Origin of the sequence: Pseudooctadecabacter jejudonensis, from assembly GCF_900172275.1 — a bacterium.
Taxonomy (GTDB): Bacteria; Pseudomonadota; Alphaproteobacteria; order Rhodobacterales; family Rhodobacteraceae; genus Octadecabacter; species Octadecabacter jejudonensis.
In genome coordinates this window covers 228,297-340,031 of record NZ_FWFT01000003.1, presented here as the reverse complement: position 1 = coordinate 340,031, position 111,735 = coordinate 228,297, and the positions used below count along the sequence as shown (strand labels likewise).

Annotated in this window: 110 protein-coding genes, 3 tRNA genes and 1 pseudogene (2 of these 114 running past the window's edge); 72 read left to right on the top strand and 42 right to left on the bottom strand. The window is 58.6% G+C overall.

The features are described 5' to 3' along the window. Positions 1 to 351, top strand: partial view of a pirin family protein gene (locus tag PSJ8397_RS10780; RefSeq protein WP_085864612.1) — the final stretch only. It extends 561 nt beyond the left edge of the window; the window shows 351 of its 912 coding nt (coding positions 562–912); its start codon lies off the left edge, out of view; its stop codon occupies positions 349 to 351. An 83-nt stretch (positions 352 to 434) separates the two neighbouring features. On the opposite strand, the gene PSJ8397_RS10775 is transcribed toward PSJ8397_RS10780, so the two are convergent. After that, on the bottom strand, positions 435 to 1,730 hold the full coding sequence (locus PSJ8397_RS10775; protein ID WP_085864611.1) for a 3-deoxy-D-manno-octulosonic acid transferase: 1,296 nt from the start codon (positions 1,728 to 1,730) through the stop codon (positions 435 to 437). A gap of 46 nt (positions 1,731 to 1,776) precedes the next feature. After that, positions 1,777 to 2,382 (bottom strand): GcrA family cell cycle regulator, encoded by a 606-nt coding sequence (locus PSJ8397_RS10770; RefSeq protein ID WP_085864610.1) that lies wholly within the window; start codon positions 2,380 to 2,382, stop codon positions 1,777 to 1,779. Positions 2,383 to 2,557: 175 nt separating this feature from the next. On the opposite strand from PSJ8397_RS10770, the gene PSJ8397_RS10765 reads away from it, so the two are divergent. Further along, positions 2,558 to 3,379 (top strand): ABC transporter permease, encoded by an 822-nt coding sequence (locus PSJ8397_RS10765; RefSeq protein WP_407691743.1) that lies wholly within the window; start codon positions 2,558 to 2,560, stop codon positions 3,377 to 3,379. Here the strand turns inward: PSJ8397_RS10765 and PSJ8397_RS10760 are convergent. Further along, positions 3,351 to 4,313 carry a DMT family transporter gene (locus PSJ8397_RS10760; protein ID WP_235000691.1) on the bottom strand — a complete coding sequence of 321 codons (963 nt, stop codon included), beginning with the start codon at positions 4,311 to 4,313 and terminating at the stop codon, positions 3,351 to 3,353. The two genes, PSJ8397_RS10765 and PSJ8397_RS10760, sit on opposite strands and share 29 nt — an antisense overlap. A gap of 251 nt (positions 4,314 to 4,564) precedes the next feature. On the opposite strand from PSJ8397_RS10760, the gene PSJ8397_RS10755 reads away from it, so the two are divergent. The 7 genes and pseudogenes from PSJ8397_RS10755 to gndA all read left to right on the top strand — a co-directional run bounded on the left by PSJ8397_RS10755 (position 4,565) and on the right by gndA (position 11,023). Continuing rightward, positions 4,565 to 5,746, top strand: a complete 1,182-nt coding sequence (locus tag PSJ8397_RS10755; protein ID WP_085864607.1) for an aspartate aminotransferase family protein — start codon at positions 4,565 to 4,567, stop codon at positions 5,744 to 5,746. 31 nt (positions 5,747 to 5,777) lie between these two features. Next, a complete protein-coding gene (locus PSJ8397_RS10750; protein WP_159453129.1) occupies positions 5,778 to 6,215 on the top strand; it encodes a GNAT family N-acetyltransferase in 438 nt (145 codons plus the stop codon). A gap of 84 nt (positions 6,216 to 6,299) precedes the next feature. Further along, on the top strand, positions 6,300 to 7,205 hold the full coding sequence (argF, locus tag PSJ8397_RS10745) for an ornithine carbamoyltransferase (protein ID WP_085864605.1): 906 nt from the start codon (positions 6,300 to 6,302) through the stop codon (positions 7,203 to 7,205). A 172-nt stretch (positions 7,206 to 7,377) separates the two neighbouring features. Next, positions 7,378 to 7,497: pseudogene (locus tag PSJ8397_RS17425) on the top strand (ornithine carbamoyltransferase); the annotation flags it as partial. Positions 7,498 to 7,763: 266 nt separating this feature from the next. Beyond that, positions 7,764 to 8,522 (top strand): SGNH/GDSL hydrolase family protein, encoded by a 759-nt coding sequence (locus PSJ8397_RS10740; protein WP_085864604.1) that lies wholly within the window; start codon positions 7,764 to 7,766, stop codon positions 8,520 to 8,522. A 186-nt stretch (positions 8,523 to 8,708) separates the two neighbouring features. Beyond that, on the top strand, positions 8,709 to 9,491 hold the full coding sequence (locus PSJ8397_RS10735; protein WP_085864603.1) for an SGNH/GDSL hydrolase family protein: 783 nt from the start codon (positions 8,709 to 8,711) through the stop codon (positions 9,489 to 9,491). A gap of 113 nt (positions 9,492 to 9,604) precedes the next feature. Beyond that, entirely contained in the window at positions 9,605 to 11,023 is a 1,419-nt protein-coding gene (gene gndA / locus PSJ8397_RS10730) for an NADP-dependent phosphogluconate dehydrogenase (RefSeq protein ID WP_085864602.1), read from the top strand. 165 nt (positions 11,024 to 11,188) lie between these two features. Here the strand turns inward: gndA and hrpB are convergent, their stop codons facing one another. Next, a complete protein-coding gene (gene hrpB / locus PSJ8397_RS10725; protein ID WP_085864877.1) occupies positions 11,189 to 13,594 on the bottom strand; it encodes an ATP-dependent helicase HrpB in 2,406 nt (801 codons plus the stop codon). 113 nt (positions 13,595 to 13,707) lie between these two features. Between hrpB and meaB the strand changes: the two genes are divergently transcribed. From meaB to PSJ8397_RS10700, 4 genes are all read left to right on the top strand, one after another. After that, entirely contained in the window at positions 13,708 to 14,685 is a 978-nt protein-coding gene (gene meaB / locus PSJ8397_RS10720; protein WP_085864601.1) for a methylmalonyl Co-A mutase-associated GTPase MeaB, read from the top strand. Positions 14,686 to 14,904: 219 nt separating this feature from the next. Continuing rightward, the gene (gene rpmB / locus PSJ8397_RS10715; RefSeq protein WP_085864600.1) at positions 14,905 to 15,192 is read left to right on the top strand and encodes a 50S ribosomal protein L28; all 288 of its coding nucleotides are present in this window, start codon (positions 14,905 to 14,907) and stop codon (positions 15,190 to 15,192) included. Positions 15,193 to 15,515: 323 nt separating this feature from the next. Beyond that, positions 15,516 to 15,866, top strand: a complete 351-nt coding sequence (locus PSJ8397_RS10705; protein ID WP_143515439.1) for a hypothetical protein — start codon at positions 15,516 to 15,518, stop codon at positions 15,864 to 15,866. Between the two features lie 43 nt (positions 15,867 to 15,909). Further along, the gene (locus PSJ8397_RS10700; RefSeq protein ID WP_085864597.1) at positions 15,910 to 16,416 is read left to right on the top strand and encodes a copper chaperone PCu(A)C; all 507 of its coding nucleotides are present in this window, start codon (positions 15,910 to 15,912) and stop codon (positions 16,414 to 16,416) included. On the opposite strand, the gene PSJ8397_RS10695 is transcribed toward PSJ8397_RS10700, so the two are convergent. Next, entirely contained in the window at positions 16,417 to 17,097 is a 681-nt protein-coding gene (locus tag PSJ8397_RS10695; protein WP_085864596.1) for an NAD-dependent deacylase, read from the bottom strand. Positions 17,098 to 17,124: 27 nt separating this feature from the next. Between PSJ8397_RS10695 and PSJ8397_RS10690 the strand changes: the two genes are divergently transcribed. Next, on the top strand, positions 17,125 to 17,559 hold the full coding sequence (locus PSJ8397_RS10690; RefSeq protein WP_085864595.1) for a low molecular weight protein-tyrosine-phosphatase: 435 nt from the start codon (positions 17,125 to 17,127) through the stop codon (positions 17,557 to 17,559). Here the strand turns inward: PSJ8397_RS10690 and PSJ8397_RS10685 are convergent. Beyond that, positions 17,528 to 17,830 (bottom strand): arginine transporter, encoded by a 303-nt coding sequence (locus PSJ8397_RS10685; protein WP_235000689.1) that lies wholly within the window; start codon positions 17,828 to 17,830, stop codon positions 17,528 to 17,530. The two genes, PSJ8397_RS10690 and PSJ8397_RS10685, sit on opposite strands and share 32 nt — an antisense overlap. A gap of 287 nt (positions 17,831 to 18,117) precedes the next feature. Continuing rightward, positions 18,118 to 19,689: a hypothetical protein gene (locus PSJ8397_RS10680; protein WP_143515438.1), complete on the bottom strand. Its 1,572-nt coding sequence runs from the start codon at positions 19,687 to 19,689 to the stop codon at positions 18,118 to 18,120. On the opposite strand from PSJ8397_RS10680, the gene lepA reads away from it, so the two are divergent. From lepA to PSJ8397_RS17035, 3 genes are all read left to right on the top strand, one after another. Beyond that, complete coding sequence (gene lepA, locus PSJ8397_RS10675) at positions 19,645 to 21,441, top strand: translation elongation factor 4 (RefSeq protein ID WP_085864593.1); 1,797 nt, start codon at positions 19,645 to 19,647, stop codon at positions 21,439 to 21,441. The genes PSJ8397_RS10680 and lepA overlap by 45 nt on opposite strands. Positions 21,442 to 21,484: 43 nt before the next feature. Then, a complete protein-coding gene (locus PSJ8397_RS10670) occupies positions 21,485 to 22,996 on the top strand; it encodes a P-loop ATPase, Sll1717 family (protein ID WP_085864592.1) in 1,512 nt (503 codons plus the stop codon). Between the two features lie 64 nt (positions 22,997 to 23,060). Then, positions 23,061 to 23,207: a hypothetical protein gene (locus tag PSJ8397_RS17035; RefSeq protein ID WP_159453128.1), complete on the top strand. Its 147-nt coding sequence runs from the start codon at positions 23,061 to 23,063 to the stop codon at positions 23,205 to 23,207. A gap of 71 nt (positions 23,208 to 23,278) precedes the next feature. Here PSJ8397_RS17035 and PSJ8397_RS10665 read toward each other — a convergent pair whose 3' ends face one another. Continuing rightward, positions 23,279 to 24,019 carry an alpha/beta fold hydrolase gene (locus PSJ8397_RS10665; protein WP_085864591.1) on the bottom strand — a complete coding sequence of 247 codons (741 nt, stop codon included), beginning with the start codon at positions 24,017 to 24,019 and terminating at the stop codon, positions 23,279 to 23,281. A gap of 63 nt (positions 24,020 to 24,082) precedes the next feature. On the opposite strand from PSJ8397_RS10665, the gene PSJ8397_RS10660 reads away from it, so the two are divergent. Continuing rightward, positions 24,083 to 24,445: a hypothetical protein gene (locus PSJ8397_RS10660; protein WP_085864590.1), complete on the top strand. Its 363-nt coding sequence runs from the start codon at positions 24,083 to 24,085 to the stop codon at positions 24,443 to 24,445. On the opposite strand, the gene PSJ8397_RS10655 is transcribed toward PSJ8397_RS10660, so the two are convergent. Further along, complete coding sequence (locus PSJ8397_RS10655; RefSeq protein ID WP_085864589.1) at positions 24,390 to 25,259, bottom strand: DUF817 domain-containing protein; 870 nt, start codon at positions 25,257 to 25,259, stop codon at positions 24,390 to 24,392. The two genes, PSJ8397_RS10660 and PSJ8397_RS10655, sit on opposite strands and share 56 nt — an antisense overlap. Positions 25,260 to 25,338: 79 nt before the next feature. Beyond that, on the bottom strand, positions 25,339 to 26,634 hold the full coding sequence (glyA, locus tag PSJ8397_RS10650) for a serine hydroxymethyltransferase (protein ID WP_085864588.1): 1,296 nt from the start codon (positions 26,632 to 26,634) through the stop codon (positions 25,339 to 25,341). A 183-nt stretch (positions 26,635 to 26,817) separates the two neighbouring features. On the opposite strand from glyA, the gene PSJ8397_RS10645 reads away from it, so the two are divergent. Together PSJ8397_RS10645 and PSJ8397_RS10640 are read left to right on the top strand one after the other, a co-directional pair. After that, complete coding sequence (locus PSJ8397_RS10645; RefSeq protein WP_085864875.1) at positions 26,818 to 27,579, top strand: NAD kinase; 762 nt, start codon at positions 26,818 to 26,820, stop codon at positions 27,577 to 27,579. A gap of 103 nt (positions 27,580 to 27,682) precedes the next feature. Continuing rightward, positions 27,683 to 27,880, top strand: coding sequence for a CsbD family protein (locus tag PSJ8397_RS10640; protein ID WP_085864587.1), 198 nt, complete (start codon positions 27,683 to 27,685; stop codon positions 27,878 to 27,880). Between the two features lie 62 nt (positions 27,881 to 27,942). On the opposite strand, the gene PSJ8397_RS10635 is transcribed toward PSJ8397_RS10640, so the two are convergent. Then, the gene (locus PSJ8397_RS10635; RefSeq protein WP_085864586.1) at positions 27,943 to 29,829 is read right to left on the bottom strand and encodes a propionyl-CoA synthetase; all 1,887 of its coding nucleotides are present in this window, start codon (positions 29,827 to 29,829) and stop codon (positions 27,943 to 27,945) included. 182 nt (positions 29,830 to 30,011) lie between these two features. Next, complete coding sequence (locus PSJ8397_RS10630) at positions 30,012 to 32,294, bottom strand: NADP-dependent malic enzyme (RefSeq protein WP_085864585.1); 2,283 nt, start codon at positions 32,292 to 32,294, stop codon at positions 30,012 to 30,014. 133 nt (positions 32,295 to 32,427) lie between these two features. Here PSJ8397_RS10630 and PSJ8397_RS10625 point away from each other — a divergent pair, with 133 nt between their 5' ends. Continuing rightward, a complete protein-coding gene (locus PSJ8397_RS10625) occupies positions 32,428 to 33,528 on the top strand; it encodes a cupin domain-containing protein (protein WP_085864874.1) in 1,101 nt (366 codons plus the stop codon). Here the strand turns inward: PSJ8397_RS10625 and PSJ8397_RS10620 are convergent. Then, positions 33,513 to 33,710, bottom strand: coding sequence for a DUF3072 domain-containing protein (locus PSJ8397_RS10620; protein WP_085864584.1), 198 nt, complete (start codon positions 33,708 to 33,710; stop codon positions 33,513 to 33,515). The genes PSJ8397_RS10625 and PSJ8397_RS10620 overlap by 16 nt on opposite strands. 99 nt (positions 33,711 to 33,809) lie before the next feature. Between PSJ8397_RS10620 and PSJ8397_RS10615 the strand changes: the two genes are divergently transcribed. Genes PSJ8397_RS10615 through PSJ8397_RS10590 form a run of 6 tightly spaced genes read left to right on the top strand, consistent with a single transcriptional unit; the run spans position 33,810 to position 40,164 of the window. Further along, positions 33,810 to 34,202, top strand: coding sequence for a cytidine deaminase (locus PSJ8397_RS10615; protein WP_085864583.1), 393 nt, complete (start codon positions 33,810 to 33,812; stop codon positions 34,200 to 34,202). A 6-nt stretch (positions 34,203 to 34,208) separates the two neighbouring features. Further along, on the top strand, positions 34,209 to 35,516 hold the full coding sequence (locus tag PSJ8397_RS10610; protein ID WP_085864582.1) for a thymidine phosphorylase: 1,308 nt from the start codon (positions 34,209 to 34,211) through the stop codon (positions 35,514 to 35,516). Continuing rightward, positions 35,513 to 36,727, top strand: a complete 1,215-nt coding sequence (locus PSJ8397_RS10605; protein ID WP_085864581.1) for a phosphopentomutase — start codon at positions 35,513 to 35,515, stop codon at positions 36,725 to 36,727. The genes PSJ8397_RS10610 and PSJ8397_RS10605 overlap by 4 nt, the downstream gene beginning before the upstream one ends. Continuing rightward, positions 36,724 to 37,716, top strand: a complete 993-nt coding sequence (locus PSJ8397_RS10600) for an adenosine deaminase (RefSeq protein WP_085864580.1) — start codon at positions 36,724 to 36,726, stop codon at positions 37,714 to 37,716. The genes PSJ8397_RS10605 and PSJ8397_RS10600 overlap by 4 nt, the downstream gene beginning before the upstream one ends. Then, entirely contained in the window at positions 37,713 to 38,351 is a 639-nt protein-coding gene (upp, locus tag PSJ8397_RS10595; RefSeq protein WP_085864579.1) for a uracil phosphoribosyltransferase, read from the top strand. The genes PSJ8397_RS10600 and upp overlap by 4 nt, the downstream gene beginning before the upstream one ends. A gap of 37 nt (positions 38,352 to 38,388) precedes the next feature. Further along, positions 38,389 to 40,164, top strand: coding sequence for an SPOR domain-containing protein (locus PSJ8397_RS10590; RefSeq protein ID WP_235000687.1), 1,776 nt, complete (start codon positions 38,389 to 38,391; stop codon positions 40,162 to 40,164). A 65-nt stretch (positions 40,165 to 40,229) separates the two neighbouring features. On the opposite strand, the gene PSJ8397_RS10585 is transcribed toward PSJ8397_RS10590, so the two are convergent. Next, positions 40,230 to 41,258 (bottom strand): hypothetical protein, encoded by a 1,029-nt coding sequence (locus PSJ8397_RS10585; RefSeq protein ID WP_085864578.1) that lies wholly within the window; start codon positions 41,256 to 41,258, stop codon positions 40,230 to 40,232. A 68-nt stretch (positions 41,259 to 41,326) separates the two neighbouring features. Continuing rightward, complete coding sequence (locus tag PSJ8397_RS10580) at positions 41,327 to 42,946, bottom strand: AMP-binding protein (protein ID WP_085864577.1); 1,620 nt, start codon at positions 42,944 to 42,946, stop codon at positions 41,327 to 41,329. Between the two features lie 265 nt (positions 42,947 to 43,211). Between PSJ8397_RS10580 and PSJ8397_RS10575 the strand changes: the two genes are divergently transcribed. From PSJ8397_RS10575 to PSJ8397_RS10565, 4 genes are all read left to right on the top strand, one after another. After that, positions 43,212 to 43,979, top strand: a complete 768-nt coding sequence (locus PSJ8397_RS10575) for a DMT family transporter (RefSeq protein WP_235000685.1) — start codon at positions 43,212 to 43,214, stop codon at positions 43,977 to 43,979. Next, positions 43,966 to 44,148 (top strand): hypothetical protein, encoded by a 183-nt coding sequence (locus PSJ8397_RS17220; protein ID WP_235000683.1) that lies wholly within the window; start codon positions 43,966 to 43,968, stop codon positions 44,146 to 44,148. Before PSJ8397_RS10575 ends, PSJ8397_RS17220 begins: the two co-directional genes overlap by 14 nt. Then, entirely contained in the window at positions 44,145 to 44,798 is a 654-nt protein-coding gene (locus tag PSJ8397_RS10570) for a sulfotransferase family 2 domain-containing protein (protein ID WP_085864576.1), read from the top strand. The genes PSJ8397_RS17220 and PSJ8397_RS10570 overlap by 4 nt, the downstream gene beginning before the upstream one ends. Positions 44,799 to 45,016: 218 nt before the next feature. Continuing rightward, a complete protein-coding gene (locus tag PSJ8397_RS10565) occupies positions 45,017 to 45,661 on the top strand; it encodes a Hint domain-containing protein (RefSeq protein WP_085864575.1) in 645 nt (214 codons plus the stop codon). 177 nt (positions 45,662 to 45,838) lie between these two features. Here PSJ8397_RS10565 and PSJ8397_RS10560 read toward each other — a convergent pair whose 3' ends face one another. From PSJ8397_RS10560 to PSJ8397_RS10525, 8 genes are all read right to left on the bottom strand, one after another. Continuing rightward, positions 45,839 to 48,031 (bottom strand): 3-hydroxyacyl-CoA dehydrogenase NAD-binding domain-containing protein, encoded by a 2,193-nt coding sequence (locus PSJ8397_RS10560; protein WP_085864574.1) that lies wholly within the window; start codon positions 48,029 to 48,031, stop codon positions 45,839 to 45,841. Beyond that, the gene (locus PSJ8397_RS10555; protein ID WP_085864573.1) at positions 48,006 to 48,524 is read right to left on the bottom strand and encodes a hypothetical protein; all 519 of its coding nucleotides are present in this window, start codon (positions 48,522 to 48,524) and stop codon (positions 48,006 to 48,008) included. Before PSJ8397_RS10555 ends, PSJ8397_RS10560 begins: the two co-directional genes overlap by 26 nt. 110 nt (positions 48,525 to 48,634) lie before the next feature. Then, positions 48,635 to 49,846 carry an acetyl-CoA C-acetyltransferase gene (locus PSJ8397_RS10550; protein ID WP_085864572.1) on the bottom strand — a complete coding sequence of 404 codons (1,212 nt, stop codon included), beginning with the start codon at positions 49,844 to 49,846 and terminating at the stop codon, positions 48,635 to 48,637. Positions 49,847 to 49,945: 99 nt separating this feature from the next. Further along, positions 49,946 to 50,578, bottom strand: coding sequence for a glutathione S-transferase family protein (locus PSJ8397_RS10545; protein WP_085864571.1), 633 nt, complete (start codon positions 50,576 to 50,578; stop codon positions 49,946 to 49,948). Between the two features lie 480 nt (positions 50,579 to 51,058). Then, complete coding sequence (locus tag PSJ8397_RS10540) at positions 51,059 to 51,271, bottom strand: hypothetical protein (protein ID WP_085864570.1); 213 nt, start codon at positions 51,269 to 51,271, stop codon at positions 51,059 to 51,061. A gap of 50 nt (positions 51,272 to 51,321) precedes the next feature. After that, positions 51,322 to 53,100: an acyl-CoA dehydrogenase C-terminal domain-containing protein gene (locus PSJ8397_RS10535; protein ID WP_085864569.1), complete on the bottom strand. Its 1,779-nt coding sequence runs from the start codon at positions 53,098 to 53,100 to the stop codon at positions 51,322 to 51,324. Between the two features lie 34 nt (positions 53,101 to 53,134). Next, on the bottom strand, positions 53,135 to 53,536 hold the full coding sequence (locus tag PSJ8397_RS10530) for a MerR family transcriptional regulator (RefSeq protein WP_085864568.1): 402 nt from the start codon (positions 53,534 to 53,536) through the stop codon (positions 53,135 to 53,137). A gap of 351 nt (positions 53,537 to 53,887) precedes the next feature. Continuing rightward, positions 53,888 to 54,256: a MerR family transcriptional regulator gene (locus PSJ8397_RS10525; RefSeq protein ID WP_085864567.1), complete on the bottom strand. Its 369-nt coding sequence runs from the start codon at positions 54,254 to 54,256 to the stop codon at positions 53,888 to 53,890. Positions 54,257 to 54,378: 122 nt separating this feature from the next. Between PSJ8397_RS10525 and PSJ8397_RS10520 the strand changes: the two genes are divergently transcribed. From PSJ8397_RS10520 to PSJ8397_RS10505, 4 genes are read left to right on the top strand one after another with little or no spacing between them, the layout of a single operon-like run. After that, complete coding sequence (locus tag PSJ8397_RS10520) at positions 54,379 to 54,915, top strand: PaaI family thioesterase (RefSeq protein WP_085864566.1); 537 nt, start codon at positions 54,379 to 54,381, stop codon at positions 54,913 to 54,915. Next, positions 54,912 to 55,415 (top strand): PaaI family thioesterase, encoded by a 504-nt coding sequence (locus PSJ8397_RS10515; RefSeq protein WP_085864565.1) that lies wholly within the window; start codon positions 54,912 to 54,914, stop codon positions 55,413 to 55,415. The genes PSJ8397_RS10520 and PSJ8397_RS10515 overlap by 4 nt, the downstream gene beginning before the upstream one ends. Continuing rightward, positions 55,415 to 55,933 carry a hypothetical protein gene (locus tag PSJ8397_RS10510; protein ID WP_085864564.1) on the top strand — a complete coding sequence of 173 codons (519 nt, stop codon included), beginning with the start codon at positions 55,415 to 55,417 and terminating at the stop codon, positions 55,931 to 55,933. Before PSJ8397_RS10515 ends, PSJ8397_RS10510 begins: the two co-directional genes overlap by 1 nt. Next, the gene (locus PSJ8397_RS10505; RefSeq protein WP_085864563.1) at positions 55,926 to 57,278 is read left to right on the top strand and encodes an MATE family efflux transporter; all 1,353 of its coding nucleotides are present in this window, start codon (positions 55,926 to 55,928) and stop codon (positions 57,276 to 57,278) included. The genes PSJ8397_RS10510 and PSJ8397_RS10505 overlap by 8 nt, the downstream gene beginning before the upstream one ends. A 126-nt stretch (positions 57,279 to 57,404) precedes the next feature. Here the strand turns inward: PSJ8397_RS10505 and arsC are convergent, their stop codons facing one another. From arsC to PSJ8397_RS10490, 3 genes are read right to left on the bottom strand one after another with little or no spacing between them, the layout of a single operon-like run. After that, positions 57,405 to 57,755, bottom strand: a complete 351-nt coding sequence (gene arsC / locus PSJ8397_RS10500) for an arsenate reductase (glutaredoxin) (protein WP_085864562.1) — start codon at positions 57,753 to 57,755, stop codon at positions 57,405 to 57,407. Continuing rightward, complete coding sequence (locus PSJ8397_RS10495) at positions 57,752 to 58,795, bottom strand: quinone-dependent dihydroorotate dehydrogenase (protein ID WP_085864561.1); 1,044 nt, start codon at positions 58,793 to 58,795, stop codon at positions 57,752 to 57,754. The genes arsC and PSJ8397_RS10495 overlap by 4 nt, the downstream gene beginning before the upstream one ends. Further along, complete coding sequence (locus tag PSJ8397_RS10490) at positions 58,792 to 59,127, bottom strand: DUF952 domain-containing protein (RefSeq protein WP_085864560.1); 336 nt, start codon at positions 59,125 to 59,127, stop codon at positions 58,792 to 58,794. Before PSJ8397_RS10490 ends, PSJ8397_RS10495 begins: the two co-directional genes overlap by 4 nt. A gap of 167 nt (positions 59,128 to 59,294) precedes the next feature. Between PSJ8397_RS10490 and PSJ8397_RS10485 the strand changes: the two genes are divergently transcribed. From PSJ8397_RS10485 to PSJ8397_RS10470, 4 genes are all read left to right on the top strand, one after another. Further along, a complete protein-coding gene (locus PSJ8397_RS10485; protein WP_085864559.1) occupies positions 59,295 to 60,863 on the top strand; it encodes a bifunctional metallophosphatase/5'-nucleotidase in 1,569 nt (522 codons plus the stop codon). A gap of 432 nt (positions 60,864 to 61,295) precedes the next feature. Further along, on the top strand, positions 61,296 to 61,604 hold the full coding sequence (locus PSJ8397_RS10480) for a DnaJ family domain-containing protein (RefSeq protein WP_085864558.1): 309 nt from the start codon (positions 61,296 to 61,298) through the stop codon (positions 61,602 to 61,604). 9 nt (positions 61,605 to 61,613) lie between these two features. Beyond that, positions 61,614 to 62,828, top strand: coding sequence for a class I SAM-dependent methyltransferase (locus PSJ8397_RS10475; RefSeq protein ID WP_085864557.1), 1,215 nt, complete (start codon positions 61,614 to 61,616; stop codon positions 62,826 to 62,828). Between the two features lie 15 nt (positions 62,829 to 62,843). Next, positions 62,844 to 63,494, top strand: a complete 651-nt coding sequence (locus PSJ8397_RS10470) for an SOS response-associated peptidase (protein ID WP_085864556.1) — start codon at positions 62,844 to 62,846, stop codon at positions 63,492 to 63,494. A gap of 17 nt (positions 63,495 to 63,511) precedes the next feature. On the opposite strand, the gene PSJ8397_RS10465 is transcribed toward PSJ8397_RS10470, so the two are convergent. Both PSJ8397_RS10465 and PSJ8397_RS10460 read right to left on the bottom strand, forming a co-directional pair. Then, positions 63,512 to 65,167, bottom strand: coding sequence for a hypothetical protein (locus PSJ8397_RS10465; protein ID WP_085864555.1), 1,656 nt, complete (start codon positions 65,165 to 65,167; stop codon positions 63,512 to 63,514). Between the two features lie 261 nt (positions 65,168 to 65,428). Further along, positions 65,429 to 66,916 (bottom strand): AMP-binding protein, encoded by a 1,488-nt coding sequence (locus PSJ8397_RS10460; RefSeq protein ID WP_085864554.1) that lies wholly within the window; start codon positions 66,914 to 66,916, stop codon positions 65,429 to 65,431. 97 nt (positions 66,917 to 67,013) lie between these two features. Here PSJ8397_RS10460 and PSJ8397_RS10455 point away from each other — a divergent pair. Together PSJ8397_RS10455 and PSJ8397_RS10450 are read left to right on the top strand one after the other, a co-directional pair. Continuing rightward, positions 67,014 to 67,087 (top strand) — tRNA-Gly (locus tag PSJ8397_RS10455). 235 nt (positions 67,088 to 67,322) lie between these two features. Next, the gene (locus PSJ8397_RS10450; RefSeq protein WP_085864553.1) at positions 67,323 to 69,116 is read left to right on the top strand and encodes an ABC transporter transmembrane domain-containing protein; all 1,794 of its coding nucleotides are present in this window, start codon (positions 67,323 to 67,325) and stop codon (positions 69,114 to 69,116) included. Between the two features lie 276 nt (positions 69,117 to 69,392). Here the strand turns inward: PSJ8397_RS10450 and PSJ8397_RS10445 are convergent, their stop codons facing one another. Together PSJ8397_RS10445 and PSJ8397_RS10440 are read right to left on the bottom strand one after the other, a co-directional pair. Then, positions 69,393 to 69,758: a methyltransferase family protein gene (locus PSJ8397_RS10445; protein ID WP_159453127.1), complete on the bottom strand. Its 366-nt coding sequence runs from the start codon at positions 69,756 to 69,758 to the stop codon at positions 69,393 to 69,395. 182 nt (positions 69,759 to 69,940) lie between these two features. Continuing rightward, entirely contained in the window at positions 69,941 to 70,576 is a 636-nt protein-coding gene (locus tag PSJ8397_RS10440) for a cation transporter (protein ID WP_085864551.1), read from the bottom strand. 71 nt (positions 70,577 to 70,647) lie between these two features. On the opposite strand from PSJ8397_RS10440, the gene PSJ8397_RS10435 reads away from it, so the two are divergent. From PSJ8397_RS10435 to PSJ8397_RS10425, 3 genes are all read left to right on the top strand, one after another. Then, a complete protein-coding gene (locus tag PSJ8397_RS10435; protein WP_085864550.1) occupies positions 70,648 to 71,064 on the top strand; it encodes a MerR family transcriptional regulator in 417 nt (138 codons plus the stop codon). 198 nt (positions 71,065 to 71,262) lie between these two features. Next, complete coding sequence (locus PSJ8397_RS10430; RefSeq protein WP_085864872.1) at positions 71,263 to 73,158, top strand: acyl-CoA synthetase; 1,896 nt, start codon at positions 71,263 to 71,265, stop codon at positions 73,156 to 73,158. 179 nt (positions 73,159 to 73,337) lie between these two features. Further along, positions 73,338 to 74,519 carry a cytochrome b/b6 domain-containing protein gene (locus tag PSJ8397_RS10425; RefSeq protein ID WP_085864549.1) on the top strand — a complete coding sequence of 394 codons (1,182 nt, stop codon included), beginning with the start codon at positions 73,338 to 73,340 and terminating at the stop codon, positions 74,517 to 74,519. Between the two features lie 93 nt (positions 74,520 to 74,612). Here the strand turns inward: PSJ8397_RS10425 and PSJ8397_RS10420 are convergent, their stop codons facing one another. Together PSJ8397_RS10420 and PSJ8397_RS10410 are read right to left on the bottom strand one after the other, a co-directional pair. Then, positions 74,613 to 75,191: a YceI family protein gene (locus tag PSJ8397_RS10420; RefSeq protein WP_085864548.1), complete on the bottom strand. Its 579-nt coding sequence runs from the start codon at positions 75,189 to 75,191 to the stop codon at positions 74,613 to 74,615. A gap of 219 nt (positions 75,192 to 75,410) precedes the next feature. Further along, positions 75,411 to 75,485 (bottom strand) — tRNA-Thr (locus PSJ8397_RS10410). Positions 75,486 to 75,569: 84 nt separating this feature from the next. Here PSJ8397_RS10410 and PSJ8397_RS17030 point away from each other — a divergent pair. The 11 genes from PSJ8397_RS17030 (at position 75,570) to PSJ8397_RS10355 (ending at position 82,198) form a co-directional block, all read left to right on the top strand. Then, positions 75,570 to 75,731: a hypothetical protein gene (locus PSJ8397_RS17030; RefSeq protein ID WP_235000681.1), complete on the top strand. Its 162-nt coding sequence runs from the start codon at positions 75,570 to 75,572 to the stop codon at positions 75,729 to 75,731. 5 nt (positions 75,732 to 75,736) lie between these two features. Continuing rightward, on the top strand, positions 75,737 to 77,008 hold the full coding sequence (murA, locus tag PSJ8397_RS10400; protein ID WP_085864545.1) for a UDP-N-acetylglucosamine 1-carboxyvinyltransferase: 1,272 nt from the start codon (positions 75,737 to 75,739) through the stop codon (positions 77,006 to 77,008). Then, positions 77,005 to 77,481: a DUF2948 family protein gene (locus PSJ8397_RS10395; protein ID WP_085864544.1), complete on the top strand. Its 477-nt coding sequence runs from the start codon at positions 77,005 to 77,007 to the stop codon at positions 77,479 to 77,481. The genes murA and PSJ8397_RS10395 overlap by 4 nt, the downstream gene beginning before the upstream one ends. A gap of 136 nt (positions 77,482 to 77,617) precedes the next feature. Beyond that, a complete protein-coding gene (gene hisD / locus PSJ8397_RS10390) occupies positions 77,618 to 78,922 on the top strand; it encodes a histidinol dehydrogenase (RefSeq protein WP_085864543.1) in 1,305 nt (434 codons plus the stop codon). 4 nt (positions 78,923 to 78,926) lie between these two features. Further along, on the top strand, positions 78,927 to 79,406 hold the full coding sequence (locus tag PSJ8397_RS10385; RefSeq protein WP_085864542.1) for a UPF0262 family protein: 480 nt from the start codon (positions 78,927 to 78,929) through the stop codon (positions 79,404 to 79,406). Between the two features lies 1 nt (position 79,407). Continuing rightward, positions 79,408 to 79,860: an arsenate-mycothiol transferase ArsC gene (locus PSJ8397_RS10380; protein ID WP_085864541.1), complete on the top strand. Its 453-nt coding sequence runs from the start codon at positions 79,408 to 79,410 to the stop codon at positions 79,858 to 79,860. Positions 79,861 to 79,980: 120 nt separating this feature from the next. Further along, positions 79,981 to 80,199 (top strand): translation initiation factor IF-1, encoded by a 219-nt coding sequence (infA, locus tag PSJ8397_RS10375; protein WP_008186030.1) that lies wholly within the window; start codon positions 79,981 to 79,983, stop codon positions 80,197 to 80,199. 1 nt (position 80,200) lies between these two features. Then, complete coding sequence (locus PSJ8397_RS10370; RefSeq protein ID WP_085864540.1) at positions 80,201 to 80,782, top strand: Maf family protein; 582 nt, start codon at positions 80,201 to 80,203, stop codon at positions 80,780 to 80,782. Further along, entirely contained in the window at positions 80,779 to 81,807 is a 1,029-nt protein-coding gene (locus tag PSJ8397_RS10365) for a ribonuclease E/G (RefSeq protein WP_085864539.1), read from the top strand. Before PSJ8397_RS10370 ends, PSJ8397_RS10365 begins: the two co-directional genes overlap by 4 nt. Continuing rightward, positions 81,807 to 82,028 carry a DNA gyrase inhibitor YacG gene (locus PSJ8397_RS10360; protein ID WP_085864538.1) on the top strand — a complete coding sequence of 74 codons (222 nt, stop codon included), beginning with the start codon at positions 81,807 to 81,809 and terminating at the stop codon, positions 82,026 to 82,028. The genes PSJ8397_RS10365 and PSJ8397_RS10360 overlap by 1 nt, the downstream gene beginning before the upstream one ends. Before the next feature lie 95 nt (positions 82,029 to 82,123). Beyond that, positions 82,124 to 82,198, top strand: a tRNA-Phe gene (locus tag PSJ8397_RS10355). 645 nt (positions 82,199 to 82,843) lie between these two features. Here PSJ8397_RS10355 and PSJ8397_RS10350 read toward each other — a convergent pair. The 4 genes from PSJ8397_RS10350 to PSJ8397_RS10335 form a co-directional block, all read right to left on the bottom strand. Next, the gene (locus PSJ8397_RS10350; protein WP_085864537.1) at positions 82,844 to 83,284 is read right to left on the bottom strand and encodes a VOC family protein; all 441 of its coding nucleotides are present in this window, start codon (positions 83,282 to 83,284) and stop codon (positions 82,844 to 82,846) included. Positions 83,285 to 83,309: 25 nt separating this feature from the next. Further along, positions 83,310 to 84,122, bottom strand: a complete 813-nt coding sequence (locus tag PSJ8397_RS10345; RefSeq protein WP_085864536.1) for an SDR family NAD(P)-dependent oxidoreductase — start codon at positions 84,120 to 84,122, stop codon at positions 83,310 to 83,312. 87 nt (positions 84,123 to 84,209) lie between these two features. After that, positions 84,210 to 84,920 (bottom strand): type 1 glutamine amidotransferase domain-containing protein, encoded by a 711-nt coding sequence (locus tag PSJ8397_RS10340; RefSeq protein ID WP_085864535.1) that lies wholly within the window; start codon positions 84,918 to 84,920, stop codon positions 84,210 to 84,212. 127 nt (positions 84,921 to 85,047) lie between these two features. Continuing rightward, on the bottom strand, positions 85,048 to 85,968 hold the full coding sequence (locus PSJ8397_RS10335; protein ID WP_085864534.1) for a LysR family transcriptional regulator: 921 nt from the start codon (positions 85,966 to 85,968) through the stop codon (positions 85,048 to 85,050). 335 nt (positions 85,969 to 86,303) lie between these two features. Here PSJ8397_RS10335 and PSJ8397_RS10325 point away from each other — a divergent pair, with 335 nt between their 5' ends. Then, positions 86,304 to 86,651 carry a DUF3768 domain-containing protein gene (locus PSJ8397_RS10325; protein ID WP_085864532.1) on the top strand — a complete coding sequence of 116 codons (348 nt, stop codon included), beginning with the start codon at positions 86,304 to 86,306 and terminating at the stop codon, positions 86,649 to 86,651. 266 nt (positions 86,652 to 86,917) lie between these two features. On the opposite strand, the gene PSJ8397_RS10315 is transcribed toward PSJ8397_RS10325, so the two are convergent. Further along, positions 86,918 to 87,250, bottom strand: coding sequence for a helix-turn-helix transcriptional regulator (locus tag PSJ8397_RS10315; protein ID WP_159453126.1), 333 nt, complete (start codon positions 87,248 to 87,250; stop codon positions 86,918 to 86,920). Positions 87,251 to 87,388: 138 nt separating this feature from the next. Here PSJ8397_RS10315 and PSJ8397_RS17025 point away from each other — a divergent pair, with 138 nt between their 5' ends. The 6 genes from PSJ8397_RS17025 to PSJ8397_RS10290 all read left to right on the top strand — a co-directional run bounded on the left by PSJ8397_RS17025 (position 87,389) and on the right by PSJ8397_RS10290 (position 91,356). After that, a complete protein-coding gene (locus PSJ8397_RS17025) occupies positions 87,389 to 87,541 on the top strand; it encodes a hypothetical protein (protein ID WP_159453125.1) in 153 nt (50 codons plus the stop codon). After that, complete coding sequence (locus PSJ8397_RS10310) at positions 87,542 to 87,994, top strand: hypothetical protein (protein ID WP_085864529.1); 453 nt, start codon at positions 87,542 to 87,544, stop codon at positions 87,992 to 87,994. A 64-nt stretch (positions 87,995 to 88,058) separates the two neighbouring features. Next, complete coding sequence (locus PSJ8397_RS10305; RefSeq protein ID WP_085864528.1) at positions 88,059 to 88,889, top strand: heparin lyase I family protein; 831 nt, start codon at positions 88,059 to 88,061, stop codon at positions 88,887 to 88,889. Positions 88,890 to 89,036: 147 nt separating this feature from the next. Continuing rightward, entirely contained in the window at positions 89,037 to 89,585 is a 549-nt protein-coding gene (locus PSJ8397_RS10300; protein ID WP_085864527.1) for a YaeQ family protein, read from the top strand. 893 nt (positions 89,586 to 90,478) lie between these two features. Continuing rightward, entirely contained in the window at positions 90,479 to 90,838 is a 360-nt protein-coding gene (locus PSJ8397_RS17395; RefSeq protein ID WP_306372141.1) for a DUF6626 family protein, read from the top strand. A 98-nt stretch (positions 90,839 to 90,936) separates the two neighbouring features. After that, entirely contained in the window at positions 90,937 to 91,356 is a 420-nt protein-coding gene (locus tag PSJ8397_RS10290; protein ID WP_143515437.1) for a DUF6641 family protein, read from the top strand. A gap of 59 nt (positions 91,357 to 91,415) precedes the next feature. Here PSJ8397_RS10290 and PSJ8397_RS10285 read toward each other — a convergent pair whose 3' ends face one another. Further along, a complete protein-coding gene (locus PSJ8397_RS10285) occupies positions 91,416 to 91,769 on the bottom strand; it encodes a hypothetical protein (RefSeq protein ID WP_085864524.1) in 354 nt (117 codons plus the stop codon). 188 nt (positions 91,770 to 91,957) lie between these two features. On the opposite strand from PSJ8397_RS10285, the gene PSJ8397_RS10280 reads away from it, so the two are divergent. The 3 genes from PSJ8397_RS10280 to PSJ8397_RS10270 all read left to right on the top strand — a co-directional run bounded on the left by PSJ8397_RS10280 (position 91,958) and on the right by PSJ8397_RS10270 (position 97,532). Next, positions 91,958 to 93,271: a tyrosine-type recombinase/integrase gene (locus PSJ8397_RS10280; protein WP_159453123.1), complete on the top strand. Its 1,314-nt coding sequence runs from the start codon at positions 91,958 to 91,960 to the stop codon at positions 93,269 to 93,271. A 623-nt stretch (positions 93,272 to 93,894) separates the two neighbouring features. Beyond that, a complete protein-coding gene (locus tag PSJ8397_RS10275) occupies positions 93,895 to 95,247 on the top strand; it encodes a hypothetical protein (RefSeq protein ID WP_143515435.1) in 1,353 nt (450 codons plus the stop codon). Beyond that, positions 95,244 to 97,532, top strand: a complete 2,289-nt coding sequence (locus PSJ8397_RS10270; RefSeq protein WP_085864521.1) for a DNA cytosine methyltransferase — start codon at positions 95,244 to 95,246, stop codon at positions 97,530 to 97,532. The genes PSJ8397_RS10275 and PSJ8397_RS10270 overlap by 4 nt, the downstream gene beginning before the upstream one ends. 45 nt (positions 97,533 to 97,577) lie before the next feature. Here the strand turns inward: PSJ8397_RS10270 and PSJ8397_RS10265 are convergent, their stop codons facing one another. After that, entirely contained in the window at positions 97,578 to 98,423 is an 846-nt protein-coding gene (locus PSJ8397_RS10265; protein WP_085864520.1) for a DUF3800 domain-containing protein, read from the bottom strand. Positions 98,424 to 98,958: 535 nt separating this feature from the next. Between PSJ8397_RS10265 and PSJ8397_RS10260 the strand changes: the two genes are divergently transcribed. Continuing rightward, positions 98,959 to 99,288: a DUF2322 family protein gene (locus PSJ8397_RS10260; RefSeq protein ID WP_085864519.1), complete on the top strand. Its 330-nt coding sequence runs from the start codon at positions 98,959 to 98,961 to the stop codon at positions 99,286 to 99,288. 21 nt (positions 99,289 to 99,309) lie between these two features. Here PSJ8397_RS10260 and PSJ8397_RS10255 read toward each other — a convergent pair whose 3' ends face one another. Further along, entirely contained in the window at positions 99,310 to 99,957 is a 648-nt protein-coding gene (locus tag PSJ8397_RS10255) for a response regulator transcription factor (protein ID WP_159453122.1), read from the bottom strand. Between the two features lie 13 nt (positions 99,958 to 99,970). On the opposite strand from PSJ8397_RS10255, the gene PSJ8397_RS10250 reads away from it, so the two are divergent. The 5 genes from PSJ8397_RS10250 to PSJ8397_RS10230 all read left to right on the top strand — a co-directional run bounded on the left by PSJ8397_RS10250 (position 99,971) and on the right by PSJ8397_RS10230 (position 106,591). Next, positions 99,971 to 101,542, top strand: coding sequence for an MASE1 domain-containing protein (locus tag PSJ8397_RS10250; protein WP_159453121.1), 1,572 nt, complete (start codon positions 99,971 to 99,973; stop codon positions 101,540 to 101,542). 230 nt (positions 101,543 to 101,772) lie between these two features. Continuing rightward, positions 101,773 to 102,264, top strand: a complete 492-nt coding sequence (locus PSJ8397_RS10245; protein WP_085864516.1) for a VUT family protein — start codon at positions 101,773 to 101,775, stop codon at positions 102,262 to 102,264. Beyond that, positions 102,265 to 103,323 carry a glycosyltransferase gene (locus PSJ8397_RS10240; protein ID WP_085864515.1) on the top strand — a complete coding sequence of 353 codons (1,059 nt, stop codon included), beginning with the start codon at positions 102,265 to 102,267 and terminating at the stop codon, positions 103,321 to 103,323. It abuts the gene before it with no gap. 13 nt (positions 103,324 to 103,336) lie between these two features. Continuing rightward, the gene (locus PSJ8397_RS10235; RefSeq protein WP_143515434.1) at positions 103,337 to 104,830 is read left to right on the top strand and encodes a hypothetical protein; all 1,494 of its coding nucleotides are present in this window, start codon (positions 103,337 to 103,339) and stop codon (positions 104,828 to 104,830) included. Positions 104,831 to 104,833: 3 nt separating this feature from the next. After that, a complete protein-coding gene (locus PSJ8397_RS10230; RefSeq protein ID WP_085864513.1) occupies positions 104,834 to 106,591 on the top strand; it encodes a hypothetical protein in 1,758 nt (585 codons plus the stop codon). Here PSJ8397_RS10230 and PSJ8397_RS10225 read toward each other — a convergent pair. Together PSJ8397_RS10225 and PSJ8397_RS10220 are read right to left on the bottom strand one after the other, a co-directional pair. Beyond that, positions 106,548 to 107,678: a glycosyltransferase gene (locus PSJ8397_RS10225; protein WP_143515433.1), complete on the bottom strand. Its 1,131-nt coding sequence runs from the start codon at positions 107,676 to 107,678 to the stop codon at positions 106,548 to 106,550. The genes PSJ8397_RS10230 and PSJ8397_RS10225 overlap by 44 nt on opposite strands. A gap of 674 nt (positions 107,679 to 108,352) precedes the next feature. After that, on the bottom strand, positions 108,353 to 108,949 hold the full coding sequence (locus tag PSJ8397_RS10220) for a tyrosine-type recombinase/integrase (protein WP_200811311.1): 597 nt from the start codon (positions 108,947 to 108,949) through the stop codon (positions 108,353 to 108,355). A 498-nt stretch (positions 108,950 to 109,447) separates the two neighbouring features. Between PSJ8397_RS10220 and PSJ8397_RS10210 the strand changes: the two genes are divergently transcribed. Continuing rightward, positions 109,448 to 111,735, top strand: partial view of a helix-turn-helix domain-containing protein gene (locus tag PSJ8397_RS10210; RefSeq protein ID WP_143515431.1) — the 5' portion only. 1,711 nt of this gene lie beyond the right edge of the window; 2,288 of the gene's 3,999 nt are visible here — the first part of the coding sequence; it begins with the start codon at positions 109,448 to 109,450; its stop codon lies beyond the right edge, outside the window.

The following is a 111,735-nucleotide window of genomic DNA, read 5'->3' as shown; positions in this document are numbered from 1 at the left end:
AAGACGTTCAAGATCGACACCTATCGGAGGGCCTTCGCCTATGTGTTCGAAGGTCAGGCGGCCTTTGCCGATGCTTCAACCCCGTCGGGCGTGTTGCTCGAAAAAGAGGTGATGGGCGAGGAGGTCAACATCCGCGATCTGAGCGGTGATCGCACCCTCATTCGTTTTGGCACCGGCGACGAAGTGACCGTGCAAGCGGGGGAAGAGGGCGTGCGTTTCTTGCTGATCTCAGGCGCGCCCATTGAAGAACCCGTGGCCTGGCATGGCCCCATCGTGATGAACACCCAAGAAGAGCTGATGCAGGCCATGCGCGACCTGCGCAACGGCACGTTTATTAAACCCGCGCACTGATCGGCAAAACCGGTGTCCACCTTTGCTTGCGCACTGATCGGAAGAGGGCGGCAGACTTTCCTCGAAAGTCTGTCGTCAAACTCTCAATGAGAGTTTGGGCGCCCGGCAATTTCCGAAAAAATCGCCCGCGCCGTGCGGTCGGCGGCGCCGGAATGGGCCGCCATAAAGGCCCGCATGTCTCTGTCAGTCGTCCATGGCGGGCCGGACAGAACATCGGCTAGCTCATTGGCATCATTAACAGATTTGACGACGCCTGCGGCCTCGGCCTCCACAAAGGGATATTCGATTGTGTAGGTTGTGGGGCCCGTGACCACGGGTTTTCCCACCGCCAGCGGTTCGATGATGTTGTGCGCCCCGTGGGGATGAAACCCGCCGCCGACAACTACGCGGTCGGCCAGCGACAGGTAGAAATACATCTCCCCCAAACTGTCGCCCAACAGCACATCGGGCAGGGGCGTGGGCCATTGGGTTACCGCCAAATCTGCGTCAAACACGGCGCTGCGCCGCGCCACGCTCAAGCCTGCGTCGCGCAACATTTCGGCCACGGTATCGAACCGTTCCGGTGCGCGCGGGACATAGACGATCAGCGGGGCGTGCGGGTGCGAGACGAGGGTTTTGATCGCGTCGATGTAGATGTCATCCTCCCCCTCAACGGCGCTGGCAAAGGTCACCACGGGCCGCGTCAGCCGGGGTCGGAGTGCCTCCGCTGCGGTCAAAAGGGCAGGTGGGATGGGTTGGTCAAATCGCAGCTCACCGGTGATGTTGATATTGGGCACAGCGACGGATGCAAACCTGTCCGCTTGAAGTTGAGATTTGACAAATGCACCCGCAAATTTGCCCATGATTTTTTGCCGCAGCCGCAGATTTCGACTGTCTCGGTCCAGCGATTTCGACGGGTATTGCGCGTTGCACATGTAAAGCGGCACGCCCTTTGCGCGGGCGGAGAGGACCATGGCGGGCCAAATCTCAATCTCCATGGTCAGGCCCATTTTGGGGCGGCAGGCGCGGAAAAAACGGCCAAAGACCCATCGCATGTCCAGCGGCACCCAGACGGAGGCCACGCGACCGGCGGCGATGTCGTCTGCGAACACCTTATGGGCCTCACGTCGGCCCGCGGGGGTAAAATGGGTGAAGATGATGACCTCGCCTTTGGCCAGCAAAGCACGGGCCAAGGGAACGGCAGAACGGACCTCGCCCAGGCTGACCGCGTGAATCCAGATGCCGTTTTGCGGCAGATCGGGATAATGGCCAAACCTTTCGCCCAAATGGGCGCGATAGTCGGGATCCCGTCTGCCACGGTGCCAGATGTAGACCAGCACCAGCGGTGTCAGGACGAGCCAGATCAACCGGTAAGTGATGGAAAACACCCGCAGGATCATGCCTCAACCTCTCCGACGGGTGTCTAAAATTCCGGAATTTTAGAGATTACCTGCGGCGATCGCGGCGCGACGACATGGGCTGGAACGCCACGCCCACGTGGGCCTCACAATAGGGTTTGCCCTGCTGCACCGGCAGGCCGCAGAACCAGAACTGATCTGTTGCGGGGTCGCCTACGGGCCATTTGCAGGTTTTCTCTGTCAGCTCCATCAGGGAGATTTTCTTGGCGGTCTTTTCGACCTCATTCACCTTTGCCAAAGCCTCAGGTGAGATTTCGTTGGCCGAGGGCTGGGGCGGCAGGGGCTGGCCTGCGGGGATGATCGCGCGGCGCGCGGCGGACATTTTGGGCTGCGGCGGGGGCGAGGCGGAGACAGTGCGCGGTTCTTCAACCTGTGCTTCAGGTTCCGGCGCTTTTTTGGGCGCTGCCTTTTTGGGGGCCGCCTTTGCCGCTGGCTTGGCCTTGGCCTCAGCCTTGGGGGCTGCGGTTTTGGCGTTGCCGCCTGAGCCTGCGCGGTTGCTTAGCCCCAAGCGGTGCACCTTGCCGATGACGGCATTGCGGGTCACGCCGCCCAGTTCTTTGGCGATCTGGCTGGCGGACTGGCCTTCGCCCCACATCTTTTTCAACACTTCGACGCGTTCGTCGGTCCAAGACATATCTGTTCCACTTATCTTCGGCTGGACCCCGATTTGTCGGATACGGGGTTGAGAATTCATTTGATCCCCTATTCTAAGCACCTGAGGCGCGGTTACAAGGCGATGGCGGCAAATTGTCCGCCGTCCGGGGTGCCGTGTTGCAGACCGGCCCTGCGGGGCGAGTTTTTTGGGTCAGATGAAGGCAGGGATCACGATGGCAGACCGGATGGATATGGGCGTGCGGCGGTTTGGGGCCGTCAACTGGCTGGGCACATGGACCCTGGCGCGGCGCGAGGTTCTGCGGTTCATGAATGTCTGGTCGCAGACGGTCATGGGGCCGTTGGTGAATGCGGGTCTGTTGCTCATGGTGTTTACGATTGCGATTGGTGCGCGGCGCGGGGATGTGATGGGCGTGCCGTATATTGATTTTTTGGTGCCGGGCATTCTGACGATGACGGTGATCCAGAACGCCTTTGCGAACACCTCATCCTCGATCATTTCGGCCAAGGTGGGGGGCAATATCGTGGACACCTTGATGCCGCCCTTGTCTGCGGGTGAGTTGTTGGTGGGCTATCTGGCGGGGGCAGTGGCGCGCGGGTTGATTGTGGCCGTGGTGATCGCGGGCGGTGCGATTGTGGCCTTGGGCACGCCTTTGGCCCATCCCGTTTGGGCGCTGGTCTTTGTGCTGTTGGGGTCTGTGTTTATGGGTGGGCTTGGCATGATTGCCGCCGTTTATGCGGTGAAGTTTGACCAGATGTCGGCGGTCACAAACTTTGTTGTCGCCCCTTTGGCGTTCCTGTCGGGCACGTTCTATTCGATCGAGGCTTTGCCGCCCGCTTTGCAAACTTTCTGCCACTGGAACCCGTTTTTCTACATCATCGACGGGGTGCGATACGGCTTTCTTGGGGTGAGCGACAGCAGCCCTTGGGTGGGGCTGGGTGTCGTTTTGATCGCCACGGTTGTTGTGCTGGCGCTGGTGTGGCGCTGGCTTAGGTCTGGCTACCGGCTGAAGGCATAACCGGCGCTGTGCTCCGGCCCACGCGCGCCTCTCTCCAGGCCAGCAGTGCCGCGCCCGAGACGATGATCGCAGCCCCCAGCAGCGTGATCCCATCGGGAACGGCTGCGAAAATGGCCCAGTCGTAGGCGGCCGCAAAGATCAACGTCAGGTAGGTGAACGGCGTCACATAGGACGCATCCGCCCGCGCCATGGCGTTGACAAAACAGGTCTGCGCACAGGCCATCATCAGCCCCAAGGCCACCAACACCGCCCATTGCGGGGCAGTTGGCGCCTGCCAATAGGGGATCATCACGGTTGAGATCAGCAGCCAGCCGATGGTGTTGTTGATCAGCAGGATCTGCAAAGGCGGCTCTCGCCTGCTGAGCTTTTTGATGAAAATGAGTTCAAACCCCAAGGCAAGCGCGGCCCCCACCGCCAGCAAAGCGGCCACCTGAAAGCTGTCCGGCCCCGGGCGCAGCAATACCACGGCCCCGGCAAACGCGATGGCCGCCGCAGCCCAGCGCACGCGCCCCACCTTTTCGCCCAAGAACGGAATGGCGAGGATCATCCCGAACACCGGATTGAGGAACGAGATCGCGGTGGCATCTGCCAGCGGGATAAACGCGACCGCAGCAAACATAAACGTCACCCCCGCCGCCCCAAAGGCCGTGCGCCCGATGTGCAGTTTCAGATTGGGCGCGGTGATCTTGGGGCGCATCACCGCCGCGACACACAAAAACCCCGCCAAGGCAAAGGCAAACCGCCCATGGGTGATCTGCAGCGGATGCAGCGGCGCGCCCAACACGTCTGTGCCCAGCGCCTTGGCCGCCAGGGTGGTGCCTGCGATGAACATCGTGGCCACAAGGATCAGCCCAACGGCCAATTTTGGGTTCTGCGCGCGGGAGGTGGGGTCGGTCATGGGGCGGCTTACGGTGGGGCTTACGGGACGGGTCATGGGGCGTTGCTGTCACGGCGCAGGGCAGGGGGCAAGCGGATTAGGGCTTGCCAGCGCGCACCGCATGTCGCTATGCACGCCCCATGAAAACGCATGTGAACCGCACCCCCCTCCGACGCCGACGCTGATCGCCCCTGATCCGCGCGCACCCCCGTGTGCCGTTCCTTTCGTTTTCACCCATCCAAACATCGTTGACTTATGGCCACCGGTCCCGCACCAAAGGCCCTTAATTTTACCAAGGGGAAAGTCCCATGATTTCGACCGTTCTGCCCACCTACACCCGCGCGCCGCTGACCTTTGTCAAAGGCGAAGGCACCTGGCTGGTTGAGGCAGACGGCCGACGTTTTCTGGACCTCGGCGCAGGCATTGCCGTGAATGCGCTGGGCCACGCCCATCCTGCCTTGGTCGCGGCATTGTCGGAACAGGCCAACAGCTTGTGGCATGTCTCCAACCTCTATCAGATCAAGGCCCAGCAAAAGTTGGCGGATCTGTTGGCAGAACATACCTTTGCGGACACCACGTTCTTCACCAACTCCGGCACGGAAAGCTGTGAATTGGCCGTGAAAATGGCGCGCAAATACTGGCACGACAAAGGCCAGCCAGAGCGCACGGATATCATTACGTTTGAGGGGTCGTTCCACGGTCGCTCCGCCGCAGGGATCGCCGCCGCCGGGTCCGAAAAGATGACCCACGGCATGGGGCCTTTGCTTCCGGGCTTCGTGCATCTGCCCTTTGGCGATCACGACGCCCTGCGCGCGGCCGCCACGTCCAAAACCGTGGGCGCCATTCTGGTGGAACCGGTGCAGGGCGAAGGCGGCATCCGCCCGTTGCCTGATGCCTGCCTCAAGGGGTTGCGCGATTTGTGCGATGAACTGGGGATCCTGATGATCCTGGATGAGGTGCAATGCGGCGTCGGCCGGACGGGTAAGCTGTTTGCCCACGAATGGGCCGGTGTGACGCCGGACATCATGATGGTCGCCAAAGGCATCGGCGGCGGCTTTCCCTTGGGCGCTGTCTTGGCCACCGAAGACGCGGCCTCGGGCATGACAGCGGGCACCCATGGATCCACCTATGGCGGCAACCCGCTGGCCTGTGCGGTGGGCGTCAAAGTGATGCAGATCGTGACCGGCGACGGCTTTCTGGCTGAGGTCAACCGCAAAGCGGGTGCGCTGCGGCAAAAGCTCGAAAGCCTCGTGGCGACCCACCCGAGTGTGTTCGAAAGCGTGCGCGGGTCGGGCCTTATGCTTGGCCTGAAATGCGTGGCCGCCAACACGGATGTTGTCGCGGCAGGATACGACGAAGAGATCCTGACCGTGCCCGCGGCAGACAATGTGGTGCGCCTGCTGCCGCCCCTGACGCTGACGGATGATGAGATCGACGCGGCCCTCACGCGACTGGATCGCGCGGCCACCAAGGTTGCGCTCGGTGTATAGTTTCGTGCCCATAACGCGCGGGGATCTGCCGATGTTCAAAGCGTGGCTCGCCCAGCCCCATATCGAGGGCTGGTGGGGCGACGGCGGGACAGAGGCCCGTCTGGTCGAAGAGGACATGGACACGGGCCGCGTGGACATGCGGCTGGCCTGTCATGACGGCACCCCCTTTGCCTATATTCAGGATTACAACGCCCACGCATGGGACGCGCCGCAGTATGCCGACCAACCCCAAGACGCGCGCGCCATCGATACCTTTCTGGGTGATCCGGCCTATCTGGGCCAAGGGCACGGGGCAGGCTATATCGCCGCGCGTCTGGCTGAGTTGCGACGCGACTTCCCCGTCATCCTCACCGATCCCGACCCCGCCAACACCCGCGCCATTGCGGCCTACACCCGGGCAGGCTTCACCCCGCTGGCGATCCGCCCCTGCGAAGACGGCGACCCGGTACAGGTGATGCGCCACCCCTGACCTTCATCTGCCCACCCCCCCCTCGCGCGACAAGCAACAAAATTCCGGAATTTTGTTCCCCCGCCCCAACTGAGACGACACGACATGACCCATTTCCTCGACATCCACAAAACCTCTCCCCAAGATCTGCGGTCCATCATCGACACCGCCGCCGCCATGAAAGCGCGCCGTGCGGGTCTGCCCAAAGGCACACCGGACGAAGACCAGCCTCTCAAAAACCACATGGTCGCGCTGATTTTTGAGAAACCATCGACCCGCACGCGCATCAGCTTTGACGTGGGCGTGCGCCAGATGGGCGGGCAGACGATGGTGCTCTCTGGCAAGGACATGCAGTTGGGGCACGGCGAAACCATCGCCGACACCGCCCGCGTCCTCAGCCGCTACGTGGACCTCATCATGATCCGCACATTCGAAGAACAAACCCTGCTGGAGATGGCCGAATATGCCTCCGTCCCCGTGATCAACGGCCTGACAGACCGCACGCATCCGTGCCAGATCATGGCCGATGTGCTGACGTTTGAGGAACACAACGGCCCCATCAAAGGCAAAAAGGTCGTCTGGTCGGGCGACGGCAACAATGTCTTCGCCTCCTTTGCCCATGCCGCCAAACAGTTCGACTTTGACCTCACATTCACCGGCCCCGAAACCCTGCAGCCCGAACCCGCCCTCGATGGCCTTTATACAACCGAACGCGACCCGATGAAGGCGGTCGAAGGCGCAGATCTGGTCGTCACCGACACCTGGGTCTCCATGCACGATCCACAATCGGCGCGCGAACGGCGCCACAACCAGCTGCGCGGCTATCAGGTCAACACGCAACTGATGTCAGCGGCCAAAGACGACGCACTCTTCATGCACTGCCTGCCGGCCCACCGCGATGACGAGGCCACATCCGAGGTCATGGACGGCCCCAACTCCGTCATCTGGGACGAGGCCGAAAACCGCCTGCACGCGCAAAAAGCCATCATGCGGCACTGCCTGGGGCGCTGACAGCCTCTGTAACCCGTCCCATCCCGCACCGCGATTGCGCGGCAATCACTGCCTGCGGGTCGTCGAACCAATGGTTCAACGGGGACGAGGCCGAAAACCGCCTGCACGCCCCAAAAGCCATCATGCGGCATTGCCTGGGGCGCTGACGGCCCCTGCAACCCGTCCCATCCCGCACCGCGATTGCACGGCAATCGCTGCCTGCGGGTCGTCGAACCAATGGTTCATCTGGGACGAGGCCGAAAACCGCCTGCACGCGCAAAAAGCCATCATGCGGCATTGCCTGGGGCGCTGACGGCCCCTGCAACCCGTCCCATCCCGCACCGCGATTGCACGGCAATCGCTGCCTGCGGGTCGGGCCTTCACGGACCTCTGCGGGATGGGGACGCCGCCTGTCTTCATCTGACCCGAAAAACTCAAATCCCGCCCGTGTCGCCGGACGGACGGGCAAAGGTCAGGCCCGAGCATCCCCACAAACCTTGACCTGACGTCACCGGAACCAAAGGACCGTACGCTGCATTTAGCGACCGTTAAGTTTGTTCATCGACCCTTGTTCAGATCATGTCCGATAGTCATGCGTTCCCATCTGTCCACCCCGCGCCCCTTGCCGCGTCCTCGGCCCTGCTGCACCGGCTGTGCTTTTATCCTGTGCTGCTGACCCAAGGGCCTTATGTCAAATTTCGCACCCCGCGGTTGCCGGAACCGGTTGGCCCCCGTGAGGGGACGGTGGGCAACGGGCCGGATTTGCGCGTTTTGATCGTGGGCGACAGCTCCACCGCGGGGGTTGGCGTCGCCACGCAGGACAACGCCTTGTCGGGCCATCTGATCCGCGAAATGACACCTCGGGCGCGGCTGCATTGGCAACTGGTGGCCAAATGCGGCAACACCACGCCCATGGCGTCGCGCCAATTGCGCAGGTCGGGTGCAGGCCGCGCCGATGTGGCGATCACCGGATTGGGCGTCAATGACATCACCTCCGGCACACCGTTGCGCCAGTGGTTGCGTCAGACCGACACCTTGATTGACCAGCTGCGCGATACGCATGGGGCCCGTCACGTCTATGTGACGGGCGTGCCGCCGCTGTGGCAATTCCCACGGCTGACGGGGCCGCTGCGGTGGGTGTTGGGCCATCAGGCCGAACGATTTGATCGCGCCTTGCGTGACCATCTGGCGGTGCGTGGCGACGCCAGCTATGTCACCCTCGATCTGACCCTTGGCCCCGACAATATGGCCGCCGACGGGTATCACCCACGGGGGAGTGTCTATGCGGAATGGGCACGCATGCTGTCGGCCCGACTGGCGATTGATCTGGGCCTCTAGGCCCACTTCCCCCTTCATCTTGCGGTTGCAACAGGGGTTTGTCGCCAAAGTGCGCAAATAACGCGGCCCCTGGGTCACGGAGGACTTGCCCCCCCGGCAGAGCTGTCTACTTCTAAGGGATGTCGGACCCCTTGGTGGGGACTGGCGACGATCAAACCCGTTTATGTAAAGCCACCTCGCGTATCGATGTCCGACATCCCCCCTTCGTCCGCACCGCTGACAGCCAACCATCCCGCGCCCTTGGGCCGTGCTGGGGGCGTGGCCCACGGCCTGGCCTTTTATCCGGTGCTGATCAGCCAGGGCCCGTGGGTCAAATACAACACGGTGCGCCTGCAGGAACCCAAAGGCCCGCGCGACGGGGTCGCGGGGGAGGGGCGCGATCTGCGTCTTTTGATCACCGGCGACAGCTCTGCCGCGGGGGTTGGCGTCAGCACCCAGTCGCAGGCCTTGTCAGGCCAGTTGGTGGGCCAGCTGGCCCGCCATGCGCGCGTCGACTGGCAGTTGATCGCGCGCTGCGGGGACACCACGCCCATGGCGCTGCGCAGGCTCAAGGCGGCACAACCGCGACGTGCCGACGTGGTGGTGACGGGGCTTGGCGTCAACGACGTCATCCGCGGCACCCGCCTGTCTGTCTGGCTGGATCAGCAGCGGGCCTTGATCGGGTATCTGACGGACACGTTGGGCGCAGGTCACGTCATCGTCTCTGGCCTGCCGCCGATCTGGCAATTTCCGCGCCTTTCGGGGCCTGTGTACAGCCCCCTGCGCTGGGCGCTGGGCCATCAGGCCGCGCGGTTTGATCGCGCCTTGGCGGGCCTTGTGCGCGATATGCCAAACGTCACGTATCTGCCCGCAGCCATGGATCTATCCGTGCACATGATGGCCGAGGACGGCTTTCATCCCGGCGCGCCCGTCTACACCGCATGGGCCGAGGCCGCAGCGGACCTGATCCTTGATCGCACGCAAACCTGACGCCCGACCGGCGCGGCCCGGACCTTACCCAGTTCAGGCTTTCCCCCCGTGAAGACCTTGTCAATCACACAGGCCGTGTCTAGCTGAAAGGCAACAGCCGCAAAGGACATGACATGACGGACACAGCAACATTGGGCCTTTATGGCCTTGGCACCATGGGCAGCGCATTGGCGTTGAACATTCTGGACAAGGGGTTTGGGCTTTATGTGTCCAACCGCTCCGCCAAAGCTGTGCCCGCCTTTGTGGACGAAGCCCGTGACGAAGGGTTGGCCGAACGCCTGACCGGATCGGACAGCCTTGAGGACATGGTCAAAGCCATGCCCGCCCCCCGCGCGATCATCCTCATGGTGCCCTCGGGCCGCCCCGTGGACAGCACCATCGACACGCTGATCCCCCTGCTTGAGGACGGCGATACCATCATTGACGCCGGCAACTCCGATTTCCGCGAGACCCGCGCCCGCACGGCCAAAGTCGAAGACGCAGGCCTGACCTACATCGGCATGGGCGTGTCGGGGGGCGAGGACGGCGCGCGCCACGGCCCCTCCATCATGGTGGGCGGCACGCCCGAGGCCTGGGACGCCGTGCGCCCGGTGATCGAAGCGATCTCTGCCAAATTCGAAGGCGCGCCCTGTGCCGACCATCTCGGGCCTGACGGCGCGGGCCATTTCGTGAAAACCGTGCACAACGGCATCGAATACGCCGACATGCAGCTGATTGCCGAAATTTACGGGCTGATGCGCTATGGCCGCGGCGATACCCCCGCCGAGATTGGCAAGGTGTTTGAGGGCTGGGACGACGGCCCCCTTGGCAGCTATCTGGTTGAGATCACGGGCAAGGTGTTGCAGGCCACGGACACCGAAACGGGCAAACCGGCGGTGGATGTGATCCTCGACGCCGCAGGGCAAAAAGGCACCGGCCGCTGGACCGCGATTGAGGCCATTCGCATGGGCCGCTCTGCCTCTATCATCGAAGCGGCGGTGGCCGCCCGCGCCCTGTCGTCCGAAGTGGGGGTGCGCGCCAAGGGCGAAGACATCTTCGGCGCCTGCCGTGCGGCGATTGATCTGAGTGATGAGATATTGCACGACGCCCTGCTGGTGGGCCGCATCCTGTCCTATGCGCAAGGCTTCCGCATCCTGAAGGCCGCTTCGGAGGAATTTGACTGGTCCATCGACATGGCCCGCACGGCTGAAGTCTGGCGCGCGGGGTGCATCATCCGCTCGGTGCTGTTGGACGACATCGCCAGCGCGTTCCGCAGCGATCTGCCCGAGGGCGAGCTGATTTTCGCGCCGCCCCTCGTGGACCGCCTGAAGGCCGCGTCCCTCGCGCTGCGCAAAACCGTCTGTGCCGCCGCCACCCACGGCCACGCCACGCCCGCGCTGTCGTCCGCGTTGTTTTTCCTCGACACCATGCGCCACGCCCGCGGGACTGCCGATGTGATCCAAGCCCAGCGGGATTTCTTTGGCCGCCACGGGTTTGTGCGTCTGGATGGCCGTGAGGACCAACACGGACCGTGGTGGGACGACGCGGGCTGAGGGACGATCTGACGATCGGGTCCTGCGGACGGCGGGAGGCTGGGCCGGAGAGGACGGCGGACCTTGGCGATTGTGGGTCGGGGGGCCAGCCCCCCGGGCGCAAGGCGCCTCCCCCCGGGATATTTTTGAAACAAAGACAACGAGAACGACCGCCGGCGGTGCGTGTTATTTACGCGGTTTCGCCCGCAAGGTTGGGTCCGCCTGTGTCGGATCCTCGGGCCAGGGGTGTTTGGGATAGCGCCCGCGCATGTCTTTGCGCACATCCGCATAGGACGAGGCCCAGAACCCTGGCACATCCATCGTCGTCTGGATCGGTTTATGACCGGGCGACAGGAAGGTCACGCGCAGGGGGCGGCCTGCGACGGTGGGATGGGTTGTGGTCCCAAACATCTCTTGCAGGCGCAGGGTGATTTCGGGGGCCTCGCCGCTGTAGTCAATGGGTTTGTCGTGGCCCAGCGGCGTGGTGAAATGGCTGGGCACCTCACTGTCCAGCCGCTGCATCTGAGCCCAATCCAGCATGGCGCGCAGCGCGGGCAGCGCGTCAAACGCCTTCCAATCGGCGGCGGTGTGCACGCCTGCAAGGTGGGGCTGCAACCAGTCCTCCAACGTCTTCAATAAAGCGTCATCGGACATATCTGGCAGGTCGGCGTTCTGCCCCCGCATCAACGCCACGCGGGTGCGGAACCTTTCAGCTGCGGGCGAAAATCGCAGGCCAATCTGGCGGATACCGTCGACCATTGCAGCCGCCATGGCGTCTGGCGGGGCGCTCTTCCACGGCAGATCAGACAGCACCACCGCGCCCAGCCTCTCTTGTGTGCGGGCCAGCACTTTGTGGTCCCGTTTGGACCAGTGGCAGGCGTTCACGGGCGTGATGCGGTCGGCTGCGATGTCGCGGATCAGCGCCTCGTCTATGGGCAGGGCCGCGCGGATCTTGGCGTCGCGCGCGTGGCCATCCGTGTCAGTGATCACCAGATAGGGCGACGCTGCGAGCGGGTCGTCGCCCGCCAATACGGCCCCCTTGCCCCCCGACATGACATAGCGCGGCGTGTCCCCCTTGCGCCGTTTTGCGATGCGGTCGGGGTAAGCGAGTGCGGCCAGTGCCTCTGGCGGCAGTGTATGGGAGGGTCTGGGGGCCAGCTTGGCCAGCCGTTTGGCCTCTTGGCGGACGCGGGGCAGGGCGGTCTTGTGGGTGCCAAAGGCCACGCGCTCACCCGCCAGCGCCCGCAAACGCAGGCCCAGATCCACAGGCGCGCCCATCAGGATATCACGATCGCTGAGCAACGCTGCCAAGGGCGCCGCTGCAGCGCCCCCCAACGTCACCATATGGCCCAACCGCGGATGCAGCGGCAAACGTGCCAGCGCGCGGCCGTGGTCGGTAATACGTCCTCCCTCCAGCGCGCCAAGGTCGGCCAAAAGCGCGCGTGCCTCGGCCAGTGCTGCCGCGGGCGGTGGGGTCAGAAAAGGCAGGGCATCGCTGCCCCAATTGGCCAATTCCAACGCAAGCCCCGTCAAATCTGCCGTCTCGATCTCGGCTGGGGGATAGGCCAACAAGGCGCCATCCTCCGCCCGCGCCCAGAGCTTATAGGCCACGCCTGGGGCCACACGGCCCGCGCGGCCCGCCCGTTGGGTGGCTTCTGCGCGCGTGACGCGCTCGGTGACCAGCCGCGACATGCCGGATCCGGGATCGAACCGAGCGCGCCGCGCGCGGCCCGCGTCGACGACCACGCGGATGTCTTCAATGGTCAGCGATGTCTCTGCGATGGACGTGGCCAAGACTACTTTACGGCCGGTCTTAACGGGTGCAATCGCCGCCCGCTGTTCCGCAAACCCCATGGCGCCATAGAGCGGACGCACCACACAGCCCTGCGGCAATCGGCCCGCCAATGCGCCCTCGACCCGCCGGATTTCGCCTTCGCCAGGTAGGAATACCAAGACACCGCCCTCGGCCTCGTCCACCGCTTGAAGAACCAGATCAGCCGCTGCGGCCTCCAGCCGCGCCTCCTTGCGCAAGGGTCGGTCCAGCCATCGGTCCTCCACCGGAAAACTGCGCCCCCGCGATGTGACCACAGGTGCCCCGATCAGCTCGGCCACGGGCCCCGCATCCAAGGTGGCGGACATGACGATCAGCGCCAAATCCTCTCGCAAGGCCGCGCGGACCTCCAGCACCAGCGCCAGCCCCAGATCGGCATTCAGGGACCGTTCGTGGAATTCATCGAAAATCACGCAGCCGACGCCGGACAACTCAGGATCGCTCTGCAGCATCCGCGTGAGGATCCCTTCGGTCACCACCTCAATCCGGCGCCCCGCCACGCTGTCGCCGCGCATGCGGTAGCCGACGGACTGGCCCACGGGCTCCCCCAACCCCTCCGCCAAACGCTCCGCGGCAGCGCGTGCCGCCAGTCGGCGCGGCTCCAACATCACGATCTTGCCGGTGATGTCGTCCAACAGCGCCAGCGGCACCCGCGTCGTCTTGCCCGCCCCGGGCGGGGCCTGCAGCACGACGGCACCGGCATCTGCCAGGCACGCACGCAAATCGTCCAACACGTCATCTATGGGCAGGGGCTGCAACATTGCCTCTTTGCACCCCGTGCAATGGTCAAGGTCAACCGCCCACCCCTTCATCTGACCAAAAAAACTCACATCACGCCGCTGGACACCAAGAGGTCGGCTGCCGATAAAGCGCCATGGATATCGCGACCACAGCCGAAAAACTGCGCGCCGGCGACCGCCGTGCGCTGGCCCGCGCCATCACGCTGGTCGAAAGCACCAAAGCCGAGGATCGCGCCACGGCCCAAGCTTTGTTGACAAAGCTTGGCACCGACCGCGCGGCCCTGCGCATCGGCCTCTCTGGTACACCAGGCGTGGGCAAATCCACCTTCATCGAGGCCTTCGGCAAGATGCTGACGGGGCTTGGCAAACGCGTGGCCGTGCTGGCGGTGGATCCAAGCTCCGCGCGCTCGGGCGGGTCGATTTTGGGGGATAAGACGCGGATGGATCTGCTCAGCCGGGATCCCAATGCCTTCATCCGCCCCTCGCCGTCGCAATCGCAACTGGGCGGCGTGGCACGCCGCACCCGTGAGGCGATTGCCCTGTGTGAGGCCGCGGGCTTTGACGTGGTGTTGATCGAAACCGTCGGCGTGGGCCAATCCGAGACCGCCGTGGCCGAAATGTCCGATCTGTTTTTGCTGCTGCTGGCCCCCGCGGGCGGGGATGAATTGCAGGGCGTCAAACGCGGGATCATGGAAACCTGCGATATGATCCTTGTGAACAAAGCCGACGGCGATCTGCGCGCCCAGGCCACCCGCACCTGCGCCGATTACGCAGGCGCGCTGCGCTTGCTGCGCAAACGGCCCCAGGACCCGGATGATTTTCCCAAGGCGGTGGCTGTCTCCGCCCTGGAAGACAGCGGCATCGCGGCGGCGTGGGATGAGATGCAGGCCTTGGTCAACTGGCGTCGCGACAGCGGCGTCTGGGCCCAGCGGCGCACCGATCAGGCCCGATATTGGTTCCACGAAGAGGTCCGATCCGGCCTGTTGTCCCGCCTCACGGCCGATCCCGCGATCAAAGCGCAGCTGGCGCGGCTGGAAGAGGACGTGACCGCGGGCAAGATCCGTCCCGCCGCCGCCGCAGACGCCCTCATCGCAAGTCTTTTCAAGCCATAAGGGCCATGGGTGGGGCATCGGGCGTGTCTGCTGCGCGCAAACGGGGCTTTGCCCAGGGGGAAGGGGGAAAACGGGCTGAAAGCGGGTTGACGGGGGGACGGAATCCTTCTACGTCCCGCACACTGAATTTGGGGCCGTGCCTGTGCGCGGTCTAAACCGTTTGACCCATAGGCCTCCCCCTCATTGTGGTGATGGCCTGCCTGTAAAAGGAAGATTGCCATGTCGCGCCGCTGCGAATTGACCGGAAAAGGCCCGATGACGGGCAACAACGTAAGCCACGCCAACAACAAAACGCGGCGTCGGTTCCTGCCCAACCTGCAAGACGTGTCTTTGCAGTCCGACGTGCTGGGCCGGTCCTTCAAGTTCCGCATTTCCTCTGCTGCACTGCGCACCGTGGACCACCGCGGCGGTCTGGACGCGTTCATGGCGAAAGCCAAAGACGCCGAGCTGAGCGATGCGGCGTTGAAAGTGAAAAAAGAGATCAACAAGGCGATGGCGGCTGTCTAAGCCACATCCCCTGATGTGAGAATGAAGGCCCGCACCGCAAGGTCGCGGGCCTTTTTCTTTGGCCCGCGCCTGCGGCGGGCTGTTTGCGCCTGTGGCGACCTGTTTGCGCCTGTGGCGGGCCATTTTGCGCCTGCGGCGGGCGGGGGCGCATTTTCTACGAAAATGCGCGGGGCCTCACGTGCCGGCGGTGTGGCAGTGGACAGTGCGGAGTTTAGGTATTTTTGACCCAAAGAAGCAGGGGGGGGCTGCCAGCACGAGAAGGCGCGTGTGCTGCGACCATTTTGGCGCTTTTGTCGGGGGCGCCGGCCTGATACCCCGCCCTCATGAGCGGTTTGATGCGTTGTATCTTGTTTGGCCTTGCGCTGTTGATTGCTGGGACGTCACAGCACATGGCCGTTGCGCGTGGCGTGATGAAAGACGCGGCCGGCCAAATTGTGCTGTGCACGGGGCATGGTGTTCAGGTGGTCACTGTCGATCATCAGGGCCAGCCGATGGAGGCCGTTCAAATCTGTCCTGATTGCGCTTTGACGGCGCTGGCGGATACGCGCGCAGATGTCAAAGTAGCGGTGTCTGCCGATCTGGTCTGGACCCTTGTCGCGGTGGAGCAGGGCCCCCACGAGACGCGCCCTGTTGTTCTTTCGCCATCGGCACGTGGGCCACCTGTTTTGATCTGATCCTTTTTCATAAATTCTCAGATCAAATACGGGGAGAGACCACATGTCTTTCAAAACCACTCTTTTTGCGGGCCTGATGGCCGCCACTTTTGCCGCCCCTGCATGGGCGGATATCGAAGTTCACGACGCTTACGCGCGGTCGTCCAACCCAATGGCCGGGGCCGCCTTTATGGTGATCCACAACCACGGTGAGGTCGATGACCGGATCGTCTCTGTCACCTCTGATGCGGCGGCACGGGTGGAATTGCACACCCATATCGAGGACGCGGATGGCGTCATGCGCATGGTGCATGTGGAAGAGGGGATGGCGCTGCCGGCGGGTGGTGAAATCATCATGAAGCGCGGCGCTGAACATGTGATGTTCATGGGGCTGACTGATCCCTTTGAACAAGATGAGATCGTTACGATCACCTTTCAGTTCGAAAACGCCGACGATCTGGTGGTTGAGATCCCTGTCGATCAGGACCGTGTGGATGCGGGCGCCCATGGCGGGCATGGCGGACATGGCGATCATGGCGCGGGCGAGGATCAGTCCTCCCACGATCACTGACTAGGCCAAGACCTCTGCCACCCATGCAGGCACCGTCTGCGTGGCGGGGCCAAACGCGCTGCGGGCAAATTCCGTGGCGCGTTCGCTGGGGGCAAGGTTGATTTCCAACGTATCTGCCCCCGCCTGGCGGGCCACGCGCACAAAGCCCGCCGCAGGATAGACCACGCCGCTGGTGCCGATGGCCACGAAGAGATCCGCCTGTGTCAGGGCGGCGCCCACGCGGTCCATGTGATAGGGGACCTCGCCAAACCAGACGACATCCGGCCGTGCGGCCCCACCACAGGCGCACCGCGTGTCCACCGTCATCTGTGAGGGCGCAGGCCACCGCGCGCCGCAGTCCACACAAAGCGCCCGCAGGTGCGTGCCATGCATGTGGATGACATCATGTGATCCCGCCCTCTCATGCAAATCATCGACGTTCTGCGTCACCAAAGTGACCTCTGCTCGCGGGTCCTGCTGCAGGGCGGCCAGCGCCACATGGGCCGCATTGGGCTGGCATGACCGCACCTTGGCGCGGCGCATGTTGTACCACGCATGGACAGCCGCCGGATCCGCCGCGAACCCCTCAGGCGTGGCCAGCTTCATCAGGTCGGGGTTCTCCCAAAGCCCCCCCTTATCTCGAAACGTCCCCATCCCGCTTTCCGCGCTGATCCCCGCGCCGGTCAAAATCACAATGCGCATCCCGCGCGGCCCCCCTATACTGTTCCCATGCAACGTATTCTCTTCGTCTGTCTGGGCAACATCTGCCGCTCTCCTACGGCGGAGGCCGTGGTGCGCGCCAAGGCCCCTCATCTGCACCTTGAGAGCGCGGGCACGGCGTCCTACCACATCGGCAAGCCGCCCTACGGCCCCATGCAACAGGCCGCATCGGTTGCGGGTTACGACCTCAGCCGCCTGCGGGCACGCCAGTTTAAACCCCGTGATTTCAATGCCTTCGACCTGATCGTCGCCATGGACGCGGAGAACCTGGAGGAGATCGAGGCCCAGCGGCCGCCAGCCACCCAAACCCCCGTCATCTTGATGCGCGAAGACGGGCAGGCCGTGCCCGATCCCTATTACACCCGCGATTTCACCGGCGCATTAACCATAATCGAGGACGCCGCCGACGCCCTTATCCGCAGGTATTGCGCGCTTGGGAAATAAACGACCGGTAGCGATCCCAAAACGCATCATTGGCCCGCGTGTCTGAGATTTTGGTGGCATGGGCGACCTCAGGATCGTCAAAAAACGACGCGACGCGGGATCGGTCGCGGCTGCTCAGTTCCGCATTTGCCACCCGTTGGACGCACGAACACAAGGCAGGCGACGCGGCTGATCTGTCGGCGGCCAAACACGCCTGCGCAATCGGTCCATCCACCCCGCGCACACCAGACCGCCCGCCACAGGCCGCCAGTGCCAAAACACACGTCATCATCACGAATACCCGCATCATCATACCTCACTCTGACCCGCCGATTTTTTGGCTTGGGCGTTATCTGCTGGGATGAGTATGGCACGGGGGCCGGGAGGGGGCAATTCACGTTTGGGGGGGCACTGGGACGGCACCGCCGGACCGCGCCCGACCCTCCCCCCGGGAGGGCGCATTTGCAAGGTCACGAAAAGAGCTGACGTGGCGACGTCTGCGATGCGGCACATCAAATGCTCGTCCCAATGCGCCCACCCAGGCTCGGTCGCGGTCCTTAGCGACAGATTGGAAAATTGTTAAACAACCCCGATGATTAACAATCCCAAACTCACCAGCGCCGAAAGCATCGCACCGATGGTCAGCCCCAGCCGCGCTGTTTTGAATCCCTTACTGTCGAAAACGGTGGCCCCTTTTTCGGTCAAGTCGTCGTAGATCAACTTCATCCGAGACACGCGGCTAAAGATCCGCGTCGCCTCATCAGCACCCGGCAAAGGTGGCGCGCCGGTTGGTAAAGGCAAAGTTGCGTCATTGATTAGCTGCGGGATGTCATCGGCAAAATCTTCCTGTAAAGCGCCGCTCGACAAAGCCTCAAGCACGGGTTTCGCATCTTCGAGCAAGTCAACCGCGTCGCTGTCCATTTCTGCCATCCGCAGCTTTGCCAACTGGTGTCGATTGGCAGCAATGTCGGGGTGATTGGCACGAAGGGCGCGCACGCCATCTTCGACGGCTTCCCGCAGATCAAGGTTGTCTTCCGTCTCTGCGATCTCGCCACTGTCTGACAAACGCCGCAACGACGCCGCAGCCGCTGTATAGTCCATCTCTAGACGTTGCGGATTGTTCGAATAGCGGCTGTTCGCCCGACGCAACTTGGTCACGACGCTTTCGTCGGGCCGCAATCCGTTGCACCCGTTTAGTGCATCATCGAGGCAGTCCTCAATGCGCTGAGTGATTGTCTGGATAAGGGGTGCGTTCTCCAGGGGGATTGGCTCGACAGTGAAGATTTCACTGTCTTCATCAAAAACAATCCGTTCAGCAAGTGGCGCGCGTTCAGCAAGTAACCGCGCCTCAATTCCCGAAATGACCTCGCCAATATGCTCATACCCTTTTTCCCAGTCTTCCTCTGGGATCTGAATAACCTCAAACGCGAGAGCCCATTCATCAAAGGTACCGTTCCACATACCCTCATAAAACCTGCGCCAAAATTTCAAATGTTCCGAATGGCCTATAACCTTCAGGAACGCGTCGTGTTTTCCTTGAACGGAATCGGGGGGTGTTGCGCCGCTCCAAACGGGCTGTGCCAACAGCGATCCCAAATTTTGGGTGTCCCAGCGCATTGCAGCAAGCAGCGGAGTAGTACCAAAAGGCTCTACGGCGCGTGACGCTGCTTTTACCGCTTCGGCGGCGGCTGTGCCGCTAGGTGGCCAATCGTTTCGCGATGATAGGGCGCACCGCAAAGCCATAGATGCCGCAAGAAGGGGGGCAGGCGCGGCGAGCGAATATCCGGCCGAACCATTGAGGCCGTAAATGGAAGTCCAGAAACTTTGTGGTTTTTTGATAGATGACGAAGCACGACACGCGGCAATCAACACCGCCCTCAATTGACTTAAGGTTAAGTCATTGGGTTTGAGCGGAACGGCTTCCCAATTTTGGCTCATGGCCCTGATGGCACAGCGGGCAGCGATCGCGGAACAAGTTTCTCTGCTCTGTGTCTCGAACCAAGCTTCCGCCTCTTTCTCATCCGAAAAATCCACCTCACCCACTGCGACCATCCCCCTCACCAAACCCCATTGCCAAACCCCCCTGACCGCGCCATATCCCAACGTATGACTGACCTTGCTCACATCCGCAATTTCTCCATCGTGGCGCATATTGACCACGGGAAATCCACGCTGGCTGATCGCCTGATCCAGTCCACCAATACGGTGGCCGAACGGGACATGAAGGCGCAGCTTCTTGACAGTATGGACATCGAACGCGAACGCGGTATCACGATCAAGGCCAACACCGTGCGCATCGATTATACGGCGAAAGACGGGACCACCTATGTCCTCAACCTGATCGACACCCCCGGCCACGTCGATTTCGCCTATGAGGTCAGCCGTTCCATGCGCGCCGTGGAAGGCTCGCTGCTGGTCGTGGACAGCACCCAAGGGGTCGAGGCGCAGACCCTCGCCAATGTCTACCACGCGATTGAGGCGGACCATGAACTGGTCCCCGTTTTCAACAAGATCGACCTGCCCGCCTCCGACATCGACCGTGTCGCCGAACAGGTCGAAGACGTGATCGGCATCGACGCGTCAGGCGCCATCGCCGTCTCCGCCAAAACCGGACAGGGGATTGAGGAAACGTTGGAGGCCATCGTCGCCCAACTGCCCGCCCCCCAAGGCGACGCAGATGCGCCCCTCAAGGCGATGCTGGTCGATTCATGGTACGACAGCTACCTCGGCGTGATCGTTCTGGTGCGCCTCATCGACGGTAAGTTGCGCAAGGGCGAAAAGATCAAATTCGTCTCCAACGGCACCATCCACCACGTGGACCGCATCGGCGTGTTCCGCCCCGAAATGACGACGGTGGACGAACTCGGCCCCGGCGAAATCGGCTTCCTCACCGCGTCGATCAAACAGGTCCGCGACACCCGCGTGGGCGACACGATCACCCACCAACGCAGCGAAGTCACCCCGCTGCCCGGCTTCAAACCCGCCCAACCCGTTGTCTTCTGTGGCCTCTTCCCCGTGGACAGCGCCCAATTCGAAGACCTGCGTGACAGCATCGACAAACTGGCCCTCAACGACGCCTCATTCTCGTTCGAAATGGAATCCTCCGCCGCCCTGGGCTTCGGCTTCCGCTGCGGCTTCCTCGGGCTTCTCCACCTCGAAGTCATCCGCGACCGGATCGAGCGTGAGTTTGACATCGAACTCATCACCACCGCCCCCTCCGTCATCTACCACATCCACATGAAGGACGGCACCAAGCTCGACCTGCACAACCCCGCCGACATGCCCGACGTCACGCTGGTCGATCACGTGGCCGAACCGCGCATCAAGGCCACGATCCTCGTGCCCGACGAATATCTGGGCGAGGTCCTGAAACTCTGCCAGGACCGCCGCGGCATTCAAGAAGACCTCACCTACGCCGGCACCCGCGCCATGGCCGTCTACGACCTGCCGCTCAACGAAGTGGTGTTCGACTTCTACGATAGGCTGAAATCGGTAACAAAAGGTTACGCGTCGTTTGACTACCAACTGACCGGCTACCGTGAGGACAATCTGGTCAAAATGTCCGTGCTGGTGAACGAAGAACCCGTGGACGCCCTGTCCATGATGGTCCACCGCGACCGCGCCGAGGCCCGCGGCCGCGCCATGGTCGAAAAACTCAAAGACCTGATCCCCCGCCACATGTTCAAAATCCCGATCCAGGCGGCCATCGGCGGCAAAGTCATCGCGCGAGAAACCCTCTCCGCCATGCGCAAAGACGTCACCGCGAAGTGTTATGGCGGGGATGCGTCACGGAAACGCAAGCTGCTGGACAAGCAGAAAGCGGGCAAGAAAAAGATGCGCCAGTTCGGGAAAGTGGACATCCCGCAGGAAGCGTTTATTTCGGCGCTGAAGATGGACAGTTGAAATATACGCATCAATCTCCAATATATCTGATGGGGGATGAGTGATGATCGACTGGATTGATTTCGGCCAAGTATCAGCCGAACGGGACGATAAGCTGTCAAAGTATTTCTTTGATAGTGGTGTACTAAACGACGTAACCGAGAATAAGCTCTCTTTCCTCGTATTGGGGCGCAAGGGCGCAGGCAAGACTGCCGTGTTCACCCGTTTTGATGAAGACTATCATAAGTACCTCTCTATGAATGACGCCTCAATGGCGCTCAGTCTACAGAATTATGATTGGAATATTCACGAACTTCTTAGTCAGGAGGGAAAAGCCAAGGCATTGGCGTATACGGAGTCTTGGAAATTTATTATTCTTGTTGAAACGCTTTATGTCATTGAGTTTCTGAAGCTCGACAGCAAACATACAAAACCGTTATCTAAATTAATCAGAGCAGTATATGGAACGTCGGCACCTACTCTAAAGCGGATATTGGGCGATAAGTTGTTGGGACTGTCAAGATTTAAACTACCAGGAGGGTCCCTCAATTTAGACGAAGGAGAATTGGATGAGATGTCTGCATCACTTGGAAATGTAGAGTTTTCGGACTTTTCTACGTCGTCTCTTTTGCGAGAAACACTGACAGAGAACATTTCACGTATCGTTCCTTTCCTCGAGCGCGGTTTGAAGAAACATTTTGCCGAGGCCGATGGTCGGGTCTTTGTTTCTTTTGATCGTCTTGATGAGGCATGGCTCGTCGACTCGCGAAATAGTGTTAGACCGATGCTCAGCGGTTTAGTTGCGGCTGCCGAAAGCATCACACAAAATTTCGGCGGAAAACTGCGCCCCGTCGTTTTCCTACGGGAAGATATTTTCTCTGACCTTGATCTGAATGATAAGAATAAACTGAGGACTGACTGTGGAAATGTTCTCGGTTGGAACCACGATTCGCTAAATAGACTAATCCTGCATCGGGTAAATTATCACGCTCAGACTAGCGGCCGAGATACAGTAAATCATGTCAATGAGCTTTTTGACCGTGTCGAAATGCGACAGAGACGAAAGCCATTTGATTACTTGCTTTTGCGCACAATGATGAGACCACGTGATCTCATACATTTTCTATCTTTAGTTAAATCTGACATGGTTGCGAGGGATGAGAACCCTTTTGAAGAAGAGGAGGTAAATAGTGATCGGCTGGAGTGTCAGGCTATTTACAATGCAGAGGTCGACTATTCTCTTTGGCTGTTGGAGGAGTTAACTGACGAATGGGTTGTCCAATATCCTGCGCTACCCAGACTATTCGACGCTATACGGGAGATTGGCACAACAACGTTCAAGGTCGAAGAACTGGAACTTGCGTTGCGGAATTTGGGTTTGCCCGCAGGTAAAGTCGATCTGTCGAACCACCTGCGTTTCCTGTATTCAAACTCAATTATTGGGTTCAAAGTTGGCAAGTCCAATCAGTGGCGGTTCCGGTGTTTCAACCCAACAACTGGCTTTAGTGAGGTAGAAATATACAAGGTTCATGACGGATTGATTCATGCATTGAATCTCAAAGAGCAGCGGGCTTAGTAAATCCACCGACAAATCCTCCCCATCCCCACGTATCATCCCTATCCAACCAGAGGGCTGATCCATGCACCACACCGTCTCCGACCGTTCGTACCCCAAAACGCCCCAAGGACGTTTTGCCCCTTGGGTTCGGGCACTCACACCCCACATCTTCATCGTCCTCGCTGGCGGCGCGTCTTTGATGGTGTTTCTCACCTCCGCCGCGTTCTGATCTGCGGGCGGGTCTGGCGCCGTTGCCATACGCGAGCCATACGCCAGCCATACGCAAACCATACGCCGGTTTTAGCCGAAAACCGCCCGCACCGACGCCTCAAATTCGCGGGGTTTTTGCGCGTGCAGCCAGTGGCCCGCGCCGGGGATTTTGGCGAAGCGCGCGGCGGGAAACAGCGCCTTGATGCGGTGGCGGTGTTCGGGGCGGACGTAGTCGCTGTCCGCACCAGACAGGAATACAGTCGTCCCCTCAAACGTGCCTGAAACTTCGGGAAATCCAATAATATCAGACATATAAGCCTCAAGCACATCAAGGTTCAGCACCCAGCATTTTGCCTTCATGTCGAGGCTTTGCAGCAAGAAATCCCGCACCTCCGGCTCAAAACTCACACCTGCATCGGCGCGTTTTTCCACGGCCCCCAAATCCACCGCCCGCATCGCCGCGATATGCTGCGTTTGCGTATGCGCATAGCCCACGGGCGCGATATCCGCGACCATCAGTTTCTCAATGATTTCAGGGTGTTGCAGGGCCAAAACCATCGCCGACTTACCCCCCATGGAATGCCCCAGCACATAAGCTGGGCCGTCCGAATAGGCCGCCAAAACCTCACGTAAATCCTCTGCCAGATCGGCATAGGAATGGCTGTCGTACCACGGGCTCGCCCCATGATTGCGCATGTCGGGCACCACGACGTGATAGGCATCCGACAGACGTTTCGCGATCACACCCCAATTGCGGGCTGATCCGAAAAGACCGTGCGCAATCAATAGGGTAGGGCGTTTCGGGTCGCCATGGGTCACAACATTCAACATCCCCAACGATTAGCCCCGCAGGTTCAGAATTGAAAGCCCTGCGTCCGCGCGGTAGGTCGGGGTATGACTGCGAAAACCTATGCCGAAGACATCAAGACCCTGATCGAGGACCGCCTGCGCCTGAAATCCCGCAGCCTGTCCCACGCGATCCGCCGCGCCGGACGTCTGTTGCCCGCCTGGGCCCGCCGCGAGGCCCGGTTCATCGCTCAGGCCGAGACGATGATGGCCCACCCCAAATTGCGCGTGAGGGTGGATGAGGCAAAACTGGCCCGCGCCCACGCGGACCTGACAAATTACCTGCGCACGATTGACCCCAAAGAACGTCGCAAAACACGTGTGCTGGGCATTTTGGGCACTGTCAGTTTCAACCTCATCGTGATTGTCGCGGCTTTCGTGACCTACCTTGTGTGGCGCGGCTTTGTCTGATGTCTAACGGGTCACGGATGACCAGTGTCACGGTGACAAAGCTGACGTAGAGAAGCAGGTACCAGCTGCCCATTTTGCTGATCGATGCCCAGTCAAACTCTGCCGATCCGGCGTAAACCCAAGTCCCCGTCAAGGTGCCGATGTTTTCCGCAATCCAAAGGAAGAAGGACGCCAAAAGCGCCGCAACGGGCAGGGGCATCCAATAGGTGCCGCCCACGGTGAAATAGATGCGCGTGCGTCCAAACATCAGGACCGTCGCGGCAAACAATGCCATTCGAACGTCCCAGACAAAGTGATGCGCAAAGAAGTTCACGTAGATCGCCACGGCCAGCACGGCGGTCATCCAGAACGGCGGATAAGGCGTGAACCGCATGTCGAAAATGCGGATAACCCGCGCGATGTAACTGCCGACCGATGCATACATGAACCCGCTGAACAGCGGCACGCCCATAACCATAAATACTGCGTCCTCGGGGTAGCCCCACGATCCGGCACTGACCTTGAAAAACTCCATGGCCGTTCCAGTGGCGTGGAACAGCAAAATGACTTTGGCCTCGTTGAAAGTTTCCAGCCGAAACAACAACATCGCCGCCTGAATTAAGACAGCAAACGCGAAGAGCGCGTCGTAGCGCGCAATAAGCCATGCATCGTCCCAGATCGCATTTGTGCAAATCACGGCAATCAACAACAGCCCGCCAAACAGGCAGGCCCAGCCCTGTTTCAATCCAAACATGATGAATTCGGCTAGCCCGTGGGGCAGACGTGCCCGCACGCCTCGGCCCAATGATTTCTCAAAAGTCTTTGTTTCAAACATGGGGCCTAGATGCACGAAAGCCGCCGGGGGTGTCCACGGCGGCTTTCATGGGTTTATGTGCACGTATCGTGCAGACCTGTCAGAGGTTTGGATACATCGGGAAGGTATCGCAAAGCGCCTCAACCTCGGCGCGCACCTTCGCCTCAACCTCTGCGTTGCCGTCCTCACCGTTGGCGGCCAGACCGTCGACCACTTCGACGATCCAGTCGGCAATCTGACGGAATTCCACTTCTGTGAACCCGCGCGTTGTGCCCGCAGGGGACCCCAGACGCACGCCGGATGTGACCATGGGCTTTTCAGGGTCAAACGGGATGCCGTTCTTGTTGCAGGTGATGTGCGCGCGTTCCAGCGCGGCCTCGGTCGCGTTGCCTTTGACGCCCTTGGGGCGCAGATCCACCAACATGACGTGGCTGTCCGTGCCGCCTGTGACGATATCCAGACCGCCCTTCATCAGCTGATCCGCCAAGGCTTGTGCGTTCTTCACAACCTGTTGCTGATACGCCTTGAACTCGGGGCGCAGCGCCTCCCCGAATGCGACCGCTTTACCGGCGATCACGTGCATCAGGGGGCCGCCCTGAATGCCTGGGAAAATGGCGGAGTTGAATTTCTTGGCCAGCGCTTCGTCATTCGTCAGGATCATGCCGCCGCGTGGGCCGCGCAACGTCTTGTGGGTCGTCGTTGTGGCCACATGGGCGTGGGGGAAGGGCGACGGATAGAGGCCCGCCGCCACCAAACCGGCAAAGTGCGCCATGTCCACCAACAAATAGGCGCCCACGGAATCCGCAATCTCACGCATGCGAGCGAAATCGATGATGCGCGGGATGGCAGAGCCACCGGCGATGATCAGCTTGGGCTGATGTTCTGTCGCCAATTCCTGCACTTGGTCATAATCGAGCAGGCTGTCCTGCTTGCGCACACCATATTGGATGGCGTTGTAAATCTTGCCCGACTGGTTCGGCTTGGCCCCGTGGGTCAGGTGGCCGCCTGCGTCCAGGGACATCCCCAGAATGGTGTCGCCCGGCTTGATCAGCGCCTGAAACACACCTTGGTTGGCCTGAGAACCGGAATTCGGCTGCACATTGGCAAAACCGCAATCAAACAGCTGTTTGGCACGGTCAATCGCGAGGTTCTCGGCCACATCCACGTGCTGACAGCCGCCGTAATAGCGCCGTCCGGGATAGCCTTCGGCGTATTTGTTCGTCATCACACTGCCTTGGGCTTCCATTACGGCGGCGGACACGATGTTTTCAGACGCGATCAACTCGATCTCTTTGCGCTGACGGCCCAACTCCGCGCCGATGGCGGCGGCGACTTCTGGGTCGCGGGTGGACAGGCTTTCGGTGAAAAAACCGGTGTCTTTTGTCTCTGCGTTCATGGGGGATTCCCTCCGTCAGGTGTGGTTTGGCATTCACATAAAGGGAAGTTTCCTATCGGAAAACCCGCAAAGCGACCCTTTTTGCACATCACACGGCCCGCGGTGCGCACCATCGGCGGCTTGCGTTTCCGAAAGGGGCGGGCGACAACAGATGGGAAACCTATTGCAAACAAGGCGTTCGTCATGCCCAAACAGCTTGCCTTTGTGGCCAGCACAGCACCGATCGCGCAGCAGGCGCAGGCCGCTTTGTCGCAGCAATACGGGTCCGTTCCGCTGGAGGAGGCCGAGGTAATCGTGGCCTTGGGCGGCGATGGCTTTATGCTGGAAACGCTGCACACCACCCAACACCTGCCCGCGCCTGTGTACGGCATGAACCGCGGGACGGTCGGGTTTTTGATGAACACCTATTCGTCCCAGGGTCTGCGGGACCGTCTGGCAAAGGCCGAGGAAGAGGTGATCAACCCGCTGCATATGTCTGCCACAACCGTCGACGGGACCATGCACCGCGCGCTGGCCATCAACGAGGTGTCCTTGCTGCGCGCGGGCCCCCAAGCGGCCAAATTGCGCATCCATGTGGACGACAAAATGCGTATGGATGAACTGGTGTGCGATGGGGCGTTGCTGGCCACGCCTGCGGGGTCCACGGCGTATAATTATTCCGCCCATGGGCCCATCGTGCCCATCGGATCCGACGTGCTGGCCCTGACGGCAGTGGCCCCGTTCCGCCCCCGCCGCTGGCGTGGTGCGCTGTTGCCGAAATCCGCCCGGGTCACGTTTGAAGTCACCAACGCGGACAAACGCCCCGTGAACGCCGACGCGGACGGTGTGTCCGTCAAGGACGTGGCCCGCGTCGATGTCTGGTCCGCCCCTGAGATTGAACACCGCATCCTGTTTGATCCAGGTCATGGCCTCGAAGAACGGCTCATCCGCGAACAATTCGCCTGATCTTTTTCAAAATGATCGGAACCCTTTACGGGCGTGCGGTGTTGTCTCCCCGAAGCCGAGCGGGGCGGTTCCTCGCGATGTCAAGATGACAGGAGTCACGCACATGAATTGGGATATTGCCAAAGGCAAATGGAACCAAGTCAAAGGCGCTGCAAAAGAAAAATGGGGCGAATTGACCGATGATGAGTTGGATCAGGCGGAAGGGAACCGCGATCAGCTGATCGGCACCGTTCAGGAAAAGTACGGCAAAACCAAAGCCGAAGCTGAACGTGAAGTAGATGAATTCGTAGCAAGCCTCTGACACAGAGGTATCCGTGGTGGGATAAAGGGCGGTCCGGTTGGGCCGCCCTTGTTGCATCGCACCTACTTGGCGTAGCCGATCCCCTGTAACGCCACTTTGATCTCATCCAGAATGGCGGGATCGTCGATGGTGGCGGGCATTTTGTAGTCCGCACTGTCTGCGATTTTCACCATAGTGCCCCGCAGGATTTTGCCTGACCGCGTCTTGGGCAAGCGGTCGACGACGCAGCACAGTTTGAACGCAGCGACAGGCCCGATCTTTTCGCGCACCAGTTTGACACAACCCGCCACCACATCGGCCTCAGGCGTGGTGGCCCCGTTGTTGAGGCAGACAAACCCCACAGGCAGCTGGCCTTTCAGGTCATCCGTGACGCCGATCACGGCGCATTCGGCCACGTCCGGATGGGCGGCCAGAACCTCTTCCATGCCACCCGTCGACAGCCGATGGCCCGCCACGTTGATCACATCATCGGTGCGCGCCATGATATAAAGGTATCCGTCCTCATCAATCATGCCCGCATCGCCGGTCTCATAGTAGCCGGGGAAGGCGGTGAGGTAGCTTTTCTTGAACCGGTCTTCCGCATTCCACAAGGTGGGCAATGTGCCTGGCGGCAGGGGCAGTTTCACGACGATGGCCCCCAATTCGCCCGCAGGCAGCGGATGGCCCGCATCGTCCAAAATTTGCACATCAAAGCCTGGCATCGCCACGGTGGGGGAGCCGAGTTTGACCGGAAGCGGTTCGATCCCCACAGGGTTGCCCGCGATGGTGTAGCCCGTTTCGGTCTGCCACCAGTGGTCGTAAATCGGCTTGTCCAGCTTGTCTTGCATCCATTCAATCGTGTCGGGATCGGCCCGCTCGCCCGCCAGATAGATCTGGTTGAGACAGCTGAGGTCGTATTTCGCGACAAACTCACCTTTGGGGTCTTCGCGTTTGACCGCGCGGAACGCGGTGGGGGCCGTGAAGAAGGATTTGACGTTATGTTCTTCGATGATCCGCCAGAACGTGCCTGCGTCCGGCGTGCCTACGGGCTTGCCCTCAAACACAATCGTCGTGTTGCCGTGGATCAGCGGTGCATAGCAGATGTAGCTGTGCCCCACGACCCAACCCACGTCTGACGCGGCCCAGAACACATCGCCCGGATCGACGTTGTAGATGTTCTTCATCGTCCAGTTCAGCGCCACCAGATGGCCCGCCGTGGGCCGCACAACCCCCTTGGGCGCGCCCGTGGTGCCGGAGGTATAGAGGATATAGGCCGGATGCGTGCCTTCTACCGGAACGCAATCGGCGGGTGTCGTCCCCTTTTGCATCTCGTACCAATCCACGTCGCGCGGGCCCAGTTCGCAGGGGTGCTGTTCGCGCTGCAGGATGACGCAGACGTCGGGTTTGTGCGCCGACATCTCGATCGCGCCATCGAGGAGGGGTTTATATTCCACCACGCGGTTCGGCTCCAACCCAGCTGATGCGGCGATGATGGCCTTGGGTGTGGCATCGTCGATGCGCACGGCCAGTTCATTGGCCGCAAAGCCGCCAAAGACCACTGAATGGATGGCCCCCAGACGTGCGCAGGCCAACATCGCCTCCAACGCTTCGGGCACCATCGGCATGTAGATGATGACGCGGTCGCCTTTGGTCACCCCAAGGGCCGCCAAGCCCCCTGCAAGGGCTGCGATGCGGGTCTGCATTTGCGCATAGGTGAACGAGGCTTTGGTGCCGGTGATGGGGCTGTCATAGATCACCGCCGCGCGGTCCCCGTTGCCCTGATCCACGTGCCGGTCAATGGCGTTGTAGCAGGTGTTGACCGTCGCGTCGCGGAACCATTCATACAGCGGTGCTTTGTCGTCAAACAGCGCCTTCGTTGGCGCCTCCACCCAATCAATCGCCTCTGCCGCTTTCAGCCAAAAGGCCTCAGGGTCGTCCTGCCAGCTTTGATAGATGTCGCGGTATGCCATGGTCGTCTCCTCCGTTGAGACAGGCATAGGCCGCGACCTGCCGCTGGGGCAAGCCTGATCCGTGCCAACGGGCCGGCGCTTTGCATTTTTTCGCAAATGCCTGTTGCAAATTTTTGCAAATGGCGCGGCAGGGGCCTGTCTTGCGAATGCCCCTGCGTCACTTTGCAAAGCTGCAAATCGCCTTAGCCGTATTCGTGCACCGGCGTGCCTGCGATGGCCGCCATGTTCAGCAGGCCCCGTGCTGTGATCGCAGGTGTGACAATGTGGGCGCGGTTGCCCATGCCCATCAGGATCGGACCAACCTCAAGCCCGCCCGCGCGCATTTTCAAGATGTTGCGCACCCCGCTTGCGGCATCTGCATGGCCAAAGATCAGCACGTTGGCGGCCCCTTTCATCCGGTTGCCCGGCAACAGCCGCGCGCGCAAGTCCGGGTCCAACGCGGCGTCGATGTTCATCTCACCCTCGTAGGCAAAATCGACACCATGGGCGTCCAGAATCCCCATGGCAGCGCGGATGCGGGTGCCGGTGTCGCAATCCAGATTGCCAAACTGCGACTGCGCGCAGAAGGCGATGTTGGGGGTCAGGCCGAACCGTTTCACATGCCGCGCGGCCCCAATGGCCGACTGCGCGATCTGTTCCGGCGTGGGTTCTGATCGCACGTGCGTGTCCGCGATGAACAGCGGCCCGTCTTCAAGGATCATCATCGAAAGCGCACCTTGTACGTCATGGCCGTTCCCGAGCACGTTTTCGATGTAGTTCAGGTGCCACCTGAACTGACCAAAGGTGCCGCAGATCAGGCTGTCGGCTTCGCCGCGCTGGACCATGACCGCACCAATCGCGGTGGTGTTCGTGCGCATGATGGCCCGCGCCAGATCGGGTGTGACGCCCTTGCGCGCCATATGGCTGTGGTAGGTTTCCCAATAATCACGGTAGCGCGGATCGTTTTCGGGGTTCACGATGTCCAGCTTGTCGATGTTCAACTCAAGCCCCGCGCGCGCGGCCCGTGCGCGGATCACGTCGGGACGGCCAATCAGAATGGGCGTTTCGGTTGTTTCTTCGAGGATCGCTTGCGAGGCCCGCAGCACCCGTTCGTCCTCGCCCTCGGCAAAGACAATCCGCCGCGCCGCCGTAGCTGCGGCCTGAAAGACGGGCCGCATCAGCATGGCGGATTTGAACACAGATGCGTCAAGCTGCGCCTTATAGGCCTCAATCTCGACCTCTCGTGTGGCGACGCCGGTTTCCATGGCGGCCTTTGCAACAGCACTGGCCACGACGCCCATCAAGCGCGGATCGAAGGGTTTGGGGATCAGGTAATCGGCCCCGAAGGTCAGCTGTTCGCCCTGATAGGCGGCGGCGGCCTCAGCACTTGTTGTGGCGCGCGCCAGCGCCGCGATCCCCTCGACGCAGCCCACTTGCATGGCGTCGTTAATCTGCGTGGCGCCCACATCCAACGCCCCGCGAAAGATGAACGGAAAACACAGCACGTTGTTGACCTGATTGGGAAAATCGCTGCGCCCTGTGGCGATGATGGCATCCGGTTTCACCTCTCGTGCAAGGTCCGGCAGGATTTCAGGCGTGGGGTTGGCCAGTGCAAAGATGATCGGCGTGTCCGCCATTTTCGCCACCATATCGGGCGTCAGAACACCCGGCCCGCTAAGGCCAAGGAACAGATCCGCCCCCTCAATCACGTCTGCCAAGCTGGCGGGGGTTGTGCCTTGGGCATACTCCGCCTTTTGCGGCGTCATATCTTTCTCGCGGCCCTCGTACACCAGCCCTTCGATGTCGCAGAGCCAGACGTTCTCGCGCCTGACCCCCAGTTTCAGCAACATATTGAGGCAGGCAATCCCCGCAGCCCCGCCGCCCGTGCTGACGATCTTGATGTCCTCAAACCGTTTGCCCGCCACGCGCAACGCGTTGGTGGCCGCCGCCCCAACGACAATCGCAGTGCCGTGCTGGTCGTCGTGGAAGACGGGGATGTTCATCCTTTCACGGCACAATTTTTCGACAATAAAACAATCGGGCGCCTTGATGTCTTCGAGGTTGATGGCACCGAACGTCGGCTCCATCGCGCAGACGATATCGGCCAGCTTTTCGGGGTCAGGCTCATTCAACTCGATGTCAAAACAATCGATGTCCGCAAATTTCTTGAACAGAACCGCCTTGCCTTCCATCACCGGTTTTGACGCCAGCCCACCGATGTTGCCCAGACCCAGCACCGCCGTGCCGTTGGTGACCACAGCCACCAGATTGCCCCGCGCGGTGTAGTCGCGCGCCGTCGCAGGGTCTGCCTTGATCTCAAGGCAGGCCTCGGCCACGCCGGGGCTGTAGGCGCGGGCCAGATCACGCCCGTTGGCCAAAGGTTTGGTCGCGCGGATTTCAAGTTTTCCGGGCTTTGGGTGTTTGTGATAGTTCAAGGCCGCCTGACGCAGGGTTTCGGCGTGGGTGTCTTTGGGGGTGTCAGCCATGGCGGGCTCCAATTCTGGGCGGTGGCAGAAATTTGTTTAACGTTAAACTAATTTTCTGACGCTGGGTCAACGACCCGTTTAGCCTGCCCGATTGATGCTTGCAATTCCAGCCGTGCGCGAACACTTTTGCGCCATGACACTCAAGACCCACAGCACCGACATTCAGGCCGAGGTCTGCCTGCCCACCACGGACCTGACCGCTGACATCGGCTTTTTCACCAAGACGTTGAACATGCGGATGGATATGATCTTTCCGGCGGATGACCCGTCGGTGGCGGTGTTTTCCGGCCACGGGCTGCGGGTGCGGCTGGATCGGGGCGATACGTCTGCCGCAGGGCATATTCGTCTGCTGACAGATGCGCCTTGGACCGATGCCACACTGACAGCGCCGGGCGGCACGCGGGTCACCGTCGCGCCGCTTAATGCGCCGGTTGACATGCCCAGCACAGCCCACGCCTTTGTGGTGCGCCGTCTGGCCGATCAGGCGCCGTGGGTCATTGGGCGTGCGGGCATGCATTACCGCGATCTGATCCCCGACCGGCTGGGCGGATCCATCATCGCCTCCCACATTCGCATCCCTGATGGAGGGCCGGTGCCCGATATGGTGCATTTCCACAAGGTCGGGTTTCAGCTGATTTTTTGCATCGCGGGCTGGGTCGATGTGGTCTACGAGGATCAAGGCGGCCCGATCCGTCTGCATGCGGGCGATTGTTTCATCCAGCCGCCCGAAATCAGGCACCGTGTGCTCGAAGCCTCGGACGGGATCGAAGTGATCGAGATTGGCGTACCCGCCGAGCACGTGACCGAGATTGACCACGACATGATCCTGCCCACCCCCCACCTTCGGCCTGACCGGGAATGGCAAGGCCAGCGGTTTGTTCACAACGTCGGCAAAGATGCAGATTGGACACCCGCGCGTCTGTCTGGGTTCACGTCTCGCGACACCACCATCAATGCTGCGACCAAGTCCGTGGCGGGCGTCAATGTCTTGCGGAAATCTGATGCGGATGCCCAATGGGCCCGCCATGATGCCGACATACATTTCACATTTGTGATGTCGGGCGGCATGACGTTGGAGGGCGAGGGCCAGACCCCCCACACCCTTACTGCGGGGGATGCCTTTGTCATTCCCCCCGGCATGGCGACCCGCTACGCCGATGCCACGGACGACCTTGAACTGCTGGAGGTCTCCTTGCCTGGCGCGTTCAAAACCACGCCTCAGCCATCCAGCTGATCCTGCAGCGCGCCAATGCGCTCCATCGCCTGACGCTGGTTCAGGGCCGTGTCAAACGGCTCATCCAGTTTTTCGCACAGCGCGCGCAATTCAGCGGCCTGCACTTCGGTCATGGGGGCGTTTGCGTCATAGTCGGGGTCCATGTTCAGGTTGGCTTGCGCCACGCGTAACGTGTTTGGCATATCGGTCTCCTTTGCGGGGTTAACCCCACCGGCCGCTTGTCGGTTCCCCCTTGCGCTTGTCAGGCTGGGTTGCGACACTTTTGAAAACGGAAGGATCCCATGTCTTTGATCGATGCCGCACGCGCCGTGCGCGAAAATGCCTATGCGCCATATTCCAACTTCAAGGTCGGTGCGGCCCTGCGCACGCCGGATGGCACCGTATTTACAGGGATCAACGTCGAGAACGTGGCCTACCCCGAAGGCACCTGTGCCGAGGCCGGTGCCATTGCCGCCATGTGTGCGGCGGGCGCGCGCGAAATTGCCGAGGTTGCGGTGATTGCCGACGCCCCGTCTCCCGTACCCCCCTGCGGCGGCTGTCGCCAGAAGATCGCGGAATTTGCGGGGCCGGATGTCGTCGTGACCATGGCCACGACAGACGGCGCAACCCTGTCCATGACCGTGGCGGAGTTGCTGCCCGGCCGCTTTGACGTCTCCCACATGGACCGCACGTGATCCCCCATGGATGCGCGCGCGATCATTGCCAAAGTCCGACGCGGCCAAGACCCCGCGCCTGAGGAATTGGCGTGGTTCGCCAATGGTTTGGCCACCCGTGCGGTGTCGGACGCACAGGCCGGTGCCTTTGCCATGGCGGTGTGCCTGCGTGGCCTGTCGGACGCAGGGCGGGTGGCGCTGACCACGGGGATGCGTGACAGCGGCGATGTGCTGCGTTGGGATCTGGACGGGCCTGTCTTGGACAAACATTCCACCGGCGGGGTGGGCGATCCGGTGTCGCTGATCTTGGCACCCGCGCTTGCGGCCTGCGATGTGTTCGTGCCCATGGTCTCGGGCCGGGGCTTGGGCCACACGGGCGGCACCTTGGACAAGCTTGAGGCGATCCCCGGCCTGAAAACCACCCAAACGGCGGCCAATTTCCGCGCCATCACCCGCGACATCGGCTGTGCGATTGTGGGCGCCACCAATGCCATCGCCCCTGCGGACAAACGTCTTTATGCGGTGCGTGATGTGACGGCGACAGTCGAAAGCGTGGATCTGATTTGCGCCTCGATCCTGTCCAAAAAGCTTGCCGCGGGGCTTGAGGGTCTGGTGCTGGACGTCAAGGCGGGCAGTGGTGCGTTCATGAAAACAACGGCAGAGGCCATGGCGCTGGCCACAGCACTGGCCACAACCGCCAACGGCGCGGGCACGCCCACGGCGGCCTTCATTACCGACATGTCGCAACCGCTGGCCCCCGCCCTTGGCAATGCGACCGAGGTCGCGGTTTGTCTTGAGGTTTTGTCGGGCAACCGCGCTGCCGCCCCGCGCCTGCATGATCTGGTCGTGGCGCTGTGCGCCCGTGTCCTTGCCCTGTCGGGCCAGTCAGAGGGGGAGGCGGAGGAGCGCGTGACCGCCGCCATATCCTCAGGCCACGCCATGGTGTGTTTCGCCGCCATGGTCCGCGCCATGGGCGGGCCGCCCGACATCGCCGAAGACTGGCACACCCATCTACCCAAGGCCCCCGTGGTGGGCGACGTGCCAAGCCCCAGGGGCGGGATCATCACCGCCATCGATGGGGAGGCGCTGGGCCTCGCCGTGGTGCGCATGGGCGGCGGGCGACAGGTCGAAACCGACCGGATCAACCCGTCGGTGGGGCTGTCGGATGTGGTTGAGGTGGGCCAATCGGTGTCGCGCGGTGATCCTCTCCTGACGATCCACGCCGCCGATGAGGACAGCGCCATCGCGACCGCCCGCGATGTGCTGGCCGCCATCACGATTGGCGACGCAGCCCCCGATCTGCCCGATCTGATCCACGGCAGGATCGACCCATGAGCGATCATCCAAAGGCCCGTGCGTTCCTTATTGTGATCGACAGTGTCGGCATCGGCGGCGCGCCCGATGCGGATCAGTTTTTCAACAACGACACGCCGGACACCGGCGCCAACACCCTAGGCCACATCGCGCAGGCCTGTGCCGCGGGACAGGCCGAAGACGGGCGCAGCGGCCCCCTCAATATCCCCACGCTCGCAGCCCTTGGGGCAGCGGAGGCGATCAAGCTGGCAACTGGTCTCGATTTGGGCTGGCCCGCCCCCACGGGTGCCTTTGCCGCCGCCACCGAAGTCAGCCCCGGTAAGGACACCCCATCGGGTCACTGGGAACTCGCCGGTGTGCCCGTGCCGTGGGATTGGACGACCTTCCCCAAAGCCACGCCCGCCTTCCCTGACGCCGTGACGGCCCACATCTGCGCGGTCGCGGGCACAAAGGGCATTTTGTGCAACGCCCATGCCTCGGGCACAGAAGTTATCGACACCTACGGCGCGGAGCATCTGCGCACCGGCTGGCCCATCTGCTACACCTCCGTGGACAGCGTGTTGCAGATCGCAGCCCATGAGGAGGTGTTCGGTCTGGACCGTCTGTTGCACCTTTGTGAAACCATCGCACCGATGCTGCACGACATGCGCGTCGGACGCGTCATCGCGCGGCCTTTTGTGGGGCAGGCGGGCGCGTTTCAGCGCACCCTCAACCGCCACGACTATGCCATTGAAACACCGGCCCCCACCTTGTGTGACTGGGCCCATGATGCGGGCCGCAGCGTGCAGGCCATCGGCAAGATCGGCGACATTTTCTCAATGCGCGGCATTGATGAGGTCCGCAAAGGCGACGATGCAACGCTGATGCGCCACCTGTCTGACCTGATCGACACCGCACCGGACGGCGGGCTGGTCTTTGCCAATTTCGTCGAATTCGATAGCCTGTACGGCCACCGTCGCGACGTTTCAGGCTATGCGCGGCACCTGGAATGGTTTGATGTGCAGTTGGGCGCGCTTTTGCCTCGACTAAAACCCGATGATCTGTTGATTGTCACCGCCGATCACGGCAATGACCCCAGTTGGACGGGGGGCGATCACACCCGTGAACGGGTGCCGGTGCTGTGTCATGGTGCGGGACACCGCAATCTTGGCCATGTGGCCTTTGTCGATGTCGCGGCCTCTGTTGCCACCCATCTGGGGCTCACCCCGCAAACTGGAAAGTCCTTTTTATGACCCTCAGATCCTACCCCAAGGTTGAATTGCACACCCACCTTGAAGGCTGCGCGCCGCCCGCGCTTGTCCGTGATCTGGCCCGCGAAAAGAACATCCCGCTTCAGGGCGTCTTTGATGCAGAGGGCCATTATACCTACGACAATTTCGCCCAATTCCTGAAGGTGTATGAGGCCGTCTGCACGACCCTGCAAACTCCGCAGGATTTCTATCGTCTGACGCGCGCGGTCCTGGAAGACAGCGCATCCCACGGGGTTGTCTATCAAGAGGTCTTTCTGTGCCCCGACTTTTGCGGCGGCGGCGATCTGGCCGCTTGGCGGGACTATTTGGCGGCGATGGTGCAGGCCGCGTCCGAGGCGGAGCGCGACTTCGGCATCACCGCCCGTGGCATCGTCACCATCGTGCGCCATTTCGGGGCTGATCAGGGCAAGATCACTGCGCGCTGCGCGGCGGAAACCGCAGGCGATTTCATCACCGGCTTTGGCATGGGCGGGGCCGAGGATTATGGCCGCGCCGCCGATTACGCCTATGCCTTCGACATGGCGCGCGAGGCCGGTTTGCGTCTGACGTCCCATGTTGGCGAATGGGGTGGGCCGGATGCTGTGGCCGAAACCCTGCGGGATCTGCGCGTCGAACGCATTGGCCACGGCATCAACGCCCGCCATGATGCGGATCTGATGCGCCGGATCGTCGATGAAGGCATCGTGCTTGAGGTTTGCCCGATCTCCAACATCGTGTTGCGCGCCATTCCGCCCGGCACCCGCCACCCCATTGATCAGCTGCGTGAGGCCGGTGCGCGTGTCACCGTCTCCACCGACGATCCGCCGTTCTTTCACACCACGATGACCGCAGAATTTGCCTATCTGGCCGACACCTACGGCTGGGGGCCTTCGGATTTCGACACCCTGAACCAAACGGCCCTTGCGGCGGCCTTTTGTGATGACACCACCCGCGAAGCAATCGCGAAACGCCTAAAACCGGAGGCCCAATGACACAGCTACCGCATCTTACCCACGTCACCCACCCGCTGGTGCAGCACAAGCTGACGCTGATGCGCGACCAGGACACGCCAACGGCTGTGTTTCGCCAGCTTTTGCGCGAAATCAGCCAGCTGTTGGCCTATGAAATCACCCGCGAATTGCCGATGACGACGAAGTCCATCACCACCCCGATGGAGGAGATGGAGGCCCCAACCCTAGAGGGGCGAAAGCTCGCCCTGATCTCAATCCTGCGGGCAGGCAACGGCCTGCTTGACGGGATGTTGGAATTGATTCCGTCGGCCCGTGTGGGCTTTGTCGGGCTATACCGCGACGAAGACACGCTTGAGCCTGTTCAGTATTATTTCAAAGTCCCCGATCACATGAGCGAACGGATGGTCATCGCTGTGGATCCCATGTTGGCCACGGGCAATTCGTCCATTGCGGCCATTGACCTGCTGAAAAAGTCCGGCGCCAAGGACATCCGGTTCCTGTGTCTGCTGGCCTCACCCGAAGGGATTGCCGCCATGAAGGCCGCGCACCCTGATGTGCCGATTGTGACAGCGGCGGTGGACAGCCACCTCAATGACCATGGATATATTGTGCCAGGCCTAGGGGATGCGGGTGACCGGATGTTTGGCACCAAATAGGGACGACAATCCCTTTACTTTGTAGGCATTGTTCGGCATGCTTCCACAATATCTTGTGGGGGCAAATATGATGTATTTCGGCAAACGAACCGGGATCCTGTCAACAGTGGCCGTGCTGGCCATTGCAATCGGGTCTCAAACTGCAGCGCAAGGTCTGCGGGACGCCAATCCGCCAGCGGAATTCCCGCCTGCGTCTTATACCGGCAATCAGTATATCGACAGCAACGGCTGCGTGTTTGTGCGCGCTGGCATCGGCGGGCAGGTCGATTGGGTGCCGCGCGTGTCGCGCAACCGCGAACAGCTGTGTGGGTTCCAGCCGACACAGGTCGCCGGTACGTCGTCACGCGCGCCGCAGGCGGATGTGCCCAACCCGCTGGACACGCCAGTGGCCGGACTGCCGGCCCGCGGTGCAGCGTCAACTGCGGCGCCCGCCCCTGCCGCAACACCGGCCCCCGTTGTCACAGCAGCGCCTGCGCCTGCGCCTGCGCCACAGGCTGCGCCCACCCCAGCGGTGCGGACGGCCCCCGTGCAGACCGCACGTCGTGATCTGCCCACATCCACAGCCGGTGCCATCAACCCACTGACAGGTCAGGCTGTTTCAACCACCCGCGTGACGCCTCCAGTCGTCGCGGCCAGCCCGTCGCCACGCGTGATCACACCCGCGCCCGTCGCCACGCCTGAACCGCGCACTCTGACGCGCGCCCAGGCGTGCGCAGGCCGCACGGGGCTGCAGCCCAATCTGATCAGCCAGCGCACGGGCCAGCCCATCGATTGCGGCGGCACAGCGCCGGTTCAAACCGCAGCCGTCACAGCGCCTGCACCGACACCGGCCCCAACCCCCGTGGCACCGGCACAACGCCGGTTCTCATTGGCGGAGGCCTGCGCCGCGGTGGTCAACGACGGTTTGCAATTCGTCTCGGCGACCACCGGTCTTCCGCTGGATTGCGGCGAACGCCTGCATCAGGGCACCATCGCGGCCCCCACGTCGGGCCGTACAACCATCGCGTCCCTGCGCGCGGATTTGCAGCGCCCGCAAGCGCCGTATTCCAACCCACTCGACGCGCCTCCTGGGTCGGTGTTCGTGCCCCCTGTGGCCAGCCGTGCTGCCACGACCAACACCTATCGCAACCCGCTGGACGCCGCCCCTGGATCCGTCACCTTTAACCCGGGCGTGAACACCAGCGTTGCCAACACCTGCGGCTATGGAAATGTCGCCAGCGTTGGCGGTTTGCCCGTGCGCTGCGGGCCCCAAGCGCTGTCTCCGTCGGGCCGCGCCAGCGTCCAGACCACCCAGCGCGCCACAAATCCCATTGCCCAGCTTTTGGGGCAGGAGCCTTTGCCCCTTTCCAACGCCAACCTGGGTGTTGCTTTGCGTACGCCGCCTCCTCCGCATGGATATGAACGTGTCTGGTCCGATGGTCGTGTGAACCCCTCTCGCGGGCTGCCCACCACGCGCGTTGTGCGCCCCGGCACGGTGACCTACGCAACGCAGCCGCGCGCGGTCGCACAGCCACAGACCCAGGCCGCACCGCAGACAACCACACGCGCCGTGGCCCCCGCGCCCCAGCGCGCAGAGGCAATCAGTGGCCACCGCTACGTGCAGGTCGCCACCTTCGCGGACCGCGATCAGGCACAGGCCGCCGCGCGTAGCCTGCGGTCCCGTGGTCTGCCCATGCGCGTTGGTGTCTTCAACAGCCAAGGCCGAGAAATGCGCATGGTTCTTGCCGGTCCATTCGCCAGCGAACGGCAGTTGCAAAACGCGCTGGGCACCGCCCGTGGCGCGGGCTTTAGCGGTGCGTTTACCCGCCGCTAAGTCGACACATTGAACGACCATAGGGCCTCGCATCGCGGGGCCCTTTTTCGTGAAACCTCAACGGATTAGCTACAAATGCCCTGCAGGCTGATCCATTCTGCATCCGTCAGAATGGGGGCTGCGTCGCGGCCTTGCATCGGGTCGGCCTCAATGAGGCCCAAGGTGCTTTCGCCGGTGATGTCCACGGCATAGGCGTAGGGCGTGCTGGGCAGGCTTGCCGCCTCAAACAAGGGCAAAAGCACGCTGTCCGACGCCCGCGCCGGTGGGGTCGCGAAAAGATCTTCGGCGTAGCTTTGCAGGGTTTCAGGGGCAATTTCACCGGTTGTCAGCAAGGTAAACGTTGTCCCGATGCCGCGGTCGCGTAGCAGGGCTGCCAGCGGATCGTCTGCATGCAACTGACCTGCGGCGGCGATGATATGGCCCGCCACAACCGCTGGATCTTCGGTGTCTTCGATCAGATCGCGGTTCATGACGATCAGACCACCCGGCAGATAAAGCGATACCTCCGCCCCCGTGGGCACGACAAACACCTGCCCGCCAACCTGCGCCCCCAGCGCGCGGCGGTGGACCTTTGCCAAGGCATCGGACCCCAGCGTGCTGCGACAGGTCTGCCCCGCGACCCGCTGGATGTGGCCCAGCAAGGTCGCGCCAAATTCGGCACGTTTGACCTGCGGCACCACTGTCATCGCTTGCCGCACCAGCGCATCGGGCAGCCAGAACACGCCCAGCCCCAGGATCGCCAAAGCGGCCGCACCCAAACCCGCAGAGCGCAACCGCCCAGGCCGCGCGCGTCTGCGACGCACCGTCTTGCGCACCTTTTCCATCGCGTCGATCATCAGATCATCGCTGATCTCCAACGTCTCGGTCTGGCCACCGTCAGGCGAAAACACCGCAGGTCGTTCGCCCAGGTTCAGGCGCGAGACCGCAGGTAGCGACCAATGGGTCAGTGGCCGCGCGGCGGTGTCTGAGATGACCAAAGTGGCCTCCCCGAACGACACCAGCACCTCACGCAGCTGGGCATCGGGCGTGGCCCGCCACAACCCGCCGCTTTCCAGCCGGGAAAATTCCGTCAATGCTGTCTGTTTGCCTGTCATATGGGGCCTGCTTTGCCTCCGGTTGTAAGCAGTATAGACGGCTCACCTCGAAAGAACAAAGCCCCAGATCAGGTCAGTTGTTTGCGCAACTCAAATTTCTGGATCTTGCCCGTGGATGTTTTGGGAAGCTCCCCGAACACCACTTTCTTGGGGCATTTGAACCCCGCCAGCCGGTCGCGGCAATGGGCAATGAGGGCGGCCTCGTCTCCCGTGCGGCCCTCCTTCAGCTCAACAAAGGCACAAGGCACCTCCCCCCATTTGTCGTCGGGCATGGCAACCACAGCGCAAAGCATCACATCTGGATGTCCCATCAACGCGCCCTCCACCTCCACGGACGAGATATTCTCGCCGCCCGAGATGATGATGTCCTTGGCGCGGTCTGCAATCTGCATGGATCCGTCTGGATGCTGAATGGCCAGATCCTCGGAATGGAAATAGCCGCCCTTGAACGCCTTGGCCGTGGCCTCAGGGTTCTTGAGGTAGCCTTTCATGACCGAATTGCCGCGAATGACGATCTCCCCTTGGGTGGCGCCATCCATAGGGACCTGTTCCATGGTGTCGGACAGGACGGTGATGTCCTCCATCTGCGGAAAGGCCACGCCCTGGCGGGCCTTGATGGCGGCCTGTTCGTCTTGGGGCAGGGCGTCCCAGTCGGCGTTCCACAGACATTCGGTGACATGGCCGTAGGTTTCTGTCAGCCCGTAGACTTGCTGCACGTTGAACCCCAGCTTGCCGATGGCATCGAGTGTCGCAGGGGCAGGGGGCGCGCCTGCGGTGAAAACCTCAACCGTGTGGTCAAAGGCGCGGCGCTCGTCGTCCTTGGCGTTAACCAACAGGTTCAGCACAATAGGCGCGCCACCAAAATGCGTGACCCCTTCATCGGCAATGGCATCATAAATCGCGGCCGCCGCAACATCGCGGCAACACACCACGGTGCCGCCCAGCAAGGGCATCATCCATGTGTGATTCCAGCCGTTACAGTGAAACAGCGGCACAATCGCCAAAAAGACAGGGTACAGCGTCATGCGCCACGTCACCGGAGTACCCATCGTCATCAAATACGCACCACGATGATGGTACACGACCCCCTTGGGACGCCCTGTGGTGCCCGAGGTGTAATTCAGCGCCAGACTTTCCCATTCGTCCAGCGGCATGACCCACGCGAATGTGGGGTCACCTGCGGCCAGGAACGTCTCGTAATCAATCTGTTCGCCAATCTCCGGCACACCGGCCTGGGGGTCGGGCACTTCGACAATCAGTGGCGCTTCGCCCTCCATCAGATCAATCGCCTGCATGGCCACGGGCAAGAATTGGCTGTCACACAGCACCACCTTCGCCTCACCGTGATCCAGAATATAGGCGATCGTGTCCACATCCAGCCGGATGTTGATCGTGTTGAGAACCGCACCACAGGCCGGCACCCCGAAATGCGCCTCCGCCTGGGCAGGCACATTGGGCAGGATCGTCGCGACAACATCCCCCGGTGTCACACCCGCCTGCACCAATGCCGAGGCCAGCTGGCTGACGCGGGCATGATACTGCCTATAGGTCAAACGCATCTCGCCGTAGACCAACGCTTCGCGGTCCGCAAAGACCTTCGCCGCACGGGCCAGATGGCTCAGCGGGGTGAGGGGTACGTAGTTGGCGGGCGTCTTATCCAGCCCTGTTTCGTCGTTCATCCACCCCATGGTCGTCCTCCCAAACCCTGTGTCGATCAATTGTCTGACAATAGGTTGTCCGGCGACCGCGAAATGTCAAACGCTTCTGACCCAGCAGACTGCATTACGCCTGCCGGTCCGCGCTATCCTGGTCTCCGACCATTCTTCACCTGACCGGCCCCGCTGGGGCCGCTCCAAGACGGCTTGAATTCTTTGGGTCTCAAATACCTAAAATCCGCAGCCCACCCCCACACACCCTCTTGCGCAAGTCACACAACGCCCCCACGGTCGCCCCATGCAGGCAACGAACCCGAACCTCTCTATCTTGTGCACCCTGACCGGCATGTTCGTGCTGGGCATCAGCGACAACCTGATCGTGCTGGTGTCCGACACCTCGTCACTCTGGCTGTTTCATTTTGCCCGTTCTGCCGTGGCAGCGCCCCTGATCGTGGCACTCACCTTGATCGGAATGGGCACAATCCGCGCGCAGCGGCCGTTCTGGGTTCTGGCGCGCAGCTTTTTCACCGCAACGGCGCTGTTGATCTACTTTGGCTGTTTGGCGGTGCTGCCCATCGGGGTTGTGGTGGCGGGGCTGTTCACCGCGCCGATCTTCGTGCTCGTCTTCTCGGTCCTGTTTCGCGGCGAGGCGGTGGGGGCGTTTCGGTGGATTGCCGTGGGCCTTGGGTTTGCAGGCGCTTTGATGGTGGTTTGGCCGCAAAACGGCAACCTGACGTGGCTGTCGGTGCTGCCCATTCTTGCAGGCGTCTTCTATGCCATCGGGGCGATCGGCACGCGCGCGTGGTGTGAAGGCGAAAGCGTGCTGACACTGACGCTGTCCTATTTTGCTATCCTTGGACTCTACGGAGCGGTGGGGCTTGCAGCCTTGACCCTGTTGCCGATTGAGGCCGCGCCCGGGGCTGAGGGCTGGATGCAGCGTGGCTTTGTGACACCGGACCTGACGATGATCTGGGTGACGGTGGCGCAGGCCAGGCTCCATCGCGGGGGTGGTCTTGCTGACCCGCGGATATCAGCTGGGGGAGGCCTCCTACGTGGCGATCAATGAATATTCCCTCATCGTCTTTGCCAGCTTTTTTGCATGGCTGATGTGGGGGCAATCCTTGGGCTGGACGGCGTTGGCGGGCATTGCCCTGATCATCACATCCGGTTCGATCATCGCCTTGCGGTCCTCTCGTGCGGCCCCCCAGGATAAGGCGAGGGCGGGGGCGTCATGATCATCTCTTCCGGGCGGCGTTATATCTTCGTGCACATTCCCAAAACTGGCGGGACCTCAATGGCGCTGGCGCTTGAGAACCGCGCCAAGGCCGATGACATCCTCATTGGCGATACCCCCAAGGCCGTCAAACGACGCGGCCGCATCAAAGGCGCGCAAACGGCGGGGCGGCTGTGGAAACATGCGACACTGGCCGATGCCGAGGGGCTGATCACCCGCGCACAGATGGCCGACTATTTTACGTTCACCATGGTGCGCAATCCGTGGGACCGGCTGGTCAGCTACTATCACTGGCTGCAAGGCCAGTCGTTTGATCACCCTGCCGTGGCCCTTGCCCAGTCCAGCACCTTTTCTGCGTTCCTGAATGCCCCAGCAACGGTGCGCTCCCTGCAGGCGTCCCCCTACGTGTCCTATATGACCGACGGGGCAGGGCAGGTGCATGCGGATCTGTATATCCGTCTGGAACATCTTGCCGATGACTTGGCCCCGCTGTCGGATCATTTGGGTTTTGTACCCGATCTGCCCCGCGCCAATGCCAGCCCAAGGCCCCGCGACTGGCGCGGATTTTATTCCGACGCTGATGCTGGACTGGTGGCTCGTATCTGTGCGGCAGACATCGCACGGCACGGATATGCGTTCGATCCGTCGTAATTCCCCGTAAGGTTCAGCAGGCCGCGCCCCCGATTGTTTCCGGCATTAAGGTTAATCCGACCGTCTGAGACAGATTGCGTATTAACCTTAATCAATGCCCCAAAGATGCCCCTATTCCGGCCAAGGTCCGACTTGAGAATCACGCCAGATGTCCTTGTTGCACCGGACACGCCCCTGCCAGGGCCGCCGGATAAAAATGAACCGATGGGGATGTCGAAATGTTTGCTTGGAAGAATACGAGCTGGAATGAAATGAACGCTGATGCGGCGCTGCCGATGCTGGATGCACAAACCTCTGGCATGGTGGCGGGCACCAAGGTTGCGACACCGCAGGGCTGGGCCCGTGTTGAAACCATCTGCGAGGGCCAGAAGGTTCTGACCTTTGATGGGGGCATGCAGACCGTCCGCGCCGTCACCCGTCACGTTCTGATGGCCGACATGACGACAACCGCCGCATGGCCCATGTCAGTGCCTGCAGGCGCCCTTGGCAACCGTGAGGCGATGACCCTGCTGCCGCACCAGCCCGTCATGATCGAAAGCGATCTGGCCGAGGAAATGACAGGCGATCCGTTCGCCCTCATCCCCGCCACGTCGCTGGATGGTCTGCGCGGCATCACTCAGTCCCGCCCTGACGCCTTGGTTGAGGTGATCCAGCTTCATTTTGATTGTGACGAGATCGTCTTTGCCAACATCGGTGCGTTGTTCCTGTGCCGTGCGCAGTCCGATCTTTCCATGGATGTGCCGCAGGATGCCTACACAGTTTTGCCTTTGGATGTGGCCGATGATCTGGTCGATTACTTGGCCTGTGAGGATCATCATCACGCCCTGATGGCCGCAGCCCCTGCCCAGACAGTCGCTGCATGACGGCCTGACGGGGGCTGGACGTTTCCCCAGAAAGGTCCGCCCCCTTGCCGCTTCATCGGCTGATGCCCCGCCTTCGGTTCATCCTGAAGGCGGGGTTTCTTATGTCCAGCCCCCATACAAAAGGCCGCCCCCCTGATCATGGGGGGCGGCCTTTGATGTCTCATTGGCTGATGTGGATCAGGCGGCTTTGCTGTCTACGCCTGTTCCGAAACGACCGTAGAAGGACTGGCCCTTTTCGGCCATCTCCCGCAGCAGGGCAGGGCAGGCGAAGCGGTCTCCGAACGTCTCGGTCAACTCATCACAACGGGCGGCGGCATAGGGCGCGCCCAGAATATCGAGCCAGCTGAACGGGCCACCGGACCACGGCGCAAAGCCCCAGCCCAGAATGGCACCCACGTCACCCTCGCGGATGTCCATCAACACGCCTTCTTCCAGCGCCCGCACGGCCTCAAGCACTTGGGCAAAGAGCAGACGGTGCTGCACCTCAACCAGATCGGGCTGATCGGCCTTCACCTCATAGCGGTCGCGCAAGCCGGACCACAGCAGCTGACGCTTGCCCTTTTCGTCGTAGTCGTAAAAGCCCGCGTTTGCCTTACGGCCCAAGCGGCCCTCGTCGGCCATCCAGAAGATCAGCTCATCCGCGCTGTCGTCATAGGCCTCGCCCATGGCGGCCTTCGTAGCCTTGGCGATCTTCACGCCCAGATCAATCGACGTCTCATCGGTCAGTTGCAGCGGGCCCAACGGCATGCCGACCAGTTTGGCGGCGTTCTCGATCAACGCAGGCTCCACACCCTCTTGGACCATGCGCACACCTTCGTTGACGTAAGGAAGGATGCAGCGGTTGGCGTAGAAGAAGCGTTCATCGTTGACCACGATTGGCGTCTTGCGGATCTGGCGCACAAAATCCAGCGCCTTGGCCACGGCCACATCGCCCGTTTCGCGGCCGCGGATGATTTCGACCAGCAGCATCTTGTCCACGGGGGAGAAGAAGTGGATGCCGATGAACTGTTCAGGCCGCACGCTGGCCTTGGCCAGTTCCGTGATCGGCAGGGTTGAGGTGTTGGTGGCAAAAATTGCGTCGTCGCCAATGATCGCCTCAACCTTCTTGGTCATCTCCGCCTTGACGCTTACGTCCTCGAACACGGCTTCCACGATCAGGTCACAGCCCTTCAGCGCGTCCAGATCGGTGGTGGCGTTGATCAGACCCAAGACGGCCTCTTTCTTCTCTTCGGTGGCCTTTTTGCGGGCAATGCCCTTGTCCATATAGGCGGTGGTGTAGGATTTGCCCTTATCGGCGGCGTCCTGATCACGGTCGATCAACACAACCTCAATCCCCGCAAGCGCAGACACAAGGCTGATGCCCGCGCCCATCATGCCAGCGCCCAACACGCCAACCTTCTTGACCTTCTGGTCTGCGACCTCGGGCCGGTTCGCGCCCTTCTCCAGCTTTTCCTTGTTGATGAAAATGGAGCGGATCATCGCCTCGGACGAGGGGTTCATCAGCACGTTGGTGAACCACCGCGCCTCAATCTTGATGGCCGTGTCAAAGGGCACCATCGCGCCCTCATAGACCGCAGACAGCAGCGCCTTGGCCGCCGGATAAACCCCTTGGGTCTTGGAATTGACCATAGCGGAGGCCCCCACAAAGGTCATGAAACCTGCAGGGTGATAAGGCTCACCGCCGGGCATCTTGTAGCCCTTTTCGTCCCACGGCTTGACGATCTTGGGCTCAGACAGAACCCATGCCTTAGCCGCCGCGACCGGATCATCAACAACCTCGTCAATGACGCCTGCTGCCTTGGCTTTCTTCGGGTCATTCAACTTCCCCTCAAGCAACAAGGGCGATGCGGCCATGGCGCCCATCTTGCGCACCAGACGCGTCGTGCCGCCCATACCGGGGAAAATGCCGACCATGATTTCGGGCAGGCCGATCTTGGCCTTGGGGTTGTCGGCGGCAAAAATCCTGTGGCACGCCAGCGGGATTTCCAGACCGATGCCAAGAGCCGTGCCGGGCAGGGCGGCGGCAATCGGCTTGCCGCCTTTGTTGGTCTTGGGGTCCATGCCCGCACGTTCAATCTTGCGCAGGATGGCGTGGCTTTCCATCAGCCCGTCCATCAGACCGCGGGCCGGATCGTCGCCGGCACTTTCCTTCATCCTGGCGATGATGTTCAGGTCCATGCCGCCTGCAAAGGTGTCCTTGCCGGACGTGATGACAATGCCTTTGACCGCGTCGTCGGCCAGCGCGGCTGTCACGCAATCGTCCAGGTCTTTCCAGCCCTCAAGGCTGAGGACGTTCATGGATTTATCCTTCACGTCCCACGTGATTGTTGCCACGCCGTCTGCGTCAATTGTTGTTGTGAAGTCCGTCATTGTCGTTCGCCTTCGTCTGTTGGTCCGTTTCGGCCTCAGCTTCCAGACGCAGGGCGCGCTGGCGAAGCTGGGCGGGATTAAGAAGGGGAACGGTGACGTTGTTCACGCTGGACCGGAATGCGGCGCCGCGCCATTCCCCCTCAACAAAGCGGAGGCGCAGAGCGTTCCGGTAGGGCTCTACAACGTAGGTGCCCCCCTTAAGGATGAATGTTTCGTGGATCCCATCAATCAGTTCGGTGTTGCCTTCGACAAATTCCGCAGACTTGGCGATACGCAAAAAATCCTTCGCGCCCATCCGCTGCATGTAGTCATAAAAGGCCTTGGCCGATGTGATGAAATCGTCAGGGGACGTGTTGTTGAGCGATCCGTCGGCCGTCTCCACGGTAAGTGGATAAGACATCATGGTGGACAATTCGGCATAAAGTCCTGACATCATCAGCTTGCCGCTGCGGTCAAGAAAGGCCTGAAAAATGCCCTTGGCTGTATCGCTCATTTGCGCGTCCCGCTGGCTGTGGATGGCCTCCTCTATCAGCTTTTGTCGTCTTTGGGGATAATATAGCTGTGACAGAGCAGGCGGGGTCCCCGCCTGAAGCCATAGCCCGTTTACACCCGTTCAATAATGGTCGCAGCGCCCATGCCTGACGCGATGCACAGCGTGGCAAGGCCGGTTTCCTTGTCGGCCCGCTCCATCTCATCCAGAAGGGTGCCGATGATGATGGCGCCGGTGGCCCCCAAAGGGTGACCCATTGCGATGGACCCGCCGTTCACGTTGACCTTCGAATGATCCACATCGAAGGCCTGCATGAACCGCAACACGACGCTTGAGAACGCCTCGTTCACTTCAAACAGGTCGATGTCAGAGACGTTCATGCCCGACTGCTTCATGATGTGTTCGGTGACAGGCACAGGGCCGGTCAGCATGATGGTCGGATCGGTGCCGATCTTCGCAGTGGCCTTGATCCGCGCACGCGGCTTCAGCCCCATCCGGTCGCCCCATTCCTTGGACGCGATCAGCACACCCGCAGCCCCGTCCACAATACCAGAGCTGTTGCCCGCCGTATGGATGTGGTTGATCCGCTCAAGATGCGGGTACTTCATCAGCGCGACCTTGTCGAAACCGGGCATCACCTCGCCCATATCCTTGAACGCAGCCTTTAGCCCGCCCAAGGACTGCATGTCCGTTTCAGGGCGCATGTATTCGTCATGCGCCAGAATTTCGATGCCGTTTTGGTCGCGCACCGGCACGATGGACTTGGCAAAGCGGTTGTCGTCCCATGCTGCTTTGGCGCGTTTCTGGGATGCGGCGGCCAGCAAATCGGCGTCATCGCGGCTGAACCCGTATTCGGTGGCGATGATGTCCGCAGAAATGCCCTGCGGCACGAAATAGGTCTCCATGGCGATGGATGGATCCACCGCAATCGCGGCCCCGTCGCTGCCCATCGGCACGCGGCCCATCATCTCCACACCACCGGCAATATAGGCCTCGCCCGCGCCGCCTTTGACTTGGTTGGCCGCAAGGTTCACAGCCTCCATGCCGGACGCACAAAAGCGGTTGATCGCCAGGCCCGGAATGCGTTCATCCAGATCAGAGGCCAGCACGGCAGTCCGTGCCAAACAGCCGCCCTGTTCCTTGACTTGGGTGACATTGCCCCAAATCACGTCCTCTACCGCGTGGCCTTCCAGATTGTTGCGCTCTTTCAAGGCGTTCAACACACCGGCGGACAGCCGGGCGGAGGTCACTTCATGCAAAGAGCCATCCTTGCGGCCCTTGCCGCGAGGCGTGCGGATCGCGTCGTAAATATAAGCGTCGGTCATTGGGATCACTCCAGAGTCTTGCGTGTTAGAATTGACGTGAACGTCAACGGCGTAGATTTCAAGATTATCGTGACGTCACTCGCCCGAATGACGGTGCGTTCAGGCGCGGTCGGCGGGGGATCCCGGCATCAGGTCATAGGGATGTTTCCAACCAGGGGTGGCCGCGATCCGGTCCAACCAGGCGTCAATGTTGGGGAAATCCGCGCGGTCAAATCCAAAGGGTTCGGGGTAATACAGATACCCACAACAGGCGATATCCGCTATGGTCAGATGATCGCCCACCAAAAACGCGCGCTCCTCCAGCTGCGTGTTCACGACCTTCAACGCAGAGATCAGCCGCATCTGCATGAACCCGATGACATCGGCATTGCGTTTTTCCTCGGCGAGAAAGTTCATCATGAACCGTAAAGGCCCCGCCACACTGCTGACCTTGTGGTTGTCGAAAAACATCCAACGCAACACCTCACGCCGCGCCTCGGGCGTGTCCCCACCCAGCTTGCCGGTTGTTTCCACGACATAATCCTGAATGACGCCTGATTGGGTCAGCACCACATCACCGTCGACCATGACAGGCACCTCGCCCATGACATTGAGCGCCCGAAACGCCGGATCGCGCGCCCCGCCGCCAAAGAAATCCACAAACTCCGGTTCCCAGTCGGCCCTCGCCAATTCCAGGCTCAAGGCGGCCTTGTACGCATTCCCGCTTTCGCCGAAGCAATACAGTTTGATCATACGGTGTCCTTTCGCGACTGTCCGTTCTGCGACCACTGTCGCGCTATGAGTTGTATTTGCCAAGATGAAGATACGCCCCGGGCTTTCACGTTATCGCGCGTTTTTTAAAGATCGGATTAAGGGCGCGTTAAGGTTAATGCGCCAAGACAAGGGGGCGCCGATAGCTGGAGAGTGAAGCGGCGTCCAAGGTGAAGATCCTCATGGCCCTGCGCGGCTGACTTGCTTCGCCCCCGCCGGTGCACAGGTTGTCGGGGTCTTCTTGTCAGACCGTTTTGGCCTTTGTGGGCTTTAAGGGGCCGGCCCGATGCGGTCGGCCCCGTTTTGATCTACGGTCGTGATCCGCAGGCTTGGTCCGCGGCCCGCCGCATTAACCTTAACGCGCCCGCGTCAGAGAACGCTGTCTCAATTGACGTTCAACGCCCCCCTTCATTTGACCCGAAAAACTCGCCCCGCAGGGTCGGCCCGCCGATCAGTGAAACGTCAGCGTTTTCGCGCATCCAGCTCTGAATTGAACAGGCGCAAACGGTGGCCGAAGGTGTCTTCATCGATGACGCTGTCGAAGTTTTCGAACAAGAACGACAGCGCCTCGCCTTCATCCAATCCGGCCTCAGCCGCGAATCTGCGCAACCGGCGATAACCGTCTTCTGTCATGGCGCAGGGAAAGCGGCGGGTCAGGCGAAAACGTTTGGGCATGGGGTGTCCTGCAACAAAAAAGGGCGGGGTTGATCCCCGCCCTTTCTATCTTAGAAGTTGGCTGCGTCCAGCGCCATGACCGTGTCGGCGCCCGAATTGATCCGCGCCAGATGGGTCGCGGTGATCGGCAGTTGTCGCGCCATGTAATAGCGGCCCGTGGCGATCTTCGTCTCATGGAAATCGGTGTCCGTGTCACCGGCGGCCAGCGCGTCCATCGACGCTTTGCCCATCTTGGCCCACATCAGACCCAGACAGACGTGGCCCATCATGTGCATGAAATCATAAGACCCCGCCAGCGCGTTGTTGGGGTTCTTCATGCCGTTCTGCATGAAATACATCCCCGCGGCTTGCAGATCTTTCGACGCGGCTTTCAGCGGCTCAAGGAAGTCCCGCTCGAACGCCTCATCGCCTTTGTTTTCTGCGATGTAGCCTTTGATCATTTCAAAGAAACCCATGATCGTCTTGCCGCCATTGAGGCCCAGTTTGCGGCCCACCAGGTCAAGCGATTGCACACCGTTCGTTCCTTCATAGATCATCGTGATCCGCGCATCGCGCACGAACTGCTCAAGCCCCCATTCCTGCGTAAAGCCGGACCCGCCGAGGGTTTGCTGCGCCAGAACGCAGGTCTCAAACCCCTTGTCGGTCAGAAAGCCTTTGACCACGGGGGTGAGCAGGGAAATCATTGCATCCGCGTCGGCATCTTCGTTCTTGTGCGCGCGGTCGATCATCACGGCGCCCCAGTACGTCAGGGCGCGGGCCCCTTCGACAAAGGCCTTTTGGTCCATCAGATTGCGGCGCACATCGGGGTGCACGATGATCGGATCGGCGGGGCCTTCGGGGTTTTTCACGCCTGTGACATCGCGGCCCTGCAGGCGGTCGCGGGCAAAGCCCAGGGCGTTCTGGTAGGCGACCTCACCTTGCGCATAGCCCTGCAGGCCCACGCCAAGACGGGCCTCGTTCATCATGGTGAACATGGCGCGCATGCCTTTGTGCATGTCACCGATCAGGTAGCCGATGGATTCGTCATGGTTGATCACGCAGGTGGAATTGCCGTGAATGCCCATCTTTTCTTCCAGACCACCACAGGACACAGAGTTCCGCGCGCCCAATGAGCCGTCTTCGTTGATCAGGAACTTCGGCACGATGAACAGCGAGATGCCTTTGACGCCGTCAGGCCCGCCCGGGATTTTTGCCAGCACGAGGTGAATGATGTTTTCGGACATCTCGTGCTCACCCGCAGAGATCCAGATTTTCTGGCCGGAGATTTTGTAGGTGCCGTCGTCCTGCGGTTCCGCCTTTGTGCGCATCAGGCCAAGGTCCGTGCCGCAGTGGGGCTCTGTCAGGTTCATGGTGCCGGACCATTCGCCGGTGGCCATTTTGGGCAGATAGGTCTGCTTTTGCTCTTCGGTGCCGTGGGCCAGGATCGCGGCCATGTTGCCGTGGGTCAGGCCGGGGTACATGTTGAACGCCATGTTGGCGCTGACCATCGGTTCCATCGCCGCGGTGTGCATGATGTAGGGCAGGCCCTGGCCGCCGTATTCTTCCGGCATGTCCATGGCCATCCAGCCGCCTTCGGCCATCTGGTCGTAGGCCTCTTTGAAGCCGTCAGGCACGCGCACCACGCCATTTTCCAGCGTGCAACCTTGTTTGTCGCCCACAGTGTTGAGCGGGGCGAGGACCTCAGCGGCCAATTTGCCGGCTTCCGTCAAAACCGCATCCGTAAAATCACGGTCCAGATCGGCAAAGCCCGGGATGTCCTGTTCGGAAATCTTCAGGACATTGTGCAGAACAAACTGCTGGTCTTTCGTCGGTGCTGTAAACGTCGGCATCGGGTCCTCCTAAGGGTCGTGTGATCAGGCGGGGCTAGCTTGCCTTGGCCTGCTGTGGGTCAATTTGGGCGAGGCGCGAACGGCCCCAATCCATCTGGGTTTGCAATTCGGCAATCGCCTCATCCAGCTCAGCACGCTGGGCTTTCATATCGGCGAGGTGTTTTTCAGCCAGCACATAGGTTTCACGCAGCTGCGTGGCCTGGCTGTCATTCATGTAATACAGATCCAGCAGTTGGCGGATCTCTTCGAGGCTGAACCCGAAACGCTTGCCGCGCAGGATCAACTTCAGTCGCGCACGGTCGCGCTTGCCGTAAAGACGCTTCTGGCCTTCACGTTGGGGGAACAACAACTCCTTGGCTTCATAGAAACGAAGCGTGCGGGGTGTCACATCAAAGTCTTCGCACATCTGGCGAATGGTCATTGTTTGGTCCGTCATAACTTTTCCTCAGAGCGGTTGGGGGTGACCGGCAGGTGAGGGTCTTTCCACATTCATACAAGAAAAGATGACGTGTACGTAAACGTGACGCCGCGTCAAAATGGGGATGACGAAAGGTCAGGTCATTTTAGGGGCGTCTGGCGCAATTTTCTAACGGGGAAGACAGGCGAGAATTTCCCCAGACCCCTTATTTATATGACGATGAAGGTAAGGAATTCCATACCGGTTCGGCGGCAGGGGGCGCCTGCGGGTCGGCGGATGCGCGGGATATTTCGCTGATGGGAACACAATTGTGACGCGACGAGAGCCACCGTGATTGCCCCTGACCCAAGATCACAGGCCGCCAAAAGGTCAGTCCAGATTGGCGGCTGTGTCGTCGCGCAGTTTGCGCAATTCGTCCATGGTGTCGTCCAACTGGCGGCGTTGTTCTTCCAACTCTGACAGCTGGCGGGTGGCGTAATCGACCCAGGTGCGCATCTGCGCTTCTGTGCCTTCGTTTTCGTAAATCAAGAGCCACTGGCGAATTTCCTCAAGCGGGAAGCCGAACTTGCGTCCCCGCAGGATCAACGTCATGCGTGCCAGCTCTTTGGGGCCGTAAAACCGCGACCGGCCTTCGCGCTCGGGCGACAGCAGCTCAATATATTCATAGTAGCGCAGGGTGCGCGGTGTGACGTCAAACTTGGCGCACATTTCCTTAAAGCTGAGCCGTTGCTCCGACATGGTCGGTCTCCTGTCTTTTGTCCCAGCTTACGCAAGCGTCAGGGGCCGCGCAACGGGGCGGATGTCACGTTACAATCACGAAACCGCTTGCGAAGACCGCGCGATGGGGGTTCAAACAGCCTATGACACATGACCAGACCCCGGATCAGACCACAGATCAGTCGCGGGACCCCGCAGTGGATCAAGCCGCAGATCAGGCCCCAGATCAGGCCCCAGATGAGGCTGGCGGGCGCCAGGAAAAGATTGCCCAACAGTTTATCGCGGCCTTGCCCCATGCGACGGCCCTGGGCATGTCAGTGGTTGAGATTGCCGCAGGTCAGGCCACGCTCAGCATGCCCTATGACGCCCGCCTGATCGGCGACCCAGAGACGGGCGTTATTGCGGGCGGGGCCGTGTCGGCCCTGCTGGACACCTGCAGCGGGGCAGCGGTGATGGTCCATGACAGCCTGCCCTTGGGCACCGCCACGCTGGATTTGCGGATCGATTACATGCGCCCCGCCACGCCTGGCCAGACGATCATCGCGCGGGCCGAATGCTATCATGTCACACGGTCGGTGGCCTTCGTGCGCGCCACGGCCCTTGATGATGACACCGACCGGCCTGTGGCAACCGCCACCGGTGCTTTTGCCATTCAACCCACCAAGGTCACCCCGTCATGAAGCGCCCCGAACCCGTCCAGATCATCAAACAGCGGCGCGATGCGGCCTTGCAGACCCTTGTGCAGGGCGTGCCCTACATCGGCTACATGGGCTTTCGGTTTGACCGTCTGGGGGATGAGCTGACGGGCGTTATGCCCTACCGTGACAATCTGATCGGCAACCCGATGTTGCCAGCACTGCACGGCGGGGCCACGGCGGCGTTTCTTGAAACCACCGCGATTGTTGAACTCAGCTGGGCCTTGATGTGGGACCGCATGGAGGCAGGCGAGGATGTGGCCACAGGGTTCCGCCTGCCCAAGACGATTGACTTCACCGTGGATTATCTGCGCTCCGGCCTGCCGCGCGACGCCTATGCCCGCGCGCGGGTGAACCGGTCTGGGCGGCGTTATGCCTCCGTGCATGTGGAGGCATGGCAGGACAACCGCAGTCGCCTGTTCGCCCAGGCCACGGGACATTTTCTAATGCCGCAACGGGGCACCCCGACCCAAGAGGCCACATAATGACGACGACAGTAACACTTATCGCCGTGGGCGACAGCGCCGAAGGAATGGGCCTGAGGGCCGTGGCCGAAGGCATGGGCTATGACGTCCGCCTGATGCGGCCCACATCGCCCGAGGCGGTCAGGGACGCGTTGATCGCAGGGGCCGCCCATGATGTGACGATCCTCAGTGCCAAAGGCGGGCCGCGGGGCCTCTATCTGGGCGACGGAGGGGCTGCGGTTTTGGACCCTTCGATGATGGATGGTCCATGGCTGATCACTGCCAAGCTCTTTGCGGGGCTGACGTTTCCGTCGGACAGCGTCCTGATCTCGACGGCCTCCGCCACCCGCGAAAGCGGTCTGGCAGCGGCTGTTTTCGACACGGGCGGACATCTGGTCGGGCCTTTGGGCGCGCCTGATCCCCGCGTTATCATCCCGTGGGTTGCGGCCTGCCTGTTGTCTGCGGACAAGGGCCTGCCCGAGGCCGTGACGGCGGCGAACGCACTGGTCGGCGCGGACGACCGGTTCAGCTATGGCTGACGCGCCGCCGACTGGGGGGCCGCCGGCTGAGAGGCCGCCGACTAAAGGACCGTTGACGCACGGGCGGATTCTGAACATCGCGGTGCCGGTGGTGCTGGCCAACATCACAGTGCCCCTGCTGGGGCTGGTCGACACTGGCGTGGTGGGCCAAATGGGGGAGGCCGCGCCCATCGGGGCGGTGGGCATCGGTGCCATCATCCTGACAGGGCTGTACTGGATCTTCGGGTTTTTGCGGATGGGCACGACGGGCTTTGCCGCCCAGGCACGGGGAGCGGGGGATCGCGCTGAGACCGCGGCAATCCTGATCCGCGCGCTGGGCATTGCAGCCCTTGGCGGGCTGCTGATCATCGCGCTTCAGGCCCCCCTGTTTGCACTGGGCTTTTGGCTGTCGCCCGCCAGTGCCGAGGTGGAGGCGCTGGCGCGATCCTACATGGCGATTCGCGTGTGGTCCGCCCCGTTTCTGATTGCCACCTACGCGATCACCGGCTGGCTGGTGGCCGCCGAACGCACACGGGCCATTCTGGTCATTCAGCTGGTGATGAACGGCATCAACATCGTACTTGATCTGGTGTTCGTGCTGGGCTTCGGCTGGGGGGGGCAGGGCGTTGCCATCGCAACGGTCGCGGCCGAGGTCACGGGTTGCGTGCTGGGCCTGTGGTATTGCCGCGCAGGGCTGGGCCGCGCGGATCTGGCGGACCGCGCCCGCCTGCTGGATCCGGCCAAACTGCGCCGCTTTGCCAGTGTGAACGCCGACATCATGGTGCGGTCCCTGCTGTTGCAATCCATCTTTATGTCGTTTCTGTTTTTCGGCGCCCGCTATGGCGACACGCGGCTGGCGGCGAACCAGATCCTGCTGCAGTTTCTGGCCTTCACCGCCCACGCCATGGATGGCTTTGCCTTCGCGGTCGAGGCACTGGTGGGCCGTGCCCTCGGGGCCGCTGACCGCCCTGCTTTCCGCCGTGCCAGCGTCATGGTCAGCCTTTGGGGGGCTGGCATTGGCGTGCTGCTGGCCGGTGTGTTCTTGACCTTCGGCGGGGCGATTATTGACATGATGACCACCGCCCCCGATGTGCGCCTTGCCGCGCGTGAGTATCTGATCTTTATGGCGCTGACGCCGTTTTTGTCCGCAGCCCCCTTCATGCTGGACGGCATATTCATCGGCGCCACCCGCACCCGCGACATGCGCAATATGATGGCGGTCTCAACCATGATCTATTTTGCAGCCGCCCTGGCCCTCATGCCGCTTGCGGGCAACACAGGTCTGTGGATTGCCTTGCTGATCAGCTTCGCCGCGCGCGGCGCGACACTTGGCCTGAAATACCCCGCGTTGGAGAGAAGCATCTGACGCATCACGGCTTCGCTCACTGTGTTCTTCGGCTCGGGTCTCCGACCATTCTTCGCCTGACCGGCCCCCCACGTATTACAGATGGGGCCGCTCCGAGACGGCTCGAATTCTTTGGGTCTCAAATACCTAAAAAATCCCCAACACCGCCTCAGGCGGGCGGCCAATGGCGGCGCGGCCCTCGTGCACGACAATCGGCCGTTCAATCAGGATCGGATGGGCCACCATCGCGGCGATCTGCTCGGCCTCCGTCGCGGTGCCAAGGGCCAGCTCTTTGAACACCGCCTCACCGCGGCGCATCATCTCATCGGCGGTCACGCCAAGCGCGTTGCGCACGGCCACGATCTCCGCCTCGGACGGGGCATCCTTGAGGTACAGGCGCACAGCGGGCTGAATGCCGTTCTCTTGCAGCAGCGCCAGCGTCTGGCGTGACTTGGAACAGCGCGGATTGTGCCAGATGGTGGTCTGTTCCGGGATCATAGCCAGTCCTCACGTCCTGTGCCGATGGCATCCGCCACGGACGCAAAACCGTCGCGGGCCAGCAAGGCATCAAGGCCCCGCGCGATCTCACCCACCAAGGACAGCCCGCCATAGACCAGCGCGGTGTAAAGCTGCACCGCAGAGGCCCCGGCGCGGATCTTGGCATAGGCCTGTTCGGCAGAGCCGACCCCACCCACGCCGATCAATGGAACATCGACCAAGGTCGACAATTGCGCCAACACCCGGGTGGATCTCTCGAACAGCGGCTGGCCTGACAGCCCTCCCGCCTGATCCTTGTGGGGTGATTGCAGCCCCTCGCGCGACAGGGTCGTGTTGGTCGCGATGACGGCTGAAATGCCGGAAGAGCGCACGACGTCGGCCACATCCGCGACCTCTGTCTCTGACAGGTCGGGGGCGATTTTCAAAAACACGGGGATGTCCGCGTCATTGGCGGCCATGACCCCGCCCAACAGCGCTTCAAGGGCTGCCTTGCCCTGAAGATCACGCAGTTTTTCGGTGTTCGGAGAAGACACATTGACCGTCGCGAAATCCACATGCGCCCCGCAGTGACGCAGCACAGTGGCAAAATCCGCCGCCTTGTCGTCGCTGGTTTTGTTGGCGCCAAGGTTCAGGCCCAGAACACGGTTTTTGGGCCTGCGGGCAAGACGGATTGCGATGGCCTCCATCCCCTCATTATTGAACCCGAACCGGTTGATCGCGGCGCGGTCTTCGGTCAGCCGGTACAGCCTTGGGCGGGGGTTCCCCTCCTGGGGGAGGGGGGTCGCCGCCCCGACCTCAAGAAACCCGAACGCGGTGTCACCAAGGGCAGCAAGGCTTTCGGCATTTTTGTCAAATCCCGCCGCCAGACCAATGGGGTTTGGCAGATCCAGCCCCGCGACGGTGGTTTTCAGCCGGTCTGTCGTCAACGCGCCTGTCTTGGGCCCCAGCCCGTACCTCAGACCCCGCAGGGCCAGACCGTGGGCCATTTCAGGATCCATACGGCGCAAGGCGCGCAGACCGATTTTTTCCAATGCGCTCATGTGAAATCCAGCGCGTGGGTGCCGTCCACAAGGGGCATCGGGCGGGCCCAGATAACCTCCTCCATCCGCAGGGGGCGGTTGTAGATGTGGGGGAACTCCGCGCCGCCGCGCGAGACCTCCCATTTCAGATCCTCGCCGTAGGTCGCAGCGTCAAGCGCGGCCAGCATCAGCCCCTCTTGCCCTGCGAAATGTTTGTCCGCCGTCTCTTGCGCCTGATCGGCGGTGGAGGTGTGGATGTAGCCATCGGCCAGATCAATCGGCGCGCCGGTGAAGGTGCCGGTGCGTTCGAAGTCCGCCCATTGGTCGGCGGTCAGGATTTTATAGATCAACATGGGGTGGGGTTTTCCATCCTCGGGCCGCTACGTCAAGCAGGCTTGATGTGCCTTAACTTTAGGCACACGGACGCGACGTTACGAAAGCTTCACATGATCTGCTTTGACTCTTGGTGTTGGGCAACCCAAGCTGACGTCAGACAAAAACCACCAACGGGGATCTTTTCATGTTGACCAGACTTCTGACAACAACCACCGCGCTGACCATGACGGCGGGAATGGCGGCGGCGGATTACACGCTTCATATCATCCACATCAACGACCTGCACAGCCGGATTGAGCCGATCAGCCGCTTTGATGGCACCTGTGGTGCCGAAGACAACGCGGCGGGCGAATGCTTTGGCGGCGTGGCACGTGTAAAAACGATGATCGACCAGCTGCGCGAAGAACTGGCCGGTGAGAACGTGATCGTGCTGGATGCGGGCGATCAGTATCAGGGGTCCCTGATGTACACGACCTACAAAGGTGACGTGGAAATCGAGATGATGAACGCCATCGGCTTTGATGCCATGGCCGTGGGCAACCACGAATTTGACGATGGTGACGAAGGCTTGGCCAAGCTGGCCGACGGCGTCGACTTTCCGGTCATTTCCGGCAACATCGACGTGAGCCAGTCCAACGTGTTGGCGGGCAAGGTTCAGAACCACATCGTGCTTGAGGTGGGCGGCGAGCGGATTGGCATTGTCTCCGCGCTGGCCTCTGACACGGCAGAGACAGCCTCGCCTTCGGATGCGGTGATTTTCTCGGACGAGATAGAGAGCCTGCAGGCCGATGTGGCGACGCTGACCGATGAAGGCGTCACCAAGATCATCGCGCTGAACCACGTTGGGGTGAACAAGGACATGGCGATTGCTGAGGCCGTGAATGGCCTTGATGCAGTCGTGGGCGGGCATTCGCACACGCTGTTTTCCAACACCGAAGAGGGTGCAATGGCCTATCCCACGATGGTGGGCGATACGGCTGTGGTGCAGGCCTATGCCTATTCCAAATACGTGGGCCATCTGACCTTGGAATTTGATGCGGACGGCAACGTGACATCGGCCACCGGTGACACGATCCTGCTGGATGCCTCTGTGGCGGAAGACGAGGCGATCGTGGCGCGGGTGTCCGAACTGGCCGGTCCGATTGAAGAGATGAAGACCCAAGTTGTCGCCGATAGCACGGATGTCATCGAGGGCGCCCGTGAGGTGTGTCGCGCGATGGAATGCGCCATGGGCAACCTTGTGGCCGACGCGATGTTGGACCGTTTGGCGGATCAAGGCGTTGTGGCCGCGATCCAGAACGGTGGCGGTTTGCGTGCGTCTATTGATGCAGGCGAGATCACCATGGGTGAAGTGCTGACGGTCCTGCCGTTCCAGAACACACTGGCCACGTTCGAAGCCTCTGGCGCGGATATCCTGGCGGCGTTGGAAAACGGTGTGGGTCAGGTTGAGGACGGCGCGGGCCGTTTCCCGCAGGTGGCGGGCATGACCTTTGCCGTGGATTTGACCGCAGAGCCGGGGGCCCGCGTGTCTGACGTGACCGTCGCCGGTGCGCCGCTGGACGAAGGGGCTACGTATCTGTTGGCCACCAACAACTACGTCCGCAATGGCGGTGACGGTTATTCCATGTTCGAGGACGCCGCCAACGCTTATGATTTCGGTCCTGGATTGGAGCAGGTCGTGGCGGATTATCTGGCCGAGAATGGACCCTACACGCCCTACACCGATGGGCGCATCACGGTGAGCGGCAACTAAGCCCCGATCACATCACATGTTTTTGGCCCCGTCGCGCGTCCTGTGCGGCGGGGTTTTTTCATGCGGTGTCGGGATTTGAGTTTTTTGGGTCAGATGAAGGGGGTGGGTGCGCTTTGGTCTTGGGCGGTGTGCTCAGGTCATGGGCGCGTTAAGGTTAATGGTGGATGTCGGGGATGACTTACAAGGGTGGGGCCGCGGTGACTGATGGGCCACCGAGGTCGCGTGTGCAGGTGGACCTGCCCCTGCATCTGAAGCGCGAATGCGGGTTCAGATGGTCTGAGGGGCCGGCGTGTCCCGATGTCCATGGCGCGCGAAGGTGTGGCCTCACGCGGGTTAACCGCCGCAAAAGATGACGCCCGAGGGTTGTCGTTGGATGAACAGGGCGCGCGGTGGGTGTTGCGTGATGCGTCCGCGTCGCGCTAGGTGTCGGGCATGGCCCATCCGTTGGAAGATTTGATCGATGCCCGCATTCGCGCCGCCCAAGCCGAGGGCGCGTTTGATGATTTGCCAGGCCAAGGTCGGCCGTTGCCGCCGGAGGACGACCCGGAGAACGCCCTGCTGAACCGGCTGATGAAGGAGAGCAAGGCTGTGCCAGAATTTGTGTCCTTGTCGCGAGAGTTGGCACGGCTGCGCGCGGAATTGGCGGATACGGGCGACAGGACACGGCGCGGTGAGATCCTTAAAGAGATGACGTTGATGGATGCGCGGATTGCCCTGGCCCGCAAGGCGTATCAGCGGTGAGGGCGCGGTGTGACTGAAGTAAAGCGCCAGTATGAGGCCTATCCCTATCCCGAGCGTGATCCGGCGGATGAGGCCAAGCGGTTGATCACCGGTTCGCCGTCGGACCCCCTTGAGATGGATCATGTCATTTGGGGCGGGATGCGCGATTGGACACGGCCGCTTCGGGCGCTGTTTGCGGGTGGTGGAACTGGCGATGGGATGGTGCAACTGGCACAACGGCTGACCGATGCGGGCGCGCCCTATGAGATTGTGTATCTGGATCTGTCGGAGGCGTCGCGGGCGGTGGCGGAAGCGCGGGTGGCGGCGCGCGGGCTGACGGGGGTGACGTTTCACACGGGCAGCCTGCTGGATGCGGCGGAATATGGCACGTTCGATTACATCGACTGTTGCGGGGTGTTGCATCACTTGCCTGATCCCGCGACGGGATTTGCCGCGCTGAGGCAGGCCTTGGCGGAGGGCGGCGGCCTTGGGTTTATGGTCTATGCGCCCCATGGGCGGTCTGGTGTTTACCCGTTGCAAGAGGCGTTCGGGGCGTTGTTTGAGGGGCTGTCCCCGTCGCAGAAGTTGGCACAGGCGCGGGCGGTTTTTGCGCGGCTGCCGGAGGCGCATCCGTTCAAACGCAATACGGTTGTGGTGGATCATCAGCAGTCCGATGCGGGGTTTTATGATCTGTTGTTGCACAGTCAGGATCGCGCGTTTTCGGTGACGGATTTGGTGGAGGTCATGGGGCAGACGGGCTGGGATCTAGCTGGATTTGCGCAGCCTGCGGCCTATGATCCGTCGCGGTATGCGGCGGTGCCGGAGGGGATGGACGCGGTGGCGCGCATGGCGCTGGCCGAACAGCTGGCGGGCACGATGAAGGTGCATGTGGGCTATGCGCGGGCGGCGGGGGCCAGCGCGCCCAAGACGGGTCCAATGGGCGGCATGGCCAAAGCAAACATGGCCCGCGTGCCGCATTTGCGCGGTGTGCCGCGGGACAAATTGGCCCGTGCCGTGGCGGCGGGCAAGGCGTTGCCGGTGAAATCAGGGGGGGAGACGATCCCCCTGCGCTTGCCCAAAGGCGCGGCGGCGCTGTTGGCGGGCGTCGATGGGCGGCGCGATTTGGCCATGCTGGCCAAGGGCGCGCGGCTGGATCCGGTTGCCTTTGGCGGGATCTGGGCCCAGGTTGACCGGGCGCTGTGTGGCTGGGGCTTGATGCACTACTCCAATCTGGGGCGCCGCTAGACCTTGTGCGGGCGCATGGCGATCACCCTTCCCCATGATGCAATGGCGCAGGTGTTTGATGCTGCCCCTGCGAATGATCTGCCGCAGGTCCCCAATTACAACGTCTGCCCCACCGTTCAGGTGGCGGCTGTTATGGCCGGGGACGGCGGGCGGCGGTATCAATCGGTGCGCTGGGGGTTTGTGCCCCATTGGTACAAGGCCCCGAACGGCGGGCCGCTGTTGATCAATGCGCGGGCGGAAACCATTGCCGAAAAGCCCGCGTTCAAAGCGGCGTGCCGCGAAAGGCGGTGCATCATTCCGGCGGCAGGGTTTTACGAATGGACGCGGCTGGAGGACGGCACAAAACTGCCGTGGTACATCCAACGCCAAGATGGCGCGCCCCTGGCCTTTGCCGCGATCTGGCAGGATTGGGGCGACTTGGGCGCCACGGCGGCCATTGTGACCACTGCGGCCAACGCGGCCATGGCTGAAATCCACCACCGGATCCCCGTTATACTGGAGCCTGCAGACTGGCCCTTGTGGCTGGGCGAGGACGGCACGGGGGCCGCGCGATTGATGCAGGCCACAGGCGAGGACACGTTGCTGTTTCACCGCGTCAGCCGTGCCGTCAATTCCAACCGCGCGTCAGGGCCGGAGCTGATAGAGCCCTATGAGAGTGGGGATTAATCCTCAGGGGGCAAACGTCAATTAAGACCGAACTCGACGGCAATGTTCAGAACGATACTGACGCTCAAGGCGAAGATCAGAAGGGACATCCCAACGAAATGGTTCGACTTGCGATCCTTGACCAAAGCCTCGTGATGTTTTGAGCGCAAGGGCTGCAGTGTTTCTTCGACAATTGCGCGAAAGACGACCTTACGCAGGTAGCGATCCCGCGTGAAAAATAGGAAGTAGGCGATGACCGTGAACAGGGACATGCCCACCAATCGGTCGATCAGCTGTGAGGACAAGCAATAGACCGAGAAAACCAGCAAAAGGAACCCGACCGACAGGATGCGGAAGACCACATAAGGCGTGGCAGCTATAGAGGACTTGAGGCTGCGTGCGAAAATCTCGGCCAGTTGGGCGCGTTGATCGGTGCTGAGGGATGGCGGCGAAGAATGATGCGGCACAAGCGAGCGCAGGTCTTCGCACAAGAAAGCCTGCCGCATCCTGCGGTACAAAGATCGGGCCTCTGGAGGCGAGAGCGGGCCGCCCAACATTTCTGCGATAAAGCGATGGACGCAAATTCGGAAGTCTTTGATTTCGTTTAGAACATCCGTCAGGACGAAGGCAAATAACAACCCGTACAGCAGCAAGAACGCTTCCGCCGAGCTGATGCCGACAGAAGGCAGGGCCGCATCTGGTAGAACCAGAATATGGCCCTGTTCAATCGACAGGGCCAACCAGGTCGCAGCCAGCGTCAAAATCGCAGCCAACCCCGAGGCTGAGACATAAGGAAGGCGTTGTGTGAGGAATGCATTGGCGATGAAGATGATGGAGCCGCCAATGATGAAATAGATGTTCAAGGTAACCTGGCCTGTGAGGCTTAAAAACAAAAGTGCCACAAGCGGGATCGAATAGAAGACCGCCATGGAGGATTCACTGGGGCGCAGGCGGACGGCCAGGATGAACACAGGCACGCCGATCAGATAGATCACCGCTATCGGCAGCGCGCTCAGCAGGCTGGCGGATGACGAGACCGCGACGTCATCCCCGGCCAGATAGATCGCCCCCCACAGGGGCAGCGCGACAAAGCCTGACAGCAGATGCGGCAGCGTGCTGGCCGACAACATCGGCAAATCGGGGCTTTTGGCAGAAATCCGGGAGTTGATGTAGGTTTTGACCCCCATGGCAGAGGCGGCTGTGATCGCCATCAGGATGGTCACGGGGTCCAGGGAACTCATGCTGCTGTCGCGCAGGGACGCCCAGTCCACCACCGCGACGGTGGCCCCGAAAAAACCGAAGGTCAGGAAGGTCCACCCCTTTCGGGTCAGACGCGCACTGGTGCCGGCCCAGATTGAGGTGATCACAAAAGACAGCACCCAAAGTTCGAACAGCACCGCCGCAATCGCAGGGGCGCGGTCCACGGCCGGAAAGAAAAGGGCCAGTTCAATCGTGAACAACAGGCCGGACACAAGGATCAGCGGGCGGTTGGACGTGAGGGTGGTCCAGATCTTGCGGGGGCCTACGCCTTGCAGAAAGATAAGCCCAAACCAGCCGATCATGGCGACGCCTATGGCACCGACCGCCCCAAGAAAGGGGTCATGAAAATCAGCCAAGACGAGGGCGCTTGGATAGGCCCCCCAAAACGCGACGCTCAATACAGCGGTGACCCAGAAGGCGATCTGTTGTGACATGATCGCAGAGTAAGGCCGCAAACACCGCTAATTCAAGATCATAAGTTCTGGGGGAGACGTCCGATAGAACTGGTCGTGATGGCGTTGATGTGCATTTCGCTGCTGAAGGCCGCGTTCAACGATGGCCGCCGTGAGGCCGCCGGCGTTGAGGCCGTGACGGTAGATTCAGAGGCTGCGACACCGGCGGAATAAAGCGCGCCGCATAAAAATGAGCAGACCCCGCAGCCTTTCGGGTGCGGGGTTTTTCATGGGCGGGTGTCGCTAGCCGAGGTCTGAGCGCAGCGTTGTTTTTTGCACCTTGCCCATGGTGTTGCGGGGCAGGGCGTCCATCGTCACATAACGGCGGGGGTGTTTGAACTTCGCCAGATGGGCGGAGACGTGGGCCTGCACGTCCGCGTCGGTCACCTGGCCGTCGGGGGTGGGCACGATGACGGCCACTACGGCCTCTCCCTTGTCGGGGTCGGGCACGCCGATCACGGCACTTTCAAGGACCGAGGGAAGGGCGTTGAGGACGTCCTCAACCTCTTTTGGATAGATGTTGTAGCCCCCCGAGATGATCAGATCCTTGGCGCGGCCTACGATCGTCACGCGGCCTGTGGCGTCCATCGTGGCCAGATCGCCTGTGATGAAATAGCCGTCCTCTGTCATGTCTTCGGCGGTTTTTTCGGGCTGGTTCCAGTAGCCTTGGAACACGTTGTCGCCGCGCACTTCGATCACACCGATGTCGCCTGTGGGCGTGCAGCGACCCGCATCGCGGATGCGAACCGCGACACCGGGCAGGGCATGGCCCACGGTGCCGGGCACGCGGTCGCCGTCGTAGGGGTTTGAGGTGATCATGTTGGTTTCGGTCATCCCATAGCGTTCAAGGATGCGGTGGCCGGTGCGGTCTGTGAACGCGCGGTGGGTTTCGGCCAAAAGCGGCGCCGAGCCGGAGATGAAGAGCCGCATGTTCGATGTTGCCTCATGGGTCAGGCGCGGATCGGCCAGCAGGCGGGTGTAGAAGGTGGGCACGCCCATCATGAGGGTGGAGCGGGGCAGGGCATGCAGGATGGCGTCCGTGTTGAAGCTGGCCATAAAGCGGATTTGAGCGCCGGCCAGAAGGGCTGTGTTGATCGCCACGAACAGCCCGTGGGTGTGAAAGACGGGCAGGGCGTGGATCAAGGTATCTGCATGGGTGATCTGCCACAGATCCGTCAGGGCGCGGGCGTTTGACAACAGGTTGCGGTGAGACATCATCGCGCCTTTGGACCGCCCCGTCGTGCCGGAGGTATAGAGGAGCCCCGCGAGGTCATCTGGCCCCCGTGCGACGGTGTTGAAACCTGTCGGCGCGGCATTTGCGGCGGTGGAAAGGGTGCCTGTCGCGGTGGCATCCAACGTCAACATGGGCCGCTTATCTGCGAGGGATGCGATATCCGGCGCTGTGTCAGGTGCGCAGACAATTAGGGCAGGGTCCGCGTCGTCGACGAAATACTGCACCTCGGACAGGGTGTAGGCGGTGTTGAGCGGCAGAAATACCGCGCCTGTTTGCAGCGCAGCGGCATAGAGCGCGAGGTATTCGGCTGATTTGGGGGCTTGCACGACAATGCGGTCGCGTGGGCCCACACCGTGATCCGACAGCACATGGGCGATTTGTGCGGCGCGGGCGCAAAAGGCGGCAAAGGTGATCTGCGTGCCGTCGCCCAGATGGAGAAAAGGGGCCGTATTGTCGTGGTGCGGGCCGATCAGGGCGTCATAAAGCGTGTTTGTCATGGGATCTTGGGGAATCCTTTGCGGGCCGTGAATGGGTTTGCGGGTACGTCGTGTCTTGACCCGGCCGCGGGGGCGGCGTATTTGGCCCCTGTGTAGCGCGGGCGTTGTGTAGTGGTAAGACCTTAGCCTTCCAAGCTAATGACGCGGGTTCGATTCCCGCCGCCCGCTCCACCCCTTTTTTCAGCCAGTTGAATGATCTTGCGATCAGCGCCTGCGGCGGGCGGGGGCGAAATTCCGTTGGAATTTCGCGTCGCTTCGCGGAAGGTATTTTTGACCCAAAGAAGCGATGACGTGGCGCTTGAAGAGCGACTGGCGGTCGGGGTGGGAGGGTGAAGATCATGTGGCTGTTGTCTGCACCCCTTTGCCGGATTAAATGAGGGGCATACGACAAGAAGGACGCCCGCTGATGGCTGATACACCCCGCGCGGCCACGGAAGATCGGGCGCGATCCAAGGAAGTCGGTGCTTTGAAAGCGCTGTGGCCGTTTTTACGGCCCTATGGCTGGATGATCGCATTGGCGCTGTCGGCTTTGGTGATCACGGCGGCGATGTCGTTGGTTTTGCCCCTTGCCGTGCGGCGGGTGGTCGATAATTTCGAAAGCTCGGATGTGGCGTTGCTGGATGGGTATTTCGCCGCCGCCATCGGGATTGCGGCGCTTTTGGCTGTGGGCACGGCGTTGCGCTATTATTTTGTGACCCGATTGGGGGAGCGGGTTGTAGCGGATATCCGGGTGGCTGTGTTTGACCGAATGATCGGGATGAGCCCCGCGTTTTACGAAAAGATCATGACCGGTGAAGTGCTGAGCCGGATCACGACGGACACCACGTTGATTTTGTCGGTCATCGGGTCGTCGGTGTCGATTGCGTTGCGCAATCTGTTGATCCTTGTGGGCGGCATTGGCCTGATGCTGTGGACCAGTGTAAAGATGTCGTTGATGGTGTTGTGGCCGATCCCTGTGATTGTCTTTCCGATCATCATTTTGGGCCGCAAGGTGCGGCGGCTCAGCAAGGAAAACCAGGACTGGATTGCGCAGAGTTCCGGTGATGCGTCTGAGCAGTTGTTGAGTGCGCAGACGGTGCAGGCCTTTACCCACGAGGGGCCAAGTCGCGCGAATTTCGGGGTCGTCACGGAACGCAGTTTTGACGCGGCACGGCGGCGGATTGCCACGCGGGCGGTGTTGACGGCGATCGTGATTTTTATGGCGTTTAGTGCCATCGTCGGCTTTTTGTGGATGGGCGCATCGGACGTGCGCAGCGGCGTCATCACGGTGGGCGAGTTGGTGCAGTTCATGATCTACACGATCATGGTCGCAGGGGCTGTCGCGGCGCTGACCGAAATTTGGTCGGAGTTGCAGCGCGCGGCGGGGGCCACGGAGCGGTTGGTGGAATTGTTGACCGAGGAGGACGCGGTGCGGGATCCTGTCACGCCTGCGGCCATGCCCGATACGCGTCATGGGGATATCACCTTTGACAACGTGCGGTTTTCCTATCCCGCGCGGCCCAATGTGGCGGCCTTGGATGGGGTGTCGTTTACTGTCAAACCGGGTGAGACGGTGGCGTTGGTTGGCCCGTCGGGGGCGGGCAAGACGACGATTATTCAACTGCTTTTGCGGTTCTATGATCCGGCCTCTGGTGCGATTTCATTCGACGGGGTGGATTTGCGGGATTTGGCGCGGGCGGATTTCCGGCGCCACATGGCGCTGGTGCCGCAGGACCCTGTGATCTTTGCCGCCTCGGCCCGAGAGAACATCCGTTTTGGCCGGCCGGAGGCGAGCGATGCGGAGGTTGAGGCGGCGGCGAAGGCGGCGGCGGCGCATGAATTTTTGTCAGCATTGCCAGAGGGTTACGACAGCTATGTGGGCGAACGCGGTGTCATGCTGTCGGGCGGTCAAAAGCAGCGGATCGCCATTGCGCGGGCGATTTTGCGTGATGCGCCGGTGCTGTTGCTGGATGAGGCGACGTCTGCGCTGGACGCGGAATCAGAACGTGCGGTGCAGCAGGCGGTGGATACGCTCAGCGCGGATCGCACGACGCTTATCGTGGCGCACAGGTTGGCCACGGTGAAGAAAGCAGACCGGATTTTGGTGTTTGAGGCGGGACAGATCGTGGCGCAGGGCACGCACGATGCGCTGGTGGCCGAAGGCGGGCTTTATGCGCGGCTGGCGCGGTTGCAGTTCACGGATGGGATTGCGGCGGAATAGGTTAACGCCGGCCAGACCCATTTAACGCGTCTCACCCCGAATCGAGGGTTAACACCATATTTTGCGGCGTTTCGACGGTATGGAAAGCGTATGGTTTGCGTATGGCTCGCGTATGGCTGGGGGCTGGCAAAGCCCCCCCTTAACGGACCGTGCGGTGGGATGTGTTAAGGCGTGTTGAGGGGAGGTTAACGTGGCGCGGCGAAGGGCGGGTTTGAGCCCAAATCTACCAAGATGCCGCACGATGGCGAAGGTCTGCTTTTGCATTTGGTCATTTTCCTACAAGAACCGTCGGACCTTTGCCCTGTAGTTCTTGAACGCGGCCCCGTATTGCTCCTCGAGCCATGGTTCCTCGGCCAAAGGCGCGGCCAGCAGTACGACTATTCCGGCAAGACCGATCAGAGTCGCTCCAGACGACGCGGAAAGCATGATCCAGCCGACAACCATGGCAATGTCCGCCACGTACTGTGGATTGCGGGAATAGCGATACATGCCGCCCGTTCGAAGCGACCCTTTCGCGCCGCCAGTTTGGGCTATTCCGAATTGCGCGACCTCTGACCACACGATGACGTTGCCAGCAACAATCAGCGGAATGCCAACTCCGAACCGCAGCCAAGTTGGGATTGGTAGGCTTCCCCAGCTCATCAATCCTAAGAGGATCAGGATGCCGAAAAGCGTGAATGTCGGAACCCAAACTAGGACAGGAGTCGCCTTGGTGTATCGCTTTGGCGGCCAAAGGCGGCGCTTAGGGTATGCGATAGACCAAAATATCGCGGCTAGAGTGCCTGCCGCGATCACAAGGCCGACGACGATCAAGACTGGCTGCATCACACTTCCACGTGCTTATGGTTGGTTGTTTCGCGCCGTTCTGCTAAGGCTTGGCGCACGATCTGGAAGGCCGATGATAAGAACAATCCGGCCATAATGGTTGCCACGATCAGGTCAGGCCAACCCGTCGCCGTACTCCACACACCGAGGGCTGCAAACATCACTGCTACGTTCCCAATCGCGTCGTTGCGCGAACACAGCCAGACCGACCGGACATTGGCATCACCATCTTTATAACGAACCAACAGCAAGACACTTACCAGATTGGTGAGCAGCGCAAGAAAGCCAACAATACCCATGATCTCTGCGGTGGGGACGCCAACATAGAAGACGCGATAGACCGTCGATCCGAACACCCAAAGACCCATCAGAAGAAGGCTGACGCCTTTGAACAGAGCCGCATTCGTTCGTGCGCGTAGCGATGCCCCGATAACCGCAAGCGAAATGCCATAGGTCAGAGCATCGCCCGCAAAGTCGAGGGCGTCGGCCTGCAATGCTTGAGACTTGGCCAGATGACCTGCTGTCATCTCGACAAAGAACATCGTCGCGTTGAGCGCAATGACGATCCACAGCCGTCTTTTGTAGTCATCTGAAACGCCGTCAAACTTGGCATCATGTCCGCAGCAACCAGCCATAGGAACCTCTTTCATCTTTGATTGCTCATAGTGTAATGTCTCTAGTGACTAGAGGTTCAAGAGGTTTCTTCATGTTTTCCATCGGCGAGCTTTCCAAGCGCACAAAGGTCAAAGTTCCGACCATCCGTTATTACGAGGAAATGGGGTTATTGCCCGAGGCTGAACGCACTTCTGGCAATCAAAGGCGCTACAACAAAGCTGGTTTGGAGCGGCTTAGTTTTATCCGACACGCCCGTGACCTTGGGTTTTCGATTGAAGCGATCTCGTCGTTGATTGAATTGCACGAGCATCCAGATCGGTCGTGCGAAGCTGCGACGGAGATCGCCACGTCGCATCTTGAAGACGTCCGCGTCAAGATCAAACGTCTCAAAACACTTGAGAAGGAACTCACCCGAATATCAAAGGGCTGCGACGGTGAAGGCGTGTCCGAAGATTGTTATGTATTGGCGTCACTGGCCGATCACAATTTGTGCGACCGAGACCACTAGAAACCGCAATAGCGGACATTAAGCACTCCAGAGCGAGCGGCTGCAAGGTCCGCACACCTGACCGCGAGATCCAGTGCCCACCTGCGGTTTTCCCAAGTTTCGCCGCGTAAGTCTTGCGTCGCGCGGCAATCCACCACATCTTGAATCTTAGGGAAAAAGCCGCCGGAGGAGGTGGCCCAATTTATGGGAGGTGCGACCATGACCTTTGCGTCTATGGCCGATCGGGATGCGATCGAAAATGAAATGCCTTGGGCGGAGCGGGACTTGCCGCATTCCGTGTGGTCTCAGCTGAGTGAAACAGCGGCCAAACATGGGTCGCGCAAGGCGGTCACGTTCCAGATGTTTTCGGGCGAGAATGACCCCGATGAGACGCTGACGTGGTCTGAGTTGCAGGGCAAGGTTGCGCAGACGGCGAACCTTTTCCGGTCGCTGGGTGTGGGGTCTGATGATGTTGTGGCCTTCCTGTTGCCCAATTCGATGGAGACGGTTCTGACCTATTTGGGCGGCACCGTGGCGGGCATTGTGAACCCCATCAACCCGCTGTTGGAGGCCGACCAGATCGGCGCCATCCTGAGGGAGACCAACGCCAAGGTGCTGGTCACGCTGCGCGCCTTCCCCAAGACGGATGTGGCGCAAAAGGCGGCTGAGGCTGTGGATTTGGCGCCCAACGTGAAGACGGTCGTGGAAATTGACCTGCTGAAATACCTGACGGGGATTAAGAAATTGATCGTGCCGCTGATCCGGCCCAAGAACCCCGTCAAGCACGGGGCCACTGTGATCGATTTCAACAAATCCATCGCCAAACAGCCCAAAACGCTGAGCTTTGAGGACCCCAAAGGGGACCGCGTCGCGGCCTATTTCCACACGGGCGGCACGACGGGCATGCCCAAGGTCGCCCAGCACCGCAATTCGGGCATCATTTACAACGCGTGGCTGGGCAACCGGCTGTTGTTCACCGAAGAAGATGTGCAGATGGTGCCGCTGCCGCTGTTTCATGTGTTTGCGACGATTGTCGCCATGGGGGCATCGCTGTCGTCGGGGGCGCAGATCGTCTTTCCTACGCCGCAGGGCTATCGCGGCGATGGCGTGTTCGACAACTTCTGGAAGCTGTGCGAACGTCATAAGGCGACGTTCATGATCACCGTGCCCACGGCGATGTCTGCGCTGATGCAGCGGCCTGTGGATGCCAATATTGAAAGCCTGCGTCTGGCGTTTTGCGGGTCCGCGCCGCTGCCGCTTGAGCTGTACAAAAAGTTTGAGGCCGCCGCCGGTGTCACCATCTGCGAAGGCTACGGTCTGACCGAGGCGACCTGTCTGGTGTCGATCAACCCGCCCACAGGCGAAAAGAAGGTGGGGTCCATCGGGTGCCCGTTCCCCTATACCAATGTGCGCATTGTGGATCCGGCGACGCAGCTTGATCTGGGCACGGATGAGATTGGGGAGATTTGTGTCTATTCCCCCGGTGTCAGCCAAGGCGACACCTACACCGAGGCCGACAAGAACGCTGATCTGTATTACCCCGGTGCCAACGTGAAGGCGCGGCAGTATCTGCGCACGGGCGATCTGGGCCGCATTGATGCGGACGGCTATCTGTGGATCACGGGGCGCGCGAAGGATCTGATCATTCGGGGCGGTCACAACATCGATCCCGCCGAGATCGAAGAGGCGCTGGCCGGTCACGCGCAAGTCGCCTTTGCCGGTGCCATCGGCCAGCCCGATGCCCACGCAGGTGAGGTTCCGGCGGCCTATGTTGAGCTGACGGAGGGGGCGACGGTCACCGTGGATGAGTTGATGGAGTTTGCCAAAAACCACATCCACGAACGGGCGGCCTATCCAAAGCATTTGGAAATTCTGGATGAATTGCCCAAGACTGCCGTTGGCAAAATCTTTAAGCCCGATCTGCGCAAATCCGCGATCACGCGCATTTACAACAAGACGTTGAACGAACGGGCCGTGCCCGCGCAGGTGACGGCTGTGGTGGAAAACAAAAAGCTGGGCCTTGTGGCGCATCTGACCAAATCCGGTGAGGTCACGGACGAAGAGGTCAACGCCGCTTTGGGGTCCTTCACGCGGCCATGGGTCTGGGCGGAGTGACCCAGCGGCCCTGCCACCTAACGCAGGGGACAGCAGCGTATTGAAACAGAAGGCGCGGGGGGCAACCTCGCGCCTTTTTGATGGGGGGTGACGGGCTGCACAGGGTCTGTGGGGCCGCGTGGGGGTGCAATTGTGGCCCGTCAGGTTAGAGTGGGGGCAACTGACGAAGGAAACCCGCCATGATCACCAACACCGCCACCCGTTACGGATCCCTTGCGCGGGGGCTGCATTGGATCATTGCTGCGCTGATCATCGCCGCGATGATCCTTGGCCAGATCGGCAAACGCACAGAGCCCACGGCTGAGAATATCGGCTTTCTGACGACGCTTTACTCGACCCACAAGACCATTGGAATCACGGTTCTGACATTGGCCGTAGTGCGGGTGATCTGGGCGCTGACCCAGCCGCGTCCGGTGCCGTTGCACCCTGAACGGCGGGCCGAGACTTTTGCGGCTGAGACGGCCCATTGGATTCTTTATGGCGCGTTGTTTGCCTTGCCCCTGTCGGGCTGGGTCATGCATGCCGCTGAAGACGGGTTTGCCCCCATCTGGTGGCCGTTTGGGCAAAACCTGCCGTTTGTGCCCAAATCCGACCACTGGGCCGAGGTGGCGGGCACGGTGCATTGGGCCGCGGGGCTTACTTTGGGCATCACGTTGGCCGCGCATATTGCGGGGGCCTTGAAACACGCGTTGGTGGACCGTGACAGCACCTTGGCGCGGATGTGGCGAGGCACGCAGGCGGGCGACCGCCAAGCCCATGCGCCGCATGTGGCGTCCGCTTTTGCGGGGGCTGTGATTTGGGTCGGGGTGCTGGGCCTGACGTTGGCCTCGTTCGGTGGGCCGCCTTCGGGACAGGCGGGGACGGGGCAAGTGGCCGAGACGTCTTCGGGTGGTTGGGTGGCCGAGGCGATTGATCTGACGTTTACGATCCAACAGCTGGGCAGCGCCACCGATGGCCGGTTTGAGACCGTGATGGCCGATATCGCCTATGACGCGGACACCGGCGCGGGCGATGTGACCGTGACCATCGACATGACCAGCGTGGCGCTGGGCAGTGTGACGGATCAGGCCAAAGGGTCGGATTTCTTTGACGTGGACACACACCCGACGGCTGTGTTTGAGGCCGCGATCACCCGCACCGATGGCGTTACCCATGTGGCCGACGGCACGCTGACCCTGACGGGGGCTGTGGTGCCCGTGACAATGCCGTTCACCCTGACGTTGGAAGACGGGTTGGCAGAGATGGTGGGATCGGTCACGCTGGATCGGCGCGATTTCGGGATTGGCGAAAGCTACGGCGACGAGAGTTCGGTGGGCTTTGCAGTGATCGTGAATGTGGCCCTGTCAGCGGCAAAGGGCTGAGAAAGCCCCCCTGACACAGAGGTCACGGGGCAAAAGAAAAGGGCGCGGATCTGATGTGATCCGCGCCCTTTTTTGTTCCGCGTGAGTGGCGTTTTATGTGTCGGAAATGCCGGCTTCGATGGAGATGTAGATGTCGATCTCATCGCCCACGAAGGGGGCGAATGCGCCCATGTTGAAATCGGACCGCAGAAGGGTCGTGGTGGCGTCAAAGCCGATCCATGGCTTTTCCTGCATCGGGTGGTTGGATGCGCCATTCAGGGTCGCATCAAGATCCACGGACTGGGTCACGCCATTGATCGTCAGATCGCCGGTGATGACGCCGGTGTCTTCGCCTGTGACCTCAATCGCGGTGGAGGTGAAGGTGACGGTGGGGTTGGCGGAGGCGTTGAAGAAATCCTCAGACATGAAGTGGCCTTCGCGGGCAGGCCAGCCGGTGATCAGGCTTTGTGCGGGAAATTCAACGGAAACGGAGGAGGCGGCGGGATCTGCTTCGTCCCACATGATCGTGCCGTTGAAGCCCGAAAACATGCCCGTGGTGCGTGAATAGCCCAGGTGATCATAGGAAAAGACGATCTGACTGTGGGAGGGATCAAGATCATACTGCTGGGTTTCGGCAAAGGCGGCAGAGGCCAGGCCGAGGGCCACGGCGGAGGAGAGAAGAAGAGATTTCATCGAGACATCCTTGGTCGTTTTCATGTGAAGGTAGGCATAGATGTGTGCCAAAATGACGCAAAAACAATTCGGCGCGATAAAACACTTTGTGTTCGTCTGTGAACAGGGGCGCGCGAATAGCCGCGATCACGCGCAGATTGATCGCGGTTTCGCCCGGTCTGGTGATGTGGTCTGGCGAACCGGAGGTGTCATGACGTGTCAAAAACGGGGCGGGGGACGTGGTGCTGCCGGAGAGAATTGAACTCTCGACCTCTCCCTTACCAAGGGAGTGCTCTACCTCTGAGCTACGGCAGCGACCGATGGGCGCGGATTAGACGCAAATGCGCAGCCATGCAAGCCCTCTCTGGACGGTTTTTGCGCTGTGCGGTAACAAGCGTCATGAGCCGCAAATCCGACGCCCCCCGCCCCCAGACACGCGAAGACCGATTGAAGGCCGCGTTGAAGGCGAATCTGGGCCGCCGGAAGGCACAGGCGCGCAACAAGGCACAGGCAAGTGCCGCAGATCAGGCAGCGGATACGTCTGCCCCAAAGAAAGAGTAACAGGCATGGATTCCATTATTGTACGCGGCGGCCAGACGCTGTCGGGGCAGATCGAAATTGCGGGCGCGAAGAACGCGGCGCTGACGTTGATGCCAGCCACGCTGCTGAGTGATGAGCCGCTGACGCTGACCAACACCCCGCGCCTGAGCGACATCAAGACAATGACGGTGCTGCTGGAAAGCCTTGGCGCCGAGATCACGTCGTTGCAGGACGGCAAGGTGCAGACCATGTCGTGCCACGGGGCCATCAACACGACCGCTGACTACGACATCGTGCGCAAGATGCGGGCGTCCAATCTGGTGCTTGGGCCTTTGCTGGCCCGCGAGGGCCATGCGGTTGTGTCGTTGCCTGGTGGCTGTGCCATTGGCGCGCGTCCGATGGATATTCACACCGATGGTCTGGCCAAGATGGGCGCCGAGATTGATTTGAAGGACGGGTATCTGCACGCCAAGGCCGATGGTGGCAAATTGAAGGGGGCGGTGATTGATTTCCCGTTTGCCTCTGTCGGTGCGACCGAGAATATCATGATGGCCGCGACGCTGGCCAAGGGGACGACGGTGATCAACAACGCTGCGCGTGAGCCTGAGATCGTGGATCTGGCGACCTGTTTGCGCAAGATGGGCGCGCAGATTGAGGGCGATGGGACGCCGACCATCACCGTGCAGGGCGTTGATCGCCTGCATGGGGCCACGCATCCTGTGGTCACGGACCGGATTGAACTTGGCACCTACATGCTGGCCCCGGTCATTGCCGGTGGAGAGGTTGAATGTCTGGGCGGACGGTTGTCGTTGGTGCAATCTTTCGTGGATAAACTGGATGCTGCGGGCGTGACGGTTGAAGAAACCAAGGCCGGTTTGCGCGTGAAGCTGAAGGGCGACAGGCCCCGCGCCGTCGATGTGACGACCGAGCCGTTCCCCGGGTTCCCGACGGATCTACAGGCGCAGATGATGGCGATGCTGTGCTTTGCGGATGGGACGTCGGTGCTTGAGGAAAAGATCTTCGAGAATCGTTTTATGCACGCGCCAGAGTTGGTGCGCATGGGCGCTGACATCGACGTGCAGGGGGGTACGGCCCGTGTGACGGGCGTTGACAAAATGAAGGGCGCGCCTGTGATGGCGACGGATTTGCGGGCTTCGGTGTCGTTGATCTTGGCCGGATTGGCGGCCGAGGGGGACACGCAGGTGAACCGCGTGTACCATCTGGACCGTGGTTATGAGGATGTGGCCGGAAAGCTGGGCGGCGTCGGCGCACGGATTGAACGGGTGGCCGGCCAATGACAGACGCCACGTTTGAGGACGGCGCCGAGACGCCGCTGCGCCTGAAGGCGCTGGATGCCGATGATTTGGCTGTGGTGTCGGGGTTTGTGCAGGACGCGGTGTTCCCTGGGTCCGAGATCAAGTGGGACCGCAGGGCGCGGCGGTTTGCGCTGCTTTTGAACCGGTTTCGCTGGGAAGATGCGGACCGCGCCCGTGCCCGTGGCCGGGCCTATGAGCGGGTGCAGTCTGTATTGGTGATCGAAGATGTGGTGCGTGTGCAAGCCCAGGGCGTTGACGCGCGCGATGCGGACACGGTGTTGTCGCTGTTGTCCATCGTCTTTCAGCCGACGCAGGATGGCGCGGGTTTTGTCGAGATGACGTTGGCAGGCGATGGTGCGATCCGTGTGGAGGTTGAGGCGCTTGAGGTGGTGTTGAAAGATGTGACACGGCCATACCGTGCGCCATCGGGCCAAATGCCGGACCATCAGGTCTAGGGATCGAATTTGGCTTCGCCAAATCCGACCCGCGCGGCTGCGCCGCGGTTTTAGGTATTTTTGACCCAAAGAAGCGGGCGTGGTCGCATTGCATGGACCCGTACGGCGGGATAGATGCGGGGAAAAGGAGAGGTGGATGCCGCAATTTCTGAGCACGTCTGACGTCGATTTTGAAGCCCGGTTTCAGGCTGTTTTGGGGGCCAAGCGCGAAGACAGCCCTGATGTGGATGCTGTGGTGGCGGAGATCATCGCGGATGTGCGCAGCAGAGGCGATGACGCGCTGATTGACCTGACGGCCAAGTTTGACCGGTTGGAGTTGACGGCGGAGACGTTGCGGTTTTCGGGCGCTGAGATTGACGCTTATTGCAGCCAGGTGAGTGAGGCCGACAGGGCTGCGTTGCAGCTGGCTGCAGACCGCATACGCGCCTATCACGAACGGCAAATGCCTGAAGATGCATTCTGGGAGGATGCGGCGGGCGCGTCGCTTGGCTGGCGTTGGACGCCAGTGTCGGCGGCGGGGCTGTATGTGCCGGGTGGCATTGCGACCTATCCGTCATCGGTGTTGATGAATGCGGTGCCCGCCAAGGTGGCGGGTGTGGGCCGGTTGGCCATGGTCGTGCCCACGCCGGACGGGGCGGTGAACCCGTTGGTGTTGATGGCCGCGCGGATTGCGGGCGTGGACGAGATTTACCGTGTGGGCGGGGCGCAGGCGGTGGCGGCGCTGGCCTATGGCACGGGCACCATCGCACCCGTCGACAAGATCACCGGGCCGGGCAATGCGTTTGTCGCGGCGGCGAAACGGCGGGTCTTTGGCAAGGTCGGCATCGACATGATCGCGGGCCCGTCCGAGATTTTGGTGATTGCGGACCGCGACAATGACCCCGATTGGATCGCGTTGGATTTGCTGAGCCAGGCGGAACATGACGAAAGCGCGCAAAGCATTCTGATCACGGATGATGCGGCGTTTGGGCAGGCCGTGGCCGAGGCGGTGGACGTCCGGTTGCAGACATTGGAACGGCGGGCTGTGGCAGGCCCCAGTTGGCGTGACTATGGCGCCATTATCACCGTGCGTGATATGGAGGAGGCCGTTGCGTTGTCCGACCGGATTGCGCCCGAGCATCTTGAGATTTGCACCGCCGATGCGGACGCTGTCACGGCCCGGATCACCCATGCGGGGGCGATTTTCATCGGCGGCTGGACGCCTGAGGCCATTGGAGACTACGTGGGCGGGCCCAATCACGTGCTGCCCACGGCCCGTTCGGCACGCTTTTCCAGCGGGCTGTCGGTGATGGATTTTCTGAAACGCACAACGCTGGCGCGGATGACGCCGGAGGCGTTGCGGGCGATTGGGCCTGCGGCGGAACGGCTTGCAATTTCGGAGAGTTTGGAGGCCCATGGTCTGAGCGTGCGGGCGCGGCTGGATCAGCTGAATAGGGACTGAAGCGATGTCGAAGATCATTCAGATAGAGCTGGACGACAGCGCCCTGCCGCCGCCCACGCCCGAGATTGAACAAGAACGCAAAGTGGCAATGTTTGATCTGTTGGAGGAAAATTCCTTCGTTTTGCCAGCCCGTGAGGGGCGCGATGTGCCTGTTGGCCCTTACCGTCTTGGCCTGTCCATTCGCCAAAAACGGCTGGTGTTTGAAATTGGCTCCGAACAGGCGGATGCCGCGGGCGAATTTCATCTGTCGCTGGGGCCGTTCCGGCAGGTGGTGAAGGACTATTTCCAGATTTGCGAAAGCTATTTTGACGCCGTGAAAACCGCAGCCCCCAGCCAGATCGAGACGATCGATATGGCCCGCCGTGGCATCCACAACGAGGGCGCGCGGATCCTTCAGGAACGGCTGATCGGCAAGGCGGAGGTCGACACGGACACCGCCCGCCGCCTGTTCACCCTTATTTGCGTTTTGCATTTCGGGGGCTGAGATGAGCGGGTTGCCACAGTCCATTCTGTTTTGCTGTGACCACAATTCGGTGCGGTCCCCGATGGCCGAAGGGATCACCAAAAAGCTATATGGAACAGAGGCTTATATCCAGTCAGCGGGCGTGAAATCCGATTTGGAGATTGACGGGTTTGCCATCGCCGTGTGCCAGGAAATGGATGTGGAGCTGTCGCGCCATCGCAGCCGGTCCTTTGATGAGATGGAGGATTGGGGGGATGATTTATCCTCCTTTGATCTGATCGTTGCCTTGTCGCCGGCCAGCCAGAGGCGAGCGTTGGAATTGACGCGCCATTCTCATTTGCAGGTCGAATACTGGCCTATTCTGGACCCCACGGGACTGGGCGAAAGCCGTGACGCGCGGTTGGTGTCCTACCGCCAGGCGCGGGATCAAATCCGCGATCGGCTGATTGGCCGATGGGGGACCGGTGCGGGGTAGGGATGAGGCGCGCCCTTGACCCATCTGGCGTTCATTACACTTAACACTTGAAAACCACAGCGCCACGGCGCATTTAGTGCCCGTCCGCCAAAGGGGCGGCAAACCTAAGATGGAGAGACCATGGCCAAGGAAGAACTGCTCGAATTTCCCGGTGTCGTAAAGGAACTCCTGCCGAATGCGACATTCCTGGTCGAGCTGGAAAACGGCCACACCATCATCGCACATACGGCAGGCAAGATGCGCAAGAACCGCATCCGTGTTCTGGCAGGCGACAAAGTTCAGGTTGAAATGACGCCATATGATCTGACCAAGGGTCGGATTAACTATCGTTTCAAATAAGGTGGCGGATGCGCCGCGTTTGATTTTGGGCTCTGGCTCGCCGCGGCGGTTGGAGCTTTTGGCGCAGCTTGGGCTGGTGCCGGATGCGGTGCGGGCGCCTGATATCAACGAAGACCCCCGCAAGGATGAGGCACCGCGCGATTATGTGCGGCGGATGGCCTTGGAAAAGGCGCAGGCCTCGGCCTGTGCGGCGGATGAGGTTGTGTTGTGCGCAGACACCACCGTGGCTGTGGGGCGGCGCATTCTGGGCAAGCCTGCAGACAGGGCGGAGGCTGAGGCGTTTTTGCGGCTGTTGTCGGGGCGCAGGCACCGTGTGATTACGGCCATTTCGGTTAAGACGCCCGACGGGATTGCCGTCAAAGACAATATGACCGTCGTGAAGATGAAGCGGCTGAGTGATGCGGAAATCGCCGGGTATCTGGCGACGGACGACTGGCGCGGCAAGGCGGGTGGTTACGCCATTCAAGGGCCTGCGGGCGCGTTCATTCCGTGGATCGGCGGGTCATTCGCGGCTGTGATGGGCTTGCCCTTGGTGGAAACCGCACATCTGTTGGCAAACGCAGGCATAAAGGTGTGGCGATGAAGGGCCGGATGATTGTTCTGGATCATGTTTCGGGCCGAGAGGCAGCGGCGCTGTTGGTGGATGGCAAGCTGCACGACCTGCTGGTGGATGACGACAGCGCGCCGCGCCCAGGCGCGATTTTTCGCGGCGTGTGTGACCGCCCGATCAAGGGCATGGGGGGCATGATGCTGCGTCTGCCTGACGGTGAGACGGGGTTTTTGCGCGCAGGCAAAGGGTTGAAACCCGGCCAGCCGCTGTTGGTGCAGGTGACGGGGTATGCGGATGAGGGCAAGGCGGTGCCGGTGACGGACCGCGTGCTGTTCAAATCGCGCTATGCGATTGTGACGCCCGGCAAGCCTGGCATCAACATCAGCCGATCCATCAAGGACGATGATCAGCGCGAACGGCTGCTGGCCTGCGCCCATGAGGCAGGGGTGTCTGACGGGTTTGGCCTGATCATACGCTCCTCAGCCGCAGAAGCGCAGGATGCTGATATCATTGACGATATCGCGGCGATGGATGATCTGGCTGGCACTGTCATGGCCGACGCGGAGGGCCCGGTTGAGGCCTTGACCGACGGGGACGGCCCGCACGCCCTGGCCTGGCGCGAATGGGTGGAGCCTGCGCAGGTGGTCACAGACGCGGGCGCGTTCGAGGATCTGGATGTGTTGGGGCAAATGGGGGCTTTGTCCTCGGCGCGCGTGGGCCTTGAGGGCGGCGCGTTTATGTATGTCGAACCCACGCGGGCCTTGGTGGCTGTGGATGTGAACACGGGGGGCGACACCTCGCCTGCGTCCACGCTCAAGGCGAATTTGTCGGCCTGTCGTGCACTGCCAAGGGCCTTGCGATTGCGGGGTTTGGGCGGGCAGGTCGTGATCGACATGGCGCCGATGTCCAAAGCCCACCGACGAGAGATCGAAGGCGCGTTGCGCGCCGCATTCAAGGCCGACATGGTGGACACGACGTTGGTGGGCTGGACCCCGCTGGGCCATTATGAGCTGCAACGCAAACGAGAACGTTTGCCGCTTCCAACTGGGCTGGTCTGATGGCGTGCCCCATCTGCGATCGTAAATCCGCGGACGGCTACCGTCCGTTTTGTTCCAAACGCTGCGCCGACGTGGATCTGGCCAAATGGATGGGCGGATCCTATGCGATCCCGTCCCAAAATCCTGATGATTTTGATGAGCTGTTGGATGCGATGCAAAAGGCATCCGAGGGCGCCGATACAGATGACGAAGACGGGAATTCGCCCCCTCGTCTGTCGTGATCCAAACCTTTGTCAGATATGTCGCATTTGGGGCTGGACAGTCTTGCTGCACGGTTCTAGAACGCGCTCACCCACGGGGCGTTGCCCCAACCGGTGCCCGGGTAGCTCAGGGGTAGAGCAGTGGATTGAAAATCCTCGTGTCGGTGGTTCGATTCCGCCCCCGGGCACCACTTAAATCAAGCAATAACAGTAACTTGCTGGATTTCTGCGCTGCAGCGTAAATCGCTCAAAGCGCCAAAATACCTTATCACAGTGTTAGCACAGTCGGAAAATACTCTGTTAGCACAGCTAGTTGTGAGCGCCGCGCCGTGCACCTAGCACAGTTCTAGCACAGCAGCCTAGCAACGCTTCTTGCCGTGCTTATGGTGCTTTGGGAGTGATGATGTGGTGATAAGTTATTGGGATTGTTCGTAAAAGTCTGTGGACCTCACGATTTGTGACCAAGTTGTTGTCAAGATAAATTTCTTTCCGCAGCAAAGTCTCACTACGAATTTTCGTGACGAAACTTTTGACGAGTTTTTGCATGGTTCGACGTGCTACGTGAACTTGATTTGATCAGGCTTTTCAGCGGCAGCAGACTTCGCTGCGACATTCTTGAAAGAGCGAGATGCGGACGAAGCGGACCTGTCGCTGACGAAGGAAATTCGTCATCCGAAACTGAGCTGATAAAGCGCAGCTTGCTTATTATTGCAGCAGGCGTCGTGAGACCAGTCGTTGGAAATCAGGTCAGAGACCTCTTCCCCATACCGTCGGTCGCGCGCAAGTCTGACGCCGGATGCCGCACACCGGTAATCGGTGTGCGGCTAACTTGCTTCTTACCAAGACCCTGTGTTTTCCATTGAGGCCCACGGTTCTTGTGGTTCTTTTGCATCGCCCTTCTGAAGCAGCTCTATTGAGATGCCGTCAGGGGACCGGACAAAGGCCATATGACCGTCGCGTGGCGGGCGGTTGATTGTGACACCCGCCTCGTTCAAGCGGTTGCAGAGGTCGTAGATGTCATCAACCCGATACGCGAGATGGCCGAAATTTCGACCACCACTGTAGTCCTCGGGGTCCCAGTTGTATGTCAGCTCTACGATCGGAGCTTTAGCCTCTTTCGCGCGAGCTTCATCACCAGGCGCTGCGAGAAAGACAAGCGTGAAGCGGCCACCTTCGTTTTCGATCCGGTTTACTTCCACTAGACCCAATTTCTCGACATAAAAATCCAGGGATGCGTCCAAGTCAGCGACGCGCACCATCGTGTGTAGATATTCCATTGTTTTTCTCCTTTTGATTACGGGTTCAGAACAAGCTGCGGACAATGCCTCCATCCACGCGCTGCGCAGCGCCCGTGATGGCCGACGCTTGATCCGAACTCAGGAAAGCGATTTGAGCTGCAATTTCTTTCACATCAGCGAAACGCGCGATGATAGAGGACGTTCCATCGCCTTCGGTGAAATATGCCTCGCGCATTTCGGGGACGGTTTTGCCTGCGTCGGCAGCGACCCGTTCAAGAAAGACTTCCACACCTTCGGACCATGTCGGCGCGACAAGCACGGAATTAACAGTGACCCCATGATCCTTGCCAAGTTCGGCAAAGCTTCGGGCGACGCTGACCTGCGCAGTCTTCGTCATCGCGTAGTGCATCATCTCCGGATTTGGCTTGAGGCTTTGTTCGGAGGCAACGAACACCACGCGCCCCCAACCTTGCTCGGCCATGTGAGGGAAAAGCGCTTTGGTCAGGCGCACGCCGGACATGACATTGATCTCGAACATGTCTGTCCAATCTTCGTCCTCGAGCTCATCAATGGGTTTGACCTCAAAGAACCCGACGTTGTTGATCAGAATGTCGGGGAGGCCATTTGCGCGCAGTTGCGACACAACAGCTTCCGCACCTTTTGATGTCGCAAGATCACCAAAAGCAATTTCTACCTTTTCCGGCGCTGCGTCCGTCTCCTTCAGCAGCCGGTCACGAGCATCATTTGCCCGCTCCTCGGTGCGGCTGGTCAGTATGACAGTCGCCCCTTCCTTCAGTAATGTCCTCGCAGTCGCATAACCGATCCCGGCGGTTGAGCCAGTCACGAGTGCGCGTCGGGTTTCGATATTGAAATCCATGGGATGTCCTTCCGCGTTTGAATGCACAGCGTAGCCGTCCCGCATGTTTGCATGCGATGATAGCGACGCTGGCTTTGACGTGTCTGTTTAGGCGGCTGATTGAGCGTCGCGATCAGCAAGAGCGCTCACCAAATGCCGTCCAACGGCTTCGCTGGACTGCGGGTTTTGCCCGGTAATGAGGCGACCATCGCGCACCGCGTGTTCGGTGAAGTTTGGTGCGCCTTCAAAGATTGCCCCCAACTCGCGTAACCTGGTTTCGAGCAGGAACGGCACAACATCCGTCAATTCGACTGCTTCTTCCTCGGCATCGGTGAACCCAGCGACGCGTTTTCCCTCTACAAGAGGTTTGCCATCGTGGCGCTTTGCATTCATCAGGCCCGCGGGACCGTGGCACACGGCGGCGACCACACCACCGTCGTCGTGGATTTGCCCAATGATAGTGGCAAGAGCATCGCTTGCGGGGAAATCCCAGACCGTGCCATGACCACCGGGCAAAAAGATTGCGTCGAAGTCTTCTGCATTCATCTCGGCAATGTTTGGGGTATTTGCCAGCTTCTCCATCGCGTCACTGTCCTCAAGAAAGCGTCGTACAGATTGCGGGCGATCGCTGGGTTCAGCTTCAAGGCTTTTTGGATCATGTACCGCCGCCCCTCCTTTGATCGAGGCGATACTGACGTCATGGCCTGCATCGACCAGCGCCCAATATGGTGCAGCCAATTCTTCAAAATAGAATCCAGTAGGATTTGACGTGTTCCCCATTCGGGTGTGCGAAGTGAGTACGAAAAGAACCTTGCTCATAATACATCTCCTTTTTGCGTTTCGGTTGCAAAAGAGATGGAGGCGGTATGGCCGTTTGAAAAATTGGATGCTCCAATAGTCGGTATCGGAGACACCGATACTTGGATATATCACGTCAAATCAGGTACTAAGCCTCGTCAAACGCCTTCGTGACCGTATCGCGAAACCAGATCTCTGCGGGGTTACGATGGGCTGTCGCGCTCCAAGTCAGCGCATTTTTGACGGGCGGAACCGCAACAGGACAGGGATCTACAGCGAAGTTGGCATGGCGCATTAAGGCGTTTGCGACGAAATCAGGAACGGTCGTAATGAGATCGGTCCCCGGCAAGGTCGGCAGGATCAAGGCAAAGCTGGACAGGCCAATGACGATCCGACGGTCCTTGTCAATGGAGGCAAGCTGATCATCCACGAAACCAGAAAGGTCCCCCATGGGTGTGACGAGGGCATGAGGACGCGCGCAGAAATCGTCCGTCCCGTCAATCACGGGTGCGTCGGCGTTGCGCAGAACGACCCAAGGGGCATTCCTAAGGGTTCTTGTCTTGGCTGTTGCTCCGGCCTCGTCCCGCAGATAGCCAGCTACGGTCGACACGTCGCCACTCGAAAGCATTGCAGGCAGGGTCAGATAGTCGCCGACCCTTACCGAAAGATCGCAATATGGCGCTGTCTGACGCAAGCTCTGCGTGAGGCGAGGAAGAGCTGCCAGCGCAAAGGCATCCGTGCACCCGAGTGTAAAAACGCGCGCATCTTCAGCTGGATCAAATGCGCTCACTTCTCCGAGCGCGGCGGCCAACCCGTCGTAATGTGGGCGGACGGCCTCGAGCAACTCTTCTGCCCGCGCAGTTGGAACAAGTTCACGGCCTTGCCGAACTAGTAACTCGTCGTCGAAAATCTCACGCAGCCGCGCCAAAGTGCCTGACACCGTCGATTGCGCCAGATGCAGGCGTTGCGCAGCCAGGGTCGTTGACCGTTCTTCTATCAATGCGATGAGCGCCGATATCAGCTTGAGGTCAATATGATCGATATTCGGAGTTTTTGGTGTGAGTTTCAAATGTACTAGGGCCTCGGAATTGATATATTTTTCAGTAGATTAGAACATTTTTTTCACCGAAGCACAATGGCGAAGCTGAAGAAACGTTCGCTTCGAAAAGTCTTGAGCCGCTCAAATGATCGCTTTCTTCGCAGCGGTGCTTGGTGCAAAAAGGCCCGCACGCGGCTCGGTCTGTGCTGCGTGCGCACGCAGCAAAAAAAGCCGAATGCGCAGGTTGGGCTCTCCGCTGACATTAGCTGCGACTTGCTCCAGTGTCGGCTCCAACTGATCACTCTTCAGTCGCTCTCTCATTCATTTCGCAATAACTGCATTGGACCCAACGATATGAGGTCCAAATGGCGTCACCTACATCCCAGCGCATCGCCGAATTGAACGACAAGTTCCGACGTTGCGATCCCAGCGTACCAGGGATGCGGTTCCTCACCGCTGGTATCATTGAGTTGCTCAAGCGGAACAAAGTGGATGGCGATGAGATTGTCCAGATTGTCAGTGAGTTCAATGTGTTCACAGAGGACAACGACCCACACGGGGAGCACGACTTTGGCACCTTTGAATACTTGGGCGAGACCTGCTTTTGGAAGATTGACGCGTATGACAACGATTATTCAATGGGCTCGGATGATCCAACGGACCTAAGCAGGACCAAACGTGTGCTCACCGTCATGCTTGCGGGGGAATGGTGATGGTGGAGCCAGATCAGATGCCAAAGCCACGCTGCACCAAATGTGGCTCCACTGATATCCTGCGGGATGCATATGCGTGTTGGGATGAAAATGCACAGGAATGGACGCTCCACAGCTGCTATGATGAATACCGCTGCGAGAACTGTGATGTGCAATCCAAACGCGTAGATTTCTTGATTTGATCAAGTTCTTGCGGGCAATGACTGCTGGAAGAACCGACCAAAACTTTCGTGAGGAAAGTTCTTGGGGAAACTTCCCCGGAAAATTCAGCTTTTGCCTTCCTCTTGCAGCACCTGGCCCAACCTCAGCAGTAGGTTCAGCTGACGATCATCCATCTGCGCAATCATTGAGTTCATCTGCATGAGCAGACGTTGGCGGGCATCGCTGATATCAGCATCATCCACATCGAAGAACTCCCGCATGGGGAGACCCAGCACGTTGGCGATGTCATACAGTGTGGAAAAGTTGGGCGCTGTTTTGCCGCGCTCGATGTTGGAAATGGTCTCGAACGCCTTGTCGATAGCTTCCGCCAACTGTGGTTGGGTGAGACCCTTTTGGGTTCGTGCAGCTTTCACGCGCAACCCGATGTTTTGTTTCAACTGCTTACTCATATGATGATATATAAAGCCGTGTAAAGCACTTGCCCATGTAATGTGGTTTCGCTTATTGCTGCGATAGTCGGCTCTGTGAGCCGATATTTTAGAGTATACTCGTCTTTGAACACCAAGGAGCAGCAGATGAAGACTTTCGAAGCCACAGTTCGACTAAGCAATGGGCAGACCACCAAAGTGCAAGTGAACGCCACAAACCAAACAGATGCGGTTCGCAAGCTGGAAGCCCAATACGGGCGGAGTTCGGTGCTCAACAACTATGCGGGTGAACTTCGCTGAATGGCGGTTCTTGCTGGTCTTGTTGTTGCGCTGTTCCTACTGCTGGCGTTCCACCTTTTTGGGTGGGGTTTCCGCAATCCGCGTTGGCTCATTGTTGGGCTCTGCTGCATTGCTGCGCTGTACAAATATGGGGCAGATCAGCTTGCTGAAGACACTGAGAACGTGACTATCACCGCCGCTTTTGCGCAGAACTGTCCCTATGAACATGTGCGGGTCACAGTGCGAAACGGTGGGAATACCGCCATCACTGGACTGCGCTTCAAACTGCGGGGTTATCAGCCCAACCAGTCACGCGCTGTGGCCACCCGATACGACAACACGGATCGCATCATCAGGGTGAGCCAAGTTTGGAGCGAATGCTGGCCGGTACTGCAGCTGGATGATGTGGACCCTGCTTTGCATCCGTTTCTGCGGTGGGATGCCACCATCCGGTCGATCAACTTGGCCGATTAGCAGGCCACAAAACTTGATTTAATCAAGTTTTCCATCCCACGCATTTTGCCCAAAAGGATATCATATGAAACTTTTCGCCACGATTTTGGTGCTGCTGCTTGGTTTAACCCAACCATCGGCAATCCATGCACAGGAAAACCACGGGACGTTCACCTACAACAGCATGGAAACGGGGCCGCGACGGGCCTTCTTTGAAAAGCACCGCAACCTGCCCAACAGCTATAGCGTGATCCGCACTGATCCATTTGGCGAAGGTGGCAACGGTCCAGTTCATCGGTTCGAAATCAGAACCGGTGAATGCGGTAGCCAACTGGATCAAGGCGATTGTTCCTACAATGCCGTGCGCAGTGAGCTTGCTGAGAACAATCATCGTGGCACTCGCTTTGGACGCATTCAGCCCCGTGAAGCTTGGTATGAATGGGATATTGGTTTCCCCGACGGGTTCCCTTTTGGGCCGCGCCAAACCCGTGGCTACTATCTATTTGGCCAATGGCACAACGGGGTTTGCCCTCACATGAACTTTGGCATTTGGGGTGGGCGGAACTCCCATGTGCTGCATTTGCGTACCAGCCAGATCATCCCTGGGCATCGTCATGGTGATTGCCAACCAGATGAGTTGATCCCTGTGATTGACCTACGCGAGATTGAGGGGCGTTGGGCACATTTCGTTGTCTACGTGCGTTGGAGCACCGGCAATGATGGCGAAGTTCGTGTGTTTGTGGATGGCCAGCAAAGGGTTCAGTTCAACGGGCGCACCTTGATCCCCGAGCATGTGGGGCGGAACCACTTTGATTTTGGCATCTACTTGGCCAACGCGGATAGTTTGCGTCGGGTTCAACCAGCAGAACTGTATTATCGGGACATTCGTCGGACACGCCAGCAACCGCCTATGTGATGGGGTTTTTCTGGGGAAGTTTTTGCCAAAAGTTTCGTGAGGAAAGTCTTGGTTAGTTTTTCTCAACTTGCTGGCTGCTTTGGTTTTGAGCTTTCGCTGACCCATCAGACCAACTAGGCATCCCTAACCAAGCAATCGGGAGCCAACATGGCGCAGAAAGCCACCATCTACAAAGTCGAGCTCTCGGTCTCAGATATGGATCGTCACTATTATGAGACGCACAAACTGACTGTGGCCAAGCATCCTTCGGAAACCGATGAACGCATGATGCTGCGCATTTTGGCGTTTGCGTTGAATGCGGATGAACAGCTGGAAATGACCAAAGGTCTTTCGACGGATGATGAGCCAGACATCTGGGAAAAGAGCCTAAGCGGTGAACTCAACAGATGGATCACATTGGGTTTGCCCAGCGAAAAGATCGTCCGCCAATCCTGCGGTAAAGCCAAGTCCGTGATGATCTATTCGTATGGCGGCAATCCAGCCGATATGTGGTGGTCAAAGATCAAAAACAGCACCACGCGGTTTGATAACCTCACGGTGATGAACCTTGCTCAATCAGAGAGTAAACAACTGGCCGAGTTGGCCAGCCGCAGCATGCAGATGCAGGTGAATATCCAAGAAGGCGAAGTGATGGTGTCTGTTGGTGACAGCATCGTCTATGTGAACCCGGTGGAATTGAAAGCCGCCAAGCACTGAGCGTCTTTGATGAACACAGACCTTTTCCTGTGCTGGTTGTGTTTCGCAAAGATATCCGGGAAGCCAATGCAGTCCGATCAGGCACAGAACGCAAACAAATCCATAAGCAATCATAAGCTTGGTCGCTTTGGCATCTGCTTGCGCACATGCCGCACAAATCTTCTGTACACATCCAGTATTCGCTGACGCTCAACTGGCGTGAACATCGATTTTGTGTTTCGTTTCATTGCTTTCTTAAAGAACCAAGAACATTGATTTTGGATGATTATCATTGGCGACTTGAGTGAAGCTGAAAGCTGAACTTCCATACTCAGACAGATTAGAGCTTTTTCTCCCCCCCCCAGCGAACCAACTTGGAAGAAGTGGTGTGGAGGGGAGAGGGTCTTCGAAGTTCCAGACTTCAGACGAGTTGATCGCTTTTTTCATAAGGAATGTGCATGTTGCTTGGACGGCGGTGCCCCGTTCTCCGTCCTCATTCCCGACCTCAATGCACGGTTAGGATATGATATCCAGCTGCTTATTGGTGCTATGAAACCGACACCAGCAAGCACTGCTTCAGCGCAATTTCCAACGCCTACCACAGTCAAATTTCTACCCCATCAAGAAACCACAGTTCTCCACGGAGGTGACCATTTCGCATCTGACGATGCCTGGCAGTCCAATTGTTGGGATGTCCCATTCGGTTTTCAGGGCCCAACGCAGCTACGTTCCATTCGGCTAAGGGTGCCTCATAGTGACGGTCTTCGTCCCGCCCCCGTTTCAAGCTCAGTTCCCTCTATGTGCAGTGCAATCCCTTGCAAATGCTTCTATTTATACAACTTCGCTGTTCTGAAATCATTATTTAGGGCGGCTTTGCCGCGCGGATAAATAGTTGAGCAGCAAAGGAAAAATCCATGAGATACAACGAATATGCGGGTGACAACATCCTAAGAGATGCGTTCCAGTTATACCGACGAAACAACCTAACCCGGTCCCAGCAGGCATTTTCACGCAGAATTCTGGGAATGGGGCCATCCTATTATTCATGCATGGTCACGCGGAACCGCCAACCAAGTCGGCGCGTGTTGGAAACACTGATGAGTGTGACCAAAACCATCATGGCCACATTCGTTGGCAACCCGCATTTCCGGCAACCTTATGCGGAAAACTTGAACCAAGCGTATGATCAGTTGGAACAATTGGTGGCGCGGATCAATGTGGAGATGACCTTTGTGGAGGTGATGGATGACTTGCAGGTGTTGGAAGACGCATAAACCAGTCGCTCTTCGATCCAGGTGGCATTAACTGATCCTGGCATGTTCCACATAAGAAGGCCCATGCCATGCAACATCTTTCCCAACTTTCACTGACAGTGAGCTCTCAGAAGACACCTGTTTCACCGGTGGCAAAGAAGCGTTTGAACCTCCTGCGCAAACTGGAAACCCAAATCGAAGCTGCTGAAGCTGAACTGCGGGACGAAGAATTCCTTGAAGACATCCGCAAATGGGTGCGCGGCGAGGACGGTGAACGCAAACAGATCACCGAACAACGCGCGGTCCGCAAATGGTGGTGGCAACATCACACTGGCGCTTGGATGCTCACCTTGCGGGATGGGGCGAAAGAACTGTCTCTGTTGGAAGACAAGAACAGCATCGAAGTTGGCGAGATCACCAACTTGGTTGAGGTGCTCCAAACGGTGCGTTCAGCGGTTCTGGCCGGAGAGTTGGATGATGCGTTGGAGCAGATGGTGAAAACGAAGTCAAAGAAGCCCGCTGGCAAGCCAAAAGGGTAATCCAGCAATGCGTTGCTGTGAAAGCCGCTGGTCCGCGCCAGCGGCTTTCCTATTGGGCCTTAGGCGGAATCTGCGTATTGGATCACCGCGCCATTCTCGGCATCTTCCAGAACGCGCAGTTCCCAGTTGCGACCAGGGTACTCACTCACCAGCTTGCGAAGCATGTCTTCAGCAATCGTCTCCAGGCTGGCATCACCAACTTGGTGCGTATCACCGGGCCAAAGCTGCATGCAGAACTTGCGAAGAGCAAAATACTCGATTTCACGATCCGCATGATGCACGTTCACCCGTACGGAAAACGTAACGCGATGACGATGCCGCTGGCCAAAAGGCACCTCAACATTTTTGTCACCGTGAACCAGGTCGCGTTGAAAGCTGACTTCGACCCAGCGGTTGATTTTGGATTGTTCCATTGCGTGTCTCCTTTGTTGACACGTTGGGTCTGACCCACTCCTCAAGCTTGGCGAAGATATTGTTTTTGCGCATGAACTTTGGGGCGACTGTGATCCACAGGCTAAGCCCGTAAGAACCATTTCTTGAACTCGTCCAGATGATGCGCTGGCTTTATGCCAAAGGCGACAACAACCACAGGCAGATCAAAATGGACCCCGTTTCAGAAGGTTACACGCTCTATCAACGCCCACCCAACGGGCGCTACTACGTGCAGTACTCAATCAAAGGCCAAGGGCAGCAGCGGCTGTCTTTGGGCACTTCAGACCCCATTGAGGCGGAGCGCCGCGCTCAATCCAAATGGATCAAAGCCTGTGCGCTGGCCGAAGTGGGGTTGTCAGTGAACAAAAAGCACTTCGAGAAAATCGCTGAGGAGTTCATCGCTGGCATCGAACTGGCCGTCCAACGTGGAGAAAAGGCCGAGTATCATGCCAAACAGTATCCGATGATTGTCCGCCGCTACTTTGTGGAGCACTTCAAAGGCAAGCTGATGAGTGCGCTGAAAGCCGACGATATCGATGAGTACTGGGATTTTAGAAAGGAATACTGGATCACCGGACCCGGTTCGAAGAACCCACTGATCGAATACACCCGCATGATCAAAGGAGAGAAAACGCGGGTTTTCCGGCCCGTTAAGGAAGGCTATCCATCGAAATCGACCCTGCACAAGGAAAGCCTACTGCTGCGCCAGCTGTTCGAGTTTGGCCAGCGCCGTGGCTACGTCATTGAAATCCCTGAGATCCACGCGCCCAAAGACAAACGCCGCAAAGACAACAGCAGGCCTGGGTTCACTTGGGAGGAGTTCATGCATCTCAAATCCGTCTCCGAAGATCGTGTGCGTGAGTATGAGTTATCCCAAGGCGATCCAACGGGAAAGAACCAGAAAACGTATCAAGATCGGCTGCGCTTGCACTGCTTTTGCATGATCGCGGCGTTTACTGGCATGCGGCCCACCGAACTTTTCAATCTCAGCTGGGGCGACATCGAAGCGAGGAAAATCCACGCCGAAAACGGCGAACTCTGTGATGTCACCGTGATGCAGGTGCGTGGCAAGGGCAAAGAACGTGAGATGGCGGCGATGCCGGAAACGCTGACATTCATAAACCTGCTCAAGTCGCTGTTTTATGTGGCCACAGGTCGGATGCCGATGGACAGTGATCCTGTGTTCTTCAACCACGAGGGCAAGCGCATCCGCAGTTTCAAAATTGGTTTGGCCAATCTACTGATCGCTGCTGACCTACGCGAGGCCCGCAACGGCAAACTCAGAGACAGTTTCAGCTTCCGCCATTTCTATATCACGCAACAAATCCGCGAAGGTGTTGGGCACCATCTGCTCGGGCGCAACGTGGGTACGTCAAGTAAGATGATCGACGCCTACTACAGCAAGATCAGGCCCACCGATGAGATCGCACAGCTGATACCTGACTGGTCGAAGAAGCGGCTGTTGCAGTATCGACGGAAGTAACTGCTTTGAAGATATGGCGGAAACCGGACTTTCGCTGCAGCGGCAAGTCAACATGCTTCGATGGTGCAAAGCGGACTTTCGTTACAGATGGGCGGCTCAACCACTCTATCCTTCGAAGCTACCGTTTAGATACGTTTCGCCGTGAGAAGAAATTAGAGATGTTTGCAGCTTTTTTCGCACAGTGGCGGTTTCACGACGCTATACAAGGACGCTGGGGTCAGGTTGACTAAACGTAAGAGCTTCCGTTGTGCGATCAAGTAGCTTCAATCTCGACTTAAAGCAGTGTGTTTGGCACTACATGCAGGTGCCTTTGGCGCCAAACACACCTTGACTGGTGCCCACAAAAAGTGGTTCTTTACGCGGGTTGAGTGGCGGGAATCGAGAGCGTGCCTCACGAGAAATTGATATTACAAAATACGTGCGAGACCTGAGTGAGTTATCTCCATCATGAAGAAGCGGACTTTGCATCGTCGGAGATTGCCCGAATGTTCGATGCTGATCCGTCTCTGTGCTTCGCTGACGTTCCCAGCGGGTCAAGACCGAATTTTAGTGCCTTTGCTACGCAAGAGCCTAGTAGAACTAATTGGCCGCTTGCAGATGGAGTAATCAGTTTGCCGCGGACAGTGGGTGGTGACCAGGACGATGTTGCGCTTGAGTACAAACGGGTTGCGGAAGGAACACACGGTTTGTTGACGGCTGTTGGGCAGTCGCTGGCCTACATCGATAAGGGGTACAATGGTGCAGTCATAGTCATCCCACGAAGTTACTCTTCGCACGGGCACCCAGCAGAACACGTTGTGTCAATTTTGGATTCAAATGAAATTGACGGCCGAGTGGGTGTTTTCGACTATGAGGATCCCGACAAGTCATCGCCTTATCCCTTCCGTGGGCGTATTCGTTGTATCCGGCCAATTACCGTCGCGCCGTCAGCTATTGGGAAGCGGCCAAGTGCTTCAAAGCCGTCTACTCAATGGGTACATTTAAGAGAAGGCTCCACCACAAGAGATGTAATTTACTGCTATCTCAAATCCGCCATTTTGTTGGCTGGTGGAGGGAGTGCACCGCCAAGCTATGGAATTCCTGAGGAAATGGTCTCCGCTGTGTCTCGCATAGATGCGACTGCAGACGTCGAAGAGTTTCTTGGTTATACCTCGGACTCGTCGCTTGGCAGCCAGATATGGAAGGATTTCTGGTTTAAGTATGTGGCAACGCCAGAAGTTTTAACTCCATTTAAGCGTTCCGGATCTACTTACGTCGCGCCAGCGGCGTTTACGAAAGTTCTTAAGGATGATGGCTCTGGGCATAGTCAGATTTTTGAAGGTCGCGCAAACGGTTTGAAAGAAACCATCTGCACTAGGTTGAACGACGGTGTCATAGCTGAGGACCAAGCCTGGGAAGAGATGGCCAATGGAATTTCTATCTCCAGTGGACAAAACAAGCAAGGTGTTCGGTCACGGGCTCATAGTTATAGGGAAGATGTTGATAGTGCAGTCGCTCAACTGCAGTGGATCGACAACAGCGGACAGCCAACTGATGAAGGGTATCGTTTCGTAAGCATTTGTGAACGGTTTGGTGGGCCAAACTCTTCTGCGGCAGTCAAGTACTTCGGAGCAACTCTGATCCAAACCGGACACTACGGTACTTTCCTGCACTACGTTCATCGATTGTCCGAAGAGATTTTTCTAGATGATCCTCTCGCTTTTTCCAAATCCAAGGGAGGAGTATCGGTTTTTGATGAAGACTCATATTGGGAGTACTTGCGAGTGCTTCAGAGTCATATGGAGAATGACCTCAAAGTGCTTCGAAAGGTGTCCGGTAGGTCTCGACCGCGCTCACGGACCATCTTTCAAGCCGAACTAACCTTTTTGAGGAAGTATGGGTTCATCCCCGAAAGTAGGAGTAACCGTTACCGACTTGGTGTTGGGTTGCCTATCAATTGGGTTCGGGTGAACGAAGCAATGCAGGTAGAATTATGAACAAGAACCCTATTTTCCCATCCGTACCAGAAAGCGAGTCGAATGTGGATCGTTCGCGCCGCGTTCGGACGGTGGAGAGCATTCCGACGATCTTGAGCCTCTTTTCGGGCGGTGGAGGACTTGACCTGGGATTTGAAAGAGCCGGATACAGGGTCCTTACGGCCATGGACAATGAAAAGTCCGCCGCGGAAACCTTTGCGCTTAACTGGCCAAAGGTGCCGTTCATTCACGATGATATCCGCAATGTATCGAATGAAACGATCGTTGAGGCATTGGGAGGAGTAAGGCCGGATGTGATAATAGGAGGTCCTCCTTGTCAGGGGTTTTCTACGTTAGGCACTCGTCATTCGGCGGATCCGAGAAACACCCTCGTGAATGAGTTTGTGCGAATTGCAAAAGCTTTGCGTCCTCAAGTCGTGCTTGTCGAAAATGTTCGAGCAATTTCGACCGAGTACAACGGCAGGTATCGTGATCACGTTATGAGTGCCTTTTCGCAGATCGGCTACAAAATGCACTTTGGCGTGCTTGATGCCGCAGCCTTTGGAGTTCCGCAGCACCGTCAACGGGCCTTCTTTGTTGGCTTCTTGGATCAAAGGGTGGAATACGATTTTCCCGATGCTACCCATGGAAATGGACTTGAGCCATTTGTGACCGTGGGAGATGCGATCCTCGACTTAATGGACAGAGGGGAGGAGTTTCCTAACCATCTGGCTCTGCGGCATTCGGAAAAGGTGGTGCGGCGCTATAAATTCATACCTGAAGGCGGAATGCTACCGCCTCCTGAAGAACTCCCAGAAGACATCCGGCGAAAAAATTTCGGAAACACTTACAAGCGCCTTGATCGATCAAAGCCGTCTTTGACCATAGTGCCTGGCAACAATGCTCTGCCTATCCACCCTGTTCTGCATAGAAGCCTTACACCCAGAGAAGCCGCGAGGCTGCAGAGTTTTCCCGACGGCCATGTTTTTTCAGGAGACCGCCGAAGACAGTGTATCTTGGCTGGCAACGCTGTTCCTCCCTTGCTTTCGTTTGCGCTTGCAAAATCTATCAAGTCCCGAATTCACCCACTGAAGGGATCCTCTGCCAGAGTTCAGGAGCAATCCGGAAAACTGATACCAGTAGTGAAAGTAAATGTTGCGGACGTAACGACCAACATCAAAGGCCAAGCGCGCCAGAAACGCTCCTTCGTTGATCTATTCTGTGGCGCAGGCGGCTTCAGTGTTGGCTTCGAACGAGCAGGATTAGTTCCGATTGCCTCCTCAGACAACAACGATCGAGTGATGCAAGCGCACAAGAAGAACTTCCCCGACACGCCGTTCGTTCACGGGGATATTTCTGACCCACTTATACAGGAGGAGGTGGCCTCTATCGCTGGCGGCGAGACTTTTGCGGTTGTGGGTGGTCCACCTTGCCAAGGGTTCTCAGTTTTTGGTCGCCGTAGGCTTGCGAAAGTTGATGAGTCAACGGCAGCTGCCGACCCTCGCAACCGACTTGTTTTAGCGTTTGTTGACACAGTTGCTCGCATCCAGCCAAGATGGGTGGTCATGGAAAACGTGGCCGGTTTTGCGACTATGAACGATGGCTTATTTGTAAAGGCAGTTGTCGATGGATTGCGCGAAGTTGGGTATGGTCAAATCGAACACCGAGTGATCGACGCAGCCGATTATGGTGTCCCCCAACATAGAAAACGTTTTGTTCTAGTAGCAAATCGAACAGGACATGTAATACCGTGGCCAAAAAGGAAGTTTTTTCAAACCCCAAAGGACTGGCAAAAGCCATTTGCCAAGGTTGGAGAGTTCATCACAGATCTGGCTAGCGACGAAAGCCATCATGTGCACACCAATCACGTTCCCATGAACCATAAACCGCTACAAATTGCCCGCTACAAGAGGATCCCAGAAGGTGGCAAACTCGACGTTGATGCCCTTCCAGAAGAACTCAAGGCTGGGTACAGAACAAAAAAAATTCGGAATTTCAGCCATATTTTTCGAAGACTACATCGAGAACTTCCGAGTATTACGTTGGTTCCGGGCCACAATGCGTTTCCTTTGCATCCTTGGCTAAATAGATCTTTGACAGTCAGAGAGGCTGCAAGGCTTCAAACTTTTCCGGATGAAATCGAGTTTGTCGGCGCTCGTCAAGATCAGTGCATTCAGGTCGGAAATGCGTTTCCGCCCCTTTTAGCCGAGCTGCTCGCAAACAATATGGTCCGAGCTGAAACAAGCGGTTGGTTTCCTAGCGAAGTACCTGCGCTTGCCGCAAAGTCCATACTTGAACTGAGCTAGTGTTTCTGTCTTTGGCGGGTATTGCTGACACATCTGAGCCCTAAATTACAGCGCGAAATCCCAGACTTCTGGCTGCAAGGCGCGATAGTACTCATAGGCTTGTGTCTTCTTGTGTAGATTTTTGTGTGTTTTGATAACCGGTTTCAGTTTGGCAAAAAGTGCATCGAAAAAGACCTTTTCACCGATGAAAGCTTCATCTTCTGTTTTGAGCTCTATGTATCGACGTAGGACAAATGCGGCCAGATCGGCCACAAGAATGGTCGATGCATGTTCAGATTTGATAGCGAAGGGGGTGTTGACGATTTGATTAAAGCGCTTCGTTTCCCAGTTTTTGGGACGCTTTTTCGATTTTAAGAACGCAGCCTTGAACGCCAGATCATCGAACCATGGATCAGGCTTGAAGATGAGCTCTGCCATGTTGGCGTGTTCCACTTTGTTGTCATCTACGACTATGACGCAGTTTCCCTTGTTTTTGGGGTCGTCACAGTGCTCGCGTTGAACATGTGACAAGACAAACATCGCGTTGGCGATCCAATAGCTGTGAGAAACATCAGGATAGCCAAACGCTTTGTGATCGGTAGCCTTGAACTTTTTGAAGGAAATCGCAGATGCATAGATCTTTGAGCTGTTAGCGATCTCTTCGACCACTGCATTCAGGAATGCCTTTCGGTCCTCTCCGGAAATCTTGTTCCATCCGCCAGCGCCACGATGGAATCTGCGTGTTTTCAGATCTTGAGGCTTTCCGGGATGCTTCGCAAACACTTCACCGATCATCGTCGAGAAAATACGACTATATTTGTTTAGGCGAATGGCATCGATTTCGACGGCAGTCATTACGAACGTATCAGATTGAACCTGATCACCGGTTTCATCAACGTATACAAACTTCATTGCTACCTGGCACGATTTCTCTTTGGGCTCTGCTCTTTAGCTCTCTTACAAACCTTCTTGATCGGAACCAATTTCCGTTCAATTTGAAGGTCGTTGAAGCAACTATGCGGCCAACATACTTGTATTGGTGGAGAAGCCAATCCAAAGATCCGACACCAACGCAGCCGATTTTTTCATTCGGCCCATCAATGCAGTACTCTATCGCATTTTCTAATCCAATAACTCGGCTTTGATATGAACAGGCAGCGGCAAACTATTGTGCCTCGCGATCTTGACTTCCAAACGGGCAGCGAATTTGCGCCTGTAGCTATGCCATGCTGGCAATTCCCACCTTGGACAATGCTCAGGCTGTTCTGCGAAACCTATTCAGGGGCTAGCCGTGCGCTCGCAGCGAATGGCAGGAAAGCGGGTTGCGGATGCAGAAACTGGGAGACCCTGTGAAAGGCTGCAATGGGCCGTACCATATTCTTCGCACCTTGGTGCGTGACGCTGCTCCTGTTAAGAGCGTTCGCAGATACCCAAATTGGAAACAAAGATGATCACGCCAACAGCTTCAGTCAAAGACAACTTACAACTGCTGGCGTCTGTTGATGGCATTAGCCATATCGACCTCAAGGATGCTGCTGGAGCGACTCTAGACACCATTGAGAACAAACCTGGGCAACAGGGTTCACTGGTCGTTTATCAATATCTTGCAGAAATCTTCGGCAGCATTGACGCAAAGGCTGCAGCACATGGATTGGAAGTCTTTGCAGAGCATACGGTTGATGCAAAGAACCGACCTGGAGCGCACCCCAATATTGATCGCCTGTTGGATGTCATTGACACGGGCAAATCGTTGGATGTTCAGGTCGTACGAGCCTAAACCTGTGACCTTAGGTTGGGGTTAGCGGCTTTCGTGAAAGGCCAGAGCAAACTTGGTTCTGCTCTCGGCACCTGCCTTGCGAAGGATGTTACGAACGTGATTGCGTATGGTTTTGGGTTCTAACTCCAAACTGAGTGCAATCTCCTTGTCCGACAAACCCTGTGCCAACTGTTTGGCTACGCGTTGTTCTGCCTCACTGAACAGGTCCCAACGGTCATCGTTGGATTTGAGCTCAGCTAGCACGTCCGTTGGCACAAATTGCCCACCAGCAGCCATCATGCGTAACGCGTGGAGCAGCGGTTCATCAGACATTGATTTTGGCAGCCAGCCGACCGCACCCGCCGCAATGGCAGCTTTCACCAAATGAGGTTCTGTTCTGCCGGATATGATACCGACAGTCTGTTCTGGGTGATCTTTGTGGATTAGGCCCATGCCTTTGATCCCATTGGTTCCGGGCATGTCGTAATCCAGCAGCACCAGATCGAATGGCTTGCCTTCAGCCACTGTCTCGAGAGCAGCCTTTGCAGAACCCACTGACACTGTGTGGATCGACGGGTCCAGCTGCTTCAGCAGGTAGACCATCGCCGATCCAATCATAAGATGATCATCGGCAATGAGCAGGCGTTTCATCGGTAAATTTCTCTTATTGATTGTGAGGAGCAGTTTCACGCAGAAATCGGATATGGAAAAGAAGTTTGATTTGGTGATCAGAGATATGCTGCGATTTGCAGCGATCGTCCTGCTGTGGCTCGCGGCATATGTTTCTGCTGGTGTTTTCGACTTCTTTGAAACCTACGCGAGTCTTTGGTTCTTGCCTGCAGGCGTCACTTTGGCTGTCGCATTGACGGCTCCCCAAAAGTTCCTTTTGGCCCCGTTGGTGGCAAACCTGCTGCTGGCGATCCCGGCTGTTTGTGGAGTGCTTGGCGTTGAGTTCACCAACTATAGGGATCCGATCTTGCACGGGCTTCGCCTCTACGTGATTTACACTGGAGCGGGTTTGATCGCACGTCACTTGATTGCGGTGAGCTTACCGATCCGTGACTTGAAGAACCAACTTCAGTTAATTGCGATTGCACTGGTTGCAGCTCTACTGGGAGCTCTTAGCGGGGTCTCGCTTCACGCCACTGTGGGCAACTTCCCGTGGCCCGTTGCCTGGGAAATACTGCTACCATGGGCCGTAGGCGATGCCATTGGGACATTGATCCCACTGCCAATACTGGTTCCGTTCCTGATGTGGTTCTTTGGCCGTAGAGTACAGGCAGTTCTACCCGAGTGGCGAGCCATAGCGTTTCAGTTGGTGACGATCCTGTTGGCGATGTTCATTGCGTTTTGGGCTCCATCCCAAGGCACATATTTGGACTCGCTGTTCTATTTGATCTTGCTGCCACCTGTGATTTTTGCAGTACGAGGCGGTCTCCCATCTGCCGCAACGGCAATTGTGTTAACTGCGCTGTTAACGCCTCCTGCCGCCAACTGGTTTGGATTTGAGGGGGAGCGTATCTCCCTGCAAGTGCTTTTGCTGCTGACGGCGATCTCAACCTTGATGATTGGCGGGGCTGTTTCAGATCGTGAAGTTGCTTTTAATGCCATCAAACAGCATGAAGCTGACCTTGAAGAAGAAGTCGCCAACCAAACCAAAGACCTGCGCGATGCCTTTGAGTTCCAGCAACATCTCATACGTTCAATAGGCCATGACCTGCGCCAACCCATGCATTCCGTGAACATGATGTTGGATGGGCTGGTGATCGAACATAAAGACACTCCTGCTGGCGCACCACTGGAACAGGCTCGTGCCATTGGGCAAACAGCATCTGGGTTCATCGACAAGGTGCTTGCGTATGCCAAGCGAGAGGCAGGTCGGATCGATATCATCTCAGAAGAGTTTGCGCTTCAGCGTGTTTTCGACCAAGTGCTGCAAACGTTTGAGCCGGAAGCCAATCTGCGTGGCGTCACGTTGCACGTGATACCAACGAACCATCAGATGACATCGGATGCGAATTTGGTTTGGGAGGCCGTTTCCAACTTGGTTCAAAATGCCGTGCGCATGAGTGAAGATGGTTTATCTGTTACGGTTCGAGCGGAAATTGATGAAACCCGCATCGCGGTTCATGTGGTTGATGAAATCAATTGTGTTGAAGGTCCAAATGGTCAACCGGGCTTTGGGCTTGAGATCGTGCGCCAGATTGCACGGATGCTAGACGCGAAGTTCACTCTGAAGCCGAATTTGGCAGCCATTGAATTTGCATCGGCCTAAAAACCCAACTTACTGCCCATGCTGCCAAGTCGGTTCGGGGCGCGACTAGGCGTATGAAATCATTGACTGAATGAGCGGGAAAACTTGATTAAATCAAGTTTTTACCTCTCATCTCCGTCAAAGCCCTCAGTTTGGGCAGTTTTTGCAGCCCTTTGGGTCAGATGTGCACAACATCAAGCAGATCAACTCTGACAGGTTCACACCACAAACAATTTTCTGTGGAGGAACTTATGCCCAAAGGGTTTTGGACAACCGCCTATATCGGCGCGGTGGTGGCCATCAATTGGCTGTTTGTCGTGGTGCCGATGGTGCCAGTTCTGGGGACCATGTTCCCGCCTGTGATGCTCGTCGTTGGCTTTGTGTTTGTTTTCCGAGATTTTGCACAACGGGAGATTGGACACTGGGTCGTCATCGCTATGGTGGTGGCGGGCTGCATCAGCTATTTCATGTCGTCCCCGGTTGTGGCGTTGGCCAGTGTGACGGCATTCCTTATCTCCGAAGCCATCGATTGGGCTGTCTATACGTTCACACGTAAGCCGCTGTCCCAACGTATTTTGTTTTCGTCCGCCGTGGCCGTGCCCGTGGATACTATTGTTTTCCTCCTTATGGTTGGCTTCTTCGACTGGACTGCTGTTGCTTTGGTCAGTGCTGCCAAGATGCTTGGGGCGTTGGGGTTCTGGATGGTTCTACGCAACCGTGCTCCGCTCGAGGAGCTCGCTTGAATGTCGACGATCTGGATATTTGATATCGAAGCTCACGAGCAAAGATATACGGGAGAATGGCGAGAGCACCTTCCTCGGCAGCTTAAAGCAGCAATCGCATCTCGAGAGCTCGGAAAGTGGCAAGTGAAGCTGGTTTCTGGTCCAGCGAAGTCAAAGGCACCAGAGGCGGGAAAGTTCCTCAACTTTGCCGACACCAACATCTACAAATCATATCAAGTCGCCAAGTTTGCAGCCTTGGTTCAGTCTGGCCAAGTCGGTCGGAAAGATCGCGTATTGTTCACCGATGCTTGGCATCCTGGAGTGATCAATGTCCGTTATATGTCGGACTTGCTCAATCTACGCCTCGAGATCCAAGTCATGTGGCATTCTGGCTCCTACGACCGATGGGATGCTTTGGGCCAGGCCGTAAAGAACAAAAGCTGGAGCTATGCGTTTGAACGAGCGGTTTTTGATGCTGCTGAACGCAATTATTTCGCAGGGCGCTATCACGAAAACCTGTTCCTTACCAAAATCAAACCAGAGAACCCAAAGACTTCGCGATTTGTTGGTTGGCCGATGGAATATCTTACGCCTATCCTCAAGCCGCTTGCAGATACAGCTGACAAGGACACCATCCTATTCCCGCATCGTCTGGCTTTAGAAAAGCAACCAGAAATTCTAAAGATGCTGCAACAAAGGCTGTCCGAATATCGGATCATCTTTGCTCAAGAAAAACAGCTAAGCAAAGCCGAATACCACAAAGAGCTCGCACGCTCATTGGCTGTGTTTTCGGCCAGCAAGCAGGAAACCTTGGGCATCGGTGTATTTGAAGGTCTGATGGCAGGCGCAGTTCCAATCGTGCCGTATCGCTTGTCGTATCCAAAAATGTATCCGGGGTTCACCTATCCATCTGAGTGGACCATGTCTTTGGACGATGCTTACGCAAATGCCGACAGCATCGCTGGGTTCATTCACCAAGCAATTGAAAAGAAGAGCAAACTGCGACTGGCCAAGATGGCTAAGCAGGTCGCAGGGCGTTATTTTAATGGAGACAAACTCTATGCCAGCCTCCTCAGATAAAAACCTGCCCGTTATGATCGCTGATACGTCAGATGCGGTTGATGAACAGCACTTTGGGATGATGGGCAATGAGCCCCGCACCTGCTTGGGTGACGCTGGAATGGACAAAGACGTTGAGGATATGTTCCCGCGTGACCCCAGCAAACAACGCAAGCTTTCTCAAGGCCAGGATTACACAGAGGTCGGCGCATACGACAATGTTGCCTACTATATGCCTGCGCTCAGCAGCACGTATGTTGATGCGCTTGAAGGATTGGTCCTGCCAAGCCGATTTGGTTTCACAGCAGAAGACCTGCAATTCACCAACCCAAGCTCTAAGCTGTGTTTCTATCCATGGGTTCTCTACAGCGGTGGTCAGGCAGCCAAGACGCCAAAGCTAGCAAAACGACGCAATTGGTTAACCAACGGCCAGCATGATGACCGCGTCACTTTGATTGGCGACAGCGGCGGATTTCAAATCCAGCAAGGCACCATCGCATTCCAAGGCATGCCAACAGTAGAGCGGATGCTGCGTTGGCTGGAAGATGTGGCCACTCATTCTATGGTGATGGATTTTCCGCTTGCAACAATCGCCAGCGGCGGCGTGGATATCCATGTCCAGCGTCTTATGCGTGAAGGTGTCGAGATGGAAAAGCTCTCGAAGACGCTTGGGTTCGATACAGGTTTTTTGGCCTGTTTGTTCCAAACCGTCCGCAACAATCGCTATTATCGAATGCATCGCAAAGTGGGCGCAACCAAGGTGCTCAACATCATTCAGGGCCGAAACGAGCGCGAAAGCAAATTTTGGTTTGACCGCATGCTGCAGTTCCATTTCGATGGCTGGACGTTCGCAGGCAAGCACCATTCGCAGCTTGCGATGACATGCCGTCGGCTCATTGAAATGCGCGATCTTGGGCATTTGCGACAAGGCCAGTGGCTGCACTTCTTGGGTGTCTCCACTCTCAGGGTAGGTGTTGGCTTGAGCATGCTGCAACGCGCGCTGCGCAGCTATACCGATGCAAAAGACATCCAACTGTCGTTCGACTCTGGCAGCCCGGTGGATGTCATGCGCAACGGTTATGAAGCTGTGACCGGGGTAGACATGGACCCTGAGGTTTGGAGTTTTCGTTCGGCGCGCACGCGGCAAGACGCGCATGATGGGGATCACCGCCCATTGAATGAAATTCGCGAAAAAGGCGAGCGATCATTTGACTTCAAACGGACTCAAACTGCCTTGGGCGTGCATTTGACGCTTGATGATTTCGTCAACAAACCTTGGGTGGGCTTAACCGGTGAGCAAACTCGCAAGCTCCAGCAGGTTTTGCTGATCCACCACAACACACATGCGTTCTTTGAGGGTTTCAGGCGTGCATATCGCACGCTTGACGACCGCAATATCTTGGAACGCCCCAAGGAGTTGATGTGCCTTCCTGCTTTGCTTGACGGCGTATTCACCTCCGAGACCCCTATGCAATTCATTCAAGATGCTGAGCGCGAGTTGAACGCACTTGCACTAGCAAAGGTATGAGACATGAAAAAAAATGCACTTGCCGTCGTTGGATCAAACTCCAGCAAGAAACTGGCGGAATTTGATCCGGAGCTCAAAGCGATTCAGAGGCTATCTGCGAAAGCAGAAAAGGCGCTCAAGGGCCATCATAACCGCCTTCATCAAGCCTTGGTTGCCACCTATAAGCTTGGCCTTGAGCTCAAAGAGGTAGACATGCTCACGCTGTTCATAGGGCAGAAGACCAAATCGATGAGTGCCAAACAAAAAACCAATGATTTTCACGAGCTTGTAAGTCTCGCATTTCCCAACGCACGCGATGACAGCAAGTCAAAATACCGCAAAGTCTTGAAGCAAGCGCAAGAGGATGAATGGACTGTCGAAGACTTGCATAATGCGTTCGCTGGAAGTGAAACACTTGATACCCTTTACACTAAAGCCTTGGCTGTGGAGAAAAAAAGCGGTGATAGCAGAACCGAAGATGCGGCCTCTGCGAAGTTTGAACAGGCCAAACAAGTGTTGGATGCGCAGTCTCTTGGTTCCGTAACCGGCTTGCAACTAGATGCGATGAAACCGCACTCGGTTCACGGCTATGCCAATGCTGTCGTTCGGCAAACGGAAAATGGCGCGGAGGTTGTAGGGTTTCTCCCCGTTGGCCCCCAAGCATCCTTTGAACGCGCCTTGATCAGCCTTGTTCCGTCCATCACGGATCGTACAGAGCGGCGGTTGACCAAAAAGAAACTCTACGCGTTCTTTGTAATCTGCGATGTTTTCAAACGCATTCAACCTGATGCAGAAAATGTGGTTGCTCAACTTAAAGCAATGACTTCGATGCAGTCCACGTTGGAGCTGTCAGGCGAGGAAAGCAAAGATGAAGTTGTGCAAGTGCTGAGAGATCGGCAGTTGGGCCGAGCAGAAGCCCAAAAAGGCTCCAAAGTCACCGGCAACAACATCGAAAAAGCAAAGCAGGTGCTCTGGCTAGAGAAGCAAGATGGCAACCTGCCGACGCTCGTAGAAAACGGGACCATCCTACCATCGATGATTGCTCTGGAAGCCCACATCCCATGGGACGCGTTTAAGCAAAGAGCACGGGTTTTGCGCATGGCAGCAGATGACATTCTTAACTTTGCCTCTGATTTCTTGCGCCAACTTGAATGGGAGGACGAACATACTTCGAAGCTATCTCATCTTACGTCTTCAGACGGTGGCGCAATGAAGTATGCCTTTCCCAGTGTAGCACCGGACAGGAACGGGTATAGGCTGCTCAAAACCGACGCGACACCAGAGTATGGTTTTGCTTTGACCAAGGGTACTTTGATGGCGCTGAGTGGCTGGCGGGAAGACTTCAAAAAGTCATTGCCACGAAACTCAAAACGACGGTTCCCAACGCTTCTCAATGTTGTGGAAGACAATGGGTATCTGTACCTTCACTTCCCTGACAATCCTCACGAAAAACAAAAGCTGGGAAAAATCACCTCCACGCCGCAAATTGAGATGCCGCTTGGCTCTAACTGGCTTGTTCAAACCCGCCAGCTGGAAAGCGTGATCAGCCTCGGCGTTGATTACGGCATGAAGTTTGAGGGGAAGCTTCTTTCCATGTCAGGTGCGCCCTTTGGAATTGAGTTGAACTGCGAATTGCCGACCGGCCCTTGCAAGATGACGCTACCATTAATTGTGGGGCTCGCAGGAGGCTTCGTCGAAAACACTGATATGTTCGTCGCTCCTGCAGCGTTGCCAGCGCCTAGTCTTGAAGATGAGCAGCGTTCAGATATTGATCCCAAATAGCAAAAGTCTGCTGCTCCTGTTGCACAGCATGGTTGGCAGCAGTTTGCAAAGGACGCTCATACAATTCACGCAGCATATTTTGCGCGTCACGGACAGGTGTGATCTGAACGCCTTCTTCGATGAAAGCTTGCCACCAGCCATACTCGTGAACCAGCAAAGTCGGCAGTCCTGCTGCCAAAGTTTCCATCGCTGAAAACCCATAGGACTCAAGCTTTGCAGGATGGAACGCTATCCGCGCAGACCGGATGAAGTCGGCCTTTTCTTGGCCGGTGATCTCGGATTTCATTTCATAATCTGTGATGCCATGCTTATTGAAAGTCTTCGTGAACTTCTGTTCACTATTCTGTCGAGTGAGGACTTTTGCGGGGAGCCCCGCTTGTGCAACCTTTTGAGCGAACACTGCAGGCTGTTTGCGTGGCTCATGTCTTCCGATGAACAGAACTCCTTTCCGTTCTCCATGGTACGGCTGCAGCAGTTGTGGATCAGGGATTGGCATTGGAAGCACAACTGGCGGAGCAGAAAGCTCCAGGTGTTTCATGCGCTCGACGTTGTAGTCGCTTTGGGTGGCCGTGGTGATCCCGGGTGTCCCGACGATCCTTAACAGCATTTCCATATAGCTTGGCCCGAATTTGCTGCTCTTCGGGATTGGGTTCAGCACCAGGTTTTCGTGGTGGGTGTAAAAGGTGGTTGGGGTTTGTTCATGTAACCCCATCTCCAGCACGGCCAAACCCGCCTCAGGCGTATTGATCAATAGATGTGTTGGAGGCTCAACCTCCAGCGCCTTACACAACGCGCTCTTGAAGTTTTGGACGCGGAAATGGTTGGGTACTTCTTTTGAGTATCGGCTATTGTCGGGGTTATGCCCTGAATACTTCACGGGCTGGCTTGGAATGATGAAACTGCCTTGTTTCTGAGCAGCCTCTTTCATTGCCTGCGCGGCTTTGTACGGCTCGGCGTCCATGATTACGGTGACATGCCACCCAAAGTGGTTTGCCATCCGCTGGAAGCCTCGGAAGAATGAACCGATCCCGCCAGTTGGAACGAAGTGTTGGTTCGAGATGAGAAAATAGATGTGATGCTGTGTCATGCAGAAAGCGTAGCGGCACAAATGCTCGTCGAAACGATATTTGCTTGGAGTCACACCAATCTTCGCCGGGGTCTTGATCTTGGAGGGCGTAAGACTCGAGCTCACGGAAAACTTGATTAAATCAAGTTTTCCTCACAGGCCGACGTCGCAAATATTTTATTGAAAACAGTCACAGGAATAATGACTGCATTTTGGAAAGGCGTCAGATTCAAGACAATTGAACAAGGAGAAATTTCAATGCGAGAAGTAGATTTAACAGGCTTTGGCCAAAGCCAATTCTTCGCAACCTATCGGTTAAGACGCTTTCAAAAATGGCTGGGAATAGAAGGCGACTGGGTCTTTGCGTGGCTGGCCGGGCAGTCATCAAACCACATTGGTTTCAAGTTTGGTGGAAACTTGTATTTCGAATGTTGTGGCGAACCCCCTAAGGACATTCGACGTCCCCGGCACTGGGTGAGACGTTGGCATATGCATTGGTATGACAGATGCGCTGGTTCTGTGCCTAGAAACACAAAGTACATTGGCAACCTGCATGTGGATTGGAACATGATTGGCCAACCCAATCTGGAGAACATCGAGTTCTGTTTCCACAGGCACTCAAAGGCTCAAATACGTGAAGCTTTGAAACGGGGCTTTGTCGCGGTACGCCTCAAACACGGTCGATCCAGGTAAAGTCATAGCACTTCCACCGCGCTGCGCTTTTGTTCATCCGACACATCAATGTAGCGTTGCGTGGTGGTCAGCTGTTTATGTCCAGCAAGTTCCATGATCACCTTTGGTGATATACCAGCATGCGCCATGCGCGTAATAAACCATCGTCGCCCACTGTGTGAGGACGCATCCTCGATCCCAGCAGCATCAAACACGCGTGCAAAAGCTTGGACCATGCTGTTGGCCGTGAAGTGTCCACCCTTTTGGGACTCGATCACAGGCCGATCAGGTGCCCTCCAGCGATCCAGTTGCGCCCAGTAGGTTGAAAGCTCCTTCTGCAGCTTAGCGTTCAGATGCACCTGGCGCGCTTCCTTGGCTTTTGTGTTCTCCGCTTTCAGGTAGAACATCGCCTTGGGCTTGTGCTCACGATCCAGCACATCGGCCCATTTGAGCGAGGCGATCTCGCCCACGCGCATGCCAGCGTAGTGGGACAGCATGAGCATCAACCTGTTGCGCTTGCCGTTCTGCATGCTTGCGCAGATGGCCATCACGCGCTTCAGTTCCTCAGAAGATAACACCTTTGCCTGTTTCATCCGTTCTCCACCAAATGATTGAAACATAACGCTTTCCTACCGGAGAGCTGTTTTTGTTATGTTGCCACCTGATGGGGAGGGCGACCGTTTTCTGATTACCATGGATCTGAAGTTGGTAGGGTACAGGCGCGGAAAATTTGTATTTTGTTATGTTGTACATCATGGGCGTTCGGATCGTTCGACGGAGCGGCGCGCCGGACAGCGACGAAGCGACAGTTTCATCGAAATTTCTAATCTCTAACGTTAGCCAAAGCAGAAGTTGGCTGCCTGGTAGCCAGACAACCAGCTTCTTGTGGTGTTAGCCTCGCAGCGCTAAAATTGCGTAGAGCAGCGCTATTGGACCGTAGAGCTCGGGTTTGCCGCTAATCCAGCAGCCAGTTCCATGGCAAGCCGAGAGCCCAGCGTAGAGCGCTCTATGGCAAAACAAAATTTCAATGACCTTGCTCGCCCAGTCTTCAAGTTTCGATTTGAACTCAAACATCTATTTACCTTTCGGATGTTGAGCTGGGCCCAGCTTTGGTTAACGTGTCGACTGAACGTGTTTTGGCTGGTTTCGAACAATCAGTCGTTTCATCACGGTTACAGGGGTCTGAAACCTTACTTTTAAGGAGTCTTGAACTGATGACAGCGATTGATGGCAGAAGCGACGTTAAGAAGTTCGGAGAGCTGGTCCGAGAGCGTCGGATTGCCAAAGGCTGGAGCTTGGAGGCTCTTGCCGCTGAGGCATTCTCGAATTCGACCCGAAAAGGGTATGTATCTCAGATTGAGAACGGGAAGATCCCAAAAATTACACAAAATACTGTTCGTAACGTCGCGCTAGCCCTTGAGATCAACCCTGACGATATTCCACGTGCTTTGCGTTGGCCTGAGGTTAAGAGAAGCCCATCCACCGGTGGCAATTCTATTCCATTTGCAGCTGTATCGCGCTTATTTGGGCGAGACAAAGAGATTGCCGATTTAGAGAATGCCTGGAATGATGATGAGTTAGCTATCGTGGCTCTAGATGCTATTGGTGGTGCTGGCAAAACCGCGCTCGTAAAGGCGTTTGAGCAAAAATTACTCGATAAAGGCCCTGCTTCCGGCTTGGATTCAATATTCTTTTGGAGCTTTTTTAGCCAAGGGGCTGATGAACGCCGACAAGCCAACGGTAATGAATTTCTTGAAGAGGCATTAGTATTTTTTGGCTATGAACACTTAGTTGCCGAGAAGAGCTTTCCTGTTGAGGCCACGACGAGCGAAGAGGATATTTGCCGACGCCAGAAAGAGATAATTCGTGGCAAGAAAAATGAAGATGGGACGGTCGTTTATCCGGGTCTTAGTGATTGGAAAAAAGGAGTGGAATTAGCAAAGTTAGTCAGCCAGCGCCGTGTGCTATTAGTACTAGACGGGCTGGAACCTTTGCAATACCCCAGCGGTACCGAGCATGCTGCAGAAGGGGCGCTCAGAGATCTCGGTTTGAAGGCTCTGCTCCAGAGTCTTGCACATGGCGCATCGGGGCTCACAATTATCACGACACGACTGAGGGTAAGCGATCTTATCCAAGCTGAAGAAACAACCAAAATGTATCGTTCAGCGTTGCGCCCCATACCTTTGATGGACGCAATTTCATTCCTGCGCCACTCACGTGAGATTGAAGACGGTGTAGCCTTTGGGGTGGAACCGAATTATCCACCCGAAGAGTACGACTTACCCATCAGGTCTTCGTTTCCTAAGAGCGAGGTTGCTAAGCTCCCTCCAGACTACACACCCAAAGCTACTGAACAGCTTCCTGCAATGCCTTGGCGAGAAGCTATGAACATCGTGCAAGTTGCTTGTGCTCTCAAAGGGCATGCGCTGGCGTTAAATCATGTAGCTGGGTACCTGTGTGAGTTTCACGGTGGGGTTGCAGATCGATTTAGTCAGGTTCCTCAGGTGATTAACCTGGGGGGAGATCGAGATCGCGATCCGTTTCGTGTGATGCAAGCTATAGAGGTAGCGCTCGCCCGTCGGATCAACGAAGTTGAAAATCCGAGGAAAGATCAGGAGCGTTTGGCGGTACTTTTTTTTCTAGGCCTTTTTGATCGCCCCATGCGATGGACCGACGTTGAGGCTTTGCGAGCTGGTCCTCCTCTGCCTGGTGTCCTCGGCATCGCGACGGCTATGAGCAATCAATCTCTCGCCGAGGCACTACAATCTCTACGCCGACAAGGGCTCGTGTTCGCTGCCGACCCACGAGTCCCGCTTCAGCGCAGTGATATCGATTGCCACCCGCTTGTACGGGAGTACTTTGCGTTACGCTTGGCTGATGTGGATGAAGCGACGTTCAAGTCTGCACATAGAAAGCTATATGATCACTACCGATATAGTGCCGCGGGACCGAACGGAGTGACTCTGCCATTGGAGTTCCGAAACCCGTTAGTGTACGGCGTGCTTCTCGCTTGTTCACGGTTTCCACTTCAGCAAGGCACCTTAAAGGAGATGATGAGCGCCGGGAAAGTTCCTCTTTATGCCTCTGGGGCAATTACAAGGACTATGCAAAGAGCTTCTTCGGACGAAATTGTGGCCGCATCAGAGCTAATTGATGGACCTCAATGGGACAGAGCTTTACGCGCATTGCTACCAAAAGATGAAATTGGGATGCGAGATTTATTCTTGGCAATTCGCCACGGTTGTTTGGCCGGGCGTCAAAGCGAAGCCCTAAATGAAGTATTTGACCCAAGAGTTCGGCAGGGTCGAAATTATGCATCCGAGGTACTTGGTCTTCACGGGCAAGAGCTTGCAACTCTATCTGCATTTTTTGAAGGCGGGTTTGACGAACCTAGCAGAAACCTCTC

Coding starts and splice junctions, on each gene's coding strand:
- PSJ8397_RS10505 (WP_085864563.1), top strand. CDS start 55,926: ATGGCTGACGCGCCGCCGACTGGGGGGCCGCCGGCTGAGAGGCCGCCG.
- PSJ8397_RS10280 (WP_159453123.1), top strand. CDS start 91,958: ATGGACCCCGTTTCAGAAGGTTACACGCTCTATCAACGCCCACCCAAC.
- PSJ8397_RS10325 (WP_085864532.1), top strand. CDS start 86,304: ATGGCGTCACCTACATCCCAGCGCATCGCCGAATTGAACGACAAGTTC.
- PSJ8397_RS10435 (WP_085864550.1), top strand. CDS start 70,648: ATGTTTTCCATCGGCGAGCTTTCCAAGCGCACAAAGGTCAAAGTTCCG.
- PSJ8397_RS10670 (WP_085864592.1), top strand. CDS start 21,485: ATGATCGACTGGATTGATTTCGGCCAAGTATCAGCCGAACGGGACGAT.
- PSJ8397_RS10450 (WP_085864553.1), top strand. CDS start 67,323: ATGGCTGATACACCCCGCGCGGCCACGGAAGATCGGGCGCGATCCAAG.
- PSJ8397_RS10530 (WP_085864568.1), bottom strand. CDS start 53,536: ATGACGGACCAAACAATGACCATTCGCCAGATGTGCGAAGACTTTGAT.
- PSJ8397_RS10575 (WP_235000685.1), top strand. CDS start 43,212: ATGCAGGCAACGAACCCGAACCTCTCTATCTTGTGCACCCTGACCGGC.
- PSJ8397_RS10645 (WP_085864875.1), top strand. CDS start 26,818: ATGCCCAAACAGCTTGCCTTTGTGGCCAGCACAGCACCGATCGCGCAG.
- argF (WP_085864605.1), top strand. CDS start 6,300: ATGACCCATTTCCTCGACATCCACAAAACCTCTCCCCAAGATCTGCGG.
- PSJ8397_RS10430 (WP_085864872.1), top strand. CDS start 71,263: ATGACCTTTGCGTCTATGGCCGATCGGGATGCGATCGAAAATGAAATG.
- glyA (WP_085864588.1), bottom strand. CDS start 26,634: ATGAACGCAGAGACAAAAGACACCGGTTTTTTCACCGAAAGCCTGTCC.
- PSJ8397_RS10525 (WP_085864567.1), bottom strand. CDS start 54,256: ATGTCGGAGCAACGGCTCAGCTTTAAGGAAATGTGCGCCAAGTTTGAC.
- rpmB (WP_085864600.1), top strand. CDS start 14,905: ATGTCGCGCCGCTGCGAATTGACCGGAAAAGGCCCGATGACGGGCAAC.
- PSJ8397_RS10565 (WP_085864575.1), top strand. CDS start 45,017: ATGTTTGCTTGGAAGAATACGAGCTGGAATGAAATGAACGCTGATGCG.
- PSJ8397_RS10625 (WP_085864874.1), top strand. CDS start 32,428: ATGACACTCAAGACCCACAGCACCGACATTCAGGCCGAGGTCTGCCTG.
- PSJ8397_RS10545 (WP_085864571.1), bottom strand. CDS start 50,578: ATGATCAAACTGTATTGCTTCGGCGAAAGCGGGAATGCGTACAAGGCC.
- PSJ8397_RS10350 (WP_085864537.1), bottom strand. CDS start 83,284: ATGGAATATCTACACACGATGGTGCGCGTCGCTGACTTGGACGCATCC.
- PSJ8397_RS10365 (WP_085864539.1), top strand. CDS start 80,779: ATGAAGGGCCGGATGATTGTTCTGGATCATGTTTCGGGCCGAGAGGCA.
- PSJ8397_RS10755 (WP_085864607.1), top strand. CDS start 4,565: ATGATTTCGACCGTTCTGCCCACCTACACCCGCGCGCCGCTGACCTTT.
- PSJ8397_RS10535 (WP_085864569.1), bottom strand. CDS start 53,100: ATGCCGACGTTTACAGCACCGACGAAAGACCAGCAGTTTGTTCTGCAC.
- PSJ8397_RS17030 (WP_235000681.1), top strand. CDS start 75,570: ATGAGCCGCAAATCCGACGCCCCCCGCCCCCAGACACGCGAAGACCGA.
- PSJ8397_RS10420 (WP_085864548.1), bottom strand. CDS start 75,191: ATGAAATCTCTTCTTCTCTCCTCCGCCGTGGCCCTCGGCCTGGCCTCT.
- PSJ8397_RS10250 (WP_159453121.1), top strand. CDS start 99,971: ATGGAAAAGAAGTTTGATTTGGTGATCAGAGATATGCTGCGATTTGCA.
- PSJ8397_RS10220 (WP_200811311.1), bottom strand. CDS start 108,949: ATGTTTCAATCATTTGGTGGAGAACGGATGAAACAGGCAAAGGTGTTA.
- PSJ8397_RS10510 (WP_085864564.1), top strand. CDS start 55,415: ATGACGACGACAGTAACACTTATCGCCGTGGGCGACAGCGCCGAAGGA.
- PSJ8397_RS10245 (WP_085864516.1), top strand. CDS start 101,773: ATGCCCAAAGGGTTTTGGACAACCGCCTATATCGGCGCGGTGGTGGCC.
- PSJ8397_RS10480 (WP_085864558.1), top strand. CDS start 61,296: ATGGCCCATCCGTTGGAAGATTTGATCGATGCCCGCATTCGCGCCGCC.
- PSJ8397_RS10700 (WP_085864597.1), top strand. CDS start 15,910: ATGTCTTTCAAAACCACTCTTTTTGCGGGCCTGATGGCCGCCACTTTT.
- PSJ8397_RS10740 (WP_085864604.1), top strand. CDS start 7,764: ATGTCCGATAGTCATGCGTTCCCATCTGTCCACCCCGCGCCCCTTGCC.
- PSJ8397_RS10310 (WP_085864529.1), top strand. CDS start 87,542: ATGGCGGTTCTTGCTGGTCTTGTTGTTGCGCTGTTCCTACTGCTGGCG.
- lepA (WP_085864593.1), top strand. CDS start 19,645: ATGACTGACCTTGCTCACATCCGCAATTTCTCCATCGTGGCGCATATT.
- PSJ8397_RS10235 (WP_143515434.1), top strand. CDS start 103,337: ATGATCGCTGATACGTCAGATGCGGTTGATGAACAGCACTTTGGGATG.
- PSJ8397_RS10340 (WP_085864535.1), bottom strand. CDS start 84,920: ATGAGCAAGGTTCTTTTCGTACTCACTTCGCACACCCGAATGGGGAAC.
- PSJ8397_RS10395 (WP_085864544.1), top strand. CDS start 77,005: ATGACAGACGCCACGTTTGAGGACGGCGCCGAGACGCCGCTGCGCCTG.
- PSJ8397_RS10285 (WP_085864524.1), bottom strand. CDS start 91,769: ATGGAACAATCCAAAATCAACCGCTGGGTCGAAGTCAGCTTTCAACGC.
- PSJ8397_RS10695 (WP_085864596.1), bottom strand. CDS start 17,097: ATGCGCATTGTGATTTTGACCGGCGCGGGGATCAGCGCGGAAAGCGGG.
- PSJ8397_RS10635 (WP_085864586.1), bottom strand. CDS start 29,829: ATGGCATACCGCGACATCTATCAAAGCTGGCAGGACGACCCTGAGGCC.
- arsC (WP_085864562.1), bottom strand. CDS start 57,755: ATGATCCCGGAACAGACCACCATCTGGCACAATCCGCGCTGTTCCAAG.
- PSJ8397_RS10760 (WP_235000691.1), bottom strand. CDS start 4,313: ATGACCCGTCCCGTAAGCCCCACCGTAAGCCGCCCCATGACCGACCCC.
- PSJ8397_RS17025 (WP_159453125.1), top strand. CDS start 87,389: ATGAAGACTTTCGAAGCCACAGTTCGACTAAGCAATGGGCAGACCACC.
- murA (WP_085864545.1), top strand. CDS start 75,737: ATGGATTCCATTATTGTACGCGGCGGCCAGACGCTGTCGGGGCAGATC.
- PSJ8397_RS10495 (WP_085864561.1), bottom strand. CDS start 58,795: ATGAGCGCATTGGAAAAAATCGGTCTGCGCGCCTTGCGCCGTATGGAT.
- PSJ8397_RS10485 (WP_085864559.1), top strand. CDS start 59,295: ATGTTGACCAGACTTCTGACAACAACCACCGCGCTGACCATGACGGCG.
- PSJ8397_RS10630 (WP_085864585.1), bottom strand. CDS start 32,294: ATGGCTGACACCCCCAAAGACACCCACGCCGAAACCCTGCGTCAGGCG.
- PSJ8397_RS10520 (WP_085864566.1), top strand. CDS start 54,379: ATGACACATGACCAGACCCCGGATCAGACCACAGATCAGTCGCGGGAC.
- PSJ8397_RS10265 (WP_085864520.1), bottom strand. CDS start 98,423: ATGAAGTTTGTATACGTTGATGAAACCGGTGATCAGGTTCAATCTGAT.
- PSJ8397_RS10300 (WP_085864527.1), top strand. CDS start 89,037: ATGGCGCAGAAAGCCACCATCTACAAAGTCGAGCTCTCGGTCTCAGAT.
- PSJ8397_RS10460 (WP_085864554.1), bottom strand. CDS start 66,916: ATGACAAACACGCTTTATGACGCCCTGATCGGCCCGCACCACGACAAT.
- meaB (WP_085864601.1), top strand. CDS start 13,708: ATGGATATCGCGACCACAGCCGAAAAACTGCGCGCCGGCGACCGCCGT.
- PSJ8397_RS10585 (WP_085864578.1), bottom strand. CDS start 41,258: ATGACAGGCAAACAGACAGCATTGACGGAATTTTCCCGGCTGGAAAGC.
- PSJ8397_RS10380 (WP_085864541.1), top strand. CDS start 79,408: ATGAGCGGGTTGCCACAGTCCATTCTGTTTTGCTGTGACCACAATTCG.
- PSJ8397_RS10260 (WP_085864519.1), top strand. CDS start 98,959: ATGATCACGCCAACAGCTTCAGTCAAAGACAACTTACAACTGCTGGCG.
- PSJ8397_RS10560 (WP_085864574.1), bottom strand. CDS start 48,031: ATGACGGACTTCACAACAACAATTGACGCAGACGGCGTGGCAACAATC.
- PSJ8397_RS10590 (WP_235000687.1), top strand. CDS start 38,389: ATGCTTCCACAATATCTTGTGGGGGCAAATATGATGTATTTCGGCAAA.
- PSJ8397_RS10305 (WP_085864528.1), top strand. CDS start 88,059: ATGAAACTTTTCGCCACGATTTTGGTGCTGCTGCTTGGTTTAACCCAA.
- PSJ8397_RS10665 (WP_085864591.1), bottom strand. CDS start 24,019: ATGTTGAATGTTGTGACCCATGGCGACCCGAAACGCCCTACCCTATTG.
- PSJ8397_RS10470 (WP_085864556.1), top strand. CDS start 62,844: ATGGCGATCACCCTTCCCCATGATGCAATGGCGCAGGTGTTTGATGCT.
- PSJ8397_RS10580 (WP_085864577.1), bottom strand. CDS start 42,946: ATGGGGTGGATGAACGACGAAACAGGGCTGGATAAGACGCCCGCCAAC.
- PSJ8397_RS10550 (WP_085864572.1), bottom strand. CDS start 49,846: ATGACCGACGCTTATATTTACGACGCGATCCGCACGCCTCGCGGCAAG.
- PSJ8397_RS10735 (WP_085864603.1), top strand. CDS start 8,709: ATGTCCGACATCCCCCCTTCGTCCGCACCGCTGACAGCCAACCATCCC.
- PSJ8397_RS10240 (WP_085864515.1), top strand. CDS start 102,265: ATGTCGACGATCTGGATATTTGATATCGAAGCTCACGAGCAAAGATAT.
- PSJ8397_RS10600 (WP_085864580.1), top strand. CDS start 36,724: ATGACCCTCAGATCCTACCCCAAGGTTGAATTGCACACCCACCTTGAA.
- PSJ8397_RS10385 (WP_085864542.1), top strand. CDS start 78,927: ATGTCGAAGATCATTCAGATAGAGCTGGACGACAGCGCCCTGCCGCCG.
- hisD (WP_085864543.1), top strand. CDS start 77,618: ATGCCGCAATTTCTGAGCACGTCTGACGTCGATTTTGAAGCCCGGTTT.
- PSJ8397_RS10750 (WP_159453129.1), top strand. CDS start 5,778: ATGTTCAAAGCGTGGCTCGCCCAGCCCCATATCGAGGGCTGGTGGGGC.
- PSJ8397_RS10685 (WP_235000689.1), bottom strand. CDS start 17,830: ATGATGACGTGTGTTTTGGCACTGGCGGCCTGTGGCGGGCGGTCTGGT.
- hrpB (WP_085864877.1), bottom strand. CDS start 13,594: ATGTTGCAGCCCCTGCCCATAGATGACGTGTTGGACGATTTGCGTGCG.
- PSJ8397_RS10225 (WP_143515433.1), bottom strand. CDS start 107,678: ATGACACAGCATCACATCTATTTTCTCATCTCGAACCAACACTTCGTT.
- PSJ8397_RS10615 (WP_085864583.1), top strand. CDS start 33,810: ATGTCTTTGATCGATGCCGCACGCGCCGTGCGCGAAAATGCCTATGCG.
- PSJ8397_RS10770 (WP_085864610.1), bottom strand. CDS start 2,382: ATGTCTTGGACCGACGAACGCGTCGAAGTGTTGAAAAAGATGTGGGGC.
- PSJ8397_RS10660 (WP_085864590.1), top strand. CDS start 24,083: ATGACTGCGAAAACCTATGCCGAAGACATCAAGACCCTGATCGAGGAC.
- infA (WP_008186030.1), top strand. CDS start 79,981: ATGGCCAAGGAAGAACTGCTCGAATTTCCCGGTGTCGTAAAGGAACTC.
- gndA (WP_085864602.1), top strand. CDS start 9,605: ATGACGGACACAGCAACATTGGGCCTTTATGGCCTTGGCACCATGGGC.
- PSJ8397_RS10230 (WP_085864513.1), top strand. CDS start 104,834: ATGAAAAAAAATGCACTTGCCGTCGTTGGATCAAACTCCAGCAAGAAA.
- PSJ8397_RS10765 (WP_407691743.1), top strand. CDS start 2,558: ATGAAGGCAGGGATCACGATGGCAGACCGGATGGATATGGGCGTGCGG.
- PSJ8397_RS10690 (WP_085864595.1), top strand. CDS start 17,125: ATGCAACGTATTCTCTTCGTCTGTCTGGGCAACATCTGCCGCTCTCCT.
- PSJ8397_RS10345 (WP_085864536.1), bottom strand. CDS start 84,122: ATGGATTTCAATATCGAAACCCGACGCGCACTCGTGACTGGCTCAACC.
- PSJ8397_RS10570 (WP_085864576.1), top strand. CDS start 44,145: ATGATCATCTCTTCCGGGCGGCGTTATATCTTCGTGCACATTCCCAAA.
- PSJ8397_RS10515 (WP_085864565.1), top strand. CDS start 54,912: ATGAAGCGCCCCGAACCCGTCCAGATCATCAAACAGCGGCGCGATGCG.
- PSJ8397_RS10270 (WP_085864521.1), top strand. CDS start 95,244: ATGAACAAGAACCCTATTTTCCCATCCGTACCAGAAAGCGAGTCGAAT.
- PSJ8397_RS10360 (WP_085864538.1), top strand. CDS start 81,807: ATGGCGTGCCCCATCTGCGATCGTAAATCCGCGGACGGCTACCGTCCG.
- PSJ8397_RS10640 (WP_085864587.1), top strand. CDS start 27,683: ATGAATTGGGATATTGCCAAAGGCAAATGGAACCAAGTCAAAGGCGCT.
- PSJ8397_RS10465 (WP_085864555.1), bottom strand. CDS start 65,167: ATGTCACAACAGATCGCCTTCTGGGTCACCGCTGTATTGAGCGTCGCG.
- PSJ8397_RS10620 (WP_085864584.1), bottom strand. CDS start 33,710: ATGCCAAACACGTTACGCGTGGCGCAAGCCAACCTGAACATGGACCCC.
- PSJ8397_RS10680 (WP_143515438.1), bottom strand. CDS start 19,689: ATGCGCCACGATGGAGAAATTGCGGATGTGAGCAAGGTCAGTCATACG.
- PSJ8397_RS10705 (WP_143515439.1), top strand. CDS start 15,516: ATGAGCGGTTTGATGCGTTGTATCTTGTTTGGCCTTGCGCTGTTGATT.
- PSJ8397_RS10655 (WP_085864589.1), bottom strand. CDS start 25,259: ATGTTTGAAACAAAGACTTTTGAGAAATCATTGGGCCGAGGCGTGCGG.
- PSJ8397_RS10610 (WP_085864582.1), top strand. CDS start 34,209: ATGGATGCGCGCGCGATCATTGCCAAAGTCCGACGCGGCCAAGACCCC.
- PSJ8397_RS10445 (WP_159453127.1), bottom strand. CDS start 69,758: ATGAGCTGGGGAAGCCTACCAATCCCAACTTGGCTGCGGTTCGGAGTT.
- PSJ8397_RS10540 (WP_085864570.1), bottom strand. CDS start 51,271: ATGCCCAAACGTTTTCGCCTGACCCGCCGCTTTCCCTGCGCCATGACA.
- PSJ8397_RS10490 (WP_085864560.1), bottom strand. CDS start 59,127: ATGTTGATCTATAAAATCCTGACCGCCGACCAATGGGCGGACTTCGAA.
- PSJ8397_RS10775 (WP_085864611.1), bottom strand. CDS start 1,730: ATGATCCTGCGGGTGTTTTCCATCACTTACCGGTTGATCTGGCTCGTC.
- PSJ8397_RS17035 (WP_159453128.1), top strand. CDS start 23,061: ATGCACCACACCGTCTCCGACCGTTCGTACCCCAAAACGCCCCAAGGA.
- PSJ8397_RS10425 (WP_085864549.1), top strand. CDS start 73,338: ATGATCACCAACACCGCCACCCGTTACGGATCCCTTGCGCGGGGGCTG.
- PSJ8397_RS10605 (WP_085864581.1), top strand. CDS start 35,513: ATGAGCGATCATCCAAAGGCCCGTGCGTTCCTTATTGTGATCGACAGT.
- PSJ8397_RS10555 (WP_085864573.1), bottom strand. CDS start 48,524: ATGAGCGATACAGCCAAGGGCATTTTTCAGGCCTTTCTTGACCGCAGC.
- PSJ8397_RS10440 (WP_085864551.1), bottom strand. CDS start 70,576: ATGGCTGGTTGCTGCGGACATGATGCCAAGTTTGACGGCGTTTCAGAT.
- PSJ8397_RS17395 (WP_306372141.1), top strand. CDS start 90,479: ATGAGATACAACGAATATGCGGGTGACAACATCCTAAGAGATGCGTTC.
- upp (WP_085864579.1), top strand. CDS start 37,713: ATGACACAGCTACCGCATCTTACCCACGTCACCCACCCGCTGGTGCAG.